Below are 115,343 nucleotides of genomic sequence, written 5' to 3'. Positions count from 1 at the left end.
CATTGTCTTCCACATATTGTTTTTAACAGGGGGACACTGCCATGGGAATTTGGATGTGCGGACGGAAGTCCGGGGCTTGCGCTTTTCCTCTGTACCGAGAATGAGGGGGTGTCAAAAAGGACTTTAAAGATATCAGAAGCCGGAAGTCCGGGCAGTCCGGAAATCTTTGCTTCCGGCAGGCTGAATATACAGGACAGCGATTCTGAATCCGGGGATGAGACCTGCGAGGCTGTGGATATTCCTCTGGCATTATACCAAAAGCTGTGGACAGATTCTGAGGAAAGAAAAATCCTTACCCATGTGAGGCAGGTAAGGCTGGACGACAAGGTCACAGATCCTCTTGTAAAAGACGGAACCTTTTCCTGTCTGGTATCCAACCGGTATCCCAAAGAACCGGAAGATAAGAAAGAGAAATTGGCGCACAGGGCATATGTGGTTTCCCTGCGGGAGTATGAAGGAATAACGATACCACAAAATGCAGAGTTTGTACGGCTGATTTGTCTGTATACGTGGGAATTTACCGTTACAAAAGAGCCGTATGATTTCAGGGCTGCCATAAAAAAGCTTTCACCTGGAATTTTAAGAAGGCCGGCAGAGGAAAAAGGAAAAGAGAAAGAACTTCTGGATATTTTAAAGAGGGGATATTGTCCTGTCAACCATGATCTGAGGGACGGGAGCAAAACGGTGTCCTGGTACCGGGGCCCCTGGATCCCATATGGGGAACAGCAGATGAAACCAAGATACCGGATTTTTTCCGATGAGTTTTACTTTTTTGATCCTGACTGCGGAATGATGGACGTAAGTTATGCCTGTGCGTGGCAGCTGGGGCGAATGGTGTCATTTAATAATCTGTCGGTGTGCAGCAGGCTGGTTTCATGGAGGCTTCATAACTGTTCTCAGGCAGCAAGAAATGCCCAGCAGGAACAGCTTTTAGAAAAGATTCCGGCAGAGGGAAAAGATGTGAAAGAGCAGCTTAAAAATGCTTGTATCTATGCGGCAGAGCAGCTGGCGCCGGAGGAAGGAGATGAGGATCATGGGACAGTGGATCCGGGGAAATAACAACCGTGCAGATTATTTTGAAGGACTAACGTCAGAGACATTTCCGGGGCCGGTGCTTGACCTTCTGAAAGAGGCCAGCCTGTTTTATCATGTGCCGGCAGCGTACTTGTTTCCGGTGCCGGATATGCTGAAACCGGACAGCTTAAATTTCTTTCAGACGGATCATAACTGGGTGCTTGCTATGCTGGACGGGATCTGCAGTGTGGGAAGGAATGCCTCCATTGATTATTCCCATGACACAGAAATGATCACAGAGATTTACCGCCGTGCATTAGAGGAAAATGAACAGGTGCGCATGAAGCTCCAGGAAAAGGAGATTGCTAATACAAACGGGGAGATACCGGAGGTTATCAGCGGATTTTTACTGAATTCCGATCTGGTGGAAAATTTCAGGGGACTTGAATTCCGGGCTTACAGCCGGCGGGAAGGCGGGGAACCTTTGACGGCACTTCGGATTGAAACACTGGGACGCCGGCTTCTTCTGGGGATCTTTAAAGGTGAGATCAGGAGGCTGGAAATTGCGCAGCCGCCGGAAGGCCTCCACTTTGGGTTTCTCACCGAGGACGGTCTTTTGAAAAAAACAGTCAGAGACATAGACGAAGGCAGGCTCAGTGACAGGCAGGCAGAACTTACATGGAAATCGAAAGAGGACAGGGTGATCGATGTGAAGGCCTCTGCGCAGAGCCTTAAAGAGACTGCCGGGCTTGACCGGATGACATCAGCAGAATTTGCGCTGGAAATGATACAGAATGCACAGACCGGTGTTTTCCGTATTGCCAAAACAGAGCAGGAATCAGAAGGGAGGTACTGAGTTGAGGATTTCAGACAACCTTAGAGATGTGCGCCTCCTTCCAATCCATGTGGAGGCCGCTTTGTTCGGCACAGGGAGAGACGTCCCTATGGCCAATATCAATGAAAATTACAGGACTTTGATTTCAGTTCCCACAGGAGATGATCTGCAGAGCAGAACATTTACCGGCATGAGCAGCCAGGAGGAACCGGGAGTTCATCTGCACTTCATTCTTCCGGAGGAATTTACCCACGGAAGCCAGAAAGAAGAGGGCGGAGATATTCTATATCCAGATTTTCCAAACCGATGGTCTGTAACCAGGATCGCTGTGGTGGAAAGAGAAGGAAAGGAACCGGTCCTTCTGCGGAAAAACTGGATATTAGAGAGTGATCTTCTGCTGGATTATCCCGACAGTGATAAGCAGTTTTCTTCCATCGGATGGGATGATGTAAAAAAACCTTACAGGTTTCTGGGAAAAATGAGAGACTACGACGGGGTAATCACTTCTGAGAGAGAACATCTCCCACATTTATCTGCAGTCAGTACAGGAAAACCCCATTTCAGCGGATACTATCCGGAATGTAAAAATGTCCTGGGCTGTTATGACAGCCTTTTGGATCTTGAGATCAGAAAAGGGACAGCTGATTTTGCCAGGCTTACCTATATGGTATCCGGCTGGACAGAGAATGAGAACCCGGAAGATCATACGGTATGTCATGGAATTATAACCGGCATCAAATGGACAGGACCTGACGGCCGGTATGAAACCGGAATGCCGGAGGGGACAAATATGCCTAATGCAGCTGTGGGAAATTCTCTGGAGGAAGCTGCGGCAGCACTCTGCAGTTACTATTTGAAGCAGCCGGAAATGGAAAAGGTGCTGGAACATTTGTTTTTCGGTACCCTTTCTGAGTGGGAGAAGCTTGACGGCGCACTGGAAGCAGAAAAAAAGATCAAGCAGCACCAGTTTTCCCCGGAGCAGTCTGTTGAGAAGCTGAAGATTCAGGGAAAGGATGCAGAATACCTGAAAAAGAGGCAGGAGCTTTTGGAAGAGATCTCCGAATGCAGACAATGCCGGCAGGAATATGAAGAACAGATCAAAGAAAAACGCAGGGAAATCTTTTTGCTCTGGCGGAAGTATGCAATGAGCCGTGAATTCCTGGAGGATGCGAAAAATGGAATTGCGGCCAGGCTGGGTGAGATCAGCTGTCTGGAAGCTGACAGAAAGAAGGAATATGAACGGGAACAGTACAGGACAAATAAGCTTAGCGCTCTTTTAGAGGAAGAAGAGTCACTGCTTGAGACAGCCGGGGAAAGATACTGGAAGCCAAGGGACTTGACGTTTCTTCTGGAAGGGGCAGATCAGAGCAGCATTTATAAACGCCTGGAAAGTTATAAGACTGACGGAAAGATTCCTGAGCGGACCAGAGACCAGATCATCCGTCAGGTGTCTGTCAGGATTCCGGGAGTGACGCAGGGGGAGGAAGTAAAGGTTTCAGGCCGGGAATTTTTGGCCGGAACACAGCACATAAAAGAAGAGGTTTTGGAGGAACTTGTGGAGGAAGGTGTGCTGACTGCAGAGGGGTGTATTTTTTATACGGCCCGTTCCCTGCTCAGGCGTTACGGGAAACCGCAGGATGCAAGGCTTATGTCCCATGCAGTTGTTCAGATAGAAGACTGCCTTTCTGTGCATGAAAACCTAAACGGAGGCAGTCTGCCAAGCTCTATAGGAAATTATGTGTGGGAACCTTCCTGGAACCCTTTGATTTTGGAGTGGAGCATGAAATATTATCCGGACCCGAATATAAGAAAGGACAGGGTAAATCTGAAAAGCTGGAGTCTTAAGGAGACGGATTATGAGTATGAGGGACCGGGAATAGACGAAGAATATTTCGAGGCTTTTACCGGAAGATGTATTTTGTCGCCTTACGGGTCTGATCATCTGTCCGGAATGTTCGGCAGTTATCTGTCAGATGATTCCTACAAAGATATGAGCCAAAAGATTGCGGCAATGAAAGTTTTATCCCAGACCCTGGACGGCTTTCATGACAAGCTGGTTACAAGAAAAGAAAGCATGACAGTGGCTCCGTGGATGAACAAGAAACTGGATCCGGAGATCACGGCCATAGCGTCCCGGGCAGCAGAAGGGCTGGATCTCTATGAAGACACGAACCAGTCTAAAATCAAGGAAAATCAGAAAAAGCCTCTGGAATCATTTTACCCTATCAGGGCCGGAGCGGGACGGATTGACCGCATCCGGGTGATCGACAGCTTCGGCAGAGTAAAAAAGTATGATATGGGGGACGTGATTCTGCCTGAAAATCTTCGCATGGGGAAGGAAAATCCGGCTCCGAGATTTTTGCTGAGGCCAAGGATTCTCGCGCCATTGCGTATCCAGAGCAGGTGGGTTATGGAGGAAATGAAGGAAGGGGAAGAAGTATCACCGGTTTATGGCTGGATCTGGGTAAATCTTTTGGACTCCTGTCTCCATATTTACCACCCGGACGGGTCCATGGCAGGCAGTATTCAAAACGTGGCAAAGATGGACGGAAGCGGCATATATGAAGTATCTCTGAGAAATCCGCCGGGGCAGACAAAGAAGGAGGAAGATATTCTTGCCGGAATGGGCCATAGGCTGAAAGGTTTTGCAGAGGGGCTTTTAAAGGCATGCCGGGAGGAACCGGCAACGCTGTATGAATTTCTGAAATCTTTGGATGAGAGTATGTGGACAAGCCGGTCCGGCGGGAGCACCGCACAGGATGAGGTACTGGCTTATCTGGGCAGGCCGCTGGCGCTGGCAGGAATCAGTGTGAAGCTGGATGTGAAAGGATCGCCGCCAATGCCGATGTTTTACAGTGAAAGTGACAGGAAGGAACCGCTGCTTAACCAGCTTAAGGTTCCTCTGCGCATTGGAGATGAGGTACGCCAGACAGACGGAACAGCAGGTTTTTATCTGCACGGAGACGGAGAAGGGTTTGGCGTATTCCACAGGTGCGGGAGAAAACAAAAAGGAGACCGGACAGTACCATATATGGATGAAAAAACAACGTTGAGTGTGAAGGCAGCTAAGACAGAATCCCCCGTAAATCTTACCGTTTTGTTTCATCCTTCAGGAAAAATCAGTATGACGGCAGGGCTGCTTCCGGTCAGGGAGATGAAGCTTTCAGAAGCATGGACGGAGAGAGCGCTCAAGAATATTTATCTTACGCTTTATTACGGGCCGTTGATTACGCCCAAAAGCCAGCTTCAGGTGTTCCTTCCGAAGGCCATGGAAAAAGAATGGAGTTTTTTATCCTTTGAAAGACCGGGGGAAGGAACAGAAGAAACAGATATCAAACCGCCGTGGATGGATACAGACCAGGAAGAGGAATGGAAGCAGATCAGGGAAGGCTGGCTCTTGTTAAGAGCCGGAGCAGAAGAAAAGGGGTGAAAGTAATGGAAGGGATATTTACGTTTAAGACTGAGGGAGAAAATAAGCTGATTATTTCTGACAGTCAGGGATCTCCGGTCAAAAATCAGTTAAAGATCAAGGTGACCTATGATCTGGATGAGGAACCGGAAATCAGCCGGATTAAATTTTCATTTCCGGCAGGAAAGAAAAGTACTGATTTTGCGGAATATGGGAACCTGAAACAGATTGAATTTAAAGTAGACGGCTGGTCCGTTTTGGAATTATCCAAAGAAGAATTCAGAAACCTTCGATATCAAAAAAAAGAAAACCCAAACATCGGCTGGTATGTCTGCCGATATAAGGAAGGAGAGGCGCTGGTCTATGCATTGGCTCCCGGAGCAGCCTGGGAAATGAAGGATCATCTAATTATGAATCTTTCTATGGAAAATGTAGTTACCACTGCTGCGGAAGGAACCTGTACCATTTCGTGCAGTGTGGAGGATATGGAAGAAGAGAATCAGGAATACGGGCTGGAGATTGTAAAAGAACAGAGCCATTCTGTACGGATCCTGGATTTTTATCCGGAGTCAGGCTCCGCCCTGAAAGGAGAAAAAGTAACCTTAAAGTGGCGTGCAGAAAATGCAGAGAAGATACTGCTTTGTTATGGGGGAAAAGAACAGGAACTGGAATCGTCCCAGAGCAGTATGGAAGTCACGGTCTCCAGGTCTACAGAATATATCCTGAAGGCCTTTAACGGTGATAAAGAGGACAGCAGAGAAACAATGATTCAGGTGGTCCCGCTTTTTCTCAGGCAGTTTTTAGTAGATTATGAGCAGAAGAAACTGCACTGGGACGTCTGCTGCGGAAAAAATATCAAAATAAACGGGGTATTAACCCAGTTTTCCAGCGGTGAAAAGGATCTCTTTGAATATTCAAAAGGAGAGCCGATTGTAATGAATGCAGAGGGAAAAAATACTTCTGTTAAAAGTTATGTGTACTACGGAACGGAAGAGGAATGTACGGATGTAGTCCATTTTCAGAAGACGATTACGTTTTATAAAGGTTTTCAGCTTCTGGACGTATCCTGGCAGCTTTTTGAACTTGAGAGGGAGGATGTTGCCAAAGCTATCCGTATTGTTTATCAGGACAGGGAACGGAATGAACTTTATGATATCAAAGGAGGTGAAAGCCTGGAAACCAGGGGATGCTGGCAGCAGATACTGACAGGTACGGAACCGTCGGGAGCAGGAGAAAATATCCTGATGACCATGTATGTGGAGCTGTTTGGGGACGGCGCGTCTAAGGATTACGAAATAACCATTTAAGGAAAGGGGGGTGCCATGGAAATTCACTCATTTAAGATTAATGGAACAGAGGAAGGAAAGACATATGAAGCGGCAGCGGGGGAACTTCTGAAGCTTCAGTGGAACTGCGCTGACTGTGATTTCTGTGTGATTTATCCATACAACTGGAACATGGATAAAGACGGAGAATTAGAGGTCTGTATTTATGAGACCATGACTTTTATTTTACGGGCAGGAAAGGGCACATGCAATGAGACTGTACAGAAAAAAATTCAGGTAAATGTAAGCGGAGGGGAAGCTGTAAAGGCAGTGGACGTATCCCCTTTGGGACCCACGGCGGCCGAGACTGAGACTAAGTTTGTATTTGATCTTGCCAAAACCGGATTTGGATATCTGGATCACGGGATCGGAAGAGTGGAGGGCGCGTCCTATTCGCAGATCCTAAATCATCAATACAGTACATACAGATATGACGTCCTGTCCGGCAGACAGGAGATTCAATTTGACGAAAAGACAGTAAAGGCCGGAAGAAAAGATGCCTTGGAACTTACGAGGCTTAAGTATGTGCTGATGCAGAATGGGGGCCGGCAGCAGTATGAGCTTTCATGGAGGGTTGAGAACAATGACGGAAAGGACGTGATCATTGAAGCCTCAGATCAGGGAAACACATTTGATAAAAGCGCTTCAGGACATGCATCTTTTTCCAGAACGGGAGAAAAAATCGTGACTCTGTCCATCCGGTGTGATGCAGGAGAAAAGGGGGAAATTGATTTTAAAGAGGTTTATCCGTTTGAAATAAAGTGAGGGGTTTGGCGGAACGCAGACAGACAAGTATGAAAAAGAAAGGGGAATGTTATGCAGGCAGAACTTTTCAGCAGTAAAGAAAAAGAGATCCTTGACAGTATGTTTGGAGGAGAACAGAAACTAAGAGAAGAACTTCCTGCGCTGTATGAGGATATGGCAGCAGCGCAGAAGAAGGATGCAAAGGCAAAAGCATTGAGAAAGGCATCCAGGCAGGAAATCAATTTCGGGGGATGGGAGGATTACGAGAAGTTAAAACTCTGTTATCAGCCGGAGACAAAACTCTTGAAAGTGAAAGGAAGGATTCATAAATCAGGCTGCCCGCAGTATATGATGGCGGAGATGACCATCCGGAACCGGCGGGGGAGATCGTGGACGTTTACCTATGCCATTCAACAGTTCAGCTTTCTGATTATTGATGAAGAGATCAGCATGGAGCAGAGTGATCTGGACGGCATTGATGCAAAAATAAACTATGTCATAAGACTTCCGATCTTTGGCCAGATGATGAAAATGGGAGAAATGCAGCAAAATACGCTGAGCAGTGTTGGGATCGACATTATCGGTAAAGGGAAGGTGGTCCATCCGGTCAGCAGATCTGGAAAGAACAAGATTGATATTGTTTACTGGAGAAGGGACGAGGGAAAACTGGCCGATTACTTTTACAAGGAGCCTGACAGGGTAAATAATAACTTTTGTGTATATCTTCCTATTGCAATGCAGTTTGAGCTGGATCCGGGCATGCAGCCTGCACAGAATCCGGAAGTCAGAGGCAGTGTGTATATTTACAGTTCCAGACATTCCACTGTTCAATTTAACAATTTCAGCAATATTAAAATGATGCCGGCATCCCAGTGGGATGACGCATCTATGAACCGGAATCCTGGATACGACAAACCATATCCGTACCCGCAGGTAAATGAAAAGTCATCCGGGGGATATGTACTGATTTTCCCTCAGTACTGGAATAGTTTTATTGAAAAAGACGGAACATGGGGAGATGATGATTTTTATCTGTCTCTGGATATTGAATTTAAGTGCACGGACGGCAGCTGGTATCCGTTGGAGATGGACAGCCAGCTGGTGCCAAAAAAATATGAGGGAGGAAACACTGTGGAGATCCCATGCATGCACCTGCTGTGGGGCTGTCTGGAAAAAACGGCAGAGGTGCAGACAAAGGACAGGGGATGGATTCAGATATGTGATGTAAAGATCGGAGACTGTGTTGCCTCTGCAGACGGGGCATATGAAAAGGTCATCAATATTTATACAGGAAGGGAAGAAATCCTCAAATTTATCAGCGCAGGAGGAAAGACCATCAAGATGACAATGGATCATCCGGTCATGACAAAAGGCGGGTGGAAACAGGCGAGGCAGGTCACAGAGTCAGACCAGATTTGTATGGAAGAAGATCGGTACTGTAAAGTGGATGAGATTTACGATGAGCCTTACTATGATCAGGTCTGTTCATTGGAACTTGAACATGGAGAAGGATTCCTGGCCAACGGTTTTTTTGTAGGAGATTTCGGTATGCAGAACAGCCTGGCTGAACCGGAACCGGGTCTGCCGCAGGATATTTTAGATGAGCTGGAGAAGTTTAAAAATTTATTATAAATAAGAAAGGAGAAACATTATGCCAGAGACAAAAGAACCAAAAACAGAGGTTGTGCCGGAACAAGAAGGCTCAGTCACCACAGCAGCAGGCACAGAGGTGTCAATTCCTGTGCGGATCAATGCAGGGGTTAAATTTACCCTTTTGAAAAATCATTTTGTTGCAGCACTTGAAAAAGACGGGGATGTGATGATGCTTCTGCTGTCACCGACAGATTCTGCCGGACAGGAGGGAATGACCGTGCAGGAGATGGTAGAAGAAGTTAAGAAGCTGATGGGAGCAAAAGATGATGACCCTGAAATTAAGAGTATGGAAACTCAGCTGAACAGCACAGTCAGCGGAATGAGCGATCCGGATAAAACTAAGGGAGGTTTTGATCCTATGTCTATCCGCATCTATGTACAGCAGGCATTTCTCTATTACCGTTCAGCAAAAAAAGAGGACGGTACAAAGGAAAAAGAACTGGAATATGCCTTCAGCCTGAAAGCAGACACATCAAAACTGCTGGGAAAAATGGACTTGTTTACGCTGGATGAAATTTATTTTTCTGTATGGAAGACAAACCGGAAAAAGGTAACGGACAGTATGAATATGTTTATGATTGAAGACTTTCTTAAAGAGACAGCACAGGCCTGAGAATCGTAACCGATCCTGAAAATTATATTTTGATGAAAAGCACTGGAATTATAATCATGAAAGTAATATAATATACCCATAATATTATCAAATTATAATCAAGAGGAGAACGTTATGTCAGTAAAAGAAAAAGGTTGTTTTTATTGTGATCCGGATCATCAGGGAAGAAAAGATCTTATGATCGAAGTGGGAAAGATGAAGGAAGGCATTTTATATTTGTTCAAAGACCAGGCGCATTTGGGACGCTGTGTGGTGGCAGTCCCGGAACACAAAAGTGAGCTGTTTGATCTGGAGCCGAAGCAGAGACATGATTACATAGACGATGTGGCAGCTGCAGCAAAAGCTGTTAAAAAGCTTTGGGGATGTACAAAGATCAATTACGGCGCCTATGGGGACAAGCTTCCTCACCTCCACTTTCATCTTGTTCCCAAGTATGAAGGCGGTTTCGAGTTTGGAGGCTCTTTTGCCATCGGGAATGAGGAACCGAAATTCCTGACAGAAGAAGAGTACGGAGAGATGATCGCTAAGCTGAAAAAAGAATTAAATATGTAGAAGAAAAACGAAGCCCCGCACAGTGTCTGACGGCATGGACACTGTGCGGGTTTTTGTCTTGGGCGGCCTTGTAGAGAAAAATGATATCCTTTATAATGAAGCAAGGAATTGTACAGAAATGGAGGAGTTCATGGAGCAGTATTATACGACGGGCGAGTTCGCCAGGAAAGCCAGAGTAACAATACGGACTATACGGTATTATGATAAAAAAGGGATTTTAAGGCCAAGTTTCCGCAGTGACGCCGGTTACCGTATGTATACAGACCAGGATTTTTTAAGACTTCAGAAAATCCTTTCGCTGAAATACCTTGGATTTTCTCTGGAAGAGATTAAAAATATGACAATAAATGATGATGCCCTGAATATCACCAACTCTCTCCAAATGCAGGCAGACTTACTCCACAAAAAAACAGAGCATCTGAAATTGATGGAGGAAGCGCTCAGGAAAACTACAAAAGTGATCGAGACGACAAAGCAGGTGGACTGGAACGAGATCCTCAGCCTGATTCACATGACAAGCATGGAGCGGGTGCTGGTAGAACAGTATCAGGATTCTACGAATCTGGACATCCGCATCAGTCTTCATGACCGGTACTCTGTAAATCCCCAGGGATGGTTTCCCTGGCTTTTTTCTCTGATTGATTTTCAAAATGTTGAATCAGTGCTTGAAATAGGATGCGGAAACGGACAGATATGGAAAAACAAACAGACAGAGGAACTTTCCGGAGTAAACATTGTATTATCCGATATCTCAGAGGGAATGCTCTCTGATGCAGAAAAGAATCTGAGAGGAATTCATGGGCCCCGTTTTTCGTTTGAGAAATTTGACTGCCAGGATATCCCGTTTCCCGAGGAAATGTTTGACCGGGTGATGGCCAATCATGTGCTGTTTTATGTGGGCAATCTCAAAAAGGCGCTGCAGGAGATCCGCAGAGTTATGAAGGGCGGCGGGATCTTCTGCTGCAGCGCTTATGGAAAAGATCACATGAAAGAAGTGACTATGCTGGCTCAGGAATTTGATCCGCGCATCACTTTATCGGAAGTAAGCCTTTATGATATGTTCGGGCTGGAAGAAGGGGAGAAAATCCTCAGCGAATACTTCTCCGGGATAGAAAAAAAAGAATATCGGGATGCTCTGGTCATTGACAGGGCAGAGCCCCTGCTGGATTACATCCTGTCCTGTCATGGGAATCAAAATGAAATATTAAATGACCGGCATATGGAATTTAAGAACTTTATCAAAAAGAAAATAGATGCACAGGGTGCTGTGAAAATAACAAAGCAGGCTGGGGTTTTTATATGCAGAAAATAGTAAATGAAAGCAGCAGTGCATACATTTTTCTTGACCATGACGTTACGTCACCCTATATGATATGATTAACTGATAACGGATTAAAAGAAAGGGTATCATAATATGAAAGGGATTATTTTAGCAGGAGGATCGGGAACAAGGCTTTACCCGCTGACCAGGGTTACGTCAAAACAGCTGCTTCCGATCTATGACAAGCCGATGATCTATTACCCGCTGTCTGTGCTGATGAACGCAGGGATCCGGGAGATTCTGATCATTTCCACGCCGGATGACACACCAAGGTTTGAGGCACTTTTGGGAGACGGGCATCAGTTTGGCATTGAGTTATCTTACGCTGTCCAGCCGTCACCGGACGGACTTGCACAGGCCTTTATCATCGGTGAAGAATTCATCGGGGATGACAATGTAGCCATGGTGCTGGGGGATAATATTTTTCATGGCCATGGTCTGACAAAACGGCTGAAAGCCGCTGCAAATAAGCAGACAGGGGCTACGGTGTTCGGCTATTATGTAGATGACCCGGAGCGGTTTGGCATTGTAGAGTTTGACTCTGACGGAAAAGCCATCTCCATTGAAGAGAAACCGGAAAAGCCCAAATCCAATTACTGTGTTACCGGACTGTATTTCTATGACAACCGGGTTGTGGAATATGCCAGAAATCTTGCACCTTCAGCCAGAGGTGAATTGGAGATTACAGATCTTAACAAAATCTATCTTGAAAACGGTGAACTGGAAGTGACTCTGCTCGGGCAGGGCTTTACCTGGCTGGATACAGGGACACACGAGTCTCTGGTGGAGGCCACAAACTTCGTAAAAACAGTGGAAACGCACCAGCACAGAAAGATTGCATGTCCGGAAGAGATCGCATACCTTCAGCACTGGATTACGAAGGACCAGCTGTTAAAGGATATTGAACCATTAAGAAAAAATCAATATGGACAGTACCTGTTGGATGTAATGAACGGAAAATATATTGACAAGTAAGGCGGGAGAAAACTTATGAAGATTTTAGTGACCGGCGGCGCCGGATTTATCGGAGGCAACTTTGTACATCACATGGTGAACAAGTATCCGGATTATGAGATTGTGAACCTTGACCTGCTCACCTACGCAGGCAATTTAGAGACATTAAAACCGGTAGAGGATAAGCCTAATTACAAGTTTGTAAAGGGCGATATTGCAGATGAACCGTTTATTATGGACCTGTTTGAAAAAGAGCAGTTTGACATGGTGGTAAATTTTGCTGCGGAGAGCCATGTGGACCGATCTATCACTGATCCGGGGATTTTTGTTACAACCAATGTTATGGGAACCAGAGTGCTGCTGGATGCTTCCAAAAAGTACGGAGTGAAACGGTATCACCAAGTGTCTACAGACGAAGTGTACGGAGATCTTCCTCTGGACCGCCCGGATCTGTTTTTTACGGAAGAGACACCGCTTCATACCTCCAGCCCGTACAGCAGCTCCAAAGCCAGCGCGGATCTGTTTGTCCTGGCTTATTACCGGACATACGGCCTTCCTGTGACAATCTCCAGATGTTCCAACAACTATGGACCGTATCATTTTCCGGAAAAGTTGATCCCTCTTATCATAAGCCGGGCATTGGCCGATGAGGAGCTTCCTGTATACGGAAAAGGGGAGAATGTACGGGACTGGCTGCATGTGTCTGACCACTGTGAAGCCATAGACCTGATCCTCCACAAAGGAGTTCCGGGAGAAGTATACAATGTGGGCGGCCATAATGAGCGCACAAACTTAGAGGTTGTGCAGACGATCTTAAAAGCATTAAATAAACCGGAGAGCCTGATCAAATTTGTGACGGACCGGCCGGGACACGATATGCGCTATGCCATTGATCCAACCAAGATAGAGACAGAACTTGGCTGGAAGCCTAAGTATACATTTGATACAGGCATCCGGCAGACCATTGAATGGTACCTGGACAATGAGGAATGGTGGCAGAATATTCTGTCCGGGGAATATGCAAACTATTTTGAGGACCAGTATGGAAAAAGGTTAGAACAGGAGTAAAATATGAGAATATTGGTGACAGGGGCAGCCGGACAGCTGGGCCATGATGTCATGGATGAATTAAAAAAGAGGGATCACGAGGCTGTGGGCGTCGATGTACAGGAAATGGACATTACGGATGCAGAAAAAGTGCGGCAGGTGATCACGGATGCAGATGTGGAAGCTGTGATCCACTGTGCTGCATATACTGCAGTAGATGCGGCAGAAGATAATGAAGAATTGTGCAGGAAGATCAATGCAGAAGGCACCGAAAACATTGCCCGGGTATGCCGTGACCTGGAGCTTAAAATGATGTACATCAGCACAGACTATGTGTTTGACGGACAGGGAGAGAGGCCGTGGGAGCCGGACGATGAGAGGAATCCTCTGAATGTATATGGTCAGACAAAGTATGAAGGAGAGCTTGCCATTGAAGAAAACCTGGACAAGTATTTTATCGTGCGTATCGCCTGGGTATTCGGGGTCAACGGAAAGAACTTTATCAAGACTATGCTGAATCTGGGAAAAACACATGACAGGATCACGGTAGTGAATGACCAGACAGGATCACCTACTTATACGTTTGATTTGGCCAGACTCCTTGTGGATATGATAGAGACAGAAAAATACGGAAGGTATCATGCTACAAATGAAGGGCTCTGCACATGGTATGAGTTTGCCTGTGAAATTTTTAAACAGGCAGGCATTGAAATCGAAGTAGCCCCGGTCAGCAGCGATGAATATCCGGCTAAGGCAAAGAGGCCGGAAAACAGCCGGATGAGCAAAGAGAAGCTTGACCAGAATGGTTTTGAAAGGCTTCCGTCCTGGCAGGATGCCCTGGCCAGATATTTAAAAGAAATACAGGATTAGGAGGACCAGATGGGAAAAATTAAAGTGACAGACTGCGGCATTGAGGGACTGTGTATTATTGAGCCTGCCGTATTTCCGGATGAGCGGGGATATTTTATGGAGACATATAATCAGAGGGATTTTGAGGAGGCAGGGCTTTCCATGTCCTTCGTGCAGGACAATCAGTCTATGTCAGTAAAAGGAGTTCTGAGAGGGCTTCATTTTCAGAAGAATTATCCTCAGGGGAAATTGGTGCGTGTAGTCCGGGGCAGAGTTTTTGATGTGGCGGTAGATCTTAGAAAAAAATCCAGGACCTATGGCAAATGGTTTGGGTTAGAGCTGTCTGCGGAAAATAAAAAACAATTTTACATTCCGGAGGGATTTGCACACGGATTCCTCGTACTTTCCGAGGAAGCGGAGTTTTGTTATAAGTGCACAGACTTTTATCACCCCGGAGATGAGGGAGGAATCAAATGGGACGATCCTGAAATTGGGATTGAATGGCCGCTGCAGGATGGTACAGAGCTCATTATTTCAGAAAAGGATCAAAAGTGGGACGGGTTGAGTGACACTTTTTGTTTTGGAGAAGAATAAATATCATACAAGGTTAATAGGAATTATAGACAAAATTGTTGTGAAGCCATGGTTCGGAATGAAAATTCTGAATCGTGGCTTTTTTTCAATGTTTTTCACGTGTTTTACCGAGGTGCAGTGCCAAAATATCAACGAATTTTATTGTGCATAGTGCACAAAAATAAGGCTGGTTTGTTATAAGTTTGACAAAAAAGTGACGCTTTAATTGACATTTTTATATAAGGGTAATACAATCAAATAGTATTTAATAATTTTATATGATATCTGTGAAGGAGAGGTCACAGGTCTTCTTTGCATTTCTATAATTAACTTAAAAATAAAAAAGGGGCATTAAGTCCGTAGGGGGAACGGAGTTATGAAAAAAAGGTTTAGGCAGGTCATTTCTATGATTCTGGCACTGTTAATGGTAGTCCAGAGTCCAAATTTTTCAACACTTATTAAAAACGTAAAAGCAGAGGAGGTACCAGGTCTTCAGGTCAGCTTTTCCTGTCATCAGGAGCCGGGTACGAATGTCACTATGCTGAAAAACGGCGCGTCAGAGGAACTGACGGGCCAGGTTGACGTTGTGGGGACATCTTCCGGTTACGCCAAAGGAACGAAGGTTACGGTTACGCTGCCTTCATTTTTTTATGACAGTGAAGGGAACCTTCAGGTATATGATGAGAATGTAAACCCGGCAGATGTACAGCTGGGTATGCAGGCCAATGTCATAGAGGCTGACAGCTGGCAGACAGAGGAGGGGAAGGCCTTTGACCAGGATACGGTATATAAAGGAAAGATCGTACTGGTAGCCAGCAACGATATGAAGGGCGGAGAGTCCCTGACCTTCCGTCTTAAGGTCAAATTTTTCGGGGACGTGCCGGAAAAGACACAGGGCAAGATCACAGGAAGCTCCTCATATGAAGAGTATTATGATAAAAATGACAATAAGATCGCGGATGAATGGAAGTCTCCGGGGGTAGATGAGAATGCCATTAAAGTTTTTGTAAACACAAATCTTTCATGGGAGACGATATTTGAAGATTCACCGGCTGTTCCGGCATGGAAAGAGTACAATTATGCGGATCACTATGTAACCATAAAAAATACTTCAGATGCGTCAGATAACGATGGTCCCAAGGATGTAACCTTCGACAAGATGAATCTGATGTTTGAAGTGCCGTTCTGTTCTTCCGACGGCGGAGTGGACGGTATCTTTACAAAAGATATTGCAAAATGGATCTATAAGGACGGAACGATTACGGAAAATAAAGAGCCGAATAATCCGAATACTTGGAAAAACACGGAGTTTATCGGAAAGGAGGACGAGGGCGGGGTTCTCGTCTATAACGTGACGGATCTGACAGAGGAAGAGATTAAAGAAGGGAAGCTGGGAGATCCTGTCCCGTATTCTTATACCGGAAACGGCCAGATTGCGGTCATCCATGAGGAAGAGATCCATGCAAAAAATTATTCTGATGCCCATCCGGATAAAAAGCTGCACCATCAGGCAAAATTTCTGGTCAGGCTGCCATTCACAAACAATATCCAGTTTAAAGGCAGCAGTACAACCAATGAACTCCAGACTAAGCTGGTCTCTACGATCATATTCGGAAAGCCGGAAATTTATTGGTCCAAGACAACCAACGCTACAGCTACATTTACAAAGCCTGACCCGGACTACAGTGCAAAGAAGACATCAGAATCCGAGCCGCCGTACAATAAGCAGGTTTATGTAAACAGCCTGTCTGAGTTCTACATAGAAAATATAAACAACAAAGGGAATATTCCGCTGTTTTCTCCCAGAGTGACAGATACGATCCCGAGCCACTATCTTTTGGACGGCCTTTTTTATGAAGCGCCGGCAAAATATGCAGCTGACGGAAAGGATAAATTTCTTGCAAAGGAACATCCATTTCAGTATGAAGTCACCAATTCCAGTACCGGAGAAAAAGAGTGGGTTGATTTTACACAGGCAGTGACAGAAAAAAAGACAGATGATTACGTCCGCTGGGGATTTGAGGGAGTAAAAGGAAATCTCCCGCGCAGCGCTACCGGCAGGGTGCGCATCAATCTGACCGAAAAAATGAATGCAGATACTGTTTTGCCCGGGAAGGTTGTGATCAGCGGATACCCTACCAGCAATGTTGCTATTCAGAATAAAGCAGAGGTCCAGTTTGATTATAAATATTTTAAAGTAGGCGATGGAGACAACGAGGGCGAATGGACGGTCAAAGAACAGGAGCCGTATAAAGTCCAGGCAGATATGGTTTTGACTCCTCCGGATATCGACACTGTGGTGACTGCAGTGCATTCAGAAAAGAAGGACGGGGAGAGCGGAACGACAGTGACAGAAGGAGGAAGCAGCCGTTCTCCGTACAATCAGACGGTTTATGGAAAGTACGACCGTCAGGGTATGGACGGTTATATTCTCAGAGCCGGAACCCAGTCAAAAGGACCAATCGCACCGGGATATATTCAGCTGAATGTTCCGGGAGCCGCAAATGACAGAGGGTATGTGACAGAAACTGTCTTATTAAAAAAAGAACTTTTAGATGCCATGATTAATTCCTCTGTAGGAGCAAGTGAGGATGATAAGGATTATCCGTCAGGCACTCTGATCCTTACAGATATCCATAACCAAACGAAAAAGGTTTCACTGAAAACCCTTGTACAGGGCTATGCTGACAGTGACGGAAATGTTACATTTGACAGATCCTTCTGGAAGGGGGACCTGGATAATCTGAAAAGTATCCGCATTGAATTTGACTTTTTTGCCGGAAACAATAAGATTGAGAACGGAAAGGAACTGGATGCACAGACCTACCTGAAGGTTATGGGAACCCTGAAGGATTATGGTTCACTGACAGCCAGCGGAACGGTTTCAACCAATTATCCGGGCTCATCTGCAAGCACCGTCACCAAAAATGGTTCCGGAACAATTACCATAGAAGGTGTAAATCCGGAGATTACGGGAAATGTCTATAATGAGCCGGACACTGTGGAAGCCTCCAAGCTGTCTTCTATTACTGTGCCGTATAACGAAGACGGGGCAAAGGCAGTATTCCATATAGGGAATAAGTCTCATTCAGAGATAAACCCGGGAGAGTTCCTTATGACAATTCCGGCCAATACTGTGGACGGGAAAACAGTGGGATTTCTGGCGGATGAGATTACAATCAGTGATATAAAGAAATTCGGATCGATTTCCAAGATCGAGTTTTATGATATTACGAATAATACTTATGCGGGATCAGCAAAAGAGCCGGATTTTGTCCTTTCAAAAGAGCAGATTCCTGCACCGTCATCAGGGCTGATTACGATTCCGGAAAGTATGTGGAAGGATTCCATGTCCAACGGGCTTAAGTATGTGCGGGTCGTTTTTGAACCGTTTAACGGAATGGAGAATACAGACAAACTGGATATTACCGTAGGAGGCACCGCAGATTTTTATGGCACCTCATCCTTTAAGGGAGAGTGGTCATGCAAGGATCCGCTGAATATGAACAACCCTGCGAAAACAGCCAGTATGTCCATGACAGTTAATAATCCAAAACCGGAAGTCAATGTCCATCTGAATCCTTATTATGATAAGACAGAAGTTAATACTGAAAATAACAGCAGTATGGTAGACGGAAATATCATGGGACTTGCGATTCCGTATGAGAAGAAAGCAACGTTTGCTTTTTGGTTCGGAAACAGTGCGGCCAATGATGCACCGGCCTTTGATACGGACATCAATTTTACAGAACTGAATGCGGCAAATCAGGTTTCTGCGGAGGCAGGAAAAGGATTTTACGGAGAGTCTGTCCTGGTGAAGAAAAACCTTCTGGAAGCCGCTGATGTAAAAGAGATTACAGTTACAGGCTCCGGAGGGAGCAGAACGTTTGTCTACGACAAAGATACGAAGACGTTTAAGCAGAAGGACCAGCCATCCAAAACATTTGCACTGGGAGACAAAGGCTGGACTTTTCCAAAAGAAAACATTGCAGACCTGGGTATCCTTAAAAACATCAAGGTATCCGGAGGAACCATGAAGGGAGGAAAGGGCCCGGCGGCGTCACAGGCTATTGAAGTGACAGGATTGTCTGACATTGAGATGCGCAAGATTAACCAGGCAGCAGCTGTGATTAAGAGCAGGCTCTATACAACCCAGAATTCTTTTGATCTGAGCAATCAGGATGCAGGAAGACTTCTGATCAGTCCTATGTATTTTGATACTGTGGTAGATGCTTATTTTGTAACGCCGGACAACAAGACCACCCGGTACAATAACGGGGCGGAACCTTCAGAACATGCCCGGTCTACATCAAATTACAGAGATGACTCTACTTTTGAGGTGGGATACAAAGCACTTGGAAGCATTGGAGTGGATTTCCGCCAGTATCTGCAGGATTTTGAGAGCGGGCCTCCTGAGAGACATCACAATCATGAACAGTACAATGACTCAGCCTATTCAAGGTATCAGATTAAAAACTATGCCTATAATACGCCGGCAGACCTTAAGATGACAGTAAATCTGCCTTCCGAGGGATTTGAGACCTATTACCTTAAAGTAGATCCCAGGGTTAAGGACTATATCAAAGAGATCAAGCTTACCCGGGCAGACGGATCAGAGTATACGATTCAGGACCCGAAAGCCGTTTGGGAGGCAAATAAGAATGCCAAGAGCTGGGATGGAAACGACGGTTATTGGCGGATCAACCTGCTGGACGGACAGCCGAATTATAAAGCTGAGAAAGAAGGAAATTACTACAGGAATCCAAAGGAAACTGCAGATGGAAAAACTGCGGTCAAAAAAGCTGAAATTTCTTTCTCCATCAACAAGGAAGAGTTCGAGGAAAAGAGCGGCACAAAAACTGCCAAATCACCGGATTATGGAACATGGTATAACCAGGATAATGTAAATACCCAAAATACATTTGAATTTGTCGGCCGGTATTATAAGATGGGGAACTATACTGCAACTGCAGATACGCAGATGACCATCGGCGGTGCAGAAAGGCCGGACGGAAGTGCAACTGAAGTAAAGACAGAAAATGCGGATACTACCAAAAACAGCAGCTACCGGTCCGACTGGTCATTCAAGAACTATTATTATACATATAACACCAGCGGATACCACAGCGGTACATATGAGTATACGGCAAGACATATGAAATCTTCAGTACCTATTGTGGTTTATGACGACGCAAAGATGTATTCACTGAAAGGTGTTAATCTTCATCCGGAGACAGATAAGAAGGAGTCCTATCCTTACGGGGCTACCGGATGCTACAGTATGTCCTTCTACAGATATAAGGCCGGGGCTTCCGGCGCAAACTGGGGAAGTTATATCCCGTACATCGACAATGCGGTGCTGGAAGATACCCTGCCTCCGATTACCAAAGACAGTAATGGAGAGTACAAAGGGTTTAAAAGTACTTCTGTACAGATGAAGACAAAGCTTTTAGACAGAATAGACGGTGAGATTGTTCTGACGCTTTCTGACGGAACAAAGATCCAGAGAGTTCCGGGCGACTTTAAAAACTCAGATAAAGCAGATTATAAAGAGATCAGAGTGTTCTATGAAGGGGAGGATAATGTCAGTGAGGCTTTAGACGGGCAGGATATTATACTGAAGAACGGCCAGTATCTGACAAAAGTCAGGCTTCAGGTAAAAGATATCGCAGGGGACGGAGACTACACAAAAACAGAGATTGACGGCGTCAAAAAGGAAACAGCATTTGACGATCAAAAGGAGCCGCTGATTAATATTTATGGCCAGATCCTTGCCCTCAAAGGTGACAGCAATAATGCAGGTGTCAATACCGTCAACACCAACACATTTAAAAATTATGATCCTTCCGGTACCGTAATCAATGGAATTACAGAGACAGGTACCCTGCTTGCCAGAAGGATTCCGTTAAAACCAGGATATAAACTGACGGCAGATAGAAGTAAAGGATGGGACTATCAGGCATCCAAGAATACCGCAGATCAGCCGGAAATGAAACCGGAAGCGTCAGCGTTTACCATACATTTGGAAAACGCCGGTACAGACGATGGAGGAAATGATCCTGCAAATTCCGAGTCCAGAGACGCAGATATCAGCGGATTTACATTCGACCAGAATCTGGACACCCGATTCCGGCTTCAGACGGTAAAGATTCCGAAATCTGTCTTTGACTCTGACAAGTGGCATGTGACTCAGTTCAAGATCAATGACGGAACCCATTCCGGTACTGATAAAGGGGTGGACGTAAAAGACAAATTCAGCGAGAAGACGATTAACGGAACTGATTATTACGTATTGGATGTCTCCAAGCTGTTTGTGGGGGATGATGCCTTAAACACTTCCACCTATACTATAAGTGGTACTGAGTTTACAAAATGTTATATCCAGAGTTTTACAATTAAAATTGAGGCGAAAGAAAAAAATGCAGACAACTATAATAACTTCCTGAGACCGAAACAGGCTCTGGACGATATTGCATTTGACGGAATCTTTGCAGACCGGACCAAAGAGGATCTGGACAATGATGTATGGAATGAAAACTCTATACCGACAGTAGGCGGAAGCGGTGCCCATGACTATTTCTATACAACCGGAATTCAGAATAGTATCAGCGGCTTTGAAGCGGAGTCCTCAACTTTTGGTTATCAGCTGAGCACAACGACTGCAGTTCCTACAGCTACGGAGACCGTTTACAACAGAGTTTCCCATGTGGATATGACACAGAAACGCGAGGATGACGAGACAAAGTCACCGGCATATGATGAAAAAAATGGTACAAAACTGAAAGTAGATCAGAACCATATCATCCCGGGAGACCGGATTGAATATCAGGTGAAGGTTTCCAATAAATCTGAGAAAGAGGCAGACGGTTCTGAGAGCAATACTCCGTTTAAGAATCCGTCCGTCCGGGTGACTGCTCCGGTGGGCATGAAGATTGTGGGATGGAAATATACAAAAGATACTTCCTCCGGAATTGGAGATCTGAAGGGAGAGCTTCTTGACGGCAGCAGTTCCGTATCCGGCAGAACACCGGCGGTAAACGGAGCACTGGAAGCGCCGGACTCTAAAAATACATACCGAAGCATTGTGATCCAGACTGACACAGAACACGGGGACCAGTATCTGAAGCTGGGCAAAGACTATACAGTGACTGTGGTACTGGAGACGAAGGATGAATTTTCCGGTGCATTTGAAGGCAAAACTGTTCAGACAAGTGTATATGCAGGCGGAGGACAGAGAAACCATTATTATCCGTACTATTTTGTAAACAGGGATTCAAATTATGGTTCCTCCTACTCATCCTGGTGCAGCGATGCATTCGGAAGTACTGCTCTCACAAGGCGTTGTGCAGAAAACAATTATGCAGTGGATCTGAATTTGAACGGCACACCGGTTCCGGCAGCAGAGCTTACGAGCAGTGTATCCTTTATGGATGCCGGATCTCCGACGATTAATTATTCAAATCCTTCCTCCACAGAAGGGGGAACAGGCTGGGTGAATGATCTGATGGATGTGGATCTGACGGTCTCAAATATCCAGAATGTAACCATGCACGATTTGAAGGAGACCGGAATCAGCATAGATCTTTCTAACCAGACAGTAAAAAGTGAACAAAACTTTTATCTGAAGGAATGGCCGGAAGCGAAATATACAGTAAACGGAGTCCAGCATGATGCTGTGTTTTATTACAAAGCAGATGGAGATGCAGACTGGATTTTGATGGATGATGCCTTTAAGGCAGATGACAGCAATATGAGCAAAGTGAAGCAGATCCGCTGGGTCTATGAAGATATTCCTGCGGCAGAAGGAAGCGGTGTGTATAAAATGCCGAATGTAGTGCTTCACGGTACGGCAAATTATGTAGATGAAAACGGGACTTCCGCAGTAAACAAAAACAACAGTACTATGAGCGGTATCCTGGATATTGATTACGGACATGAGCATTACAAAGTATCAGATGATGACAAGACGGAGGCACATCTGCTGGCGGGAACAAATCACACATTTACCGTATACCGGCTGCTTCCGAATATGCTCGCCGATGTTCAGGCATTTGACAAGGAAAATGATGCCAAGGCTGTTTATACAGAAAATAACAGCAAGAACAAAGCGGCCTACCGTCCGAATGAAGCCTTCTGGTATAAACTGACTGCATGGAACAAATGGACAGAAGACAGCGCAAGAAGGGGAGCTCTGGAACATCCGGTGCTCTACGATAAGATACCGGAATATGTAGATGCCCCTGATCCGGCTGATATCACTGTCTTATGGTATAACAAAGACGGCACTCTGAAGAACAATTCAGAATATCAGAAACCGGCAGTCACTGTATCTGACATGGAAGATCTGGACATCGGAGGAAGCCAGGAGTTCCAGAAGGTAACATCCGCAACAGACAGAAAGCCGACGGATACAGCGGCAAACCCGGCAAAGAAGATTAATTTTAAGATTTATAAGTATGATTTTGGAGGCCAGGAACTGTCCAGAGGCGAGCGCATCGAAATCGTCTATAAGACAAAAGCAAGAAAAGATGATCTGCCTATGGCAACATGGAGCGATACAAAAGAGAATGCTTACCTTCCGCGTTATGGGGAATATGCTGACGGGCCGACACCTAATGCAGGTGCTTCCGGCTCAAAGACCATGGATATGGATAACCTGATCCATGATTTCGGAGTCAGCGGAACACCAGGCAAGGGAATTGATGCAGGAGAGTTCCTGACGGATTCTTATGCATATATACCGGGACAGATTACTGGCGACAACGGAAGATTTTTTGACTATGACATTAATTCATCTTCAAGACAGATGTGTTATACCAATATGTCTGTCACAGATCCTGCCAAAGAGGCTGCTTCCATCTCCTACAGGAACAGCACCGGAGGGGGAGGAACAGAGAGCGCTTATTACAGATATCTGACATCCGGAAGGATCGTTTCCGGAACAGCTTCTCCAAATATGGATAAGTGGAAAACTGTCATGGGAGATAATTACCACAATACCATTTGGGCAGAACACGCACTGCATCTGCAGAAAGCATGGATCACCGGAAGCAGCGATATACTGACAAATAACATCTATTATGATCAGGCGGATATCAATTATTCCGGAGGAAGCGGACATTATCATGATGTTCCAAGCTATGATGCGCAGACTGCGGCATTGGAGGCAGAAGAGAAATATACTACAAAACTGTACGCATTCAACTATGGCGACTGGGATACAGACGGGGCAGAATTTACCTATGTAATGCCAAGGGGTACGAAACCGGTATTAAAAGACGGCAGGCTGGAGGTAGATGCCCGGATGAAGGACGGCACCAAGGTTACAGTGCCGGAGGAAAATATCAAGATCCTTCAGCAGCCCGGAGATACGGATATTGGGGCTCTGGCTCCGAAAGAATGGGCAGATCCTGTCCACAACAGCGGCTATTCAGCAAAGACTTACAATGCTGCAGATGCCAACGGAAAGTCATGGGTGATCCGGATTACGGTGCCTGAAAAGCTCACCAGGTTCTGGAACAGGGGAAGTCTGGATGCATCCAGTCAGCAGCATTACCAGATGTCTGTGGAATTCAAGTCTGAAGTAACAGATGAGAATTTAAATGAGATGTGGTACGACAGGCTGTATGTGCGTCCGGTGGATCTGGATTCTAAGGACAGTGATGTTCCGAACACCATGTATCATCAAATTTATGACAAAAATGACAGCATGGATATGTCTGAGGCAAATAAAAGCGGCACCATTCAGTGCAATGATCCGGAAAGCGGAGTATGGTACTGTAATTACTGCAACACAGATGCCTATTTTAATCTCTTGTCCCCATGGCCTCTGTATCTGAAGGGAAGAAATACATATTCCCAGGCAGTCGAGAGAAAAGATGTGGGCTTTGCCATCGGTGCAAATGACGGAAGCTCTGACAGCACCAAGTATGCAGTAACCGGTGCTCAGGCAAGGCAGAGAAAACCTCTGGTGCGTTTCTGGGCCGAGTACGGCAAAAGAGATTCAAATGATATATTAAGTGCCGACCAGTGGTATACCCAGGCAGAGACGGAAGTCAAGCAGCTGAATATCCGCCTGGAAAATGAATATATATTGGCGGATTATAACCATGGAAACGGAAGCGGCGCAGACAGCAAGAGAAGCTATAACTATACGACCAACGGAGGGGCAAGGGGAACCTTGTTTAAACCTACAGTGACCGTTGTGCTGCCTTATGGGGTCCAGCCCCTGGATGAGCATGGAGAAGTCATTCATGCAAAACAGGACGGCACGGTTGCACAGAATCTTGACTGGGAAATGGAACAAAAAGTCTGGTCTTCCGGAGGAAAGCTGGCAGCTGATACAGATCCGGATCTTCCTTCAGACCTGAAATCCAAATTTGATACGGAGATCAGGTATATGGATGTGGATGATGATGGAACTGAGGCAAAGCGGTATGTAATCAAGTTTGTGCCGAAGCCGGGTACATCCACGGAAGATGTAAGAGTTCTTTCCGGACGTTCAAGAAACATAAAGATTAATGTAGTTGCCGCTGATTATGCAGGCAACTGGCCGGACTCAGCAGATAAAGCAAAAGACTGGGACAGCACAAGAGTTTATCTGGGAAGCCAGCACAATCTTTTCCGCTATCTGACCGATGAACAAATCGGAGGTGAAAACAGCGGATATGCAGTTGGTGTTGACACCAACCAGGGATATTATAACCAGGATCCCAGACTGGATGCTGTGAGCCCTGATTATACGTCTGTCGGATACCGGTCAGGAAAAACCTATTATGACAACAGGAGTATGACAGAAAGACCTATCGGCCGTATGACATCCTATTATGAAGGAGATAAGATCAATCTTCAGGATACAGGCCTGGCAGATTCTCTGTTCTTCTGGCAGACAGACAGCGGAGACGGCAAGTATACAGACCTGAATTATGACGGGAAAAAAGAATATGGGGATGAGGCCGACGGCTCTGTACTTCAGGACCACGGTGTCATGAATACCGCAAAGCTGTATTCCAAGAATCCAAGACTCAGCCTGACAGCTGGGGTATCCGGAAGTAAAGCAGGAAATTCTTATACTGCAGAACCGCAGAATAATACAGGAGATCCAAACAAGCTGGCACCGCTTCAGCTGGCCTACGGAGATAATCTTTGGTATCGTCTGAAAGCGGAAAACAGTCCGGCTTACAGGGGCGCGCTGAAAGATTATGCAACCACAGGGGATGTGACACATTCCGTCTTCACCATAAACCATACACTGCCGAAAGCACTGGTTTATGACAATGACAGCAAGATAGAAAGCTACTATATAGAATATACGGATAAGGACGGCAATAAACAGACCTTAAGCCAGTCTGACATTGAAAGCGGCGACACCGCCAAAAACCATGGATGGAAGGTGCAGCTGGAGGTTAAGAAAGTAAAAGATCAAAACGGAGACTATGACCATCAGGAAGTACTGGCCAATATTACTCCGGGGCAGGAAGCAGATGTGACTTCAGAGAATATACATAAAGGAAAGCTTCCCGCAGGTGCGCTGAGGACAGGAAAAGACTTCTCCTTAGTGCTCAGATCCAGGATTTCTGAACTTCCGGAACCGGAAGATATTCTTAAGGATCCGGATTACTGGCAATATAATTCTGAACCCAGCTACCTGGATCTTCACCATATGGACGGAGACTTTGTAGCCGGAGGCGGCTTTAAAGGGCGTCCGATCGAGACAGTGGGTTATACAAACCAGGTAAAAGACAGTGAAGGAAATGATTACGATTATGACGGGGTTTATAGTGAGAGATACAGTATGGCGAAAGCTGCAGGTATCAGGGTCACCAAGCCGGAAATATCTGTGAGGACAGATACGAAGGACCCGAGAAGAATCTATCAGAAAGACGATATCACCAATGATATCCGTTCTTCAGACGCTCTCTATAAGACAAAGGATGTCTTTACACTGCTGGTAGATGAGGCAACGGTTCACAAAGGAAATCTGGGACAGTTTATCGTCCAGTATAAGATTCCGAACCGGGCGCCGAATACAGTGAAAAACGGGCCGGCAGAACCGACAGATCCAAGGATCGGCGTATCTGTTAAACGGGTTCAGACAGGTAAATGGGAGATCCCTCCGGATACCAAGTGCAATGTGGATATCAGCGAACTCAAAGAACATCTGAGAGTGTATGTGGATGTACTGGACATTGAGAGCGGAAGCTCCAACGTAACAGATGAGACAGACAAAGATATGAAGTGGGTACGCCTGAATCCGGACGGAGCTAAAATTGATGAAAACAAGGTTATCCAGCTGACCGGAGATCTGAAGAAGTATTCTGAAAAGGGTGCCATCGACGAAATGAGATGGATCGTCACCTCTGATGATCCTGTGCATTATCCGGTGCCTCAGGGATTCCGGCTGGATGTGGATGCAGATGACAGTACGGCAGATAAAGAAGATGTGTCTGTGGTAGAGAAGAAAAAAGCTGCTGACAACGGATATAAGACTGACAAGATGCATGCTGATGCGTTTACCGACAGTGTCAACAAAAATGCCCTTCAGATCGCCGTACAGATCGGCTTGGAGGAACAGACAGAGATCAGCAAGTTCCCGAATTTCTTTGCCAGCGGATGGGGCAAGTACAGCGATACTCAGTATGCGGGGCTGACAGCCCAGGATGACCGTGCCGGGGTTGAGATATCATCTCAGAATCCAAGTATGGATATGAAGCAGAGCCTTCAGTATCTGAAAAAGCATGTGGCCGCAGATAAAACCATTTCCTATGAATGGGATAAAAATATAGCCATCAACCTGAAAAACAGCTCCAAGCTGAAGCAGACCGTGCAGCTGATCAACGCAAGTGATTTGATGATGAAGCTGCCGTCGGACGATCCGGAAAAATCAAAAGAAGACAATATGTCCAGGCCTGAGATTGCAGTGGGACTTCCGTTTATCGCCAACATTGACGAGATGAAGTTTGACTATGTACCGTATGAGCAGGTGGAGAGTGACAAAGATTGTCCGCTGAATCCGGACTATTCTGCAAAAAATGCAGAGACAAAAAACAGGTTCTACTGGACTTGGAGGATTGTCAATGCAGAGGATGAGACACAGCCTCCGCACACGCAGGATTTGAAATTAAAGGCGGGAACGCCGGAATTCTACCGGAAGGCAGTCGATACAAGCAGAGACCGAAATCTGGTAACCTGGAGATTTGACAATGATCTGGCTCCGGGAGACAAAATTGTAATTGACTACATTTATGAAATACGGGAGCCGGATATCGGCGTGCCTCAGGAAGACATGAGCACAAAGGTCTATGGAACAAAAGACGGTTCTTTCAGATTTTTCATCACAGAAGAAGATGATGACGAACAGGCATCTCTGAGAGTCGATGTCTCCGATGTGAACAATGACAGCAACAAGACAGACAAAAACCTGGCGATTTCAAGCAACAATATTGCATTTGAGGCGTTCAGTACTCTGACCAGAGGAAAGAAGGTCGTCACAGAAGTGGACGATTCTTATATGCTGAATACAAAGCCGCTGCCGGTACAGGAGGGAGGAAATTATACTTTCTCAGATATTCTGACCAACTCGGATACAACGTCCAATTATTCTGTTCCTATTTTCTTTGATGTGCTGCCGTATGACGGTGACAAAGCCATCACAGGAAGCAAGAATGCAGACGGGACTTATACATCCCTCACAAGGGAATCCCAGTGGAACGGCTGGATCGATTTAACCAGCTTCAGGATTGAAAAGTCCGATACCGGGGGAACCACTCAGATGGATAAAAATAAGTATGACGTCTATGTGGGTCCGGTCAAAAAGAACGGAGACGGAAGCTATTCTCTGTATGATATGAAAAATATGCCGGATGTCAATGATCGGAGCACCAAGGAATACTACCAGGCCATTGCCGATGACGAGAGCAAACTGGATCAGCACTTTGTGAAAGCGCAGGATCTGATCAATGCAGCACCTGACAACATGGAAGAGATCCGCAAGGGTGTTAAGATGTTTATGGTACGCTTTAAGGATCCGACTGCCGACTTCGGCCCTTCTACCAGCTATGTACTGAAGTATGATATGGAGGCGCCGCTGAACCTGCCGTTTATGAAAGGAGATGCGGATGCATCCAAAAACGGAAATGATTCTGACCCTTATGTGGGATGGAATACCTTTGCATTCTGGGCAAAAAGGGATGCACCTGTTGATTCTGCCAGATCCGGCGTAGTTCTTCAGGCACCGACCGGAAGAGGATATGTAGGAGACTATGTATGGAATGATCTGAACGGAAACGGCAAACAGGATGAGGCGCAGTACAAAGAGGCAGAAAACGGAAGAATGCTGCCGAGCAAGTGGACCACAGACCTGGACGGAGACGGAAAGGCAGATGATCCTGGAATTAACGGAGTAAAAGTTGAGCTGCTCACAGAAAAAGGCAGCCCCTGCAATGTAGACGGAGAAGCTGTCATCAATAAAGACGGCCAGGATTTTGTCATGGATGAATCCACAGGAGACATCAAACAGGATATCTACGGAGGTCCCGTGACAACCAAGAAACAGCCGTACTCAACTGTGACAAGAAGTGATTATTGGGGCAATCAGGGATATTACATTATTGCAAATCTGAAGCCGGGCAATTACAGGCTCAGATTTACGATGCCAAATAAATATGACGACTACCAGCTCTCTACTCCAATAACAAAGACAAACACAAAAGTTTCTGTCGGACATAAAGGAGACAGCGGTCTTACAGCAGAGACGTATACCACAGACAGTTTTCAGGTAAAAGCTATCGATCTGTCATCTGAGGCAGCCATCAAGGAATATGATAAGCATGCCGTGGATGCGGATATCGGTGTAACCAAACCGGTGCGCTATAAAGGTATCGTGTGGAAAGATCTGATCGACGATGACGGAGTGAATCATGAAGATACAGACTTTAACGGTAAGATTGATCCGGGAGAAAAACTGCTGGAAGGAGTGAAAGTGACAGCCCACGAAAAAGGAAGCAAGGATGCTGCCGTGGGTATGGATGGAACAGAACTGGTGGCACAGACCGATGCAGACGGAGTTTATCAGTTTGATATGCTGTGGCCGAACAGAGAATATTATTTCACTATTGATGATCTGACAGTGGACGGACAGCTTATGAAGACTTCACCAGTGCGTCTGACCCAGAATCCTTTGAAGTATAAGGATGACAATGACGGAACGATGGCCGCTGCAGGAAACAAAAATATAGCCAGGACAGAGAACTTCAAGGCAGAGATACCAAGGGATTCTGCAACCGGGCATCCGGTATATGACGGTGACGGCAAGAGGTATGCAGTTACCGAAGGAATCAACTTCGGACTGGTACTTGCAAAGGCAGGATATATCGGAGACTATGTATGGGACGATGCAAACAGAAACGGTATTCAGGATGAGAATGAAAAACCGCTGGAAGGCATCAAGATTAAGCTTGAAGCCAGCTATTATGATCCGTCACTGAAAGAATGGAAGAGGATTGAGAAATACGATAAAGAAACCGAATCTACGGAGGAAGGTGCCTATTATTTCTCTAACCTGCCAGTTTCTGCGGCAGTTCCGGCAGACAGCGGACCGGATGTAGATTGTCTTATGGGTTACCGGCTGGTTGTTCCTGAAATGAAAGATCAGTACATTTATACAAAACCGGCCCAGGGAAAAGATAAAACCAAGGACAGCAACCTGTATCCTGACGGATATGTGAAGGAGTCCAAAATTCCTTATATTATCCTGGCGGAGGAGATCCAGAAAGCAGACATTACAGATGCCAATAAGAACGCTGTGATCTCTTACAATAACAAATATTATGACACGCTGAATGCTGTCTTTGACCGGGATTACGATATAGGTCTTCTGCCTTATGACAAAGGGGAAATCGAAGGACTGATCTGGAATGACACAGAGGACAAAGACGGACTGCAGGCGGATCACCACAAACCTGTTGCGGGACGCACGGTATGGCTGGAACGAAAAGTTGAGCCGAAGGAAGACGAACCGGAGCCGGCACCGGATGAAAACACTCCGGAAAACGGAGAAATACAGGATCCGGACACAGCAAAGAGCAGAAAGAAAGGAAGGGATGTAAGTATTCCGGCAGGCACCGGCAGCTATCAGGAGCCGGTTATGCAGGAGGATGATACTTATGAAACCATCGCATCTGCTAAGACGGACAGCAAAGGTGTCTTCAGGTTTAAGGATCTGGATATTTACAATAAAGATTTAAAAGTTCCGGAAAAATACCGGCTCAGGACAAAGAAGACAGTTGATGAGGATTTGACGCTTCTGAAAGCGGGCAGCGGAAAGAATCAGGAGATTGACAGTGACTTTGGCTTGTTTGATGAAGAAGACCGCCTTCATGCAATCTCCCACAGCTTCCTGCTGGTAAATCCTTTGGAAGAAGAAGACGCCTATGGCAATGGTTATAACTATATTACTGCACGGGATGAAAAAACTGTTGACTGTGGGATCATCAAATACCAAAACCGTGTGACCCTTGGGGATACCGTGTGGAACGATGAAAACCAGAATGGCCTTCAGGACAAAGGAGAGAGAGGCATCAAGAATGTCAAAGTAAACCTCTACCGGTACGATGCAGAGGGAGATGCATGGCAGACAGTCAAAGACCTGAGGGGAACGAGCAGTATCAAGACAGACAAAAACGGACATTATCAGTTTATCGTTCCGGTAACAGATCTGAATCCGGGCTCAAAGGATTACCTGAAGCCTTACCGCTATAAAGTCGAAGCAGAGACGCCGAATGAGGCATTTCTGACCAAGCGCAATGCAGGAAAGGATTCTGAGACAGACAGCGACGGATGGTATGTTGATGTCGACGGACAGCCGTCTGAAGAAGAGACGATCACAGGGCTTGTGGGAGCGAAAGAATTTGAGTTTGTGAGCACAAGGATGCTGAAACTGAATGCAGAGGAAGCTGAAAAGCTGGGACTTTCCGAAGATGCAGACAGGATGATGGAAGCCGCTGACCTGAATACGGTCAAGGATGACCAAAGCATCGACTTTGGGTTCTACTACAAAAAGGAAGAAGAACCATACTACAACAAAACAAAGGATCGGAAACCGAAAGCCAAAAAGACACCACAGCGCCCGATCAGGGTGCGCAGGGTGCTTAAAACAGGAGACAGCAGAAACCTTTACATTTTCATTATCCTCATTGCAGCATCTGCCGCGGCAGCGTTCGCAGTGTACAGGAAGAAAAGGAAGGACGAAGAGGTATAACAGAAAACATCCATCATAAGCAGTTTACAAGTTTGTGATGGATGTTTTTCGCAGTTATGGAGACAACGGGAGGGAGAACATTGGAGAAGGCAAAAGAATTCTTTAAACACAAAAAAAACCGGGCAGCCGCGGCAGCAGCTGCAGCGGTTATTCTGGGCATAGGTCTGTATTGGGGGCTTGGCAGAGGAGGAAATACCGCTGAGCTTCTCTATAAAGCCGAAAAAAAGCTTCCGGACCAGAAGGGCAGAGAAATGGTCATCGGCATACAAAACTATCAGGGGGGCCTGCATCCGGCCGCTGCTGAATATTCAGGGGAGAAGGCCGTGTCGGATCTCTTATTTTCACCGCTGATCAGGATTAGTACCGATGGAACTACAGAAAATGTGCTTGCAGACAGCGTTGATGTCTCTTCTGACCATAAAGAGTATACAGTAAAATTAAAAAGCGGTCTGAAGTACAGCGACGGCTCAAAGCTTACGGCAGCTAAGGTTAAAAAGGCTCTTTTGCTTTTGGGCGACGGAAGATCTTCTTTTGCCTACAAAGACTGCTTCGCAAGGCTGAAGGGTTATGAAACAGGCAAACTGGAGCAGGCAGAGGATCTGAAAGGGATTCAGGTTAAGGATGAAACAACTTTGGTTTTTAAGTTCACAGAGGCAGATCCATCCAATATGTATCTGTTAACCGGAGGCATCGGTGAGATAAGCGACCGAAGCAAAAATAAATATTTATATACAGGGGCGTACCGCCTGAAAGGACAGCCTGCAAACCTGCCGTTTGAGCTGGAGGCAAATCCGGAATTTTATAACGGCGAAGCCAAACAGAAAAAGATTACAATTAAAAATATTAACAGCAATAATATAGAAGAGATGCTTACAAAAGGAGAAGCTGACGCGGCACAGTTTCAGGCCAATAAAAGCCTGATTTCCAGTCTGCAGAAATCAGGGGTTATCAGCCTTTATTATGGGGCCAGCGATATTCAGACAGTGCTTGATTTTTGCCAGAGAAGGAAGTCTGCCGTTAATAAAAAAGAAGTGCGTCAGGCAGTCTGTTATGCGTTCCAGAAGGAGAAGTTCGCAGAGGATTCTGCAGGAGACAGCGGACAGCAGTCGTTTTCTAACTTTAAGCAGGGAAGCTTTCTTCAAGGAACAGCAAAAGAGGCATATCCCTATTCTAAAGATGATGCCCAAAAGGCTCTTGAGAGTGCAGGGTATAAAAAAAATAAAAAAGGGATTTGGGAAAAGGATGGAAAAGAGCTTTCTTTGACATTAAAAGCTGACGGCATTCTATACGCAGATCTGTTTGTTAAACAATTTTCTAAAGATATGAAAGCTGCCGGTATCAAAGTTAAAACTACCGATTCTGAAGAGTATGATTTGTATTACCATAACACGGCAGTACCGGAACTTACTTCAGTGAGAGGTTTCTTGGATGAAAGAAACTTTCAGGACGAAAAGATTACAGCATTTGAGAGCAGGCTGAAAAAAGCCGGAGATCTGAAAGAAGCAGGTAAGATATGCAGAGAGCTGGATGAAAGGATCACAGAACAGGCCCTTTGTATGCCGGTATATGCAGAGAGAAAGTTTACTGCGGTAGGAAATGGAGAGCACAATATAAAAGTAAAAAATATGGAAGCACTCCGTGCAGGATGCGCACAAATGCGCAAGGAATCTATTTGCCTGTGGCAAATTGCATTTGGCGCGCAAAGTGTACAAGCCCCTCAAAGAGTGAAGGGTTGGGGGAGATGAGGTGGCGTGTCCACTTTGTTCTTTTATAAGAAAAGCCCATGATTCAATTCAAATCTTAATTCAGCAGATGTTATAAAAAATTTCTTTATATAAGAAGTAAATCATTCTTTTTTTAAATCAGTGGTTCGGATACAATTAAAATAGAATGTTACTGTTTTGGGAGAGAGAATTGGGGGTATTTAGGATGAATCAGCGAAGCACTGAGATTGTGCAATTATTAAGTAAGGAAAAAGATGAGATTACAGTCTCTGGATTTGCAGAATATTTTCAGGTGTCTCAAAAAACCATCCGCAATGATCTGAAGGAAATTAATACGATCCTAAATCAAAATCATCGGGAAGAAGTCGTGATCAACAACGGCGGCAGAATCAACCCGCCTGAGGATTTTAAGGAATCTCTGTCATTACTGCTCGAGGGGGATTTCTATAGCTATAAATTATCCAAGGAAGAACGTAAACAGGTGGCATCCGCTATGATTGTAAATTCTGTTGATTACATTACCCTTGCAACCGTTGCAGATCATCTGTTTGTGAGCAGGGCAACGGTAATAAACGATCTAAAAGATATCAAGGCATTTATAAGGGAAGGAAAACTGAATGTGGTTTCCCATGCCAATAAGGGACTTCGTATAGAAGGTTCAGAGAGCGGGAAGAGAAACTTTCTTTTAAACCTTCTCCGCCCTTCTCTCTCTGTCTATGAGAGTCATAAAAATGTAGTTGCTGAGAATGTCAGTGTGCAGGCAGGTGACGCCAGTGTGATACAAAAGATCTTGGGCGAGCAGGAGCAGCGTTATAAAAAATATCTGGATGACAGCTCTTTTCAGGAAATTGTTTTATGCTTAAGAATTATGGTGAGCCGTAATCAGCTGGGTGAATTTCTGGAGCCGCAGCCGGATACAAACAGTGAAAATTATATGTTTGCCTTAGATACGTTAAAATATATTTCCCAATATTGCGATGTTGTTACAACGGAAGATGATATAAAGTATTTCAGCAGATTTCTGGATGGTGTGCGATATATGAACAGTAACAGTTTCAGAAAAAATACAGTCATTATCCAAATGATCACAAGACAATATATTGCAGGTATTTCATCGGAATTGGGTATTGATCTGAACTCTGATTACGATTTTTTTGAGAATTTATCCAATCACCTGGAATCCATATTTTCTGCACCGCCCATCGATTACAAGGAAGCAGATGTGATCAATGAGGTACTGGAAGACAATCAGGATGTGCTGGAGGCAGTAATCAACCGGATGTTTGTTATATATCAATATACAGAGCGTAAATTAAATGAAATAGAAATAAAATATATTGCAATCCATGTGTGCGCAGCCATTGAACGAAAGAGAAATAAGGAGGTCGCTTTTAGAGTAATTGTGGCATGCCATGCCGGTATCGGAACATCAAGATTATTACTGGAAAAGCTGAAAAGACATTTTAAATTCCGGGTTGTGGATGTAGTCTCTGCCCATGAAGCCATGAGTATTGAACCCAATTCAGCTGATTTTGTGATTTCTACAGTTCCGCTGGAAGGCTGTTCGTTAGAGTATGTCGTAGTATCGGCAGCCTTCAATGATGCAGACTACATACGTGTGGGAAACAGAATTGATGCGCTGAGAAACGGCAGAAATCTTCCGGTCAGAATGGAGGAAGATGGGTTAAGTGCCAAGGGACTGATCGACGAAGTCCGTCCGCTTGTATACAGAATGATTGAGCCGGAAGACAGAGCAGAGGAGTTTATGAAGGAACTCCGCGGAGTGGTCCGGGGCTATTTTAAACAGTCTGCAGAGAGTGAGGCGGAGATCTTGTCTCCATATCTGCATCATTTACTGCCTGCAGCCAATATTGAGGTGGATGCAGAGTGTGAGGACTGGAAAGATGCAGTGCGCAAGTCTGGTGAGAAACTTGTAGAACGGGGCTATATTGAACCAAGATATATAGATGCCATGATCCACAGCATCGAGGAATATGGTTCCTATGTTGTGTTGTCTAAGGGATTTGCCATGCCGCATGCGAAGGTAGAAGAAGGCAGTATCCGCCTTGGCATGTATTTCATCCGCCTGAAACATCCAGTGCCTTTCGGAGTGGAAGGGCTGGACCCCATAGAGTTTGTATGCTGTCTGAGCGCCATTGATCATAAAAGCTATTTAAAGGCATTTTTCAGTCTTGTTAATATGCTGAGGGATGACGAATACAGACGGCTTCTGCATGAGGCAAAGAGCCCTGAGGAGATTGCAAGGATGATTGAAATATACGAACACAGCAGTGTTTAAATTACAAAAAACATTGGTCGGATTTATTTCTGAAAGAGGAAATAAATTCGACCAATTTATTTTATTTCCAGGCCCGGAAATGAATTTGACCAAAAGAAATTTTTTCCCGGAAGGGGAAATACCTTTCACTGTTTTTGATTTTATATGCATGCTACTATGTATTTGTAAATGAGAGATGGGAAGCCGGCCGGCGGTCTCGGCAACACAAAAACAAAAGTAAAAAGTGGAGGTACATATGGAAATACTATTAAAGTTTTTTCAGGGATTTGTAAATTTGGGGGCAAGTGTTCTGCTTCCGGTCGTAATCGCTATATTAGCTGTTTTCTTTGGCATGAAAGCAGGACGGGCTATTAAAGCCGGCTTATTGGTGGGAATTGGTTTTCAGGGGCTTTGTTTAGCGGTAAATTTACTGATTACTTCAGTGACACCGGCAATGGAATATTATGAAAAATTAGGATCAGGATATGACACATTGGAAGTTGGTTTTGCGGCGTTGGGCGCGGCATCATGGACCACGCCATTTGCAGTTCTTGTAATTCCGTCAATTATCCTTGTAAATATCATACTAGTCCGCTTAAAGATTACAAAGGTATTGAATGTTGACATCTGGAATTTCATGCATTTTCTTGTGCCGGGAGCACTCGCATATGCTTTGTTTGGAAATGCTGTCATTGGATTTTTAGTAGCTTTTGCCTGCGGTATTATTGTTCTGTTTTTTGCTCAGTGGACTGCAAAACCATGGCAGGAATTTTTTGGTCTGGAAGGGACAACATGTACATGTCTGTCTTTCGTAGCATGGGCTTATCCGATCGGCTACGGATTAAATAAGATCATAGACAAAATTCCGGGACTTAATAAAATTGATGTAAATATGGATAAGGTGGGACAAAAACTTGGAGTGTTTGGCGATCCTGCAATTATTGGTGTTGCAGTAGGAGCTTTTCTTGCAATTATTACAAAGCAAAGTCCCGGAGAAACTCTCACAATGGCAATGGGTGTTGCGGCAGCTATGGTATTGATCCCGAGAATGGTATCCATCATGATGGAAGGATTATCTCCGCTGGGACAGTCTGCAAATGAATATATGCATAAAAAGATCGGAGAAGATGCAGATATTTATATTGGTATGGATATTGCGCTTGGTTTAGGTGACCCGACTTGTATTACGTGTACTGCGATTATGATACCGATTACCATACTGCTCGTATTTCTTGTACCGGATATGAGATTCTTTCCTCTTGGATTATTAGCTGAGATCTGTTATTTGGCACCTATGGTCGTTTTGAGCAGCAAGGGAAATCTATTCCGCTCACTGATTGCAATGACAATTTTGATGTACATAACTCTGTTTTTGGCTAATATGTTTATTCCGGAAGCCACAAGTATGATGTCTGTTACCAATGTAGATTTTGGAAAAAGTGTCACAGCATCTCATTTTGGATGGAATCCCGGCAATGTAGTTGTATCAATCATTCATAGAATTATGGCGATGTTCGGATGAGGGGGCTATAAATGAAAACTAGATATTTGGTAATTCACGGGACAGCAGCCAATAGTGAAGAAGCAATTAAATTATGTGGAGATGCCTTATATAAAGCAGGTATTGTTGGGAAAGATTTTGGAGTTCTTTGTGCCCGGCGTGAAAAAGATTTCCCAACCGGGCTTCCTACAGAAATACCAACAGCTATTCCTCATGTAAAGGATGAAGGGATTACACAGAACGCAATCTGTCTGCTCAAACTTAACTGTCCGGTCACCTTCAGGCGGCTGGACGATGATACAGAGGAAGTGAAAACAGATATGATTTTTAATCTGGCGATCAAAGATGCCAATGAACACCTGGCAGTGCTGCAGAAAATGATGGCATTTTTAAATAATCCGGAAGTCTTATTAAAATGTAAGCATCTTTCCAATGAAGAGACAGAAGCTTATCTTCAGGAAAAATTAGGTTCATAATCAACCAAAGTAAAGGAGAAGAATTATGGCAAAAGAAGTGAAAGTATTAGTGGCATGCGGCAGCGGGGTGGCAACGTCAACCATCGCTCAGGAAGAAATTAAAGAGATTGCAAAAAATGCGGGGGTGAAGATCAGACTGATGAAAGGGACAATTGCAGAAGTTCCTGTCAAACAAAAAGATGTAGATGTAGTATTTACCACTGCAAATTATCGAAATCCGCTTGAAAAGCCCCATCTCAGCGTGTTTGGGCTTGTCTCCGGGCTGAATAAGGAAGCAGCAAAAAAGAAAGTTGAAGAATTGCTTAAATCGATTTCAGAAGAGTTATAAAGGTCCCAATATGTGAAAGAATCAGGAGGCTATAGATGAAAGCAGGAGTTTTACACGCAAGAGATGATATAAGATATGAGGAAGTACGGACCCCGGAGCCAAAAGCCGGGGAAGTGCTTGTAAAAGTAAAATATTCCGGGATCTGCGGTTCAGATGTACCCCGGGTAAATGAAGACGGAGCCCATTTCTATCCGATCATTCTCGGACATGAGTTCTCAGGAATTGTGGAAGCTGTAGGGCCTGGAGTGACAAAGGTAAAGAAAGGCCAGAGAGTTGCCGGAGCTCCATTAGTTCCGTGCATGAAATGTGAAGACTGTATGAAAGGTGATTATGCACTCTGTAAAGACTACAGTTTTATCGGGACAAGACAGCAGGGAAGCTTTGCAGAATATATCTGTCTTCCGGAGCAAAACGTGGTTCCTTTTGCGGATACAGTATCCTTTGAACAAGGAGCGCTGTTTGAACCTGCAGCAGTTGCACTTCATGGATTAGAGTGTCTTCCATATAAGGGAGGAAAGACTGTTGCTGTGCTGGGCGGAGGAACGATCGGACTTCTTGTCATGCAGTGGGCGAATATTTTCGGAGCGGCAAAGACCGTTGTATTTGATATTGACGATGAAAAAATTGAACTGGCAAAACAGTTGGGAGCGGCCGATGGCGTAAATACCTTAAAAGAAGGTTTTATGGAAAAGGCCATGGAATTGACGGATCAAAAAGGCTACGATTATATTTTTGAAACAGCAGGAAGTACTGTGACGATAAAGACAGCATATGAACTGGCGGCAAATAAGGCAGGAATCTGCTATATCGGAAAACCTACAAGAGAATTAACCTTTACTGTGAAAGAATGGGAGAACATAAACCGAAAAGAATTCACTGTGACAGGGTCGTGGCTGTCTTACTCTGCTCCGTTTCCGGGACATGAGTGGGAGTGTGCGGCACACTATTTTGCAACAGGGCAATTAAAGGGGGAAGAATCCCTGATTTATAAAAAGCTTCCGCTTTCCAGGATCCAAGAAGGATTTGAGATGTACAAGACCCGGGGAGCAGTAAAAGGAAAGATTTTAATTGACAGTGAAGTATGATCATAAGGTGTCTGAAGAGATAAAAGAAAGAGGTTTGACCGTGAGAAAAATGAAACTATCTCCATCCATCTTTGCAGCAGACTTAGGAGAATTAAAAAAACAGATCAAAGAATTAGAAGCCAGCCAGACAGAACTGCTCCATGTGGACGTGATGGACGGACATTTTGTGGAGCGGATGGCATTTGGAGCAGATCACATTAAAGCACTGAAATCAATGACCGACATTCCGCTGGATGTTCACCTGATGATCGAACATCCGGAAATACATATTGACAGTATTGCTGACGCAGGGGCAGATATCATTACGATCCATCAGGAGTCGACCGCAAGGGTGTTAAGCTGTCTGCAGAAAATCCGTAACCGGGGCGTCAAGGCAGGAATCGTGCTGAGTCCCGGAACGCCGGAGGAGACGGTCAAATACTTGTTGGATGATATAGATATGATCCTTGTGATGAGTGTAAATCCGGGGGAAGGCGGACAGCATTTCCTGAGTTCAGCTGTGGAAAAAATTAAGAATGTCCGGGCAATGATCGGAGACCGGGATATTGATATTGAAGTAGACGGAAGTATTGATCAAAAGACTATAAAACCGTGTTATGAAGCAGGAGCAAATGTGTTTGTATCCGGAGGATATTTATTCAAAAATATTAAAGAGAATACAGAGGCTTTAAGAAAGGCAGTGAGAGGATGAAAGCTTTAACATTTTATGACGTACAGGATTTAAGATATGAAGAGGTTCCTGATCCTGTAATTGAAAAAGAAGATGATGTTATTGTAAAAGTAAAGGCAGTCGGAATTTGTGGTTCGGATATTGCAAGATACCGCAATCTGGGACCTTATGTGAAAGGGAATGTCTGGGGGCACGAATTTTCAGGAGAGGTTGTAGAAACCGGTCCTGCCGTTACAGAATTAAAAGCCGGCGACCATGTGGCAGGGTGTCCGAACCTGGTTTGTCATGAGTGTGAGTATTGTAAAAGCGGACATCCGTCAAGATGTGAATCTTTAAATACCATCGGAGCTTATGTACCGGGTGCATTTGCAGAATACATTAAAATGCCGGCTGTCAATCTTGTCAAGATGGCGGAAGATATGACTTTTGAGCAGGGGGCATTGGTGGAACCGGCAACGGTTGCGATTCACGGATTATACCGGACAAACATTAAAATGGGATATGAAGTTGCCGTTGTGGGATGCGGGAATATTGGACTTATGGCAATCCAATGGGCAAAAGCATTCGGGGCAAAGAAAGTGTTTGCCATTGACATTGACGATGCACAATTACAGGCTGCCAAGGATTTTGGTGCTGATGTGCTGATTAATTCTGCAGATATCGATTTCCATGATGAGATCAGAAAATATGGAAATGGTGTGGACCTGGCCATTGAGTCAGCAGGAAATCCTTTTACGGCTGCAAGAGTGCTCGGACTGCCAAAAAAGGGCGGAGAGGTTGTATATATGGGAATTCCATATGCGGATGTTCCGGTTCCAAGATTCTATTTTGAAAGAATTATGAGAAATGAATTAACGATCATCGGCTCCTGGTGTACTATTTCTGCTCCATATCCAGGAGAGGAATGGAGCAATGCGGTAGAATATATCGGAAACAAAAAGGTGGATGTCCTTGGAATGGTGACGCATAAAGAAAATTTAAGCAAAGGCCCGGAGATGTTTGAAAAAATCATTGCCGATCCAAAGAACTTTGGAAAAGTTCTGTTATATCCGGAAGAAATCATGTAAGGAAGGTATTGTTTTGGGAATGAAAGTAATTATAAAAGAATTGGAACAGTCAGCTGACAGAATCCCTGAACATCAGATTACAGATCTGATCCGGAAGATCAAGGCCCATAAAAGGATTTTTGTTTATGGTACCGGAAGATCCGGTTTGATGTTGAAGGCCCTTGCTATGAGACTGATGCAGATTGGCCTGGATGCATATGTAGTGGGAGAAACCACAACACCGTCAGTGGAAAAGGGGGATCTGCTGATCGTGGCCTCCGCTTCAGGGGAAACAGGCAGTGTTTGTATGACGGCAGAGTCAGCGAAAAAACAGGGTGTAGACTTAATTGTTATTTCTTCATTACCGGAGTCAACATTGGGAAAGATCCAGGAAGCGGATCTTATAATTGAATCAGCAACAAAATTTGAAACATCTGAAATAAGTGTACAGCCTCTTGGAAGTCTGTTTGAACAAATGCTGCTTTTAGTATTTGATACAGTGATTTTGGAAATGAGCCGGGAAGACACAGGAAGTAATGAGGATATGGCAAAGAGACACGCAAGCCTGGAGTAGCTTGAGGGAAAACAATGTGGCCAGAGCGGCCGCAAGCAGTGCAGGAGTTTCCCCAAGCCGAAATCTATTTCAGAAAAACAAGGAGAATAAAAATGCAGAATAACATCGGGTTACAAACAGCATATTGGAATGGAACCATTCCTGAATTGGATATTTATAAAGTGATTGACTTAACGAAAAAATCCAATATGGATACCATTGAGCTGAAAGCAGGAGATTTTGTACCTTTGGCAGCACAGGAACGAAAGAAACTCAGTAAATATATAAAAGATGCAGGGCTTTCAGTGACGGTCAACGGGACCGGACTCAGACCGGAAAGAGATGTTTCCAGTTCTGATAAAGAATCCCATGAAGCAGGCATCAAACATTTATGCCATATGCTGGATCTCTGTGCGGAGATGGGCGCAAAACTTTTTTCCGGTATCCCGTATGGTTTGTGGAATACGCGTCCGGAAGGAGAGAATATTACAGAAATCAAAAAGGTCCGTACAGCAAACGCAGTCAAAGGATTAACTGAAGTTGCAAAACATGCCGAAGAAGCCGGCGTAACAATGTGTCTGGAAATTGTAAACCGTTTTGAACAGTATACAGCCAATACTGCAGGAGAAGGGATTGCAGTCTGCGAAGCTATTGGCAATGACTACTGTAAGCTTCTTTTAGATACATTTCATATGAACATTGAAGAGGATTATATTCCGGATGCCATCCGTACGGCTCATGAAAAGGGATATCTGGGCTATCTCCATATCGGAGAAAGCAACCGTAAGATTCCTGTCGGAGGCAGAAAGACCAATATTGACTGGGAAGCCATTGCAGAAACAATCAGGGATATCGGTTTTAAGGGCCCTTTGGTTATGGAACCATTTGTTCTTGATACGTCTGCGAGTGCGAAGAGTGTATCCCTTTGGAGGACAATCAAAGCACCTGATGATATCGATGGACTTGTGGCAGATGCCGCCGCAGGAGTGAAATATTTAAGAAGTCTGTAAAGATGGGAGGTATAAGGCATGATTACAACTGTAACGTTAAATGCTTCCATCGATAAAGCCTATTTTATGACCCGAAAAATTGAAAATGGTACAGTAATGCGGGTTGCAGAGACACATAACAGTGCCGGCGGAAAGGGGCTGAACGTGGCAAGGGTGGCCCGGCTTTGCGGTTCTGATACAAAAGCCGCCGGTCTTGTGGGAGGATATAACGGCCAATATTTAGAAGCACTTTTGGATGCAGATGGAATTTCCTATGAATTTGAACATATTGACGGGGAAACAAGAAGCTGTATCAATATTCTAGATCCGGAATACGGCTCGACCGAATATCTGGAACCCGGCTGTCAGGTTACTTCGGAGGAAGAAGCTGCATTTTTAGACAGATTTCCTGAACTCATCAGGGACAGTGATGTTGTAACTATCTCAGGAAGTGCTCCCAGGGGAATGGGCAGGGATATCTATCAAAAAATGATCCGGATTGTTAAAAGTCTGGGAAAGAGGGTAATCTTAGATACCAGCGGAGAATATTTAAAGAGAGGCCTTGAGAGCCTGCCAACGATGGTAAAACCTAATAAAGATGAGATAGAAATGCTTTTTGATATCAAAGTCTCCAGCCAGGAAGATGTCATTGAATATGCAAAAAAAATCCATGAAAAAGGAATTCCGTATGTGGTTATTTCTCTTGGAAGAGACGGAGCATTGCTTGTATGTGAAAAAGGCCTTTATCTGGGGAGGCCGCCCAAAATAGAAGCGGTCAATACAGTAGGATGCGGAGACTCTATGGTCGGAGCATTAGCAGTAGGACTGGAACGTCATATGGAGCCGGAAGAGGCTCTGAAATTTGCAGTGGCAGTGGCATCTGCCAACGCGCTCTCACCGCATACTGGGACTTTTGATACGGCTAAGCGAGATGAGTTGATAGAGAATGTTAAGATCATAAAATTAGAAGATCCGGAAAGGAAATAGAATTATGTTAATGACATCAAGAGAAATATTATGGGAAGCTCAGACCGGCGGATACGCAGTAGGTGCATTTAATGTAGAAAACATGGAGATGGTACAGGCAGTTGCAGACGCTGCAGAAGAATTACGCTCACCGGTCATTATGCAGACAACTCCGTCTACTGTAAAATATGCGGGACTTGACTATTATCTTGCAAATGTTAAGACGGCCGCAAAGAGAGCATCGGTTCCTGTGGTTATGCATTTAGATCACGGCAATAGCTTTGAACTGGCAATGCAGGCGCTCAGAGCAGGTTATACTTCTGTCATGATTGATGGTTCCCATGACACATTTGAAGATAATATTGCGCTCAGCAGGGCCGTCGCAGATGCCTGCCATCCGTCCGAAGTCTCAGTAGAGGCTGAACTTGGGAAGGTTGGAGGAAAAGAAGATGATTTAGACGGCGGAGACGATAATCCTTATACAGACCCGCAGGAAGCAAAGGAATTCACAGAGAGAACAGGGATTGATTCCCTCGCAGTTGGAATTGGCACAGCCCACGGTGTTTATAAGGGAGAACCAAAGCTTCAGTTTGATATTTTAAGCCGGATCAGAGAGGTTGTAGAGATTCCGCTTGTGCTTCACGGAACGAGCGGCGTGCCGGATGAGGCGGTAAAAGAATGTATCAAACGCGGTATCTGTAAAGTCAATTATGCTACCGATCTCCGCATTGCATATACAAAAGGTGTAAAGGAAGCTTTTGCTGCAAATCCTGATGCTGTAGATCCTAAAAAATATAGTGCGGCAGGGCGTGAACAAGTAAAGAAGTATGTTATGAGCAAAATAAAGGTTTGCGGAAGTGTAGGAAAAGCATAGAGGTATTATATATAGGGAGGAAGCTCTTTGGGGCTTTCTCTTTTAATTTATGTGTCCGGCGGCGTTGTCTTGAAACCCGGTCTTCATTAAATTCCATACTTTTAGTTTATGAAGACTGAACTTTATTATGGCTCAGGGCATAAACTAAAGTGAAGAAGTGAATACAAAAGTTGACTTTTTTATTAGAAAAATGTACGATTAATTTCAGATGTCTTGTATTGACAAGGCAATGAATGGAGTTTATACTATTTCATATATTACATACTAGAAAAGTATGAAATAAAGAAGGGACAAGAAATGGATTGGTTATTTATAGAACGAAACATACCTCTCTATATAGAGGCAACAAAGCTGACATTAGGTATCGGGGCCCTGGGCGTCGTGCTGTCAGTGGTGATTGGATTCTTATGTTCCATGGTCCGCTATTATAAAGTTCCTGTACTGAATAGAATCGTAGGAATTTATATTGAGCTTTCCAGAAATACGCCTCTGTTGATCCAGCTGTTTTTTCTCTATTATGGCCTGCCCAAGATCGGGATTAAACTTAATGCATTTATCATCGCAGTGATAGGGCTGACCTTTTTGGGGGCCAGTTATATGTCAGAAGCATTCCGGGGAGGACTGGAAGCGGTCAATAAGATTCAGGAAGAGTCAGGTCTGAGTCTTGGGCTTACCAAACCTCAGCTGATGCGTTATATTATACTGCCTCAGGCTTTGGCCATTGCTATGCCTTCGGTGGGGGCCAACGTGATCTTTCTTCTGAAAGAGACATCCGTGTTCAGTGCCATTGCACTGGCAGACCTGATGTTTGTGGCGAAAGATTTGATCGGAATGTATTATAAGACAAATGAGGCACTGTTTATGCTGGTTATCGCATATTTGATTATTTTGCTTCCGATATCAGTGATTTTCAGTTTGTTAGAAAGGAAGGCTCGGTATGCTGGCTTCGGGAATTAATATTTTATTTGAAGGAAAAAATATGGTCCGTCTCATGTCAGGGCTGGCCGTTACAGTGAAGATCGCTCTGATTGCGGTGGTTCTCTCCTTAATTTTCGGAGTGATATTCGGTATTATCATGACTTCCAGGAATTTCGCAGTAAAGGCGGTATGCCGGCTTTATCTGGAGGCGATCAGGATTATACCTATTCTAGTATGGCTGTTCCTGTTCTATTTTGGGCTGACGAGGGCTTTGGGCATCCATCTGGAGGGTGAGTTTATCTCCATTGTGGTATTTACGATGTGGGGAACTGCGGAGATGGGAGATATCGTACGGGGAGCCGTGACTTCCATGCCGAAGCATCAGACAGAAAGCGGTATGTCCCTGGGGCTTACCAAGCTTCAGATATACCGCTATATCTTAGTTCCGCAGACCGTCAGGAGAGTGCTTCCGGGAGCGATCAATCTGGCTACCAGAATGGTGAAAACAACATCTTTAGTTGTGATCATCGGGGTGGTGGAAGTGCTGAAAGTCGGACAGCAGATCATTGAGGGAGGAATTCTAAAGACTCCGACCGCACCGCTCTGGGTCTATGGATTTATTTTTTTCTTATACTTCATCCTCTGTTATCCGATCTCCATCGTAGCAAAGAGGCTGGAAGCAAAATGGCAAAGTTAGGAGTTGGCAAATGGGAAATCAGTTATTGGAAATCAGTCATTTGAAAAAATCATTTGGTGAGACAGAGGTATTAAAAGATATCTCTTTTGATATAAATAAAGGAGAGGTTGTTGTCATCTTAGGGCCTTCCGGATGCGGAAAGAGCACCCTTCTTCGATGTATCAACGGCCTGGAGGAATTTCAGGCCGGAGAGATCATTCTGGACGGGCAGAACCTTTCGGACGGAAAAACGCCGTGGCACCTGATTCGTCAAAAAATCGGCATGGTATTCCAAAGCTATGACCTTTTCCCTCATATGACGATCCTGGACAATATTCTTCTGGGCCCGACCAAGGCACAGAAAAGGGATCCCAGGGAAGTAAGGGAGATGGCAGTGGCCCTGCTCAAAAGGGTCGGCCTGGAGGAGAAGAAAGATGCCTATCCAAGACAGCTGTCCGGGGGACAGAAGCAGAGAGTTGCGATTGTAAGATCCCTCTGCATGAATCCTGAGATTATGCTGTTTGACGAGGTGACCGCTGCTCTGGATCCGGAAATGGTAAGAGAGGTTCTGGATGTTATGCTGGAGCTTGCAAAACAGGGCATGACCATGGCAATCGTGACACATGAAATGCAGTTTGCAAAAGCGGTAGCTGACCGTGTGATCTTTATTGATGAAGGGCGTATTGTGGAACAGAATACTCCGAAAGAGTTTTTTGAACATCCGCAGACAGAACGGGCGCAGAAGTTTTTAAACATGTTTAATTTTGAGGAGATGAAAAAAGATGAAAAAATTTAGCAGGATTTTAGTGGTACTGGCAGTTCTCACCATGGCAATAGGGCTTATGACAGGCTGCGGCAGCAAAAAGTCAGACGAAAGCGACAATCAGTCTTCCGTAGAACAGATCAAGAAAAATGGGAAGATCAAGATTGGCGTATTCAGCGATAAACCTCCGTTTGGTTATGTGGATAAAAATGGAAAGAATCAGGGATATGACGTTGTGCTGGCACACCGTCTGGCAAAAGATTTATTAGGCGATGAAAATAAGGTAGAATTTGTGCTTGTGGAGGCTGCAAGCCGTGTAGAATTCCTTCAGAGCAATAAGGTGGATTTGATCCTTGCCAACTTTACCGTTACTGATGAGAGAAAGGAAGTTGTAGACTATGCCCTTCCTTATATGAAGGTATCTCTTGGCGTAGTATCCCCTAACGGAAAAGTCATTACTGATGTAAAGCAGTTAAAAGGCAAGAAGCTGATCGTCAACAAAGGAACTACTGCAGAGACCTATTTTACACAGAATTATCCTGATATTGAGCTTTTAAAATATGATCAGAATACAGAAGCCTTCAATGCATTAAAAGACGGCAGGGGAGCAGCATTGGCACATGACAATACACTTGTATATGCGTGGGCAAGGGAAAATAAAGGGTTCACAACGGGGATCAAATCTCTGGGAGAACATGATTTTATTGCGCCGGCTGTTAAAAAAGGAAATGATGACCTGAAAAATTGGGTGAACGATGAGATCACTAAACTTACAAAGGAAGGATTTTTTGAGAAGGATTATAAGAAGACACTTCTGCCGGTATACGGAAAAACCGTAGAGTCTGATACGGTCATTATGAATGAAAAAGAGTTAAAGGAATATAAATAACAAATGTTTAGCCCGGGAAGTATAAAAATTTCCCGGGTTTTATTAATGAAGAAGATGTACTGGGAATAAGAAAAAACAAAATGTAAAATATCGACATTTCTATTGGGGAAGAGTATAATAAAATAAAAAAGGGGAGGACGCCATGTTAAAATTAGAAATCAAATTAGACGAATCAAAGATTGAGTCAGAACATAAATATAACGTGGACGATATTTACCGGGTGCTTGAAAAGAGTTTTTTTAGACATGATATTCTTATGATCCGGAAAGAAGATGGTACATTAGTTTTTTGCGGAAAAGGAAATGCAAAAGATTATGGAGCATTCGGATGTATCATAACTCAGCTGAAAGAGAAAGAGTGGTTTATGGACAATGTAATAAAATGGATATGGTATAACAGTGATGACGGAGTGGACGAAACAGATTTTTCAGTAGAAGATGTGCTGTATTTTTATACGAAAAGGACCAGTGCAGCGTAATGGAGTATAAAGAAAAGAAGCATTATAAGGCAATTTATTTTGATCTGCAGATAAAAGCACTGAAAGAGAATTTTTCTGCCAGGAATCCGCAAAATGCTTATCAGAGGATTCAGTATTTTCTGCAAAGTCATAAATTTATCCATATGCAGTATTCAGGTTATCACTCTGCATTTAAAACAACAGATTTATATATATTTGAGATGATCCATAAAATGAAAAAGGATCTTCCCTGGCTCAGCCGCTGTGTGGGTCAGTTTGAGGTTACTGATGTGGGGAAAAATTACGATTTGGTTCAGATATTTGCGGAAGAAACAAGAGAACTAAATGAGATAGAATAAATTTTATAAAACCAGTTGACGTTTTCGGCACCATATGATATATTACTACAGTATCACTGCCGAAGACAGCAGGTGCCATATGGCATAACGTAGATCTACCTGCCGAGGATGATGATTAGTTATCAGCTAATTATGCCCTTTGTCTTTGCGGACAAAGGGCTTTTCTTATTCTATAGAAAATTCCTGTGAAATTTCCCATAGAACAAAAACACTCCGTGAGGATGCACACAAATGCAAAAGGAAACTATTTGACTTTGTCAAACCGCATTTGGCGCAAAAGCTGCCAAGCTCCTCAAAGAGTAAGGGATTCAGGAGTCTTAGTGGACTTGTCCACTTTGTTCTATTACATTCCACGCGGCGGTACACTAAAATAAATCAAGGAGGTGCACCATTCATCATGGCAAAAGTAGAATTAAAACAACCTATCGTTAACGAAATCAAAGAATTGCTTACAGATGCTCAGTCAGCAGTTTTAGTTTCTTACCGTGGTATCTCTGTAGAAGAAGATACAGCAATGCGTAAGGAATTAAGAGAAGCAGGTGTAGAGTACAAGGTATACAAGAACACAATGATTCGTTTTGCGGTAAAAGATACGGAATTCGAACCGTTAACTGCTGATCTTACAGGGCCGACTGCGATCGCTGTTTCTAAAACAGACGCAACTGCACCGGCAAGGATCTTAGCAAAATATGCAAAGAACATTGAAGTATTCAACCTGAAGTCTGCGGTTGTAGAAGGAACTTTCTATGACAAAGACGGCGTACAGGTTATCGCAAGCATTCCGTCAAGAGACGAATTGCTCGCAAAATTCCTTGGAAGCATCCAGTCTCCAATTACAAACTTTGCTCGTGTTATTAAACAGATCGCAGAGAAAGACGGAGATGCTCCGGCAGAAGAAGCAGCAGAAGCTGCTGAATAATCAGCAGTTTACATTAAATTAATTATCAGGAGGAAATAAAAATGACAACTCAGGAAATTATTGAAGTTATTAAAGGTTTATCAGTATTAGAATTAAATGATTTAGTAAAAGCATGTGAAGAAGAATTCGGTGTATCTGCAGCAGCAGGTGTTGTTGTAGCAGCAGGCGGAGCAGCAGACGGTGCAGCAGCTGAAGAAAAAGACGAATTTGATGTAGAGCTTACAGAAATCGGCGGAGCTAAGGTTAAAGTTATCAAAGTTGTCCGTGAAGTAACAGGATTAGGATTAAAAGAAGCTAAAGAATTAGTTGACGGAGCTCCTAAAGTAATCAAAGAAGCTGCATCTAAAGCAGAAGCAGAAGATATCAAAGCTAAGTTAGAAGGCGAAGGAGCAAAAGTAACTTTAAAATAGTTCTTTGTTCAATATCTAATGTAAGAAAACTTCATGAAAGAATCGGCTGGCTCTGCCAGTCCGATTCTTTTTGCGTCTATTGAAAATTGTTCTTGACATAGTATAGACACTGTGGTATTATTAGGCGATGCTTTAGTATGGGATTGTATGCCCATAGCCAAGCCTTTTTTTCGTTATTTAAATTGTGAGAGATTCGCACAATGAGTAGTATATAAACCATGTAGAAATCAAGAGGTGAACACGTCCATGGAAAAAAACAGAATTCAACCAATGAAATCGGGTACGAGCATAAGGATGAGTTATGCGAGACAAGATGACGTCTTGGAAGTACCGAACCTTATTGAAATCCAGAAGGACTCTTACAACTGGTTCTTGGGGGAAGGACTCAAAGAGGTATTTGAGGACATTTCTCCGATTGGGGATTACAGCGACCAGCTTAGCCTGGAATTTATCGATTTTAAGCTGTGCAGAGACGATATCAAATATTCCATTGAAGAGTGTAAGGAGAGGGATGCCACATATGCCGCTCCGATGAAGGTGAAAGTAAGACTTCATAATAAGGAAACGGATGAAATCAAACAGCATGATATTTTTATGGGCGACTTACCTTTGATGACTGACACAGGAACTTTCGTGATCAACGGAGCGGAGCGTGTCATTGTCAGCCAGCTGGTTCGTTCTCCTGGTATCTACTATGGAATTGCGCATGACAAGATCGGTAAAGAGCTGTATTCTGCTACAGTAATTCCAAACCGCGGAGCGTGGCTTGAGTACGAGACAGACTCCAACGATGTCTTCAATGTACGTGTGGACCGTACAAGGAAGGTGCCGATTACCGTATTGATCCGTGCCCTCGGTATCGGTACTAATGCAGAAATCAAGGAATTATTCGGGGAAGAGCCGAAGATCCTTGCAAGTATGGAAAAGGACCCATCTGATAATTATGAAGATGGTTTATTAGAGTTATACAAAAAAATCCGTCCGGGAGAGCCTCTGTCTGTGGACAGTGCTGAGAGCCTGATCAACAGCATGTTCTTTGACCCGAGACGTTATGACCTGGCAAAAGTAGGACGCTATAAGTTTAATAAGAAGCTGGCATTCAGAAACCGCATCACAGGCCATATGCTGGCGGAAGACGTGATTGACACTTCTACAGGGGAGATCCTTGCCCAGGCCGGGACAGAAGTAACACTGGAACTGGCTGACCAGATCCAGAACGCTGCCGTTCAGAGTGTGCTGATTCAGACCGAATTAGGCAATACCAAAGTACTGTCTAATATGACCGTAAACATGGCTGAATATGTAGATTTTGATCCGGAAGAACTTGGTATCCACGAGAATGTTTTCTACCCTGTACTGGAAAAAATCCTGGCAGAAGGTTTGAGCGGGGATGAGTTAAAGAATGCTGTCAAAAAGAACATTCACGACCTCATTCCAAAACACATTACAAAGGAAGATATTTTAGCTTCCATTAACTATAACATGCATCTGGAGTACGGTATTGGAAACCATGATGACATTGACCATTTAGGAAACCGAAGAATCAGAGCAGTCGGAGAACTTCTGCAGAACCAGTACCGGATTGGGCTTTCCCGTCTGGAAAGAGTTGTGCGCGAAAGAATGACAACACAGGATATCGAAACCATTACACCGCAGTCTCTGATCAATATTAAACCGGTAACTGCAGCGGTTAAGGAATTCTTTGGAAGTTCTCAGCTGTCTCAGTTCATGGATCACAACAATCCGCTGTCTGAGCTGACCCATAAGCGCCGTCTGTCTGCATTGGGACCGGGAGGTTTATCCAGAGACCGTGCCGGATTTGAGGTCCGGGATGTGCATTACTCCCATTACGGAAGAATGTGTCCGATCGAGACCCCGGAAGGTCCGAACATCGGTCTGATTAACTCCCTGGCTACTTATGCAAGGATCAACGAGTATGGATTTATTGAAGCTCCATACCGTATATTGGATAAAACAGATCCGGAAAACCCGGTTGCTACAGATGAGGTTGTTTACCTTACTGCTGATGAAGAAGATAACTTCGTCGTGGCACAGGCCAATGAGCCGTTAGATGAGGAAGGACATTTCGTCCATGCCCATGTAACCGGACGTTTCCGTGAAGATACTTCAGAATTTGATAAAGCAAACCTGGACCTGATGGATGTATCGCCTAAGATGGTATTCTCTGTAGCTACATCTATGATCCCGTTCCTGGAAAATGACGATGCAAACCGTGCCCTGATGGGATCCAACATGCAGCGTCAGGCTGTACCGCTTCTTTCTACAGAGGCACCGGTCGTGGGAACAGGTATGGAATCCAAGGCAGCCTTTGATTCAGGTGTCTGCATCGTTGCGAAGAACGACGGAGTGGTAGAGAAATCCACCAGCACAAGGATTGTAGTGCGCAGAGACTCTGACGGCGGCAAGGACATCTACAATGTCATTAAGTTTGCAAGGAGCAACCAGGGGAACTGTATGAACCAGCGCCCGATTGTTTTTGAAGGGGATCATGTCAAAAAGGATGATATCCTGGCAGACGGTGCTTCTACCAAAAGCGGAGAAATGGCACTTGGTAAAAATCCTCTGATCGGATTTATGACCTGGGAAGGTTATAACTACGAGGATGCGGTTCTGTTAAGCGAGCGTCTGGTACAGGAAGATGTGTACACCTCTGTCCATATCGAAGAGTACGAGGCTGAGGCCCGTGATACCAAACTTGGACAAGAAGAGATTACAAGAGATCTGGCAGGCTTAAGCGAAGATGTATTAAAAGACCTGGATGAAAACGGTATTATCCGCATCGGAGCGGAAGTACGCGCAGGTGATATTCTGGTCGGAAAAGTAACTCCTAAGGGAGAGACAGAACTGACAGCAGAGGAGCGTCTGCTCCGCGCCATCTTTGGTGAGAAAGCAAGAGAAGTAAGAGATACTTCACTGAGAGTTCCGCACGGGGCTTACGGTGTCGTTATGGATACAAAGATTTTTACAAGGGAAAACGGAGACGAACTGCCTCCTGGAGTAAATAAAACGGTCCGTGTCTATATTGCACAGAAGAGAAAGATTTCTGTGGGAGATAAGATGGCCGGCCGTCACGGTAACAAGGGTGTAATTTCCCGTATTCTTCCGGTAGAAGATATGCCGTACCTTCCGAACGGACGTCCGCTGGACATCGTGCTGAACCCATTGGGTGTGCCTTCACGTATGAATATCGGGCAGGTATTGGAAATCCATCTGTCCCTTGCAGCCAAAGTATTAGGATTTAATGTTGCGACTCCGGTATTTAACGGAGCCGATGAAAATGATATTGCAACTACACTGGAAATGGCCAATGATTTTGCCAATACCAGCTGGGAAGAATTTGAAGCTAAATGGTCAGAGCGTGTTGACGCAAGCGTGGTGGATTATCTGAGAGAAAACAAGGACCACAGAAAAGACTGGGAAGGCGTGCCGATCGACAGCACCGGAAAAGTGAAGCTCAGAGACGGACGTACCGGAGAAGAGTTTGACAGCCCGGTTACAATCGGATTCATGCATTACCTGAAACTCCACCACCTGGTTGATGACAAGATCCATGCCCGTTCTACAGGACCATATTCTCTGGTTACACAGCAGCCGCTGGGAGGTAAGGCACAGTTCGGAGGACAGCGTTTCGGAGAGATGGAAGTTTGGGCCCTGGAGGCATATGGGGCATCCTATACTCTGCAGGAAATCCTGACAGTGAAGTCCGATGACGTGATCGGACGTGTGAAGACGTATGAGGCGATCATCAAAGGTGACAACATTCCTGAGCCGGGAATTCCGGAATCCTTTAAGGTATTGCTGAAAGAATTCCAGTCTCTGGCATTAGACGTCAAGGTACTCGATGAAAATGCGCAGGAAGTAGAGATCAAGGAAAATGTGGACCTGGCTGAAAGCAATCAGGACCTGAAACCGATGATTGAAGGCGACAGCGTATTTAATAATTATGAAGAAAGCGAAGATTCCCTGGGTGCTTTAGGATTTAAAGAAGGGAACTTTGAAGATGGCGAAGACACGACTATTTCATAGAAGTGCAGTTAGAAGGAAGGAGCAGCCTTAATGATAGGATCAAGCAACGAATATGCAAATCATAAAATTGCCTTTGATGCAATTAAGATCGGGTTGGCTTCCCCGGAAAAGATCCGTGAGTGGTCCAGGGGAGAAGTAAAAAAACCTGAAACCATCAACTATCGTACCTTGAAGCCTGAAAAGGACGGACTTTTCTGTGAGAAGATCTTCGGGCCGAGCAAGGACTGGGAATGTCATTGCGGTAAATATAAAAAAATCAGATATAAAGGTGTTGTCTGTGACCGATGCGGTGTTGAGGTAACAAAGGCCAATGTGCGCCGTGAACGCATGGGACACATCGAACTTGCGGCTCCGGTCTCCCATATTTGGTATTTCAAAGGAATTCCAAGCCGTATGGGACTGATCTTGGATATCTCACCGAGGAGCCTTGAGAAAGTATTATATTTTGCCTGCTATATCGTATTGGATGCAGGGGAGACAGACCTGGCATACAAACAGGTTCTGACAGAAAAAGAATACAGGGACGCTTATGACAAATACGGCAGTTCATTCCGTGTGGGAATGGGCGCTGAATCTATCAAGGAACTGCTGGAAGCCATCGATCTTCCGGCAGAAGCGAAATCCCTGAAAGATGAATTTAAGACAGCCACAGGACAGAAAAGGGCCAGAATCGTAAAACGCCTGGAAGTGGTAGAAGCATTCTTAAATTCTGAGAATAACCCGGAATGGATGATTCTGGACGTAGTGCCGGTCATTCCTCCGGATATCCGTCCGATGGTACAGCTGGACGGAGGACGTTTTGCAACCTCCGACTTAAATGACTTATACAGAAGAATTATCAACCGGAACAACCGTTTGAAACGTCTTCTGGAACTTGGAGCTCCGGATATCATCGTAAGAAATGAAAAACGAATGCTTCAGGAAGCCGTGGATGCGCTGATTGACAACGGACGGCGCGGACGTCCGGTAACAGGACCGGGTAACCGTGCACTGAAATCCCTTTCCGATATGCTGAAAGGTAAACAGGGACGTTTCCGCCAGAACCTGCTCGGAAAACGTGTTGACTACTCAGGACGTTCCGTTATCGTCGTAGGACCGGAACTGAAGATTTACCAGTGCGGTCTTCCGAAAGAGATGGCGATTGAGCTGTTTAAACCATTTGTAATGAAAGAACTGGTGGAAAGAAAACTTTCCCATAATATTAAATCTGCCAAGAAGATGGTGGAAAAGCTTCAGCCGGAAGTGTGGGATGTGCTGGAAGATGTCATTAAAGAACATCCGGTTATGCTGAACCGTGCACCGACACTGCACAGACTTGGTATCCAGGCGTTCGAGCCGATCCTTGTAGAAGGTAAGGCGATCAAGCTGCATCCTTTGGTATGTACTGCTTACAATGCCGACTTTGACGGTGACCAGATGGCTGTTCATCTTCCGCTTTCTGTGGAAGCACAGGCAGAGTGCCGCTTCCTTTTGCTGTCACCGAACAACCTGCTGAAACCTTCTGACGGAGGCCCGGTAGCCGTTCCTTCACAGGATATGGTCCTTGGTATTTATTATCTGACTCTGGAAAAAGAGGGAGACAAGGGAGAAGGAAAATACTTCAAGTCAGAAAATGAGGCATTCCTTGCCTATGAGAATAAAGTAATCACACTGCATGCAAGGATTCATGTAAGGCGTACAAAGATTGACAAGGACGGAAATGAGATTTCCAAGGTTGTAGAATGTACTCTCGGAAGAATTTTATTCAACGAGATCATTATGCAGGACTTAGGTTTTGTAGACCGCTCTGATCCGGAAAATGCCCTGAATTTAGAGATTGATTTCCATGTAGGAAAGAAACAGTTAAAACAGATCCTTGACAAATGTATCAATATTCATGGTGCTACAAAGACTGCAGAAGTGCTGGATGACATCAAGGCCCTTGGATACAAGTATTCCACAAGAGGTGCCCTGACAGTATCCATCTCTGACATGACCGTGCCGGAAGAAAAGAAAGAAATTCTTGCAGGAGCACAGGATCAGTCCGAATTTATTAATAACCAGTTTAAGCGCGGACTTATGACAGAGGAAGAACGTTACAAAGCGGTTGTCAAGACATGGTTTGACGCCGATGATGTTCTTACCGACAAGCTGATTACAGGATTAGATAAATACAACAACATCTTCATGATGGCCGATTCCGGAGCCCGTGGTTCCAACCAGCAGATCAAACAGCTGGCAGGAATGCGTGGACTGATGGCCGATACGTCAGGACGTACCATCGAACTGCCGATCAAGTCAAACTTCCGTGAAGGACTGGATGTATTGGAGTACTTTATCTCTGCCCACGGTGCGAGAAAAGGACTTTCCGATACGGCCCTCAGAACCGCCGATTCAGGATACCTGACAAGACGTCTTGTAGACGTTTCCCAGGATCTTATTATCAGGGAAGCAGACTGCGGACTGGATCCGGACGGACAGATTCCGGGTATGTATGTAGAAGCATTCATGGACGGACAGGAAGTGATCGAAAGTCTCCAGGACCGAATCACAGGACGCTATGCGGCAGAAGAGATCAGACATCCTGAGACAGGAGAGGTCCTTGTAAAATCAAATCACATGATTACTCCTAGAAGAGCAAAAACAGTGATCGATTCCGGACTTACAAAAGTCAAGATCAGGACAATGCTGACATGTCAGTCACAGGTAGGATGCTGTGCGAAATGCTATGGTTCCAACATGGCGACCGGCCAGGCTGTACAGGTAGGAGAAGCAGTCGGTATTATCGCTGCCCAGTCCATCGGTGAGCCTGGTACACAGCTGACCATGCGTACGTTCCATGCCGGAGGAGTTGCCGGTGATGATATCACACAGGGTCTTCCACGTATCGAAGAGCTTTTCGAGGCAAGAAAGCCGAAAGGTCTTGCCATTATCTCTGAGTTTGCAGGAAAAGTGCAGATTAAGGATACAAAGAAGAAACGTGAAGTTGTCATTACCAACAAAGAGACCGGAGATATGAAGGCTTATCTGATCCCGTACGGTTCCAGACTGAAAGTCCTGGAAGGTCAGGAAGTGGAAGCCGGAGATGAGCTGACAGAAGGTTCCGTCAACCCGCATGATATCTTAAAGATCAAGGGTATCCGTGCTGTTCAGGATTATATGATCCGCGAGGTGCAGAGAGTATACCGTCTGCAGGGTGTAGACATCAACGATAAGCACGTGGAAGTTATCGTGCGCCAGATGCTGAAGAAAGTCCGCATTGAAGAAGGCGGTGACAGCGAGTATCTGCCTGGTGCCATGATCGACGTGCTGGAATTTGAAAAGACAAACAGGGAGCTGGAAGAAAGAAATTTAGAGACTGCAAAGGCTGAACAGATTATCCTTGGTATCACCAAGGCCTCTCTTGCCACAGACTCCTTCTTATCAGCAGCATCCTTCCAGGAGACAACAAAAGTCCTTACCGATGCGGCAATCAAAGGAAAAGTTGACCCGCTTGTAGGATTGAAGGAAAATGTTATCCTTGGTAAGCTGATCCCTGCAGGAACCGGAATGAAACGGTACCGCAATGTCAAGATTAACACAGAAGAAGAAGAACTGACACTCGAAGACGAAATCGATTTCGAGTAGAGTTATAACAGATCCCGCCCCTGGATTTATTCAGTGGGCGGGGTTTGTGCTATAAAATGTTCGGAAATCCCCTTGACAAACGATTTTTGCACATTTATAATTAAAAAATGCGCGTAGATATCTATGTGCAACAACAGATCATAAGTAACTACAGCAGAAAACATGCATGGAGGTGAAAATTAATGCCAACTTTTAACCAATTAGTTAGAAAAGGGAGAAAGACATCTACTAAGAAGTCTACAGCACCAGCTCTTCAGAAAAGTTTTAACTCTTTAAAGAAGAAATCTGTAAACACAAGCTCTCCTCAGAAGAGAGGTGTTTGTACAGCTGTTAAAACTGCGACTCCTAAAAAGCCTAACTCTGCTCTTCGTAAGATTGCCAGAGTACGTCTTTCTAACGGTATCGAAGTAACAAGCTATATCCCGGGTGAGGGACATAACTTACAGGAACATAGTGTTGTTCTGATTCGTGGTGGTCGTGTAAAGGACTTACCAGGTACTCGTTACCATATCGTTCGTGGAACACTTGATACAGCAGGTGTTGCAAACAGAATGCAGGCTCGTTCCAAATACGGAGCTAAGAGACCGAAGAAATAATCAAATGAAACTAAATTGGTACAAAGCAGCGTAAGATTACGCTACCTTGTATAGTTGTGCCGGAAATGAATGTTTTCCCTGTAGTACAGGAGATAGATATAAATTCTGGCACGATCAGGCATTGAGCGCTTGAAGGCCGGCGGAAAGCCGGTAGCTGCGCAAGGATGAATGAGTACCGATGAATTAAGGCCGGCGGCGAGCCCAAAAGGTATAGAATTTCTGCCGTTGGCAATTATTAAGGAGGGAAGAAACGTGCCACGTAAAGGACATATTGCGAAAAGAGATGTTTTGGCGGATCCTATTTACAATAACAAAGTTGTGACCAAACTGATCAACAACATCATGTTAGACGGTAAAAAAGGAGTTGCCCAGAAGATCGTATACGGTGCATTTAACCGTATTGAAGAAAAAGCTGGAAAGCCTGCCCTTGAAGTATTTGAAGAGGCAATGAACAACATTATGCCTGTGCTGGAAGTAAAGGCCAGACGTATCGGTGGAGCTACCTACCAGGTGCCGATCGATGTACGTCCGGACAGAAGACAGGCCCTTGCACTCCGTTGGTTGACTTTATACTCTCGTAAAAGAGGAGAAAAGACCATGGAAGAAAGGCTTGCAAACGAAATCTTTGATGCATCCAACAATACCGGAGCATCTGTAAAGAAAAAAGAAGACATGCACAAAATGGCAGAAGCAAACAAAGCATTCGCACACTACAGATTCTAATCTGGTGTGCGGGGCCTACCGCTTTATCCGAAAAACAATAGGAGGAAAAGATCTTGGCTGGAAGAGAATATCCATTAGAGAGAACCAGAAATATTGGAATCATGGCTCATATCGATGCTGGAAAAACCACTTTGACAGAGCGTATCCTCTATTATACTGGTGTTAATTATAAGATCGGTGATACTCATGAGGGAACTGCTACCATGGACTGGATGGAGCAGGAACAGGAAAGAGGTATCACGATCACTTCTGCAGCGACAACATGTCACTGGACTCTCCAGGAAAACTGCAAACCGAAAGACGGAGCATTAGAACACCGTATCAACATCATTGATACACCGGGACACGTTGACTTCACAGTGGAAGTAGAACGTTCACTGCGTGTACTTGACGGTGCGATCGGAGTATTTGATGCAAAAGGCGGAGTAGAACCGCAGTCTGAGAACGTATGGCGTCAGGCAGACACCTACGATGTACCGAGAATGGCATTCATCAATAAGATGGATATCTTAGGTGCAGATTTCTACGGATCTGTAGAACAGATCAAAGACCGTCTCGGTGCCAATGCAGTTGTAATTCAGCTGCCAATCGGCAAAGAAGATGATTTCCAGGGAATCATTGACCTGTTTGAAATGAAAGCTTACATCTACAACGATGATAAGGGAGAAGACATTTCAATCACAGATATCCCTGCAGATATGAAAGACGACGCAGAGCTTTACCATACTCAGTTAGTAGAGCAGATCTGTGAGTTAGATGATGATCTGATGATGGAATACCTGGAAGGGGAAGAACCATCTGTAGAAGCATTAAAAGCAGCACTTAGAAAAGGAACATGCGAATGTACAGCAGTTCCGATCTGCTGTGGTACTGCTTACCGCAACAAAGGTGTTCAGAAGCTGCTGGACGCAGTTCTTGAATTCATGCCGGCACCGACAGATATCGCTGCCATCAAGGGTGTGGATGAAGACGGAAATGAAATCGAGAGACATTCATCTGATGATGAACCTTTCGCAGCACTTGCATTTAAGATCATGACAGACCCATTCGTTGGAAAGCTTGCTTTCTTCCGTGTTTACTCCGGAACAATGAATTCAGGTTCTTACGTATTAAATGCTACAAAGCAGAAAAAAGAGCGTGTTGGACGTATCCTTCAGATGCATGCCAACAAGCGGGAAGAATTAGACAAGGTTTACGCTGGTGACATTGCCGCTGCTGTAGGATTCAAGATTACAGCAACAGGTGATACGATCTGTGACGAGAAGAGCCCGGTAATCCTGGAATCCATGGAATTCCCAGAGCCGGTTATCGACGTAGCGATCGAGCCTAAGACAAAAGCAGGTCAGGGCAAGATGTCAGAAGCACTTGCAAAGCTTGCAGAAGAAGACCCGACCTTCAAAGCTCATACTGATGAAGAAACAGGACAGACTATTATTTCCGGAATGGGTGAACTTCACCTGGAAATCATCGTAGACCGTCTGCTCCGTGAGTTCAAAGTAGAAGCAAATGTAGGTGCTCCTCAGGTTGCTTACAAAGAGTCCTTCACCAAAGAGGTGGATGTTGACAGCAAGTATGCAAAACAGTCTGGTGGACGCGGTCAGTACGGACACTGTAAAGTACACTTTGAGCCAATGGATGCCAATGGTGAAGAACTGTTCAAGTTTGAATCCACTGTTGTCGGCGGTAACATTCCGAAGGAATATATCCCGGCAGTCGGAGCTGGTATCGAAGAAGCTGCTCAGTGCGGTATCCTTGGAGGATTCCCGGTACTTGGTGTAAAAGCTACTGTATACGACGGATCTTACCATGATGTCGATTCCTCAGAGATGGCGTTTAAGATCGCCGGTTCCATGGCATTCAAAGAAGCAATGCAGAAAGCCGGAGCTATCATCTTAGAGCCGATCATGAGAGTCGAAGTAACAACTCCTGAGGATTACATGGGAGATGTTATCGGTGATATTAACTCACGCCGCGGACGTATCGAGGGTATGGACGATGTTGGAGGCGGAAAGATCATCAGAGCTTTCGTTCCTCTTGCAGAAATGTTCGGATACTCAACAGACCTGCGTTCCAGAACACAGGGCCGTGGAAACTACTCTATGTTCTTCAACAGCTACGAGCCGGTACCGAAGAGCGTACAGGAAAAAATCATCGCGGACAAAACAAAATAAGCAGGTTTTTTTGATAAAAAATATGCTTGAATTCTTCAAAGAAATGAAATATAATCAAGGGTAGGACGGCCTTTGGTAAGGTGATTCGTCGACCCGGTAGTAAATAATAATTTATCTATTTGCCCAAAGGGCTAATAAGGAGGACATTTAAAATGGCTAAAGAAAAGTTTGAGAGAACCAAACCTCATTGTAACATTGGTACCATTGGTCACGTCGATCATGGTAAAACTACTTTAACAGCTGCTATCACAAAGACATTAAGTGCCAGAGTAGAAGGAAACGCAGCCGTTGATTTCGAAAATATCGATAAAGCTCCGGAAGAAAGAGAACGTGGAATCACAATCTCCACAGCTCACGTAGAATATGAAACAGACAACCGCCACTACGCACACGTTGACTGCCCAGGCCATGCCGATTATGTAAAGAACATGATCACTGGTGCTGCTCAGATGGACGGAGCTATCCTTGTTGTAGCTGCAACTGACGGTGTTATGGCTCAGACAAAAGAGCATATCCTGCTTTCTCGTCAGGTAGGTGTACCTTATATCGTAGTATTCATGAACAAATGTGACATGGTAGACGATGAAGAGTTATTAGAATTAGTAGAAATGGAAATCCGTGAGTTATTAAGCGAGTATGAATTCCCAGGTGATGACACTCCAGTTATCCAGGGATCTGCTTTAAAAGCTCTTGAAGATCCTAACAGCGAGTGGGGAGACAAGATCATGGAACTTATGGCTGCAGTTGACAGCTGGATTCCAGACCCACAGCGTGACACAGACAAACCTTTCCTTATGCCAGTAGAGGATGTATTCTCTATCACAGGACGTGGTACTGTTGCAACTGGTAGAGTTGAAAGCGGTGTTCTTCACGTATCTGAAGAAGTTGAAATCGTTGGTATCAAAGAAGAGACAAGAAAAGTTGTCGTAACTGGTATCGAAATGTTCCGTAAACTTCTTGACGAAGCTCAGGCTGGTGACAACATCGGTGCTCTTCTCCGTGGTGTTCAGAGAGAAGAAATCGAAAGAGGACAGGTTCTTTGTAAACCAGGTTCTATCACATGCCATACTAAGTTTACAGCTCAGGTATACGTTTTAACAAAAGATGAAGGTGGACGTCATACTCCTTTCTTCAACAAATACCGTCCTCAGTTCTACTTCAGAACAACTGACGTAACAGGTGTTGTTGAATTACCGGAAGGTGTTGAAATGTGCATGCCTGGTGACAACGTAGAAATGACAATCGAACTGATTCACCCAATCGCTATGGCTCAGGGATTATCTTTCGCTATCCGTGAAGGTGGACGTACAGTTGGTTCAGGAAGAGTTGCTACAATTATTGAATAATTATAAATAATACAGCATAATTAAGGCTTCTAGGTTTTTCCTAGGAGCCTTTTTACGTTGAATTATACAGCACTTCCGCATATAATAGAGAGTAAATAACCAACAAAAATATATCAGGAAGGAGTTTTGATATGGCTAATATTTTACCAGTGTCTGATTTAAGGAATTATAATGAAGTATTAAAAAATTGTCAGGCCGGAGAACCAGTATTTCTTACGAAAAATGGAAGGGGCCGCTTTGTCGTAATGGATATTGAGGATTACGAGCGTGACCGCGCAGAGAAAAAATTGTTAATGAAGCTGCAGGAGGCAGAAGAAGCAGTAAGAAACGGAGAAGGTTGGATGAGTCTTGCAGAGTTAAAATCTCATATGGAGGAATAACCTATGTTAGAGTTACGGATTAACCCTCTGGTAGCAGCTGACATAAAATGTATTCGTAATTATATTGCAGAGGACAGCGAAAAATATGCAGCAAAGACATTGAAAGAGTTATATGGAAAGTTTGAGAATATTCAGAGATTCCCAGGAATAGGTTCAGATCTTTCAAAACGGGTCAGCTTTCGATCGGATTATAAATATGCGGTTTGCGATAACTATGTAATTATCTATAAGATAGGGGTTGAGCATGTAGAGATATACCGGGTGGTTAATCGATTTCAAGATATTACAAGGATTTTTGATTGAAACCTATACAAAGCTATCAAGCAGGCAAAAAGACTTATATAAGGAGACGAAAGTAAAGACTAATTTTCCCCATTTCCCAGTGTACTCACCATCATATACCGGTCGGCCCGGTTAATTGTAATACAATATTCTATAATCTTTTCTTCATCATAAGTGGTGGATTTTATGCAAAATCCAATATCATTTTCCTCAGCCTTCAGATAATGGCTTTCATCATTTGTCAGAGTAGTAATCGTAATCGTCTCATCAATCCGTTTCAAATTCAAATGATAAATATTGATCAGAGTATCATACAAAGACTGAACAGCAAAATTATATTGTTCCAGGCCCGGACAGTACTTTTCGGGAATGAAGGAGGTTTCCACAAGAAATGGTTCGTCCTCCAGATAACGCACCCGACCAAGGCAGTAAACCTTTTCCCCCAGAGAAATTCCAAGATGGCTGCTGACAGATAAGGAGGCTTCTTTTCTGTCAAAAAATATAACCTTGCTGGAGGTCTTAAACCCGTCTGCGCTCCATCCGTCGGTAAAAGAGCAAAACTTTTCCGTATCATCATCTATTTTTGGCGGGGCAATAAAATTACCCTTTCCATGCCGGGTAACGATATGATGCTCATAGCGGAGTCTTTTTAAAGCAGAACGGACCGTCAGCCGGTTCACCTGAAACATTTCTGCCAGCTTACGCTCAGAAGGCAGAGAATCATAAGGTTTCAGCCCGTTTTCAATAATATAGGCTTCAATCTTTTCTTTTACTTCTTCATTCAAAAGGTTGATATATTTACTCATGCAGTCTCCTTAAGTTAAAGTAGATGTAAAGGTAATTGTCCGTTCACTGTAATAAGAACGGGTATACTCAATAGTTTTTCCCGAAGCATCTCTGACTGTGTTATGGAGCATAAACACGGCAGAGCCTTCCTCCACATTCAATAAAGCGGCCTGTGGGTTCAGAACTCTCACAATTTCCAGCCGCTGTGTATCCTGTGATAGTCTAATATGATTTGTCTCCAGCAGATCATAGAAGGAGCACTGTTCAAAATCATAACTGAAAAGATCCGGAATGATGTCATATGGGGTATATGTATATTCCAGGGCAAAAGGCTTTCCATTTGCAAGTCTTAAGCGAAAGAGAAGGAAAATATCATCATCTGCATCAATATGAAAGATTCTGGAATACTTAGGGCCGGCTTTTTCCTTTTTCGTCAGCAAAACTTTGTTGGACGGCAGAAGGCCCGAATCCTGGATGAATTTTCCCATGGATTGAATACTGTCAATAGGAGAGTGAACAGTGGCTTGGCTGACATAGGTGCCTTTTCCGTGCATCCGCGTTAATAATCCTTTATCAATTAATACATCAATTGCCTTTCTGACCGTCATGCGGCTGATCCCAAAAGTGTCAATTAATTCCCGTTCTGAAGGAATTTTGCTTCCCAAAGGATATTCATTTTTATTAATTTTTCTCTCGATTAAATCTGCAAGCTGTAAATAAACGGGATATTTTTTCGGCATTTTGCACCTCCTGCCTGTAGAGACTGGTATTCTTATATTCCATACGCCAAGAAAACAGAAAAATCAGTGGTATGTGCATCCATATTTTAAAAGCACAAAAAATACAATGATTCTGGTAACTGGTTTGCTCATCTGGTATATACAGAGAATATACCAGTTGCAAAAAAAAGTCAAGTGGTATGGGTTTGAATGAAAAAAGCAAATTTCTAAAAATGAGAAAAAAAGCAGCAAAATTATGCATAATGCACAAAAATAAAGGAAATAGAACCTAGATAAATGGAAGTATTGACAGATACAAAACATAATGGTATGCTAAAAGCACCAAGACGTATACGTGGTATATAACAAAAGTGACGGAGTTGAAAGGAGATTATAAAAATGGCTTACAAAAATTATGACAGAGAAACATACTTAAATAACTTTAAAGAGATCATGAAATTAAAATCCCAGGTTGAAAAATATATCGATGACGCATTTGAAAAAGGTGTGGACAATCTTGTGATGGCAGGTGTCGGAGGAAGTATATCAATCATGATGCCGATGGAATACTTTGCAAAAAAAAGAACAGCAATGCCTGTGTACATGGAGAATGCGGCAGAATTGGTTCTTGGAATTAATAAGGCAGTCACAGAAAAATCACTGGTTGTTCTTTACAGCGAATCCGGTACAACGAAAGAAGCCATTGCAGCTGCTGAATACTGCAGAGAAAAAGGCATTCCGACGATCGGAGTCAGCGGAAATGCGGAGGCACCGCTTCAGGATCTGCTCACATATCCGATTGTCTGCGGAGCAGGTGATGAACTTTCCTGTGACGGAGACCACATGAAATTGTTTTTGATTGTCAGTGCTGTATTACATAAGAATGGCGATATGGATGATTACGATGAGTTTATGGAAAATCTTGCGAAGCTGCCGGAAGCATTGGCTGATATAAAGGAAGAAGTGGATGAAGATGCAAAGGCATATGCATACCAGATCAAAGATGAACCATATCATATGCTTGTAGGATCCGGAAACTTATGGGGATCAACTTACTGTTTTGCAATGTGCTATTTGGAGGAAATGCAGTGGATCCGCACAAAATCTATCGAGTCACCGGAATTTTTCCACGGAACACTGGAACTCCTCGAAGAAGATACCAGCATTATGATCTTTAAGGGCGAAGACGAGACCAGAATGCTGACAGAACGTGTAGAAAATTTTGCAAAGAAGATTTCCAAAAAAGTAAAGGTAATCGATACCAAAGAATATGAAGCAAAAGAAGTTGCAGAAAAATACAGAGGAGACTTTTCACCTGCATTTTTAGAGGCTTATCTCGGCAGACTGACAGCACATCTGGAAGATGCCACCGGACATTCCCTTGACATCAGAAGATATTACAGAGTCATGGATTACTAAAAAACTTAGATTAAACTTTTCTATGACAGAAAGGAGAACAGGCAGTGAGCAAACGGATGGAAGACTATATAAAGGAGACATCATCTGTAATGGTCCGAAATATTGGACAGAGAAAAGAATTGACAGAACCTCTGATCAGCTGGCTTGAAACAGAAGGAATCAGACAGGGGAAAACACTTGTAATCGTGGCATCCGGATCTTCCTATAATGCGGTATACAGCGCACTTGAATTTATGGAAAGCAATATGAAGAATCCGGTTCGTTTGATAACACCTTTTGCCTTTACCTACTATGAAGAACTGAAGCAAAATAATATTTATCTGTTTGTTTCACAGAGCGGAAGCAGCACCAATGTGGTAGAAGCAGTCAAGATGTATCAGAAGACAGGGCGTCATGCAATGGCAGTTCTTGGGAAGCCGAAATCGGCGATTGCAGAGCTTTCCGATTTCTTTGTGGAATACGGTGCCGGAGAAGAACGTGTCGGATATGTCACCAAAGGAATGAGCACACTGACTTGTTACTTCATGCTGTTATCTCTCGAGTTATCTTCGGAAGGCCGGGACGGAGAAATGTATCAGCAGTCAGTCAGAAAGCTGAAAAGTGCATGTGAAAAACACCATCATATTTATTTGCAGGCAAAGGAGTTTTGCCTGAAAAATAAAGAAGCATTATTATCTATGAAGCATGCATTTTTTATCAGCAGCGGAGCAAATATGGGAACCGTGAAAGAAGGTTCCCTTAAGCTCTCAGAGATGGTACATATACCAACTGCATTTTTTGAAGCCGAAGAATTTATTCACGGGCCGGATCTTCAGCTGACGCCGGATTATACATTATTTTTTGTCAGTGCAGGGGACGGGGCAGGAAAACGGACAGAAGAAATCTGCTGTGCAGCCGGAGAGGTTACTCCAAATTCATTTTTACTGAAGGCAGATTTTGAGAAAGCAAACAGAGAAGACGAGATGATTTCACCATTATATTTGACTGCATTTTTTCAGTATTTAGCTTGCTGGACGGCAGAAAACAGGGGCATTACAACTGAACATCCGCTGTACATGAAGTTTGAAGAAAAGATACACTGCAAGACGAGTGATTATGAAGAAGATGTACCATTTTAAGGGAAGGAGCTGATACGGTGCGGCATATCATTTTGACGGGACATTCCCGTATTTCTGAGGGAATTGCATCTGCTGTTGAATTTGTTTTAGGAAATAAAATACCTTATTTTAACGCTTATATGGAAGGGGAAGAACTGTATTCCAAAAAACTTGGGAAGAAGCTTTCCGAATATCCGCCGGAGGATGACGTCGTCATACTCACAGATATTATGGGAGGGAGCGTCAACAATGATATGATGAAGTTCCTTAAGCGTCCCAATATTCATTTGGTCTGCGGAATGAATCTCCCTCTGGCAGTGCAGCTGATCTTATCCGAGGAAGAAGACACGGAACTGCTGATCAGACAGGGAATTCAGGCGGCAAAAGACGGAATCCAATACTGCAACGATATTAAGGTTTCAGCCGATATGAGTGATCTGGGAGATTTTTAAGATAGGAAAGGAGAAGATACAAATGATTAAAAAGGTGAGAGTTGATTATCGTTTACTGCACGGGCAGGTAGCATTTTCTTGGACTTCCAAGCTGAGTGCCGACTGTATCCTGCTTGTGACAGATACGCTTCAGGATGATCCTGTGCGTGTGACTTCTGTAAAGCTTGCAAAGCCGCCTGGAGTCAAAGTCGTAGTAAAAACCATTGAGGAAAGCATTAAAGCGGTTAAAAGCGGCATTACAGATAAATATCATTTATTTGTTGTATGTGAAAACATTGAAGGGGCCTATCGGTTAGTGAAAGAACTTGGAATTAAAGAACTGAATCTTGGAGGCACAACCCCGGGAGATGATAAAAAATGTCTGGCTCCGGTTGTCTATGTAAACCAGGAAGAAGAAGAGATGTTAAGAGAACTGATAGAAGATGGCGTGCATGTTTACCAGCAGGGAGTGCCGGAGAAGGCAGAGCAGAAGATTCATCTTTGAAAATATGAAAAGGAGGAACAGCTATGAGCACAGGAGTACAGGCAGTTCTTCTGGGAATCTTGGGGTTTTGTACAAACTTCGAATGGTTTCTGGGGACTTGTATGATCCAAAGACCCATTGTGATAGGGCCTTTCGTAGGACTTATCATGGGAGATTTACAGGCGGGAATTATCATGGGGGCAACAATGGAACTGGCGTTTGCAGGAGCAGCGTCAATCGGTGCGTATGACCCGCCCGACATGGTCAGCGGAACGATCCTCGGTGTGGCACTTGCCATAAAAGCAGGAGCGGGACCAGAAATGGCACTGACCCTTGGCCTTCCGGTAGCAAGTATCGTACTGGCAATCAGCAATGTGACCGGTTATCCAATTCTGAACTTTTTTGCCCATTTGATGGACAGAAATATTGCAGCCGGGAATGACAGGGCGTTCCAAAGAAACTTTGTACTGAGCGGATTTGTAGCGTGGGGTGTGACAACACCGATCGTGCCGATTGCATTTTATCTTGGATCAGACAAAATTTCTACACTGATGAAATTAGTTCCGGAGTTTGTGCAGACAGGTATGGAAATTGCCGGAGGACTGCTCCCTGCTATGGGATTTGCCCTGCTTGCGCAGATGATTATGAAAAAGAATATCGCTCCGTTTTTCTTTATCGGATATTTCATTGTCGCATACTCTGGTGTGTCCACAACAGGAGTTGCTCTCTTTGCGATCCTGATTCTGGCAGCCTTGTTTGGGGCAGTAAGTACAGGATTGATCCCATCAGGTCCAATGCCGGCAGCTGCGGAAGAAACAGAAGGAGGCGATTTCGATGAGTTTTAACATACATGCCGATTATAATGGAAAGATTACAAAAAGCGATCTGAGAAAAGTATGGCTCCGCTCTATCCCGATGGAGCATTCATGGAACTATGAACGTATGATGCATTCCGGCTACTGCTTTGCCATACTGCCGATTTTAAAGAAACTATATCCAAACAAAGAAGACTATATCAAGGCTCTGCAGCGGCACATGGAATTGTATAATGTTACAATGTATATTTCTACACTGCCTCTGGGAATTACAGCGGCCATGGAGGAAAGGAATGCCGAAGACCCTGACTTTGATACGGCATCCATCTCTGCTGTCAAAACTGCTTTTATGGGTCCGCTGTCCGGAATCGGAGATGCCATGTATCACGGAACTCTCCGGATTATCGCAATGGGCATTGGTGTTTCTCTGGCGATGAAAGGAAACATACTGGGTCCGATACTGTTCTGGCTGATCTTCAACATACCGAACTTTGGACTGCGCTATCCGCTGACATTTCTCGGATATAAAATGGGTGTAGAGGCCATGGATAAATTAGAGAAATCCGGAATTATGGAGAAGGCTATGCAGGCTGCCAGCATCCTAGGACTTACGGTTGCCGGTGCCATGACCGCAGAAAATGTGTATCTGTCAATACCGATTAAATTCGGAATAGGAAAAGATGCCACGACCGTACAGTCAATTTTAGACGGAATTATGCCCGGAATCCTTCCGCTGGCTTTGTTTGGTGTGATCTATTACATATTCAAAAAGGATAAATGCAATCCGATCGTTATGATGCTGTTATTAATGGTCCTTGGAGTTGTAGGAGCATTCTTTGGATTCCTGGGGTAAGCCATGTACCAGGCAGTAATATTTGATATGGACGGAGTCATTATAGACAGTGAGATTGTCTATTATAACTGGCTCAAAGAACTGCTGGCTGAAAAAGGCGCCATGATTCCGGAAAGGGAACTGAAAAAGATTGTGGGACTGTCAAATTCCCAGAGCCTCCGGATGATGATGGAATGGTTCGGCAGAGAAAAAGGCAGAAAGCTTTGGGAAACTTATTGCGAAGAGGAAGAAGGATACGACCTTTCATATAAGGAGATTGTCAATCCTGGGGTGAAAGAATTACTGAAACTTTTGAGGGAACATCATGTGAAGCTGGCATTGGCTTCCTCCAGCGCTATGGAAGAGATTCTGGAGATTCTTGACGAAACAGGGCTAAAGGATTACTTTCCGGTAATCTTAAGCGGAGAGATGTTTCAGGAGAGCAAACCAAACCCGGAGATTTACATAGAAACAATGAAGCAGCTGGATGTAACGCCGGGAAAATGTATCGTTATTGAGGATTCTGATTATGGAATATATGCGGCAAAAAGTGCAGGAGCTTATGTGATTGCACATGAAGAGAACAGATTTGGTTTCAAACAGCAGCTGGCAGATCATATTGCCCATGATATGTATCACGTAAAGGATATAATCAGAACAAAGTTTAATCTGAAAAGTCGGTGATAGAATTGTAAGTAATTGTTACGAAAATAAATATAGCGGCAAAGAATTAGATATCAACTGGAAAACTTTCTATAAAGGGGTTCTGTCCCTCGTTATTCCAATGGCCATGCAGAATCTGATTAATACAGGGGTCAGTGCATGCGATGTGTTCATGCTCGGCAGAGTAGGGGAAACTGTATTGTCAGCCTCTTCGCTTGCCCGGCAGGTACAATACATTATGTCCTTATTTTTGTTCGGCCTGACCTCCGGTGCCACGGTCCTTACAGCCCAGTATTGGGGCAAAGGTGATAAAAAGGCAATCGAGAGGATACTGGCTATGGGAATGCGCATGGCAGTCACGGTGACGCTGATATTTACATTGGCGTCCCTCCTGATACCCGGATCATTGATTAGGATTTTTACCAATGAACCGGAAGTGATCAAAGAGGGAATCAAGTATCTTCGGATCGTGGCATTTTCTTATATAGCCGCAGGGATTACAGACGTGTACCTGTATATTATGCGGAGTGTGGAACGTATCAGAGTTGCAACGGCAGTATACCTGAGTTCTTTGATCTGCAATGTAATATTAAATGCGGTTTTTATTTTTGGAATGTTCGGATGCCCTGCAATGGGAATCCAGGGAGCGGCATTGGCAACGCTTCTGGCAAGATTTTTAGAACTGGTTCTTGTGATTGGTTACGCAAAAACTTATAACAGGGAAATCCTTTTTCGGATGAAATATTTTTTACATATGGACCGCGGACTTTTAAAAGATTTTTTGATGTGTGCAGTTCCGGTTATATTAAATGAAGTTTTGTGGGGAATTGCCAATTCAGCAAGTACAGCGGTTCTTGGACATATGGGTAGTGCGGCAGTAGCGGCAAATTCAGTGGCCCAGGTTACGAAAGAAATGTCCATGGTGGTCAGTTTTGGAATTTCTAATGCAGCAGCCGTTTATCTGGGGAAGACCATCGGAGAGAAAAAGTATAAGCATGCCAGTGTCTATGCTGACCGGTTTGTAAAACTGAGCATTCTTTTCGGAATTGCCAGTGCTTTCACAATTCTAATGTCCTCTCAAATTCTTGTGAGGGTATTGGCAATGACGCCTTTAACCAAGGACTATCTGCAGTTTATGATGTTTGTGATGGCTTATTATGCAGTCGCCCAGACCTTCGATGAAACTGTGATTGTGGGCATCTTCCGCTCCGGCGGTGATACGAAATTTGGTCTGATCATAGACCTGGCTTCCATGTGGGGCTGTTCTGTGCTGCTTGGAGCGGCCGCTGCATTTGTTTTTCACTGCAGCGTACCGGTCGTTTATGCACTGTTAATGAGTGATGAACTGGTAAAAATACCAATCATATGGAGGCGGTATAAAGGCTGCAGCTGGATCAGAAATATAACAAGAGAAATAGAATAATAAAAAGTTTTGATCTGCACTGGAGATTCCGGTGCAGATCTTTTCATGTTCTCAGACTTACAGTTCCTAAGTGTCTGTCAAACCTGCATCTCTATGGTATAATGAAATAAACAGCGGGATAAGAATAGGAGGATGGAAAAATGGCACTGCTTAAAGTAGAAATGTTTTCAGCTGCGCTGCTGCGCACAGTAACTCTGAATGTGATTCTTCCGGTGGATAAGAGAAATTTTGCAGGGGAGGAACTGCGTGGGGACAAGCCATTTAAAACACTGTATCTTCTACATGGGATTTACGGAAATTATATGGACTGGGTTTCCTATACGAGGATCAGAGAATGGGCGGAGGACTATAATCTTGCGGTGGTGATGCCGTCAGGAGAAAACAGTTTTTATCTGGATCAGAGGAACGGATATGCGGCATACAGCAAATTTATCGGGGAGGAACTTGTAAACCTTACCAGAAAAATGTTTCCTCTCTCCAGGGAAAGGCAGGATACCTATATCGGCGGACTTTCCATGGGCGGTTACGGCTCTATCATCAACGGTTTTCTATACGGCAGCACATTCAGCCGCATCATAGCCCTGTCCAGTGCACTTGTGGCGGATAAAGCGCTGGATTCAGCTGAAGATGCAGAGAAACCGATTGAGAGAAGAAGCTTCTACCAGTCTGTTTTTGGGGATTTGGAAAAGTTTCAGGGAAGTAAAGCGGATTACAGAGCGCTGCTGCTGGACAAGAAAGGGCAGGGGGAAGAGATGCCTGATTTATATATGGCCTGCGGTACCAATGATCCCCTGCTGGCAGCAAATCGTGAATTCAAGGGCTTTCTCCATGCCCATGAGATAAAACATACATATGAAGAATGGGAGGGAAGCCACAACTGGATGTTTTGGGATCAGGCGATTGAGAAGTTTATGAAATGGCTGCCGCTGGAAGAAAAAGAAGCAGCCATGAGCAGCGGAAATGTCGGCGCCGCAGAACCTCAAAGCTGAATAAAGTATAGATTTGACAGATAGAAAGTGTCAATGTTCTTTGGGGGATATGTCAATGTCAAGAGTTACGAATAAGGATAAAATAAAACAGTATTTTTTAGAATGCGATCCAGACTGTAAAATGGGTACCGGAATGGTTGCGGAAGCAGTGGGGATAAAGAGGAACGCTGCAAGTGCAATTTTAAATGAGCTTGTCAGGGAAAAATTTTTGACAAAGAAGAAGACAAAACCTGTGATCTTTGCTTTAAGAGGTGAAGAGGATACGGAAGAAGAACCTGAGGAAGATGTATTTAAAGAAATGTCGGAACTGTCCTATGACATGGAACAGGTTCTCAATAAGTGTAAATTATCTGCGGCATATCCTGGAAGGGGCCTTCCGATTATGCTGCTGGGACCGAGCGGAGTGGGAAAAAGCATGCTGGCAGAAAAGATTTATTTTTATGCCAGACAGCAAAAAATTATTGCTGAAAATGCACCTTTTGCTGTGCTTAACTGTGCGGATTATGCAAACAATAAAGAATTGCTGTCATCTGTTTTATTCGGCTATAAAAAAGGAGCTTTTACAGGTGCAAATAAAGACTCGGCCGGACTGCTGGAGAAAGCCGATCAAGGATACCTGCTGCTGGATGAAGTACACAGACTTCCTCCGGAAGGCCAGGAAAAGCTGTTCCGGTATATAGATACCGGGAGGATTACTCCGCTTGGAGACGGGGCTGATGAAAAGGAGATAAATGTAAAGCTGATATTTGCTACAACGGAAAATATTGATAATGTATTGCTGGAGACGTTTATCCGAAGAATTCCACTTACTGTGACAATTCCTTCTTACAGTGAGAGGAGCAGCAATGAGCGGATGAAGATCATACAGAACCTGTTCAAGCAGGAAGCCAAAACCCTGAACTGTAATTTTAAAATAAGCAGCAATGTGGTAAATAACCTGCTGACTTTTAAAGGGAAGGGAAATATAGGGACACTGAAAAATATAATCAGAATCAGCTGTGTCAATGCCGTCAACAGGCAGAAGAAATCACAGGATTGTACCGAGATCACGATGCAGGATTTAAACGTACAATATTCCGCAAACAGCCATCTTTTAAAAAATGCAAGTACGTCCCAATGGATTTTTGTTGACAGAGATTCAGAAGAGTTTATCATGCAGTCACTGGATTCTATTGGAGAAATTCTTCAGATCGATTTTATGATCCAGGTTGTTGGAAAGTATATAAAAGACAAGATAACCTATAGTGAATTCAGTCAGCTGAATAAAAAGCTGATGGAAGATATTATGGATTCCATCATTTATAATATTGAGTCATCTTCGGTGGAGGTTGTATATAAAGAGTATGTAGAAAATATTTTGAAATTTATGCAGAATAACTATGGCCTTGAATATACAGGAACGTCAGTGATTGTCTTGACAAAGCTGCTGATCCTTTTGAGCAGAAACAGCACTTTTGTCACAGACGATAAAAAGGAACGTCTGGCAGAAAGGAAATCAAAACTGGGGAAAAGGCTGTTCCGACAGTCAAAAATGGCAGAGCTGTTTTATAAAATGGTAAATGAAACAATGGACTACAATGCAAACGAAGAACTCTTAAAACTGATCCTCATACTGTTTTTTCACTGTCAGATGAACGAAGAAAAATATTTATATAATGCGGTTATTATTACACATGGCTATTCAACTGCCTCCAGCATTGCAAGCCTTGTCAATCAGGTGTATTCAAGTTATATTTTTGATGCGTTTGATATGCCTTATGATACATCAAAAAAGCAGATCGTGAAACGGGTGCGCTCCTATCTGAAAAAGGCAGACACAGCATCCGGGGTTTTGATCCTGGCGGATATGGGATCTGTCTTAAATATTACCAATGATATCAGCGATCTTGTAGAAGGCAATCTTGGAATTATAAATAATGTAACAACGCAGATGGCTTTGGATATAGGAAATGAGCTTCTCCTGAAACGGGATATAGAGGCAATATTAAAGACAACGGTACGATACAATTCAACAACATATAATTTCATCAGAAAAAAAGAAAAAGCAAATGCAGTCCTTGTATGCTGTATGAAAGGGCTTGAGGTGGCAGATAAAATTTGTGAGCTGCTGAAATCTTGTTTTGATGACAATAAAATTTTGATCGTGGAATATGATTATGAAAGACTTTTGAAAAAGGGAATAAATGATGAAGTATTTGATCTGTATAATGTCTCCTTGATTATTTCCACTAACGAATTGGAAATTGAGGACACAGAGATACTTCTGTTAAGCGAGCTGGTGGATCAAAAAGGATATGAAACTCTGAGTCATATTCTGAAAAATATATATTCCGAAAAGAAGATTAACAGTATTGTCGAGAACATTATTAAGAGTTTCAGCCTTCGAAATATTATGAGCCAGCTGACCATTCTGAATCCGGAGATTATCATTGACGATGTGGGATATGTACTCCATCAGATGGAATTAGAGTTAAAGCTGAAGTTTGCTCCGGATTTAAAACAGATGCTGTATATGCATATCGGAATCATGGTAGAACGCCTCATGCAGCAGCAGAATAAAACACCGGTTAATACGTTTGCCGGGTTTGCCGATTCCCATAAAAATTTCTGTGAATTATTAAAAAAATGTTTATCCAGTATTGAAAAAAGATATCATGTATCGGTAAATATGAGAGAGATTCGTCTGATTTATAATATTATGGAAAGCAAGATGAAAGAGTTCCCTTTATAAAAGAATTAAAAATTTAATTAAATATAAGGCAAAGGCTGAGTTTGGTGTGTAATCAAACTCAGCCTTTGTATTTATATTATGGACAGATATAGTTTATTTGTTGGATGTGTCAAAGAATTTTGTTGGATGACTGTGATGTGTCAAAGAAATATGGTGTGATGTGTCAAAGAGCGAGATGCAATTACCGGTATAAGCGGGGTTGGCACGAATTTTGCTTTTATATTCAGCAGAAAGAAAAATTTATGATGCACCGGAGGGAGGTGAAAGAATGGTTGGATTGATCGTTGCCACACATGGGGACTTGAGCAGAGCATTGATGAGGAGTGTTTCCTTAATTGCAGGAGAATACAGAAATATTATGACATTGTGCCTTGAAAGAAATGATAATGCAGATGATTTTTACGAAGAAATAATAACTGGAATTAAAAAAGTGGACGAAGGTGACGGGGTCATGATTTTTACGGATATCCTGGGAGGAACTCCGTCGAATATGTCCACTTTAGCTGCACGCAGGCATGGCTTGTTCTGTCTTACCGGCGTAAATTTATCAATGATGATTGAATTTTTAATGTCGGCAGAAGACGGGCTGACACCCGGTGAACTTGCTGACCGCTGCTTTGAAGCGGCATCAAGCGGAATAAAGATCACAAACAAAATATAGAGGAGGATAAGGATGGCAGATATAAAAGCAGCCAGAATAGATTTCCGCCTGATCCATGGCCAGGTTATTACCAAGTGGATCAAGTATTATCCGGTGGATATGATCGTGATTGTGGATGATGCCTTGAAAAATGACGATTTCATGGTGGAAATTTATAAAATGGCGGTTCCCAAGGGGGTAAAATTTAAAGTTGTTTCACAGGAAGAGGCCGCGGAAGTATTAAATACGATAGATGCATCCGTATTCCTGCTTTTTAAAAATGTAGAAACCTGCATAAGGGCTGTGCAGGATGGTGTGTGTTTTGATTTTCTCGTTGTCGGCGGAGTTCCGGGAGAGGGAGGAAGGAAATTCATTTCAGACGGTATCTACCTAAGTCCAGGGGAGTTTAAGATGCTGGAAGAAATCAATCAGACTGTACCGGAAATTATTTTTAAGAGTATTCCGGAGGAGACTGCAGTGCCGATGGAGAAAGCCAAAGAAAAAATCAGATAGGAGGGAAAATTATGCAGTTATTTTTATTAGCGGCAGTTATGGGGCTGTGCAACTGGCTCCACAAAATGGAGATTGGCTATAATACAGGTTATACGATTTTTGAATCTCCGATTACCAGCGGAGTACTGGCAGGAATTATATTGGGAAAGCCCATAGAAGGATTGATTATAGGCGGTACCATTCAGCTCATCTATGTTGGGGTTATTGCACCGGGAGGAAATTTTCCTGCGGACAGTGCTATTGCAGGAGCCTGCGTGGCGCCTATTGCCTTAATGACAGGAATGAAACCGTCAGTGGCAGTGACCTTGGCGGTCCCTGTGGGATTATTAGGAGTGTTTTTGATTAATCTGAGAAAGACCATTGCCATCAAATTTGCTCATTCAGCAGACCGGTATGCAGAAGAAGCTGATACAAAGGGAATTTACAAATGTGCAGTTCTTTATCCGGCGCTTCTGAATCTTTTAGTGGCTTTTTTACCGGTGTTTATTGTTGTTTTGCTGGGAACATCAGTGGTAGATATTATCTTAAAGTATATTCCCGAAGTAGTGATGCATGGACTGGAGGTTGCGGGAGGAATGCTCCCGGCTTTGGGATTTGCGCTCATTATGCATATGATTGGAAAGCCAAGGTATATTGTTTTTATGATCCTGGGATTTTTTGCACTGCAGATGACAGGCTGGAGCAATCTGGTTCTGGGTATTTTCGGAGGCTGTCTGGCATTTATTATTGTCCTCTTAAAGAGAGAAGCTGGAATGGAGGCTGATGAAGAATGAAAAAAGAAAAAACAGAGGAAATCAGGAAAAGTGTTTTATCAAAGAAGGATCTGAATAAGTGTTACCGCAGGCTGAGCCTCTGGGGTGAGACAAGCCTGAACTTTGAAAGAATGCAGGCAGTCGGGTGGTGCAATGCCATAGCGCCTGCGCTTAAAAAAATCTATACAAAAAAAGAAGATCTTGCGGCGGCTCTCCAAAGACACCTTCAGTTTTTCAACACAGAGCTGATGTTTGGGAATCTTATCTTTGGACCATCTATTGCGCTTGAAGAAGAAAAAGCAGAGAATCCGGACAAGGTCCCGGCTGACCTGATTACAAGTTTTAAAACCGGAACCATGGGGCCTGTAGCGGCCATCGGTGACACCATTCACTGGGGAACAGCGTGGACTTTAGGTACGGCGTTTGCAGGAGCTCTGGCTGCAAAGGGCGCAGTGAGTGCAGTGGCCGTTCTGCTGGGACTTGTGGTGGGCTGTGAGATCGTAGCATACATGCTGTTTTGTTTAGGATACAGGACAGGAAGAATATCCTTTGCCCAGATTATGAAATCCGGACTTCTCAATGAGATGCTGGACGGGGCAAATATTCTTGGCATGTTCATGATGGGCGTTCTGTCAGCGAGCCTTGTGACAGCCACACCGGTACTAAAAATAGGAAAGTTTGTATTAAAAGATATGCTGGACGGCATTATACCGGGCTTCCTGCCTTTACTGATTGTATTTGGAGTTTACATTCTGATCCGCAAAAAACAAGTCAGCACTGCCAAAATTGTTCTTTTGCTTATTGGCATAGGGATTTTGGGTTCGGCTGCGGGAGTGTTCTAAAGACAGCGTTAGCTGGGAAATAAAAGGAGGTAGGCAGAAATGGCACTTGTACATTGTAATTTTCATTCTGATGTTTTGGAAAAGGATACGGGCCTTTATGTGGCCCTTCCGGAATATCAGAAGCTTAAGAGGAAGGAAAGGCTGAGGACATTGTATCTGCTGCATGGCCTGAGTGATGACTACACGAAATGGGTCAGAAGAACACCGATTGAACGGTATGCAAGAGACAGCGGCTTTGTCATCGTGATGCCTGACGGTGAAAAAGGATACTACACAAACAATCTTCATGGAGACCGCTGGTGGGATTTTATTTCAGGAGAACTTCCGGAATTTATAAAGACCATGTTTCCTTTTATTTCAGACCGCCGGGAAGATACTTACGCGGCAGGTTTATCCATGGGCGGGTACGGGAGTATAAAGCTCGCCCTGAGTCTTCCGGAACATTTTTGCGCGGCAGCCAGTTTTTCCGGAGCTTTGAATATCCAAAGAGAACTGCAGGATTACCCGGAGTTTTCAGGCGTCTATGAAAGGGTTTTTGGTTCATTGGAGATGGTGAAGGGGACAGAAAATGATCTGTTTGAAGCAGCTGAAAAAGTGAAAAAGTCAAAGAAGCCGCTGCCTGATCTGTATATCAGCTGCGGCCTGCAGGATGATATTTACCCGCAGAGCCAGGAATTTATAAATTGGCTGACGTGCCTTGATATTCCTTTTACCTATGAAGAATGGGACGGAGGACATGACTGGATTTTTTGGGACGAAAGCATAAGGCGGGCATTAAAATGGTTTCTGTCATGCGGGTGAGTGCAGAATGGATATGAGAGTCAGAAAGAAAAAAGGAATTTGCCTTGTTGTTCTGGCAGGATTGTGCTGGGGGCTGTCAGGAGTTACAGGAAAGTATCTGTTCACAAAAAAAGAATTAACGGCAGTCTGGCTGGTTGCGCTGAGATTAACTGCAGGAGGGGGTGTCATCCTGGCTTTCTGCTGGAGCCGGCAGAGGCAAAAAATACTTGATATCTGGAAACAGAAAAACACGGTAACAGATCTTTTGATAGTGGGCATATTTGGACTGGCCGCATGCCAGCTGACTTATTTTCTGGCCATACAGTATTCTAACCCAGGGATAGCAACAGTACTGCATTATCTGGCCCCGGCAATGATTTTGCTGTTCTGCATGGCAGCGGAAAAGAGAAAACCGGCCGTACTTGAAATATGTGTACTGCTTATGATGACCGCAGGAGTTTTTATTTTGGCCACTCAGGGTTCGCCGGAGCATCTTGCGGTCACAAAAAGAGCGCTGCTCTTTGGAATTGCATCAGCTGTCTTTCTGTCAGTATATAACCTCCAGCCTAAAAAATTGCTGGACAGATTCAGTCCGTTTGTAATCGTTGGATGGGGCATGCTTATTGGAGGCCTTGTATTATCAGCTTTTACTAATGTGTGCAGCGTTCCGGGAAGATGGGATTCAGAAACGGCAGTTCTTGTAGTGGGAATTGTAATTTACGGAACAATTATTCCATTCTGCTGTTATCTGCAGGGAGTGGCTTTCATAGGTCCTGTGAAAGCGAGCATGTACTCCTGCATAGAACCTCTGACTGCGGCATTGCTTTCTGTTATACTTCTGGGGCAGAGCTTCGGCGGAGCAGATTGTTTAGGAATGGCCTGTATTATAGCGGGGATTACGGCACTTGCGGTTTTTGAAAAGAGATAAAACAGGTGAGAATGTCTGCTGAAAGGGCACAAAGAGGGTAAATAAGAATTGACTTCCTGCGTAAACCATGTTAAGATTTATCCATAAATAGGATAGTGATTGAGATGTAAGCTAAACCTATGTACAGAGATATTTTTTGAAAGCTGAGGCTTTCGGATTTATTTGTGTACATAGGTTTTTGTTATTTATTTTATCAGGAAAAACTTTGTCATGCTGATATGCATTATGCCCTTTGAGAGGACATTCTGCAGTGATATTGGCAAACCGGATAGGGAGGAAGGCAAATGAAGATATTTAAAGCTCTGAACAACAATGTAGCAGTGGTTTTAGATGAAGATGGCCAGGAAAAGATTGTTATGGGGAGAGGGATCTGCTTTAAAAAAGGAGCGGGTGATGATGTAAGCCCCGACGCTATAGACAAAACCTTCTTTCTTTCCGGGCCGGAAGCCCATAATAAGTTTCAGGTACTGATACAGGATGTTCCAATGGAGCACATTGCTATCGGGGAAGAGATCATATCAGAGGCGAAAACAAGGTTGGGGAAAAAACTGAACGATATGGTTTATATTTCACTTATTGATCACGTACATACTTCCATTGTCCGGTTTTTGGACGGAGTTACAGTAAAAAATGTTCTGCTGTGGGACATCAGAAGATTCTACCGGGATGAATATCAGGTGGGACTCTGGGCTCTGGATTTGATTGAAGAAAAATGCAAGGTCCGTCTCCCGGAGGATGAAGCCGGCTTCATTGCCCTTCACCTCGCCAATGCCCAGATGGATGATGATACCATGCACAACATGTATGAAATCACGCGGATCATGCAGGAAGTGGTTAATATTGTAAAGTATTTTTTCAGGATAGAATTTGATGAGGATGACGTTTACTACTACCGCTTTGTAACACATCTGAAATTTTTTGCAAAGCGTCTGACAGAACACACAGCTTATGTGGAAGAAAACAGTGACGGCCTGTGGGATGTGATTAAGGAAAAGTATCCGGACGCTTTCCGGTGTACTGAAAAGATTACACAGTTTATCTCAGGAAAATATGAATATGACCTGTCAAAAGAGGAACAGCTCTACCTGACAATTCATATTGAACGAGTTATCAATAAAACAAAAAAGCACTAAATATTAATTATCATGTACGCCAGGATGGTGACATTTGGTTGGCCAAACCTTCATAATATAAATTCATTAAATGGAGGTAAGAAAATGGGTAAGTACGAAACACTGGCAAAAGAAATTGTCAAAAATGTAGGTGGAAAGGAAAACGTCAGCAGTCTTGTTCACTGCATCACAAGACTAAGGTTTAAGCTGAAGGATGAAAACAAGGCAGACGATGACGCGCTCAAAAACATGGAAGGCGTGGTCACAGTGATGAAAAGCGGCGGTCAGTATCAGGTGGTCATCGGAAATCATGTACCGGATGTTTATGCGGAGGTGATGCCCTTGCTTGGACTGGAAGAAGGCCAAACAGATCAGGAGGAGAAACCCTCCGGAAGTCTGTTTAACAGGGCCATTGACACGATTTCAGGCATTTTCCAGCCGATTCTTGGCATCATGGCTGCATGCGGTATGGTAAAAGGGCTGAATGCCTTATTTGTTGCAGCAGGGCTGTATTCAGATACCTGCGGAGGCTACCTTATTTTAAATGCCATCGGTGACGGACTGTTTAACTTCCTGCCGCTGTTCCTTGGATACACAGCAGCAAAAAAATTTAACTTAAAGCCAATGCTTGGTTTGGTAATCGGAGCCATCATGTGTTATCCGGCCATTCAGAACAGTGCCTTATCCGGAGGAGGAAAAGCCCTGTATACGCTGTTCGGCGGAACAATGTTTGAATCTAAAGTATACACAGATTTCTTCGGCATTCCTCTTATAGGCATGGATTATACAGGAACGGTGATCCCTGTTATCTTTGTAGTTTACTTTGCATCAAAATGTGAGAAGTTTTTTAAAAAATTTATCCCTGATTTAATCAAGTTCTTTTTTGTTCCTATGCTCACACTGCTTGTGGCAATACCGGCAGGCCTGCTGGTGATCGGGCCTTTGGCAACTTTCGGCTCTGCTGTTATAGCTGAAGCAGTCATGACAGTCAGAAACTTCAGCCCAATGCTTGCAGGAGCGATTGTGGGGCTTACCTGGCAGATTCTTGTAATCTTCGGGCTGCACTGGGGATTCATTCCAGTGTATATCAACAATATTATGACAAATGGATTTGACAACGTCATGATGCCGTTTTTTGCCTGTACCTTTGCTACATCGGCGGTGGTTTTGGCAGTCTTTTTTAAAACGAAAAATAAACAGATAAAAGAAATGGCAGTCCCGAATTTTATTTCCGGTATTTTTGGAGTCACGGAGCCGGCTATTTATGGAATCTTACTTCCTTTGAAAAAACCGTTTATCATCAGCTGTATCGTAGGCGGGATCGGAGGAGGTTTTTATGGAGCCTTTAATTTCAGGAAATTCATGATGGGCGGTATGGGAATCTTTGAATTCCCTGCAATGATTGAACCGGACGGCAGTATGGGAAATCTGATCGTGGCGGTTATGGGAGTTGTCATCAGTATGGTTTTGGGGTTTGCTGCAACTATGATCTTCTATAAAGAAAAGGAAGCAGTAACTGTACAGACAGCAGAACATCAGCATGCCGGCAGCATGGAAGAACAAGGAGAAGGACAGAAAAGGATGGTCAAGCAGCTGGAGATTGCAAGCCCGATGAAAGGCCAAGTATTAAAGCTGGAATCTGTCAGGGATGCGGCTTTCGCTTCAGGGGTGCTTGGAAAAGGAGCAGCCGTACTTCCGGAAGAAGGAAAGGTTTTTGCCCCTGCCTCCGGTGTCGTGTCAGCCCTTTTCCCGACCCTTCATGCCTTGGGCATCGAAACCGATGACGGTATCCAGATACTGATCCACATAGGGCTGGACACTGTGCAGTTAAACGGTGAAGGCTTTCAGGCCATGATAAAGCAGGGGGACCGGGTGGAAAAGGGACAACTGCTGATAACCTTTGACAAGGAATTTGTTGAGAGCAAAGGCTACTGTCTTGAAACGCCTGTACTGGTTTCAAACTCTGACGACTTTCTGGATGTAGTTGAAACTGGCTCGGAGCAGATCAAAGCAGGCGGTCCGTTATTGAATGTGCTGAAATAGGAGGGCAGATATATGGGATTTCCGAAGAACTTTTTATGGGGAGGCGCCACGGCGGCAAATCAGCTGGAAGGCGGTATTTTTGAGGGCGGAAGAGGCTTGGCAAATGTAGATGTTTGTCCGGCGGGAAAGGACAGAAGCGCTGTCATCGCCGGGCATAAGAAAATGCTTGAAATGGATGAATCGCACAGTTATCCTGCAGCGGAGGCAGTTGATTTTTATCATCATTTCAGAGAAGATATACAGCTGTTCGCAGAAATGGGCTTTAAGGTATATCGGCTGAGTATTGCATGGACCAGGATTTTTCCAAACGGAAACGAAAAAGAGCCAAATGAGGAGGGTCTCAGATTTTATGAAGATATTTTTAAGGAATGCAGAAAGTATCAGATCGAGCCGCTGGTAACCATCTCTCATTTTGATTGTCCGATATATTTGATCCAAAAGTATGGAGGATGGAAAAGCCGTGAGATGATCCGTTTTTATCTGCATCTATGCCAGGTTCTGTTTACCCGGTACCGGGATTATGTGACTCGCTGGCTCACTTTTAATGAGATTAATATGATTCTGCATGCTCCATTTATGGGGGCGGGGATTTATTTTGAAGAAGGAGAGGCCAAAGAACAGGTGAAATATCAGGCTGCCCATCATGAGCTGGTGGCCAGTGCATTAGCTGTCAAGATGGCCCATGAAATAAATCCAAAAAACAAAGTGGGCTGTATGTTTGCAGCCGGAAGTGCCTATCCGTACACCTGCAGGCCCGAGGATGTATGGGAAGCGCTTTTGACAGACCAGGAAAATTATTTCTTTGTGGATGTGCAGGCCCGAGGGTATTACCCTTCCTATGCGGTAAAACGGCTTCAGAAAAATGGAGTGTTCCCTGCAGTGGAGCCGGGGGATGCAGACATCCTGAGAGCAAACACGGTTGATTTTATTTCTTTTTCCTATTACAACAGCAGATGTATTGCGGCTCCAGGAGGGGAACAGGAAGAGGCAGAGGGCAATCTGTTCCGGTCAGCCCGGAATCCTTATCTAAAATACAGTGAATGGGGATGGCCGATTGATCCCACAGGCCTGCGTATTACATTAAATCAGGTTTACGACCGGTATCAGAAACCTTTATTTATTGTGGAAAATGGGCTTGGAGCCCTGGATGAGCCTGATGAAAACGGATATGTACAGGATGATTACCGAATCGGGTATTTGAGAGAGCATATCCGGGCCATGAAAGAAGCTGTAGAGGAAGACGGTGTGGAGCTGATGGGTTATACTTCCTGGGCGCCTGTCGATCTGATCAGCGCCAGTACGGGTGAGATGAAAAAACGGTATGGATTTATCTATGTGGATAAACAGGAAGACGGAAGCGGGACCCTGAAAAGAACCAGAAAGAAGTCTTTTTACTGGTATCAGCGGGTAATTGAAACAAATGGAGAAGAATTGTGATCAAAAGCTGAGCAAATGTGTCATAACCTGAAAATTGAAAGATATAATGGAAGTAACAATTTAAGTCCAGGGAAACATTTTTATGAGAAAAAAGTTTATGCTGGTTATTACATTAGGTCTGGCAATATTGTTTATTTTTACTTCTCTGTATTGTTACCGGGAAAGAGTTGATCGTATCTATGAGCTGACCTTTCTGAGCAATTTTTTTGCAGGACTTTTTCTTCTGGGGACTGCAGCAGCCTTAATTTTTGAAAGAAAAGTCCCGAATATTTTATACCTGGATGTTACGATGCTCTTAGCACTGGTGCTTTTTGTATGTACAGCGTTTCATGATGTCTTTGACTTCAAAGGGATGTTTCTGTTTTTACATATGCTGAATCCTTCCTTCATGGCAATTTATTATTTTATATTCTGTGATATGAATGAATCTGCGGAAAGCAGCAGTGTTCTGAGTATTTTCTTTATGCCTGGGGCATATCTGGTTTTTGCAGCAGTCTTCGGAAAGGTTACCGGCAATTATATTTACTTTTTTTTGAACGCAGAGAGCCATGGATACATGTACTGTATGATGTTTGTTTTCTTACTTACAGTTATCTTTCTTATGCTGGGATACGCATTATTTTATGTAAACAGAATTCTGTTCCGGATAAGAAAAAATAAACCGCATCATGTATAAAACATCCAGATTATGGCAAGAATTTCATCAATAGATGAAAGCAGGTGATTGAAGTGGATAAAACAGAGATACGCTTTCACAGTCTGAAGGAGATCATTAAATTTGTGTGTCAGATGGAGAAAAGCAGGTACCCGGTCAGATTGGTGAACGAGTACACCTGCATTGATGCCAAGTCACTCATGGGAGTGATTGCAGTCTGTGATAAAAGGAATCTTCACATTGAGATAAATAAGTAAAAAACAAATATTAGAATACAGACAAAATCCCGGACAGATGATCCGGGATTTTTAGTCTTAAAACTTCTTCTTTGTTAAGAGTTGGATTTTTACTAGAGCCAATACGCAGCTGTACAGAATTAAGACAGCACTGACAGCAGCCACTGCAGGCAATAAAAAATATCTGTGATTGGAAAAGACAGAAGGGAGCAGGCTTATCGGAGGTACGATCCAAAGAATAAACTTTAAGACCGGGAAGCCTGTGATTAAAGCAGTCTTTATGAACGACACTATGTCAATAAATAATATAAGCAGCAGTGCTGATTTCCTGTCCCGGATAATTCTTGGATGAGACAGCTCTCCAAGAGTGCATCCAAGAAATACAGATAAGAACAGCAAATAGAATCCGGTTATGATGTCCGAAACTAAAAGGGGACGGCTAAACAGCTGTCCATCGTTCAGCAGATTGATCAGTACAGGCACTGCAGTACAGATAACAGAAGTGGCTGCACTTATGCTCAGCAGAAAAAGTGTATGGATAATATAATAGTTTTTATGGCTTTTTATCCTTAAGATTATGATCTGTTCAGAAACTGGATCTTCAAGACCGGTGAGAGAAATACCGATCCATGAGGCAATCAGGAATACAAACTGACAGGAACTTATAAAACTGTCCGTTACTTCCACTGGTTTTGATGAGTAGAGAGTAAAAAGCATAATAATAAGAGCAGCAAAGGGCATAACAAATTTATTCGTTTTTAAGTACTGCCGCCAATGATATTTTATCAGTTCACTGATGATCTGCATTTTCCATCCCCCTCAATAACCATCCTTCCTGTATCATACAGGCAATCAGCTGATTGCTTTCAAACTCCTGAACTTCCATTTTATACTGTTCACCGCAGCTGGTTATCCGTTCTGCACAATTCTCAGGCAGACGGCTGCCGCTGCCCTTTTCAAACCATAGAATATAATGTCTGCTTCCGGAACTTATTTTGTCATCTGTCCGGAGCAATTTCTTATCTAATATTCTATAGACCGTATCAGAGATGCTGTCTGTCAAATACTGTTCATGGCAGGACATGATAATGGCGGTTCCCTGTCTGCGCAGCCTGTTCATCTTTTCTATAAATACATTTTGAGAATCGGTATCCTGGCCTGACAGCGGCTCGTCCAGAAGAAGCACATCCGGTCTTTTTAGGAGGGCCTGGATTACGGATACCTTCTGCAGGCTTCCTTTTGATAAATGTTTCATTGAAAGGTCGATCATCTCAGAGAGGAAGAAATCTTTACACAATGTCTTAACCTTTATGTCTGCTTCCGAATTAGTCAAACCGTCCAATTTCCCCATATGAATCAGATATTGTCTTGCAGTAAGGTTCATTTTAGGAAATCTTTCAGGTACATAGTGAAAGAGCAGATCACGGTGATATATAACCTTGCCCTGTGTAGGCTGAATCAGTCCTGCGAGGATCTTTAATAGTGTACTTTTTCCGCAGCCGTTGCGGCCTGTAAAAGCGATGGACTGACTTGAAGATACATGCAGATTCAGATTCTGAAGTGTAGTTTCTTCGTGGTATGAATGTGTGATATTTTTAAGTTCTATTATATTCTGCAAAATACACTCCTTTTAAATCTCATGAATTTGTCCTATACAAGCGCAGTGATTCTTATATATTGTAACAGACAATAAAACAGATGTCATATAATAAGGCGGCAGTTTCTTTTCTTGTGGTGTTTTTTGGTCAGGATGATATAATAGAAATACAATAAGGAGTAACATAATTACATATTTAGGAGGGAGAGAATTATGAAACAAATTCTAAAAAAATTTCTATGTGTACTTTTGACTGCAGCAGTTATACTGTCAGGAAATGTTTATCATATGCCTGCAGTAAGGGCAGCAGCTGATTTAACTTGGAAAGTGTCTATCGATCTTATAAACCACAATCAGCTAAATTTGTCTGTTTCCAATGTAGATGCAGAACAGACTGTTACGGTACATATTACAGCCGGATCAGACATCTATACAAAAGAGATTAAGCTTACGAGAGTATCCCAGGACTTTGAAATGACATTGGACAAAGGTTTTAAATCAGGTACAGAAGTCAGTGTTTATCTTGAAACTGCAGATGGAAAAAAGACTATGACAGATTCAGATACGTTAAAGCCCCATGACTTATATCTGTCAGACCCAGAGGCAAGACCGAAGCGGTTTACTGCAAAAGCATATAGTAAGGGAATAGTTAATAAAGTTTCTGTGGACATTGGAATAGGGAAAGTGTATGTGGGAAAAGTTAACGAGGACGGAATGATGCAGGTAGACTATCCGGCTCAGAATGTAGGAGACAAAATACAAGTTACTTGGGGAGACGGATACTGTCAGAAGACGGAAGAGTTTGAAATAGAAAATACCAAGCTGCATATTGCTAGTGTGGAAGCTACCAGAAGTGAGATTTCTGGGTATACACTTGGTAGTGATGTTCGTTTGCATGCAAGAATTGACCGAAAAGATTATTATTCAGTATATGGAAGGGATCATAAAAGCAGTCAGCCTTTTATTAAATATCCGGTTCAGCCGGTTGGTCAACGTGTTGAATTGTGGCTGGAGTCAGAGGATGGAAGCATAAAGCAATTAGAAACAATTACCATAGAAGCGTGTGACTTATCATGGGGAGATACGAGAACATGGCATAGTTATCCAAAAAAGATAACAATTGAGGCTCCTGAGAATAGTGTTTATGTGGTTGCTAAAATTGGGAAAAATGAGTATCGCAGTTCTGTTGAAAACCAAAGCTGCACCTTAAATTATCCTTCTCAAAAAGAAGGAACTATCATATCCTTAACAGCATATGATGCTCATGGATGCTGCACAGAAGAAATACAAAAAGCAGTCCAAAACGACAATGCAAGAAAGAAAACAGAAGAATACTTTCATCATGCGGGGCCTAGCCGGGCATCCGGAGAACCGCCATTTTATGACAGATTATGTGCCGAAATCAACGGAAAAATCTATTATGGTGATTTTCCAAACCATAGTTATGACAGTGTATATGTGTCATATCCGCCCCAGCCGGTTGGAACCAAAATTAAATTTTGGTATGAGACATCCAACGGAAGCTACACTAATACCATTACTAGAACTGTTGTTAAAAAAGAGAATAAAGTGACAATCAAAAATTTATCTGTAAATCATATATCCGGAAGCCTGTATATTGATCAGGACTATTATGCAGATCTTGCCAGTGTACGTGCCACAGTTAACGGAAAAACCTATAATGGAACAGTTAAGTATAATGAAGATATGGAACGTGTCTATAATATATCTTTTCCTCAGCAAAAAGTGGGATCAAAGGTTACGGTCACTTTGGAGGATAAAGATGGTTACAAAGTATATGCTTCTTCTGCCATTAAAAATAAACCGATTAAATTTAAGTTAAATAGCGGCACGGAGTATGCTGACGGTATGATGTGGGGTGAAACACTTCCTAAAACAAAGATAACTGTAAAAATAGGAAATCGTACATTTAATGATACTGCAGACAATGATGGAGATTTCTCCATTGATATACCTATCTTTAGAACAGGTACAAAAGTTTATATAAAAGCAGTGGCGCCAAATGGCTACTACAAAATAATCAATACTACTATTAAGAAGTCTTACTGTAAGGTCAAGGTTAAAAATACGCAGTTTACAAAAACAAAATATGCCAATATCCAATGTACAGGAGCAGAGAAAACAGACAAGCTGAAGATTAAAGTCAGCGGCAAGACCATAACCAGAAAAATTAAGGGTAAAAAATTTAATGAAACGATTAAAGTAAAACTTCCCAAGAAAAAAGCTGGAAAAAGTATTAAAGTTATTATTTATGATAAATACGGGGATCAAAGAGCAAGTACAACAAAGGGGATCTATATCGGCCGGAGCATAAAAGTCGGGATGTCTGCTAAAAAGGCTGTACTGACTACTTGGGGAAGACCTGTTTATAAAAGAAAAGCAAAGAAAGGCTATAAGGAATGGGGATTTATCAGGGGCAATTATGGGCTGGTAGTATTTATTAAAAAGGGAAAAGTCGCAAAAACCTATAAAGTGAGGCTTGATTAAACAGGGAAGGAGGATATGAATTATGAAAAAAGATACACAAAAAAAGTTCAGCTATTGGGACCTTGATTATAAGGGTAAATTTAAACGGACATTATGGATGCTGCCTCTTGTAATAATTTTTTGTATCCTTTCACCGTTCCTTGCACAGTATTCTATTTTACCAATATGGTTCCCAGCATTGTTGATTGTTATATTTATAGCGCAGGCAGTGTATACGTATGCAATGTGGAAAAAGGAGGAAAAAGAATCAGATCCGCCTTCACAAAAAAGTGAATGATTTCAGAAGTGATAATAAAAAAATTATCATTCATACTGCTTATAATTTAAGAACTCTAAAATACAAAAACCTTCCACTGGCTGGAAGGTTTTTTTCGTGATTTTATTTATAAATTGTTTATATCTTATATGATTTTTGTGGGTTTTTACCATAAAATTTGATAGGTTTGTTAAATATCAAACAAAAAACTCTCTTTATTGTAACAATAAACAATTATTTACTGGTAGTATTTGATGATTTTACTATTCTGATTTTAGCGAAAAATTATAATCTCCCTCTTTACTTTCCACAGCGTGTATCCGATACAATGAACTTAACAAATAACAGAATCGCAATAAGAAAGGAGCAGCTATGAGTGTAATTATGGCTAACGCCATCGGTACCGGGATTTTCTGCTGTATCTGGCAGGGAGTCGGCTCTGCCCTGGGGCTTGCCACATGGATCGGATTCGTCGGATGCACTTCGTATTTTTCCGCCGGGTGCGGAAAGACAGGATTTATTAAGTCAATGTGCAGCAACTACACGGGGCTTTTGTGGGGGATGCTGATTATTCTGTCCGGAGGCATTAACAACACGATCATTTTTGGAGCAGTCGTAACAGGATTCTTTTCCTGGCTGATTGTATTCCAGTCTCACATTGATCTCTTATCTCTGGTACCCAATACGTTTATGGGAGGTTTTTCTGCATTCGCAAGCGGCGGGGATTGGAAAATGCTCTTAATATGCCTTCTGTTAGGCAATCTTCTTGGAGTGTCCTGCGACTATTCAGGCAGATTCCTTTTCAAGAAATTCGGAAAAGAATAGGGCCGGCTGAAAGTCTCAGTCTCTGATTGAAAACCATGAAATTGATAATAAAAAAGGAGTGTGAAACAACCATGAGTAAAATAACAAAAAAAGAGTATGGCGAAGAAATGGAAAAGGGTTTTAACTTAAGAACTGCAATGGAAGAAGCATCCAGATGCCTTCTCTGCCATGATTCACCGTGCAGCAAAGGATGCCCGGCAGGTACAGATCCTGGGAAGTTTATCCGTTCCCTTCGTTTCCGTAATATAAAAGGAGCTGCTGAGACAGTTCGTGAAAACAATCCGCTGGCAGGCTGCTGTGCACAGGTCTGTCCATACGGCAAAATGTGTGAGCAGGAATGCAGCCGTACAGGCATTGATAAGCCGATTGAGATTGGAAAAATCCAGCGTTTCCTTGTGGAAGAAGAGAAAAAACAGGGAATGGAATTCTTAAAAGCCGCAGAGCCAAAGAAAGAAAAGATTGCCTGTGTGGGAGCAGGCCCGGCATCTCTTGCCTGCGCAAGACAGCTGGCACTGAAAGGATATTCTGTAACAGTCTATGAGGCTCAGGATAAAGCAGGCGGGGTTCTTACATATGGAATTATACCGACCAGGCTTCCACAGGAAGTAGTTGATTTTGATATTCAGACCATCGAAAAACTGGGAGTTGAATTTAAATTTAATGAAGCTGTTGATCCGGCAAAACTTGAAGAACTTAAAAAAGACTACGATGCAGTATTCGTAGGAGCAGGTCTCTGGAAATCAAAGGTGGTGGACATTCCAGGCAAAGATCTTGAGGGAGTGGTAACCGCTATTGATTTCTTAAGAGAGGCGAAGACAAACACAGACCAGCTGGCTCTTGGCGAAAACGTAATCGTCATCGGAGGCGGGGATGTGGCTATGGACTGCGTCACAACTGCAAAACAGCTGGGAGCAAAAGCAACGATCGTTTACAGAAGAACGATTGAGGAAGCTCCGGCAGATATAGATGAGGTAAGCTTCGTACAGAGTATGGGAATCCCGATCATTCAGGAATTTGCACCGAAAGAGATTATCGGAGAAAATGGGCATGTTGCCGCAATGAAGTTTGCAGGACGTGACGGAGAATCTGACCTGACTATGAAAACGGATCAGGTAGTGCTGGCAATCGGCCAGGCCATTGGAGACGATGTGGCAGATATCACAGCAGGTGAAAACGTCTTTACAGGCGGAGATATGGTAAATGGCGGAAAAACCGTTGTAGAAGCTGTTGCGGAAGGTAAAGAAGCTGCAGAAAAAATCGCAGACTATTTTAACAAATAGAAAGGAGGCATTGTATATGTCCATTAAGAAAGATTTATCAATTGATTTTTTAGGAGTCAAATGTGAAAACCCGTTTTTCCTCTCATCTTCTCCGGTAGGAAGCAACTATGAAATGTGTGCAAAAGCGCTGGAAGCAGGATGGGCGGGAGTTTATTATAAAACAATCGGTATATTTATCCCGAATGAATGCTCCCCTCGTTTTGATATCACTTCTAAAGAAGGGACACCATGGACCGGATTTAAGAACATGGAAATGATCTCAGACAAACCTTTGGAAGACAACCTTGAATATATGAGAAGACTGAAACAGGACTATCCGACCAAGGTGATTGTTGCCAGCATCATGGGAAGCAATGAAGAAGAGTGGGAGATCCTTGCTAAGAAGGTAACAGAAGCCGGAGTTGACATGATTGAGTGTAATTTCTCCTGCCCGCAGATGACATCTTCTGCTATGGGATCTGACGTGGGACAGAATCCAGATCTTGTGCGCAGATACTGTGAGGTTGTTTCAGGCGCTACACATCTGCCGGTAATTGCAAAGATGACTCCGAATATCGGAAACATGGAGATTCCGGCGATCGCTGCAATGGAAGGCGGAGCCAAGGGAATTGCCGCAATCAATACAGTAAAGGCAATTACAAATATTGATGTGGAAAATATGACGGCAATGCCTGTTGTAAACGGTAAATCTTCCATTTCCGGTTATTCAGGGGCAGCTGTAAAACCGATTGCACTCCGTTTCATCACACAGATGAAACAGCATCCGGAACTGAAAGATGTTCCGATTACAGGAATCGGAGGAATCGAAACATGGAAGGATGCACTGGATTTCATTCTTGTAGGTTCTTCAAACCTTCAGGTTACAACAGCTGTCATGCAGTATGGATACCGCATCGTAGAAGATATGATCAGCGGACTGTCTCACTTCATGGAGGATCATGGAATTGATAAGCTTTCTGATCTGGTAGGAACAGCTCTGCCGAACATTGTGCCTGCAGATGATATTGACCGTACCTTTATCCTTTATCCGGACTTTAATAAAGACAAATGTGTCGGATGCGGAAGATGTTATGTCTCCTGCTTTGACGGCGGACACCAGGCCATCACATGGGATGAAGAAGAGAGAAAGCCGGTTCTCAATGAAGACAAATGTGTTGGATGTCATTTGTGCCTGAATGTCTGTCCGGTTATGGACTGCATTACCCCTGGCAAGGTTGAGATGAAACAGGGAGTAGAAGAGCATGAAGTAAAAATGAAAACCAAGTATGAGTAAAGCATAAGTCAGATTGGGGGACAATCATATGAAAAAATTCGACTTAGTGATCAAGAACGGTACTGTTGTAACAGCTTCTGAAATGTTTTCTGCGGATATTGGCGTGAAGGACGGAAAGATTGCAGCCATTGCAGAAAATATAGAAGCAGATGCAGATGAAGTGTTTGATGCAGCAGGCAAGCTGGTACTTCCGGGAGCACTGGATGTACATACACACCTGGCAATGCCGTTCGGCGGTACCATTTCTTCTGACAGCTATCTCTCAGGAACCAGAGCGGCTGCCTGCGGCGGAGTCACAACGGTCTTTGATTATCCGGTACAGCATACCGGAGAAACAATCCGCGGAGTTATCGCGGAGAAAAAAGCTGTTTTAGAGAAAGAGGCATGTGTGGATTTTGCTTCCCACTGCTGCATCACAGACCTTTCAGACGGAGCGATCATTGAGGAGATGGAAGAGGCCGTAAAAGAGGGAATCACAAGCTTTAAATGCTTCCTTGTTTATAAAAAGGAAGGCTGGATGGTAAGCGACGGAACTCTTGCAAAACTGATGCTTAGAGCAAGAGAATTAGGAGCAATGATCAATGTCCATGCAGAGAATCCGGACCTGATTGACATGTATACAGAGCAGTTTTTAAAAGAGGGAAAGACGGGCGCCTGGTATCATTACATGAGCCGTCCGGAGTTTGTAGAGGCTGAGGCAGACAAAAGAGCCGTACACTGGTCAAAACATCTGGATGCACCGCTTTACCTTGTACATATGGCAGATAAGGAAGGCCTTGAAGCCTGCATCCAGGCAAAACAAGAGGGAGCACCTGTGTTTGTGGAGACTTGTCCGCAGTACCTGGAGTTTACCTGTGATGTTTATAAGAGAGAAGACGGACGCAACTTTGTGTGCTCCCCTCCGATCAAAGGCCAGGAGAGCCAGGATGCTTTGTGGAAAGCCATTAGAAACGGGTCTATAGATACAGTGGCTACTGATCATTGTCCGTTCCAGAGCTACGAAAAAGACTGGGGTAAGGATGACTTCACTAAGATTCCTAACGGATGCTCCGGAATTGAAAACTTATATCCATATATGCTGGATGCAGCCAACTCTGGAAAAATATCATTCCCGAGAGCAGTAGAGCTGTGCTCCACAAATCCTGCAAAGATCTTCGGATGTGACCAGAAAGGTTCTATTGCAGTCGGTAAGGACGCAGATATTGTCATTTACGACAAAGACAAAGATTTTACTATCAGCGTTGATACAATGCATTCAGACTGTGACCACACAATCTGGGAAGGAAAGAAGCTCCACGGATATCCTGTCCGCACATTCCTGCGCGGAAATGTAGTATATGCAGACGGAGAGTTCAAAGGAACTCCTGGTATGGGTCAATTTGTGAAGCGAAGCCCAAGAAAATTGAGATAAAAAAGAGAGGGTGCCATGGGTAAGGCGGTTACTAGAAAAGAGGCAGAACAGATGCTTGAAAATGCATTGGAGATCGGGGCGCGTATGCTGATCTCCGGTGCAGAGATCAGCCGTGTAGAAGATTCGATTTTCCGGATCTGCACAGCTTATGGATCTGAACGGACTGAAGTTTTTTCAATCACGTATACAATTGTTGCCACTATTTCCTCCAAGAATTTCGGTATTATAACTCAGTCCAGAAGAATCCATGGCTCAGCTTTTAACCTTCAGGAGCTGAAGTATCTGAATAATCTGTCAAGGAAGGTGTGTGCGAACCTTCCGGACATGGATGAGGTCAGGAAAGATCTGAAACAGATCCACGAACTGCCCAAGTATACAAACCGGCAGAGCATGCTGATCTATGCACTGATCTCATCTGCCTTTACCCTGTTTTTCGGAGGCTCAGTGCTGGATGCAGCAGTCTCCGCGGTCATTGGAGTCATGATTAAGATCGTGGAGATACCTTTGAAAAACATGAATATGAACCGCTTTCTTGTCTCCTGCCTGTGTTCGCTGGCAGCAGGAGCCCTGGCGGTTTTGGCAGCACGTACAGGCATGCCGTGTTCCTCTGATAAAATCAGTATCGGCAATGTGATGATCCTGATACCGGGCCTGATGTTTACAAATTGTATTCGGGAGATGATATCAGATAATTTTTTATCCGGCCTTACCCGTTTTGGGGAGGCAGTACTTTTAAGTCTTTCCATTGCCCTGGGTTTTGCAGCGGCCAGCTGCCTGTAATCAAAATGTCTGCATTATGGATTGAGAGGAGATTAAAATGAGCGGATTAAATCAAATCATTGCAGCATTTTTCGGCGCCCTGGGCTTTGCTTTTTTATTCAATCTGCACGGAAAAGAAGTTTTCTATAGTTCATTGGGAGGATGTCTTGCATGGTGCGTATATCTTACGGCAGGGCTGATGATCCCTCAGTACGGGAAACAATATTTTGCAGCAGCATTATTTTTGGGGATTTATGCGGAATGTCTGGCAGTCAGGACAAAGGTTCCCGCAACATTATATCTTGCGGTAGGTATGATTCCCCTGATTCCGGGGGCAGCCTTATTTATGATGATGCAGAATGCATTTAAGGCTGACTGGGAGCAATTTGCACAGTACCGGCTGGAAGCGTTTATCACAGGAGCTTCCATAGCTTCCGGGACAATCGTGGCAGCCGTATGCTGGAATATTTTTAAAAACTATCGGTTAAACAACAAATAAGGAGGTTCATTTATGTATACATGTGATTTAGACCGGATGGCGGACAAAATTACTACAATGAGTAAATTTGGGGATGCAGGACACGGAGGCATCACAAGATACTCTCTTTCACCGGAAGCTTTACAGGCAAGGGGAGAGTTCGTAAAAAGAATGGAAGCTATCGGGGCTGAAATTAAAACAGATGATATGGCTAATATCTATGCAACTTTAAAAGGTTCTGAGCCTGATCTTCCGAACATTGTCATGGCTTCCCACTGTGACTCTGTAAAGAACGGCGGAAACTATGACGGAATCCTGGGAGTTATGGGAGCCATGGAAGTTCTGGAAACTATTGCAGACCAGAAGATTCCTCATAAACACAATGTCACAGCCATGATCTGGACCAATGAAGAAGGTTCCTTATATCCGCCGGCTATGATGTCTTCCGGAGTTATCTGCAATGACTATCTTCCGGATGATATTAAGAAAAACTTTATTCATGAAAACATGCTGGCATCCAAATCTGTTCTGGATCCTGAAAAAACATTCGGAGAGGCACTGGAAGCTTCCGGATATAAAGGTGCCAGAGAGAATCGGTTAAATAATAAGGATTATATGGCGATGTTTGAACTGCATATTGAACAGGGGCCGATCCTGGAAGCAGCCAAGAAAGATATCGGTGTTGTGACCTGCGTACTTGGAATGATTAATTACAAGATTAAGGTTTACGGACAGTCAGACCATGCCGGAACTACTCCGATGAAATACCGCCAGGATGCTTTATACGGGGCAGCCAAGGTTCTTCAGTATCTTCACGATGAATTGGATAAACTGGATCCTGAATTAGTTTATACAACCGGAGAAATCTACTGTCATCCGAATGTACATACTGTGATTCCGGACTATGTAGAATTCTCTATCGATGCAAGACATGAAAAACCGGAAGTAATTGAACAGGTTGTCAATGTCATTAAATCAATGCCAAAAGAAGTAGTAAAATGTAAAGTTGATTATGAAGTGGCATGGACAAGAGACACAGTTTACTATGACAAAGAACTGGTTCAATATGTACAGGAAGCAGTTGATGAACTTGGTTACTCAAACCAGAAAATCAACTCAGGTGCAGGACATGACGCTCAGTTTGCAGCATACATGATGCCGACTACAATGGTATTTGTACCTTCCAAGGACGGACATTCTCACTGCGAACCAGAGTATACATCACCGGAACAGTGCACACAGGGGGCATCTGTACTCCTGAATGCAGTTCTCAAATGTGACGCTGACAAGTAAGCAGTATGACATTTTGACCAGTTCTCCGGCTTGCTGTCTCAGGAATGTAAGGCCTCCGAACTGGTCAAAATGGACATAATGTCTGCTGGAGAAGGGTAGCCATAAAACAGAAGGTGCCTTTTAGCGATAAGTTTTTCTCCATTGTCGGAAGGAGGCCTTTCCAGAGCCGACTGGAGATAATGGAGAAAAACTCATAGCTTTCCTTTACGTTAATATAAGCAGAGAGGACGCTGTATATTTCAGCGTTCTTTTTGCCGTCCTGCTTTTAAAATGGACGTATTTTACACCGTTTGTTATAATAACAGTGACACTAAAAATGCACTGAGGGAGGTGTTTTTTATTTTTATAGACAAGCCTTATTACAGCATTGGAGAACTTTCAGCAATCTGTGATATTCCGCAGAAAACGCTGAGATATTATGATGAGATTGGTCTGTTTACTCCGGATCAAAGGAATCAGGAGACTCACTACCGTCTTTATTCTAAAGGCCAGATTATCACGATAGTCATTATTAAGAATTTGAAACAAATGGGGTTTTCTTTAAAGGAGATTAAAGAGATTGTCTCCGAAAATGAAGCCAAAGCACTGGAAAAAAATATGCTGAAAAAGCTTCAGTCTATGAAACAGGAGATTGAAGAGAGTATTAACCGCTATACGGAGTATTGTTATTTTCTCAAAAAAATACAGAACGGGATTGATATCCTGGAGGAACTCTCAGACGGGCATTCTGATGAGATGAAGGTATCTGTTGAATTTATTCCGGAGGTAAATCTCCTATATGACCGGCGGGTCATGAAGGATTATGATTATTCTGAGATTTCTCTTGAACGATGGCTGGGGATTATGGAAAAAGCCAAGACAATGAACTGTAAAATAGCAGGACCGGTATATGTCACATTTTATGACAGCAATATTCTGAATAAGTTTCTGTCCCAGGATTCTGAGATCGAGTTTGCTGTCCAAGTGGAAGAATCAAAACCTGCCGGTCATATCCGTCCTTTTGGAGGAATGCTTGCGGCTACAGTGATTCATATTGGCAACTATGAAGACATTTCAAGTACTTATATTCAGCTGATCAAATGGATTAAAAAGCACAATTATAAGACTGTAGGACCGGCTACAGAAGAGTTTATTCTTTCACCGCTGGATGTAAATGATGAGAACAGAAGAGTGACAAAGATTATTATCCCGGTAGAAAAAGAGTGAGAATTCAGGCATTGACTGCGCCTGTTTTAAAGAAAAAGAGGCATTCCGCAAAGGCTTTTAAAGCTTGACAGGAGTGCCTCTTTGTTCTGTTTTATTCCTGGTTCCTTGTGACAGGAATGATGATTTTGGTGACATGCTCATTTTCATTTCGCAGGTCTACAGGAGAGATAATGAATTCCTCTGATACCGGGCCTGCCACCTTGTAGTGGTTTTGGTTGATCCACTGGATGATCTTGATGTGGGTTTTAATAACATCACTATAAGGTCCCACATGAAACGCAGTAGCAGCCAGGAAGCCGCCGAACTTCCGGACATGCTGGGATGAGCTTTCCTCCACCTGGATGCCGAATTCTATATCACAGTCTTTGGAGAGAAACTGGTCCAGCAGCTCTGTGTAATATGTGACGGTGATCGGACCGCAGACTTTCAGACCGTGTCTTGAGACTTCATCGTTGATCTCTACCCAGCGCTCCAGGGAGACTTCGTCATTGTGATAAGCATGCATAATCCTGCGGGAGTGGTACAGGTTGACTTGAGGCACTTCCTTGACAGAGATTGCTTCCAGTTCACCGGCCTGGATTTTTTTCAGCTCATCATCGTAGAGGTGAAGAATCTGGGCTCCTTCCTTTAATCTCTGCAGGAACTGTTCTCCTTCAAAATACTTTTGATTCAGATTTTCTATTTCTTTTTTTATACATCCGAGCTTCTCTTCGATCTTCTGTTCCAGGTTTTGCACCTGGTTTGCAGAAACGATTTCCTTGATTTCCTTAATTGAAAAACCGAGCATACGCAGCTTGCGGATAATGGAGATCGTCACCATCTGGTCTTTGCTGTAATAGCGGTATTTGCTCTCCGCCTTACGGATCTCCGGAACCACCAGCTTGATCTCGTCATAGTAACGAAGAGTTTTGATTGACGTGTTACAGGTTGCTGCAACTTCCCCGATAGAATAGTAATGACTTCTGTCCAAAACTTTGTCCCCCTACATTCACTTCATTGCTATTATTATACCTTATCGTGCGTAAGCACGCCAGCCCGAAGGGGATAAAATACGGGGTGCCCATAGAAGCATAATGTGTTAAAATCTGAGATTGTAAAATTTTGTACAAAAACAAACTAAAAGATGGTATAATTTGTATATTGAGTAAATTGTAAAATACTGTATTATTTATTATAAAAAATAATTTACTTTTTGGGTAAAAAATATTGCGACAGGAGATACGCTCAGTTATAATGAAAATATATTATGATAACAAAAATATACAAAAATTATGTAACGATTATAGACATGCACAGATAAAGTTGGGTAAGAATGTTGCTGATAAATTACATAAGACATTACAATTTATTGATGCGTCTGTGTTCCTTATGGATATTAAAAACATGAAGACCTTTCGTTTGCATCCTTTAAGAGGAGACAGAAAAGGTACATATGCGATAGATTTAGGAAAAAGAACCGGATTCAGGCTGATTTTGATTCCGGTTGGTCCGGATGGAAACGAATGGACAACAGAAAATGATATTGTAATTTATAACTCTACAGTTACGGTTATCTTATTGGAGGTGAGCAAGCATTATGAATAGAACGGAATATAGACAAAGCATTGCTTTTCACCCGGGAGAGTATATTAGAGATCTTATTGAAGAGATGGAATTAACCCAAAGCGAATTTGCCAAACGTTTGAATGTAAGCGATAAAGTATTGAGTGAACTTATTAACTGCAAAACGCCAATGAATAAAGATATTGCAGAAAAGCTTGCAGCAATGATGGGCACATCAGTAACTGTCTGGCTGAATCTGCAGCTTGCATATGACGCAGCAATTTTGGAAAATAAGATTGATATTGAAATAAGAGCAGATGAAGCAATTCTTGATGTACTTGATTATAATTATTTTGTTAAACTTGGGGCAGTCTGCAGATCACGAAAAAAAGATAAAAAAATTCGGGAGTTAAGAAAGTATTTAGCAGTATCTTCACTCAGCATACTTAATAATAAAGACTTTCTTGTTAACTTTAGGGCTGCGGCATCAAAAGATAGTAATAAAAATGTTATATGTGCAAACGCATGGGTTCAGACAGCTATTAATATGGCGAGAAATCTAGAGACAGGAACATATAATCCAAAGAAATTAAGGTTATTTTTACCTGAACTGCGCAAAATGACATTACTTCAGGCTGGTGAATTTATTCCAAAAATGCGGGATATATTAGAAGAATGCGGAATTGCTTTAGTTTTCTTGCCGAATCTAAAGGGTTCTGGTATTCACGGTGCCGTGAAATGGTTAAACCATGATAAAGTACTGCTGGCCATCAACACATGCAATGCTCATACAGATATATTCTGGTTTTCTTTTTTTCACGAATTGTGCCATGTTTTTCAGCATAAAACATCTAAAACATTTATCGCTGTACAAGATAACAGCGAAATCGAAATTGCAGATATGAAACTTGAGAAAGAAGCAGATTTGTTTGCTGTGGATTCATTAATCCCCAAGGATAAATATAATGAATTTATAAGTCAGTCTATATTTAACAGGGAAAGTATTGTTATTTTTGCTGATAAAATTGGAATTCATCCAGGAATTGTAGTAGGAAGACTGCAGCACGACCGATTAGTTGATTTTAACTCGTTTAATGATTTACGAATAAAGTATGAGATTTAAAAGGTGTATATTAAAAAAACCGGACTGTGTAATACATCCCTTATCCGCTTGACAAGGGATGTATTACAGTGAACCGGGCTTTTTCTTTTAACAGGTGAGTTTAACGAAACAGGCTGCCGCTGATAACAAGCTTCTGTATCTCATTGGTTCCTTCATAGATCTGTGTGATCTTGGCATCCCTCATCATACGCTCTACATGGTATTCTTTCATATAACCATTTCCTCCGAGCATCTGTACCGCTTCCTGGGAAACCTGCATAGCTGCATCGGTACATACCATTTTGGCTTTTGCAGCAGAAATGGAGTAGCTGCGCCCTTCCTGTTTATCCATAGCAGCTTTATAAAGCATATACTGTGCCTGCTCGATCTGTACAGAGAGTTCAGCCATTTTGAAAGCAAGATACTGATTTTTAAACAGCGGTTTCCCGAACTGCTGACGGTCTTTTAAATATTGGAGTGCGATCTCATAAGCACCCTTTGCGATCCCAAGCCCCTGAGCAGCCACTCCGATCCTTCCGCCGTCCAGATCCTTCATGGCAACAGCAAAACCTTTGCCTTCCTCGCCGACCATATTTTCTTTTGGCACCCGGACATTTTCAAAGATGATCTCTGATACCTGTGCACTTCTGATACCGCATTTATTTTCAATGGTTCCGACTGAAACTCCGGGCATGGCTTTTTCTACAACGAAAGCAGAAAGGCCTTTTGTTTTCTTTTCAGGGTCTGTTAAGGCGAAAACAAGGAAGTAATCAGCCAGAGGTCCGTTTGTTATAAAACACTTAAGACCGTTCAGCACGTAGGCTTCTCCATCCCAGAGAGCCGTTGTTTTACATCCTGCTGCATCAGAACCGGCTTCTGGTTCTGTAAGACAGAAAGCACCCATTTTCTTTCCGGCCAGAACATCCGGAAGATATTTCTTTTTGATCTCTTCGCTGGCAGAGTTAATCAGGCCTCCGGAGAACAGAGAGGTACATACGGAGTAGGCGATTCCTACGGAAGAATTAACTTTAGATATTTCTTCTACTGCCAATACATAGGACAGATAGTCTGCACCCTGTCCGCCGTACTCTTTAGGGAATGGAAGGCCGATAAGCCCCATCTGTCCCATTTTAGCGTATGCTTTCTCAGGGAATCTTCCTTCTTCATCATCTTTTAATACGTTCGGCAGCAGTTCTGTCTGAGCCAGCTGCCTTGTAATATTCTGAATAGATAATTGCTGGTCGGTTAATTGAAAATTCATATAGAACCCTCCTTTTGTGTGAGCTGGGCGGTCATCGCAGGAATTACATCGTTTAAATCTCCTACGATTCCATAGTCACAGATTCCGAAGATTGGTGCTTCCGGATCTTTATTGATGGCAACAATGTATTTTGATTCGTTCATACCTGCCAGATGCTGGATTGCACCTGAAATACCGCAGGCAATATAAATATCGGGTCTGACTGTGGTTCCGGTCTGCCCGACCTGATGGGATGCATCAATCCAGCCGGCCTCTACACAGGCTCTGGATGATCCTACCTCTGCTCCAAGAGCATCTGCCAGCTGTTTAATCAATTCAAAGCCCTCTGCGGATTTCAGTCCCCTTCCTCCGGATACAATAATGCGTGCATCCGTTAAGTTGACCTGTTTTTTGTTTTCTTTAATGATTTCAACAAGCTTAGCTCTGATATCACTTTCTGAAAGTTCAGGGATAAAAGTTTCCATCGTTCCTTTGGCTGTCTCCTGATGAACCGCTTTTTCCATGACACCAGGCCTTACTGTGGACATCTGAGGCCGGTTTTTCGGGCAGACTATGGTGGCCATCAGGTTTCCGCCGAAGGCAGGCCTTGTCTGAAGAATTTTGCCGTCTTCCTCATCAATTTCAAGCTTGGTGCAGTCCGCTGTAAGCCCTGTTCCGAGACGGGCAGCAATTCTGGGGCCGATATCCCGTCCAACGGAAGTTGCCCCTACCAGCACGATCTCAGGTTTTTTCTCGTTAATCAGCTGTACAAAAGCGGAAGTATAGCCATCGGTTGAGAAGCTGTTAAGAAGCGGATGCGACATATAGTAAACCACATCTGCGCCGTAGTGAAGAAGCTTTTCGGCTTCCGCTTCAATTTTATATCCGGGAATAACAACCGCAAGTTTTTTCTTTAACTTGTCGGCCAATTTGCGGCCTTCACCCATCAGTTCAATGGTAACCGGCTGTATTTTTCCCTCTCTTTGTTCTCCAAGAACCCAGACATCCTCATATGCACTCAGGTCAATCCCTTGGTTTACTTTTGCTCGTTCCATTTTCTGTCCTCCTTAAATCAAATTTGCCTGCCGAAGCTTCTCAATGAGGGTTTCTGCCTTTTCTGAATCCGTGGTCCCCTCAATGATCTCACTTTGCTTGGATTTTACAGGGACAAAGGAACGGTATACATTGGTCGGAGAACCCTTAAGACCGATTTGGGTCTGGTCTACATTAAGGTCGGACAAGCCCAGGACCTTAATTTCCACATCCCCGTCATAAGCCCTGAAAATCCCCTGTACAGTTGGAAATCTGGGCTCGTTCAGTTCTTTGATGGCAGTCAGGAGCACCGGTATGTTTGTCCTGATCTTATAGTCACCCGTTTCTGTAAACCGTGTGACATTCAGGGCATCGCCGTCTTTTTCTATATGCTTGGCATAAGTCACCTGCGGAATGCCAAGAAACTCAGCGATCTCAGGTCCCACCTGTGCAGTGTCACCATCGATTGCCTGTCTTCCGCACAGGATCAGATCATAATCACCGATCTTCTCAATGGCAGCTGCGAGGATCGTGGCGGTAGCCCATGTGTCAGAACCGCCGAATGCCCGGTCACTTACGAGATATGCATGGTCTGCGCCAAGAGCGATGGCTTCTTTTAATGCATCTGCAGCCTGAGGAGGCCCCATGCTTACCACGGAGACTTCAGCTCCGGTCTCTTCTTTCAGGACAAGGGCGGCCTCCAACGCATTTTTATCATCCGGATTTATAATGCTTGGGACCCCTTCCCGGATCAGTGTCCCGGTCTCCTGGTTGATCCGGACTTCATTTGTGTCCGGAACCTGCTTTACGCATACAATGATCTTCATGCTTTCCCTCCCATTACTTTCCGTTAGAATTTAAAACAGCCCTTGAGATCACGACTTTATGGATCTCAGAAGTACCTTCATAGATTTCAGTGATTTTTGCATCCCTGTACATACGCTCCAGCGGATAATCTTTCATATACCCATATCCGCCGTGGATCTGCAGAGCAAGATTTGTAACAAACCGTGCATTTTCAGAGGCATTTAATTTTGCGATAGCAGCCTCTTTTGTGTGTGGCTGTCCGGTGCTTTTTAAATAAGCAGCATAGTAGATCATCCATTTGGCGCACTCTGTCTTTGTGGCCATATCTGCGATATACCACTGCAGCCCCTGAAGTGCTTTGATTGGTTTTCCGAACTGGACTCTTTCGTTCATATATTTAACGCTTTCATCCAGGGCACCTTCGGCAATACCCAATGCCTGTGCAGCGACGCCGATTCTGGCACCGTCCAGAGCATTCATGGCCATTTTAAATCCTGCGCCTTCTTTGCCCACAAGGTTTTTTTTTGGAACCCGGCACTGGTCAAAGATCAGTTCGGCAGTTTCAGAGCCGTGGATTCCCATTTTATTTTCAATCTTTCCTATAGAAAAGCCTGGGGTTCCTTTTTCTACTAAAATGCAGGATAAGCCTTTCACTCCCTTAGACGGATCAGTCAGGGCAAAGATAAGAAGATATTTGGCCTGGCCGCCTCCGGAAATAAAACATTTAGTGCCATTCAGGACATATTCCCCGGTCTTTTCATCCAGGACAGCGGTTGTTCTGACCGCCGCTGCATCAGAGCCTGCATTTGGTTCTGTCAGTGCAAATGCCGCCAGGTCACCGCCGGATGCCACCTTAGGCAGATATTTTTTCTTCTGTTCCTCACTGCCGAACTTTAAAAGCACAGAAGCAAAGATGGTGTGGATGGATAAGATACCAGCAGTAGCCGCGCATTTTTTTGCAAGTTCGGTTACCGTGATTACCTTATCAATATCATTGCCTCCGCTTCCGCCGTATTCCTCAGGAGTTCCGATCCCTGTGAGACCGAGTTTTGCCATCTGGCCGAATGTATCTCTCGGAAAGATTCCGGTCTGATCCACTTCCTCAGCTCTGGGGCCCACAACCTTTTCAGCAAATTCACGGACTGTTTTTTTCAGCATTTCCTGTCCGTCTGTCAGTTTAAAATCCATTTTTACCTCCTGCTTTCCTAATTACATTACGCCTTCGGCTTTTAATGACTCCAGTTCCTCGTCAGTCAGCCCGAATACTTCTTTATTGTGCTGTCCGAGCAGAGGGGCAGGAGTGTCTACACTGCCCGGAGTCTCCGTTAATTTGATCGGGCATCCCTGGAAATACATCTCACCGATTGCCGGATGATCCATATGCACCATCATTTCTCTTGCCTGGAAATGCGGATGGTCGATAGCTTCCTGCATATCCAGTACCGGGCCGCAGGGGATTCCGGCTTTATCAAACAGATCTTCAATCTCTTTTTTCCCTTTTGAGGCAACCCACTCGCTGATGAGCTGCTGAAGACCGTCTGTGTAATTCTTGCATCTAAGGTCATTTGTCTGATACCGCGGATCCTCAAGCAGGTCTTCTCTGCCGATAGTTTCACAAAATGTCTTAAACAGACGGTCATTGCCGACACCGATCGCGATATATCCGTCTTTTGCCTTGTAGATATCAAAAGGAGCAATGGAAGGGTCGATATTTCCCTGCCGCTGCGGGATCACACCATCCATCGTTGTAGTCACAATGGCATTTTCCAGGAGACTGAAAATAGTATCTGCCATGGCCACATCCACCTGTTGTCCCCGGCCGGTGCGTTCTCTGTTGAACAGTGCCATTAAAACTCCCACACACAGATAGATGCCGGTCACATTATCAGCGATAGAAGGTCCGACTTTTGTAGGAGGGGAATCCGGGAATCCGGTCATGTTTACCATACCTCCCATGGACTGGGCAACGATATCGTAGCACGGACGGTTGGACAACGGTCCGTACTGTCCAAAACCTGAGCCGGAAGCATAGACGATGCTCGGATTGATCTCTTTTAATGTTTCATAATCTACTTTTAACTTCTTGGACACACCGGCGCGGAAGTTTTCTACGACTACATCGGCATCCTTTACTAAGTCATAAAAGATTTTCCTTGCCTTTTCATTTTTTAGGTTCAGGGTAACGCCTTTTTTATTCCTGTTTAAGAATGCATAAAACCCACTCTCCCCGCTTTTTTCATCAATCGGTCCCCAGCTTCTGCACTGGTCTCCCTGGATTGGCTCGAACTTAATGACATCAGCACCGTTGTCTGCCAGCAAAGTAGTACAGAACGGCCCGTTATATGCGTGTGTCAGATCCAGGACCTTAACGCCTTCTAATGCTTTCATGTGATCCTCCTTTTATCTAAGCTTTAACTTTGTGTTCCGGAACTTCATATACGAAAAACGCTTCTGTTGAGATCTCCGGATCGCTCAGCATATCAATGGAACTTTCAAATTCCGGATTTTCAGGAATCTGGGCAACTTTGAAAGAACGGCACTGGATGTAGACTTTATTGCCCTCAGTTTTTGTAACCCTTGCGATAAACTCCATATAATCTCCGGCGAAGACGGGATTATATAATCGGATTTTTTCAACAAGGCAGCATCTTCCTGTATTGCCGCAAACCTTTGCCATAAGGCGGTCTGCAGTATCTCCCATATATGTAATGGAGCGCGCGCCGTTTACCACGCCTCCGCCGTAAAATTCATCTCTGCTTGACATTCTGTATCTCATTGTTACTGTCTGTTCGCTCATATCAAAACCTCCTTGAGTTGTTCATTTTTTATATGTAAAATTAATCGATTGCTTTCCATGGATCTTTGACGGTTCCGTCCGGCTGTGCGCCTCTCTGAAGTTCCTTTTTTACGACGAGGATAACATTGCCTTCTGTGATCAGCTTTGGCTCATCGAAATAGTACATATCTCCGTCTTTCGCTCCCTCTATTCCAAGTCTTTTTGCAGGAGTAGCTACTTTAAAAGTCTGAATAAGGCAGGTCCTTGATGTATTTCCCACCTTGACCATGGTTGCTTTAAAGTCCAGCTGGTCTCCCACATAGGCATCTTCCATAAACTTTACGTCGTTATAGCCAAGGCAGAGAGATTCATCTCCGTCATTCAAAATCATCAGTTCTGTTTCTACATCTCCGATGAAATCAAACTGTCTGCCAACCGGGATTACACCCTCCGGATTATTGGCATCTGCCGTTGTCATTTTGTAGCTTAAAAATGCTTCTGTTCTCATAATTTTCTACCTCCTGTGGCAATATGATTTTTGATCTTGATTTCACTATAATCCATCCGGCGAATGCACAGTCAATGGCTGTTTTTGAGATGTTTGAAGGCTTTTAAGAGCAAAAGGGAGCCAACTGTCCGGCAGGGGGAGGGTTGGAACGGATAACAGCAGAGGTCTTATTTTGGAATATCAGCAGAAAAGGCTCCTAAAATAAATGCTTATTTTACGGTTTTGTTATAGTAAAAGCGTAAATTCAGGGAAGAGTTCTGCAGCAAAAAATCTGAGAAGCAAAAGCTTAAAAAAGGCCATAAACAGCGAAGTAATGGTATAATAAAATTAAATCAAAAGAATAGTTGCAGACATTTTTATGGGGAGGGATGGGGATGAAAAATTTTCTGAGCAGGATTTGTATTCTGCTTATAATTGGGCTGTATTCAACAACGGTGGATGAGCCGGTAAACTTCAATCAGAAGGTACAGCCTGACCAGAATATGAAAACAGAGAAATATCAAACAGATATTACTTTGATGAAGAATGGGAGCTACTCTGTAAAGGAAGCTATAGATGTAAATTTTGTAAATCCGAGACACGGCATCTACCGCAACATTCCGGTAAGGGGTAAACAGTATTATATTGATGAAAAGAATCGGGAACATGAATTTTTGTATTATGCAGATGTGAAAATGGAAGATGCCAATACAACGGCACAATATCGGCATGAGAACGGAAATATTGTTATGCAGTTTGGGGACAGGGAAGAAGAAGTGAATGCGGGAACCTATCGGTTCAGCTACTTGCTCACTCCTTATCATCAAGAAAAAGATTATCATAATATTTATTATAATGTACTGCCCGGCCAATGGAGAAATCCTCTTCCCAAAGGAAGCAGTTTTACGATTCACTTTCCTAAAAAGGTAAATCTGTCGAAGCTGAAGTTTTATTGCGGGGAACAGGGACAAACCAGAGATGCCCGGGATGCAGCTCATATAACAATAGATGAGACCGGGCGAAAGGTTACGGGAGTGCTGAAGAAAGACCTGCCCTTGGGCTGGGGCATCACCTGTTTTGGCAGCCTTGGAGAAGGGTATTTTACGTCTGTCACCCATCCGTCTTTGGGAAAAGAAGGCTTGTTGACAGCAGCTTTTTGTATAACTGTCCTTATTCTGTTATTTTTAAACTTCGGCAGAGACGAAGAAATTATAAGCTCAATCCAATATCAGCCGCCGGAAGACATCGACAGTGCAGCAATCGGATATATCATTGACGGCAAAGCAAATGACCAGGATGTGATTTCTTTACTGTTATATTGGGCGGATCAGGGATATGTCTTTATTAAAGAGGAAGAAGAAGGAGTGACGGTTTATAAGCTGAAAGATCTCCCGCCCTACGCTCCGGAATATCAGACATATTTTTTTGGAAAATTGTTTACCGAGGATGAGCCGTTTATCTCTACTCAGAATATACCTGACAGAATGACCGGTGCAGTGGAAGAGACAGGCAAAAAGCTTAAAAAAAATTATGAGGATTTGATCTATACCGGAGAGTCCAGGGCAGCAAGGTGGATTGGAGTGCTGCTGGCGATTACCCCTCTGGCGGTGTTCATGATCAGCAGTACGCAGTATGGAATCTTAAGTGAGACGGAACAGCATGTGGAAATGAGTATTTTTGCAGTGTTATCTGTTGGATTTTTTCTTATCATCTATGTAGTGGACTATTGGTATTCTTTGTCGGACAGAATGAGGCAGTGGATTAAAATTACGGGATGCATACTCTGCGGCGGAGGACTGGTATCATACATAGTTTATTATATGAGCCTGGCATACAGACAAAAGATTTTTGATTTTACTGGTACTATGTTCATTATCTGCGGGATTACAGCAGCAGGCTTTATATTGACAGCTTTTATGAAAAAAAGAACAAAACAGTGTACAGAATGGATGGGCTATCTGGCAGGATTCAGGGATTTTATAGAAACTGCTGAGCTGGACCGGATGAAAGTGCTGGGAGAAGAGCACCCAAATCTGTTTTATCATATTTTCCCCTATGCCTATGTGTTTGGGCTTTCAGAAATATATGCAGAAAAGCTGGAGGCACTGAACGTGGAGATGCCTGTGTGGTTTGAAAGTTATGGCAGGCATCTTACATTCCAATATCAATCATTTCAAAAGTTTAGCACACAGATGAATAATTCGATCGGCTCTTACAGCTCTTCTGGTTCGTCAGGTTCCGGAAGCGGCGGTTCATCGGGCGGAGGCTTCGGCGGGGGAGGCGGAGGCAGCTGGTGAGAAATTGAAGTCTTAACACATAAACTGAGCTATGGTTATTGACATTTGCTGTCCGTATTCATATAATAATCTTACTTAATTCAGAAAGAGGTATTGGAGAGATTATGGACGAAGCTGACGATAGTGACTCGGCAAACGATTTATTCAAGATAATATACAGGCGCAGTCTGCTGTTTTATACAATGGCGGACTGCGCCTTTTCGTATCTTCGTATACATATGCGCAGATGATTTAAAAGATTTGCAAGTATTTAGATTGAAGATAAAAAAGAAAAGGAGAGTGCTGAATTGAATAAGATAGCTGCACAGTTATTGGTACAGATAATTTTAATATTGTTAAATGCTTTTTTTGCTATGGCAGAGATTGCCGTTATATCCCTCAATGGAGCTAAGGTAAAGAAACTGTCTGAAGAAGGGGATAAAAAAGCAGCAAAGCTGCTGAAACTTGTGGAGGAACCGTCAGGATTTCTCTCAACCATACAGATTGGGATCACATTGGCCGGATTTTTGGGAAGTGCTTTTGCCGCCGACAATTTTTCCGGATATTTTGTTAAGTGGGTTTACGAGGATCTGGGATTTACATCTATTTCTGTTTCCGCATTGGATACTATAGCTGTTATTTTAATTACCTTGATCTTATCCTACTTTACACTGATTTTCGGGGAACTTGTGCCGAAACGGATTGCCATGCAGAAGTCCCTTGCGGCAGCAAAAATCTCCTGCGGAACTGTCTCAGCTGTAGCATTTGTCATGAAACCTGTAGTATGGTTTCTGTCTGCTTCTACAAATGTGGTGCTGAAAGTACTTCACATGAAAACAGAAGCGGAGGAAGAATCAGTGACCGAGGAAGAAATACGCCTTATGATGGAACTGGGAGAAGAAAAAGGGACGATCGACAGTGAAGAAAAGGAGTGGATCGAGAATGTATTTGAATTCGGGGATACCACGGCCGGGGACCATATGACTCACAGTTCCGAGGTGACAGCAATTTCTTTCACCCAGAGCAAGGAAGAAATTCTTCAGGTTATCCAGAAAACCGGACTGTCCAGATTTCCGGTTTATGAAAAGAATCTCAATGACATCAGAGGAATATTATATGCCAGGGATTTTCTCATCAGCCTGAATGAAAACAAGGAAAAGGGTTTGGAGGATATGATGAAACCAGCATATTTTGTGCCGGAAACCATTCCTTCTTCTGTACTTTTTCAGGATATGCAGAAGAAAAAAATCCATCTGGCCGTTGTTGTGGATGAGTACGGGGAGGTAAGCGGCATTATCACAATGGAGGATCTTCTGGAGGAAATTGTTGGGAACATCTACGATGAATTTGATCCGTCAGAACCCCCTGAAATCAGCAAGACTGCTGAGAATTTGTGGAAGTGCTCAGGGGCTGTAAAATTGGACACTATCAGACAGGAGTTAAATGTGGAGATTCCGGACCGTCCGGATTGTGATACCCTGGGAGGGCTGGTTTTCAGCAGACTTCATTCTATTCCAAAAGACGGAGCAAGGTTTGAACTGGAGGTTTGCGGAATCAAGATTCATGTAAAGGAAATAAAGGGAAGAAAAATTGTAGAGGCAGAACTTCAGAAGGTGTTATAATTATCTCAGAAAGGGGAGGGGATGTTTATGAAGAGTTTTAGCCTGAAGAATTTTATTCCGATACTGGCCATACTGGCTATTTTTCTCATAAAAGCCGGCTATTTCGACCGCCTTGCAGAGGAACTTGATCCGGAAGTAAAAAAAGATTTATATATGAAGACAGAGGCCTATGATGTAGATATTTCAATAGACGAAAAAGGCTATTATCTGGTAACAGAACAGATTAAAGTAAAGTTCTTGGAAGACAGGCATGGTATCTACAGATATATCCCTGATAAAGGATTTGTGGCATACAAAAAGGGTGACAATATAAAAAAATTTCCTTTCCTTGCAAATGTAGAGCTTGAGCTGCCAAACAGTGAAATAACTGAATCTCATCAGAATGGTGCAAAAGTATTCCGCTTCGGTCACAGTGATGAAGCGGTGCGAAAAGGTGATTATGAGTTTACCTACCGGCTGACTCCTGAACGGCAGGGGCAGCCTTTTCCGTATATCTATTATAATATCTATCCTTCGAGATGGAAAAATGCGATACCAAAGGGAAGCCGTTTCTCTATTCATTTCCCTGGAGACACAGACTTAGAAAAAATTGAGTTTTACTATGGAGCTTATGGATCTGCAAAAAGTGCTCATAATCTGCTCGAATTGAAAAGGAATACAAAAGAGAATACGATTACCGGAACACTGAAGAAGGAACTTCCGGCAGGCAGTGGGATTACTTGTTTTTCCGGACAGGTGCAGAAGGGATTTGCAGGGATAAAAGGGAAACCAGGGATATCATTATTTCTTTGGGTTCCTCCTGTGATTCTTTTGGCAGTGCTTGCTGTATTGTATCTGTACTTCGGAAGAGATGAAAAAATTATTCCTTCCATAGAGTTTGAACCTCCGGAAGATATGGACAGCGCTGCTGTCGGGTATGTCATTGATGGGATTGCAGAAGACAGGGATATTCTTTCTCTGATTCTGTATTGGGCCGACAAAGGCAATCTGTGGATAGAGGAAGAAGAACAATATTTAATGACCCTGCATAAGCTGAAGGAACTGCCAGAAGAAGCACCAAGTTATCAGCGCACTGTATTTGGACGGATATTTCAAAACCGGGACTCAGTATATTTAAACGGATTGAAAAATGATTTTTGGATCACAATGGAGAATGCTAAAACACAGCTTATACAGAGCTTTGACGGAGAAAGCAAAGCTGGAATTTATACTAAGCCTTCATGGAGACTGCAGAAATTATCTTTTCTATGTACAGTACTGTCGGTTATCTGGATTACAGTTATCACAGGACATTATTCATACATGACCGCTGTAGGGGTAGTAGTCCAGGTGCTGTTATGCACCGGCATGGGACTGGGAATGTATTTTTGCTGCAGGGGAGTTGACGGCTGGTATTCCCTTTCAGGGAGAAAGAGGACTTTCTTTACTGCAGGCGGTTCAGTTCTCTTTTACATGTCACAAATATTTTACTTTGTATTTTATGTCTGTAAAGCATCCCGAAACGAAATATTTGATTATACCATAGAGATAGGCATTGTCCTGGCTGCCGCAGCAATTATGATGCCCCTGACATGCTTTATGAAAAGGCGGACTCCAAAATGTATCCGGTGGATGGGGTGTTTGACAGGTCTGCGTTCTTTTATTGAAACTGCAGAACTTGAACGTATGAAAGTGCTGGCAGAAGAACAGCCAGAGATTTTTTATCATATCATGTCCTATGCTTATGTATTTGGGCTTTATGACAAGCTTGCAGAGAAATTGGAGATGCTGGAAATTCCGGCTCCGGGCTGGTACCATGCCGGATATGAGATAAGCAGCTGGAATGCAGGAGTAATGCTGAGCTGTGTGGCAGGAAACATTACGTTTGCAGCAGTCTCGCTGAGTGATTCATCTTCTGCCGGCACTTCCGGAGGAACATCGGGCAGCGGGGGCAAGGGCGGTTTTTCCGGCGGAGGCTTCGGAGGAGGCGGAGGCGGCAGCTGGTAAGAAATATCAGGTCAAGAGCAGTGTTTTTCCAAAAGAACTTGTGAAACCCCAAAGCAGCGTGGTAATATAAAGGGAAATATAGGAGGATGAAAAAGTGGGAAACAAAAAAGTTCTTAGAATGGTACAGATTGCACTGTTCATAGCTATTATTTTTATTATGACCTTTACGCCGCTGGGATACCTTCGGCTTGGATTACTTGAAGTTTCACTTCTTACGATCCCGGTAGGGGTGGGAGCAATGATATTTTCACCGGCAGCAGGAGCAGTTCTGGGACTGGCATTCGGGCTGATCAGTTTTGCAAGATTTTTTGGAATGAATCCGTTTGGTGCGGTTCTTGTAGGGATCAATCCGTTTTATGCATTTTTAGTAGCTGTTCCGACAAGAGCACTTATGGGATTTCTTACTGGAGTGATATTCAAGGCTTTGAAACGGGGTGGACAGGCTAAGACTTCTTATTATTACATAGGGGGATTCTGTGCACCGTTTCTGAACACCGTATTTTTTATGGGAGTTATGGTGCTGTGTTACTGGAATACAGAATATTTTCAGAATCTTAACTCAACGATGGGCAATCTGAACCCGCTGATGTTTATCTGTGCATTTGTCGGAGTCAATGCAGTGATCGAGATACTGGCAGGCTCCATTGTAGGAGGAACGGTTGCCAAGGTGCTGCATAAAGCATTAAAAACCACTTAAGGTAAATAAAAACAGGTTCCGCTGGTTGGACGGAACCTGTTTTTTTATTTAATGAAAAGAGAGGATTAAAATATATGAAAAACTATATTTAAAGTATATCAGAATCCGGAACAGATACAATGTATAGAAAATAAACAATTATAAACGAAATATAAACAAATCTTAGAAAACTCTTAGGAAACTTATGTTTCTTTGTTTTCATCAGCTGTTAGTTTGTAATATTGTTCGCTTGTCATAACGTCTGCAAATTTTTTGTCTAAGGAAGCCATGTATACATTTCCGACTGTGGCTGCAGGAAGAGTGACTCCATTCCATTTTAAATCTTTAGACGTACAGGCATTGGAAATCAAGGTAACATGGTATCCACGGTCTTTTGCAGCCCTTACTGTTGTATCCACACACATATGGGTCATCATTCCGCATAGGACCAAGTCTGTTATGCCTTTTTTCTTTAGTTCACTTTGCAGATTTGTCTTATAGAAACTATTGGGGTGGTGTTTGACAATGATTTTTTCTGTTTCAAGCGGAGTTATTGCTTTATGGATATGCGAACCAGACGTTCCCGGTATAAAAAAGTCTGTATTCCCATCAGATAAATGCTGAATATAAAAAACTGGCAGGTTTTCCTTCCTGAATGAGCAGAGCAGAGTTTTGACTGTGTCTAAGGCCGATTCCGGATGGGATAATTCACACTTTCCGCCTGCAAAGTAATCGTTTTGAACATCGATGATCAATAATGCTTTTTTCATTTTCTCCTGTCCTTTCTATGGTAACTTTAATGAACACAGAAAATGATAGAAGAAAAATAACATAAAGTAAATTACTTACTTTTTTGTTAGTACAGGGGCTAATACCGGATTCCCTTACGATCCAGAAATTCTTTCATACCGTTTTTTAACATATGGTCGATTCCGATTTCCTGCATGATCATAACAGCGGATAACATTTTTTCTCCCTGATCTGTCAAATAGTATTCTACCTTCAGAGGATAACCGTCAAAAGTTTTCTTATCAATTAATCCAAACTGCCTCAATTCATTTAATTGTTCCAAAAGCATTTTTTGTGTAATACCTTCAATGCCGTGATAAAGTTCAGAAAAAGAACATGTTCCATTTCTGAGCTGGAATATAAGAATGGTCTTCCACTTGCCCTTTATCATATCATGGACCAGTTCTAACGGGCAGGTATGAGTTTTTCTCCACTATCTCCAGTCGGCTCTGGAAAGGCCTCCTTCCGACAGTGAAGAAAAACTTATCTCTAAAAGGAACCTTCCGTTTTATGGCTGCCCTTCTCCAGCAGACATTATGTCCATTTTGACCAGTTCGGAGGCCTTGCATTCGAAGGGATGTTAGTTTTTCTTCTTGAAGCAAAGATTCGGAGGCGGT

The 115,343-nt window shown here is 43.5% G+C and carries 94 protein-coding genes and 1 other annotated feature (1 of these 95 running past the window's edge); of the genes, 79 read left to right on the top strand and 15 right to left on the bottom strand.

From position 1 onward, the window contains the following. The 42 genes from KH180_RS12385 to KH180_RS12180 form a co-directional block, all read left to right on the top strand. Nucleotides 1-1,059 carry the 3' portion of a hypothetical protein gene (locus KH180_RS12385; RefSeq protein WP_290760799.1) on the top strand. The gene continues 219 nt to the left of window position 1, outside the view, so 1,059 of the gene's 1,278 nt are visible here — the last part of the coding sequence; its start codon lies off the left edge, out of view; its stop codon occupies nt 1,057-1,059. Beyond that, the gene (locus KH180_RS12380) at nt 1,034-1,870 is read left to right on the top strand and encodes a hypothetical protein (RefSeq protein ID WP_290760797.1); all 837 of its coding nucleotides are present in this window, start codon (nt 1,034-1,036) and stop codon (nt 1,868-1,870) included. Before KH180_RS12385 ends, KH180_RS12380 begins: the two co-directional genes overlap by 26 nt. A gap of 1 nt (nt 1,871) precedes the next feature. Further along, a complete protein-coding gene (locus KH180_RS12375) occupies nt 1,872-5,279 on the top strand; it encodes a hypothetical protein (protein WP_290760795.1) in 3,408 nt (1,135 codons plus the stop codon). Then, nucleotides 5,219-6,565 carry a hypothetical protein gene (locus tag KH180_RS12370; protein ID WP_290760793.1) on the top strand — a complete coding sequence of 449 codons (1,347 nt, stop codon included), beginning with the start codon at nt 5,219-5,221 and terminating at the stop codon, nt 6,563-6,565. Before KH180_RS12375 ends, KH180_RS12370 begins: the two co-directional genes overlap by 61 nt. Before the next feature lie 15 nt (nt 6,566-6,580). After that, nucleotides 6,581-7,348 (top strand): hypothetical protein, encoded by a 768-nt coding sequence (locus tag KH180_RS12365; RefSeq protein ID WP_290760791.1) that lies wholly within the window; start codon nt 6,581-6,583, stop codon nt 7,346-7,348. A 51-nt stretch (nt 7,349-7,399) separates the two neighbouring features. Beyond that, entirely contained in the window at nt 7,400-8,959 is a 1,560-nt protein-coding gene (locus KH180_RS12360) for a Hint domain-containing protein (RefSeq protein ID WP_290760789.1), read from the top strand. A 19-nt stretch (nt 8,960-8,978) separates the two neighbouring features. Beyond that, nucleotides 8,979-9,593, top strand: a complete 615-nt coding sequence (locus KH180_RS12355) for a hypothetical protein (protein WP_290760787.1) — start codon at nt 8,979-8,981, stop codon at nt 9,591-9,593. Between the two features lie 114 nt (nt 9,594-9,707). Continuing rightward, on the top strand, nt 9,708-10,145 hold the full coding sequence (locus KH180_RS12350; protein WP_290760785.1) for an HIT family protein: 438 nt from the start codon (nt 9,708-9,710) through the stop codon (nt 10,143-10,145). A gap of 130 nt (nt 10,146-10,275) precedes the next feature. After that, nucleotides 10,276-11,457, top strand: coding sequence for a MerR family transcriptional regulator (locus KH180_RS12345; RefSeq protein WP_290760783.1), 1,182 nt, complete (start codon nt 10,276-10,278; stop codon nt 11,455-11,457). A 102-nt stretch (nt 11,458-11,559) separates the two neighbouring features. Continuing rightward, complete coding sequence (rfbA, locus tag KH180_RS12340; protein WP_290760781.1) at nt 11,560-12,441, top strand: glucose-1-phosphate thymidylyltransferase RfbA; 882 nt, start codon at nt 11,560-11,562, stop codon at nt 12,439-12,441. Nucleotides 12,442-12,456: 15 nt separating this feature from the next. Beyond that, nucleotides 12,457-13,488 (top strand): dTDP-glucose 4,6-dehydratase, encoded by a 1,032-nt coding sequence (gene rfbB / locus KH180_RS12335; RefSeq protein WP_290760779.1) that lies wholly within the window; start codon nt 12,457-12,459, stop codon nt 13,486-13,488. A gap of 3 nt (nt 13,489-13,491) precedes the next feature. Next, on the top strand, nt 13,492-14,337 hold the full coding sequence (rfbD, locus tag KH180_RS12330; protein ID WP_290760777.1) for a dTDP-4-dehydrorhamnose reductase: 846 nt from the start codon (nt 13,492-13,494) through the stop codon (nt 14,335-14,337). A 9-nt stretch (nt 14,338-14,346) separates the two neighbouring features. After that, nucleotides 14,347-14,910, top strand: a complete 564-nt coding sequence (gene rfbC, locus KH180_RS12325) for a dTDP-4-dehydrorhamnose 3,5-epimerase (RefSeq protein WP_290760776.1) — start codon at nt 14,347-14,349, stop codon at nt 14,908-14,910. A gap of 355 nt (nt 14,911-15,265) precedes the next feature. Next, nucleotides 15,266-32,146 carry an SdrD B-like domain-containing protein gene (locus KH180_RS12320; protein WP_290760775.1) on the top strand — a complete coding sequence of 5,627 codons (16,881 nt, stop codon included), beginning with the start codon at nt 15,266-15,268 and terminating at the stop codon, nt 32,144-32,146. Between the two features lie 80 nt (nt 32,147-32,226). Further along, nucleotides 32,227-33,891 (top strand): ABC transporter substrate-binding protein, encoded by a 1,665-nt coding sequence (locus KH180_RS12315; RefSeq protein WP_290760773.1) that lies wholly within the window; start codon nt 32,227-32,229, stop codon nt 33,889-33,891. A 184-nt stretch (nt 33,892-34,075) separates the two neighbouring features. Further along, complete coding sequence (locus KH180_RS12310; RefSeq protein ID WP_290760771.1) at nt 34,076-36,169, top strand: BglG family transcription antiterminator; 2,094 nt, start codon at nt 34,076-34,078, stop codon at nt 36,167-36,169. Between the two features lie 235 nt (nt 36,170-36,404). After that, entirely contained in the window at nt 36,405-37,670 is a 1,266-nt protein-coding gene (locus KH180_RS12305; RefSeq protein ID WP_290760769.1) for a PTS transporter subunit IIC, read from the top strand. 11 nt (nt 37,671-37,681) lie between these two features. Further along, nucleotides 37,682-38,125 (top strand): PTS sugar transporter subunit IIA, encoded by a 444-nt coding sequence (locus tag KH180_RS12300; protein ID WP_290760768.1) that lies wholly within the window; start codon nt 37,682-37,684, stop codon nt 38,123-38,125. Nucleotides 38,126-38,150: 25 nt separating this feature from the next. Continuing rightward, nucleotides 38,151-38,453 (top strand): PTS sugar transporter subunit IIB, encoded by a 303-nt coding sequence (locus KH180_RS12295; protein ID WP_290760767.1) that lies wholly within the window; start codon nt 38,151-38,153, stop codon nt 38,451-38,453. Between the two features lie 35 nt (nt 38,454-38,488). Then, a complete protein-coding gene (locus KH180_RS12290) occupies nt 38,489-39,538 on the top strand; it encodes a galactitol-1-phosphate 5-dehydrogenase (RefSeq protein ID WP_290760766.1) in 1,050 nt (349 codons plus the stop codon). Nucleotides 39,539-39,587: 49 nt separating this feature from the next. After that, entirely contained in the window at nt 39,588-40,229 is a 642-nt protein-coding gene (gene rpe / locus KH180_RS12285; protein ID WP_290760814.1) for a ribulose-phosphate 3-epimerase, read from the top strand. Continuing rightward, on the top strand, nt 40,226-41,275 hold the full coding sequence (locus tag KH180_RS12280; RefSeq protein WP_290760765.1) for a galactitol-1-phosphate 5-dehydrogenase: 1,050 nt from the start codon (nt 40,226-40,228) through the stop codon (nt 41,273-41,275). Before rpe ends, KH180_RS12280 begins: the two co-directional genes overlap by 4 nt. A 19-nt stretch (nt 41,276-41,294) precedes the next feature. Beyond that, on the top strand, nt 41,295-41,828 hold the full coding sequence (gene hxlB / locus KH180_RS12275) for a 6-phospho-3-hexuloisomerase (RefSeq protein ID WP_290760813.1): 534 nt from the start codon (nt 41,295-41,297) through the stop codon (nt 41,826-41,828). Between the two features lie 92 nt (nt 41,829-41,920). After that, nucleotides 41,921-42,817, top strand: coding sequence for a sugar phosphate isomerase/epimerase family protein (locus KH180_RS12270; protein ID WP_290760763.1), 897 nt, complete (start codon nt 41,921-41,923; stop codon nt 42,815-42,817). An 18-nt stretch (nt 42,818-42,835) separates the two neighbouring features. After that, entirely contained in the window at nt 42,836-43,783 is a 948-nt protein-coding gene (gene pfkB / locus KH180_RS12265; RefSeq protein WP_290760761.1) for a 1-phosphofructokinase, read from the top strand. Between the two features lie 4 nt (nt 43,784-43,787). Then, the gene (gene fba, locus KH180_RS12260; RefSeq protein WP_330624547.1) at nt 43,788-44,636 is read left to right on the top strand and encodes a class II fructose-1,6-bisphosphate aldolase; all 849 of its coding nucleotides are present in this window, start codon (nt 43,788-43,790) and stop codon (nt 44,634-44,636) included. Between the two features lie 297 nt (nt 44,637-44,933). Beyond that, nucleotides 44,934-45,593 carry an amino acid ABC transporter permease gene (locus KH180_RS12255; RefSeq protein ID WP_290760759.1) on the top strand — a complete coding sequence of 220 codons (660 nt, stop codon included), beginning with the start codon at nt 44,934-44,936 and terminating at the stop codon, nt 45,591-45,593. Beyond that, nucleotides 45,574-46,251, top strand: coding sequence for an amino acid ABC transporter permease (locus KH180_RS12250; protein WP_290760757.1), 678 nt, complete (start codon nt 45,574-45,576; stop codon nt 46,249-46,251). The genes KH180_RS12255 and KH180_RS12250 overlap by 20 nt, the downstream gene beginning before the upstream one ends. A gap of 10 nt (nt 46,252-46,261) precedes the next feature. Next, nucleotides 46,262-47,026, top strand: coding sequence for an amino acid ABC transporter ATP-binding protein (locus tag KH180_RS12245; protein ID WP_290760755.1), 765 nt, complete (start codon nt 46,262-46,264; stop codon nt 47,024-47,026). After that, nucleotides 47,013-47,882 carry a cysteine ABC transporter substrate-binding protein gene (locus KH180_RS12240; RefSeq protein WP_290760753.1) on the top strand — a complete coding sequence of 290 codons (870 nt, stop codon included), beginning with the start codon at nt 47,013-47,015 and terminating at the stop codon, nt 47,880-47,882. Before KH180_RS12245 ends, KH180_RS12240 begins: the two co-directional genes overlap by 14 nt. A 142-nt stretch (nt 47,883-48,024) precedes the next feature. Further along, nucleotides 48,025-48,360 carry a hypothetical protein gene (locus tag KH180_RS12235; RefSeq protein ID WP_290760751.1) on the top strand — a complete coding sequence of 112 codons (336 nt, stop codon included), beginning with the start codon at nt 48,025-48,027 and terminating at the stop codon, nt 48,358-48,360. Next, nucleotides 48,360-48,698, top strand: a complete 339-nt coding sequence (locus KH180_RS12230) for a hypothetical protein (RefSeq protein WP_290760749.1) — start codon at nt 48,360-48,362, stop codon at nt 48,696-48,698. The genes KH180_RS12235 and KH180_RS12230 overlap by 1 nt, the downstream gene beginning before the upstream one ends. Before the next feature lie 41 nt (nt 48,699-48,739). After that, nucleotides 48,740-48,873 (top strand) — a sequence feature (ribosomal protein L10 leader region). Nucleotides 48,874-49,095: 222 nt separating this feature from the next. Continuing rightward, a complete protein-coding gene (gene rplJ, locus KH180_RS12225) occupies nt 49,096-49,617 on the top strand; it encodes a 50S ribosomal protein L10 (RefSeq protein WP_290760747.1) in 522 nt (173 codons plus the stop codon). 41 nt (nt 49,618-49,658) lie between these two features. Further along, entirely contained in the window at nt 49,659-50,027 is a 369-nt protein-coding gene (gene rplL, locus KH180_RS12220; protein ID WP_006568218.1) for a 50S ribosomal protein L7/L12, read from the top strand. Between the two features lie 246 nt (nt 50,028-50,273). Next, nucleotides 50,274-54,074, top strand: coding sequence for a DNA-directed RNA polymerase subunit beta (gene rpoB / locus KH180_RS12215; protein WP_290760743.1), 3,801 nt, complete (start codon nt 50,274-50,276; stop codon nt 54,072-54,074). Between the two features lie 30 nt (nt 54,075-54,104). Further along, on the top strand, nt 54,105-57,680 hold the full coding sequence (gene rpoC / locus KH180_RS12210) for a DNA-directed RNA polymerase subunit beta' (RefSeq protein WP_290760741.1): 3,576 nt from the start codon (nt 54,105-54,107) through the stop codon (nt 57,678-57,680). Between the two features lie 182 nt (nt 57,681-57,862). After that, a complete protein-coding gene (rpsL, locus tag KH180_RS12205; RefSeq protein ID WP_137330060.1) occupies nt 57,863-58,276 on the top strand; it encodes a 30S ribosomal protein S12 in 414 nt (137 codons plus the stop codon). 252 nt (nt 58,277-58,528) lie between these two features. Then, complete coding sequence (gene rpsG, locus KH180_RS12200; protein ID WP_024729154.1) at nt 58,529-58,999, top strand: 30S ribosomal protein S7; 471 nt, start codon at nt 58,529-58,531, stop codon at nt 58,997-58,999. A gap of 53 nt (nt 59,000-59,052) precedes the next feature. Continuing rightward, the gene (gene fusA / locus KH180_RS12195; RefSeq protein WP_290760737.1) at nt 59,053-61,170 is read left to right on the top strand and encodes an elongation factor G; all 2,118 of its coding nucleotides are present in this window, start codon (nt 59,053-59,055) and stop codon (nt 61,168-61,170) included. 152 nt (nt 61,171-61,322) lie between these two features. After that, a complete protein-coding gene (tuf, locus tag KH180_RS12190; protein ID WP_290760735.1) occupies nt 61,323-62,516 on the top strand; it encodes an elongation factor Tu in 1,194 nt (397 codons plus the stop codon). Between the two features lie 131 nt (nt 62,517-62,647). Further along, nucleotides 62,648-62,896 carry a type II toxin-antitoxin system prevent-host-death family antitoxin gene (locus KH180_RS12185; protein ID WP_290760734.1) on the top strand — a complete coding sequence of 83 codons (249 nt, stop codon included), beginning with the start codon at nt 62,648-62,650 and terminating at the stop codon, nt 62,894-62,896. A 3-nt stretch (nt 62,897-62,899) separates the two neighbouring features. Further along, on the top strand, nt 62,900-63,199 hold the full coding sequence (locus KH180_RS12180; protein ID WP_290760732.1) for a type II toxin-antitoxin system RelE/ParE family toxin: 300 nt from the start codon (nt 62,900-62,902) through the stop codon (nt 63,197-63,199). Nucleotides 63,200-63,258: 59 nt separating this feature from the next. On the opposite strand, the gene KH180_RS12175 is transcribed toward KH180_RS12180, so the two are convergent. Continuing rightward, nucleotides 63,259-63,984, bottom strand: a complete 726-nt coding sequence (locus KH180_RS12175) for a GntR family transcriptional regulator (protein WP_290760730.1) — start codon at nt 63,982-63,984, stop codon at nt 63,259-63,261. A gap of 9 nt (nt 63,985-63,993) precedes the next feature. Further along, nucleotides 63,994-64,704, bottom strand: a complete 711-nt coding sequence (locus tag KH180_RS12170; RefSeq protein WP_290760729.1) for a GntR family transcriptional regulator — start codon at nt 64,702-64,704, stop codon at nt 63,994-63,996. Nucleotides 64,705-65,082: 378 nt separating this feature from the next. Between KH180_RS12170 and KH180_RS12165 the strand changes: the two genes are divergently transcribed. The 21 genes from KH180_RS12165 to KH180_RS12065 all read left to right on the top strand — a co-directional run bounded on the left by KH180_RS12165 (nt 65,083) and on the right by KH180_RS12065 (nt 85,526). Then, on the top strand, nt 65,083-66,102 hold the full coding sequence (locus tag KH180_RS12165; RefSeq protein ID WP_290760727.1) for an SIS domain-containing protein: 1,020 nt from the start codon (nt 65,083-65,085) through the stop codon (nt 66,100-66,102). 44 nt (nt 66,103-66,146) lie between these two features. Then, nucleotides 66,147-67,220: an SIS domain-containing protein gene (locus tag KH180_RS12160; RefSeq protein ID WP_290760725.1), complete on the top strand. Its 1,074-nt coding sequence runs from the start codon at nt 66,147-66,149 to the stop codon at nt 67,218-67,220. 17 nt (nt 67,221-67,237) lie between these two features. Next, nucleotides 67,238-67,651 (top strand): PTS sugar transporter subunit IIA, encoded by a 414-nt coding sequence (locus KH180_RS12155; RefSeq protein ID WP_290760722.1) that lies wholly within the window; start codon nt 67,238-67,240, stop codon nt 67,649-67,651. 22 nt (nt 67,652-67,673) lie between these two features. Next, a complete protein-coding gene (locus KH180_RS12150) occupies nt 67,674-68,135 on the top strand; it encodes a PTS sugar transporter subunit IIB (RefSeq protein WP_290760718.1) in 462 nt (153 codons plus the stop codon). 23 nt (nt 68,136-68,158) lie between these two features. Further along, nucleotides 68,159-68,959 (top strand): PTS sugar transporter subunit IIC, encoded by an 801-nt coding sequence (locus KH180_RS12145; protein WP_290760716.1) that lies wholly within the window; start codon nt 68,159-68,161, stop codon nt 68,957-68,959. Beyond that, nucleotides 68,949-69,782: a PTS system mannose/fructose/sorbose family transporter subunit IID gene (locus KH180_RS12140; protein ID WP_290760714.1), complete on the top strand. Its 834-nt coding sequence runs from the start codon at nt 68,949-68,951 to the stop codon at nt 69,780-69,782. The genes KH180_RS12145 and KH180_RS12140 overlap by 11 nt, the downstream gene beginning before the upstream one ends. Nucleotides 69,783-69,785: 3 nt before the next feature. Continuing rightward, nucleotides 69,786-70,445, top strand: coding sequence for an HAD family hydrolase (locus KH180_RS12135; RefSeq protein ID WP_290760713.1), 660 nt, complete (start codon nt 69,786-69,788; stop codon nt 70,443-70,445). A 4-nt stretch (nt 70,446-70,449) separates the two neighbouring features. Further along, the gene (locus KH180_RS12130) at nt 70,450-71,847 is read left to right on the top strand and encodes an MATE family efflux transporter (protein WP_290760810.1); all 1,398 of its coding nucleotides are present in this window, start codon (nt 70,450-70,452) and stop codon (nt 71,845-71,847) included. Nucleotides 71,848-71,987: 140 nt separating this feature from the next. Further along, on the top strand, nt 71,988-72,836 hold the full coding sequence (locus KH180_RS12125; protein WP_290760712.1) for an alpha/beta hydrolase: 849 nt from the start codon (nt 71,988-71,990) through the stop codon (nt 72,834-72,836). 55 nt (nt 72,837-72,891) lie between these two features. Continuing rightward, a complete protein-coding gene (locus KH180_RS12120; RefSeq protein WP_290760709.1) occupies nt 72,892-75,567 on the top strand; it encodes a sigma 54-interacting transcriptional regulator in 2,676 nt (891 codons plus the stop codon). Between the two features lie 268 nt (nt 75,568-75,835). Then, nucleotides 75,836-76,228, top strand: coding sequence for a PTS sugar transporter subunit IIA (locus KH180_RS12115; RefSeq protein ID WP_290760707.1), 393 nt, complete (start codon nt 75,836-75,838; stop codon nt 76,226-76,228). A 12-nt stretch (nt 76,229-76,240) separates the two neighbouring features. After that, entirely contained in the window at nt 76,241-76,720 is a 480-nt protein-coding gene (locus KH180_RS12110) for a PTS sugar transporter subunit IIB (protein ID WP_290760705.1), read from the top strand. A gap of 11 nt (nt 76,721-76,731) precedes the next feature. Further along, nucleotides 76,732-77,493, top strand: coding sequence for a PTS mannose/fructose/sorbose/N-acetylgalactosamine transporter subunit IIC (locus KH180_RS12105; protein WP_290760700.1), 762 nt, complete (start codon nt 76,732-76,734; stop codon nt 77,491-77,493). Next, complete coding sequence (locus KH180_RS12100; protein WP_290760697.1) at nt 77,490-78,314, top strand: PTS system mannose/fructose/sorbose family transporter subunit IID; 825 nt, start codon at nt 77,490-77,492, stop codon at nt 78,312-78,314. Before KH180_RS12105 ends, KH180_RS12100 begins: the two co-directional genes overlap by 4 nt. Nucleotides 78,315-78,353: 39 nt before the next feature. After that, on the top strand, nt 78,354-79,115 hold the full coding sequence (locus tag KH180_RS12095; RefSeq protein ID WP_290760696.1) for an alpha/beta hydrolase: 762 nt from the start codon (nt 78,354-78,356) through the stop codon (nt 79,113-79,115). Nucleotides 79,116-79,122: 7 nt separating this feature from the next. Next, the gene (locus KH180_RS12090; protein ID WP_290760693.1) at nt 79,123-80,022 is read left to right on the top strand and encodes a DMT family transporter; all 900 of its coding nucleotides are present in this window, start codon (nt 79,123-79,125) and stop codon (nt 80,020-80,022) included. A 284-nt stretch (nt 80,023-80,306) separates the two neighbouring features. Further along, on the top strand, nt 80,307-81,155 hold the full coding sequence (gene licT, locus KH180_RS12085) for a BglG family transcription antiterminator LicT (RefSeq protein WP_290760690.1): 849 nt from the start codon (nt 80,307-80,309) through the stop codon (nt 81,153-81,155). An 84-nt stretch (nt 81,156-81,239) separates the two neighbouring features. Next, nucleotides 81,240-83,177 carry a beta-glucoside-specific PTS transporter subunit IIABC gene (locus KH180_RS12080; RefSeq protein ID WP_290760688.1) on the top strand — a complete coding sequence of 646 codons (1,938 nt, stop codon included), beginning with the start codon at nt 81,240-81,242 and terminating at the stop codon, nt 83,175-83,177. 12 nt (nt 83,178-83,189) lie between these two features. Next, the gene (locus KH180_RS12075; protein WP_290760685.1) at nt 83,190-84,614 is read left to right on the top strand and encodes a 6-phospho-beta-glucosidase; all 1,425 of its coding nucleotides are present in this window, start codon (nt 83,190-83,192) and stop codon (nt 84,612-84,614) included. Between the two features lie 82 nt (nt 84,615-84,696). After that, nucleotides 84,697-85,290: a hypothetical protein gene (locus tag KH180_RS12070; RefSeq protein ID WP_290760682.1), complete on the top strand. Its 594-nt coding sequence runs from the start codon at nt 84,697-84,699 to the stop codon at nt 85,288-85,290. A gap of 53 nt (nt 85,291-85,343) precedes the next feature. Continuing rightward, nucleotides 85,344-85,526 (top strand): hypothetical protein, encoded by a 183-nt coding sequence (locus tag KH180_RS12065; protein WP_290760679.1) that lies wholly within the window; start codon nt 85,344-85,346, stop codon nt 85,524-85,526. A gap of 57 nt (nt 85,527-85,583) precedes the next feature. Here the strand turns inward: KH180_RS12065 and KH180_RS12060 are convergent, their stop codons facing one another. Beyond that, nucleotides 85,584-86,312 (bottom strand): hypothetical protein, encoded by a 729-nt coding sequence (locus KH180_RS12060; RefSeq protein ID WP_290760676.1) that lies wholly within the window; start codon nt 86,310-86,312, stop codon nt 85,584-85,586. Beyond that, nucleotides 86,296-87,123 (bottom strand): ATP-binding cassette domain-containing protein, encoded by an 828-nt coding sequence (locus KH180_RS12055; protein ID WP_290760674.1) that lies wholly within the window; start codon nt 87,121-87,123, stop codon nt 86,296-86,298. The genes KH180_RS12060 and KH180_RS12055 overlap by 17 nt, the downstream gene beginning before the upstream one ends. A gap of 192 nt (nt 87,124-87,315) precedes the next feature. Between KH180_RS12055 and KH180_RS12050 the strand changes: the two genes are divergently transcribed. The 10 genes from KH180_RS12050 (at nt 87,316) to KH180_RS12005 (ending at nt 98,391) form a co-directional block, all read left to right on the top strand. After that, nucleotides 87,316-89,610 carry a hypothetical protein gene (locus tag KH180_RS12050; RefSeq protein ID WP_290760672.1) on the top strand — a complete coding sequence of 765 codons (2,295 nt, stop codon included), beginning with the start codon at nt 87,316-87,318 and terminating at the stop codon, nt 89,608-89,610. A gap of 22 nt (nt 89,611-89,632) precedes the next feature. Then, complete coding sequence (locus KH180_RS12045) at nt 89,633-89,887, top strand: hypothetical protein (RefSeq protein WP_290760670.1); 255 nt, start codon at nt 89,633-89,635, stop codon at nt 89,885-89,887. Nucleotides 89,888-90,238: 351 nt separating this feature from the next. Further along, nucleotides 90,239-90,691, top strand: coding sequence for a DUF1097 domain-containing protein (locus tag KH180_RS12040; RefSeq protein WP_290760667.1), 453 nt, complete (start codon nt 90,239-90,241; stop codon nt 90,689-90,691). Between the two features lie 71 nt (nt 90,692-90,762). Further along, nucleotides 90,763-91,971, top strand: coding sequence for an FAD-dependent oxidoreductase (locus tag KH180_RS12035; RefSeq protein ID WP_290760664.1), 1,209 nt, complete (start codon nt 90,763-90,765; stop codon nt 91,969-91,971). A gap of 16 nt (nt 91,972-91,987) precedes the next feature. Further along, nucleotides 91,988-93,244 carry an NAD-dependent dihydropyrimidine dehydrogenase subunit PreA gene (gene preA / locus KH180_RS12030; RefSeq protein ID WP_290760661.1) on the top strand — a complete coding sequence of 419 codons (1,257 nt, stop codon included), beginning with the start codon at nt 91,988-91,990 and terminating at the stop codon, nt 93,242-93,244. Nucleotides 93,245-93,272: 28 nt separating this feature from the next. After that, on the top strand, nt 93,273-94,655 hold the full coding sequence (gene hydA / locus KH180_RS12025) for a dihydropyrimidinase (protein ID WP_290760658.1): 1,383 nt from the start codon (nt 93,273-93,275) through the stop codon (nt 94,653-94,655). 15 nt (nt 94,656-94,670) lie between these two features. Then, nucleotides 94,671-95,435, top strand: coding sequence for a threonine/serine ThrE exporter family protein (locus KH180_RS12020; RefSeq protein WP_290760655.1), 765 nt, complete (start codon nt 94,671-94,673; stop codon nt 95,433-95,435). A 37-nt stretch (nt 95,436-95,472) separates the two neighbouring features. Next, on the top strand, nt 95,473-95,913 hold the full coding sequence (locus KH180_RS12015) for a threonine/serine exporter family protein (protein ID WP_290760652.1): 441 nt from the start codon (nt 95,473-95,475) through the stop codon (nt 95,911-95,913). 12 nt (nt 95,914-95,925) lie between these two features. Further along, nucleotides 95,926-97,185, top strand: a complete 1,260-nt coding sequence (locus KH180_RS12010) for a Zn-dependent hydrolase (protein ID WP_290760649.1) — start codon at nt 95,926-95,928, stop codon at nt 97,183-97,185. Between the two features lie 330 nt (nt 97,186-97,515). After that, nucleotides 97,516-98,391 carry a MerR family transcriptional regulator gene (locus KH180_RS12005; protein ID WP_290760646.1) on the top strand — a complete coding sequence of 292 codons (876 nt, stop codon included), beginning with the start codon at nt 97,516-97,518 and terminating at the stop codon, nt 98,389-98,391. 91 nt (nt 98,392-98,482) lie between these two features. On the opposite strand, the gene KH180_RS12000 is transcribed toward KH180_RS12005, so the two are convergent. Continuing rightward, entirely contained in the window at nt 98,483-99,361 is an 879-nt protein-coding gene (locus KH180_RS12000; protein WP_290760644.1) for a MerR family transcriptional regulator, read from the bottom strand. Between the two features lie 263 nt (nt 99,362-99,624). Here KH180_RS12000 and KH180_RS11995 point away from each other — a divergent pair, with 263 nt between their 5' ends. Next, nucleotides 99,625-99,975: a type II toxin-antitoxin system RelE/ParE family toxin gene (locus tag KH180_RS11995; protein ID WP_290760641.1), complete on the top strand. Its 351-nt coding sequence runs from the start codon at nt 99,625-99,627 to the stop codon at nt 99,973-99,975. Continuing rightward, nucleotides 99,968-101,056, top strand: coding sequence for a HigA family addiction module antitoxin (locus KH180_RS11990; RefSeq protein ID WP_290760638.1), 1,089 nt, complete (start codon nt 99,968-99,970; stop codon nt 101,054-101,056). The genes KH180_RS11995 and KH180_RS11990 overlap by 8 nt, the downstream gene beginning before the upstream one ends. A 100-nt stretch (nt 101,057-101,156) precedes the next feature. Here KH180_RS11990 and KH180_RS11985 read toward each other — a convergent pair whose 3' ends face one another. The 7 genes from KH180_RS11985 to KH180_RS11955 are packed head-to-tail and all read right to left on the bottom strand — an operon-like array spanning nt 101,157 to nt 107,398. Beyond that, nucleotides 101,157-102,296, bottom strand: coding sequence for an acyl-CoA dehydrogenase family protein (locus tag KH180_RS11985; RefSeq protein WP_290760635.1), 1,140 nt, complete (start codon nt 102,294-102,296; stop codon nt 101,157-101,159). After that, nucleotides 102,293-103,330 (bottom strand): electron transfer flavoprotein subunit alpha/FixB family protein, encoded by a 1,038-nt coding sequence (locus tag KH180_RS11980; RefSeq protein WP_290760632.1) that lies wholly within the window; start codon nt 103,328-103,330, stop codon nt 102,293-102,295. The genes KH180_RS11985 and KH180_RS11980 overlap by 4 nt, the downstream gene beginning before the upstream one ends. Nucleotides 103,331-103,342: 12 nt before the next feature. Next, entirely contained in the window at nt 103,343-104,134 is a 792-nt protein-coding gene (locus tag KH180_RS11975) for an electron transfer flavoprotein subunit beta/FixA family protein (protein ID WP_290760629.1), read from the bottom strand. Between the two features lie 13 nt (nt 104,135-104,147). After that, nucleotides 104,148-105,302, bottom strand: coding sequence for an acryloyl-CoA reductase (gene acrC / locus KH180_RS11970; protein ID WP_290760626.1), 1,155 nt, complete (start codon nt 105,300-105,302; stop codon nt 104,148-104,150). A 21-nt stretch (nt 105,303-105,323) separates the two neighbouring features. After that, on the bottom strand, nt 105,324-106,502 hold the full coding sequence (locus tag KH180_RS11965; RefSeq protein WP_290760623.1) for a CaiB/BaiF CoA transferase family protein: 1,179 nt from the start codon (nt 106,500-106,502) through the stop codon (nt 105,324-105,326). A gap of 16 nt (nt 106,503-106,518) precedes the next feature. Next, complete coding sequence (locus tag KH180_RS11960) at nt 106,519-106,911, bottom strand: hotdog fold domain-containing protein (protein WP_290760620.1); 393 nt, start codon at nt 106,909-106,911, stop codon at nt 106,519-106,521. 40 nt (nt 106,912-106,951) lie between these two features. Further along, nucleotides 106,952-107,398 carry a beta-alanyl-CoA:ammonia lyase gene (locus KH180_RS11955; protein ID WP_290760617.1) on the bottom strand — a complete coding sequence of 149 codons (447 nt, stop codon included), beginning with the start codon at nt 107,396-107,398 and terminating at the stop codon, nt 106,952-106,954. Nucleotides 107,399-107,772: 374 nt separating this feature from the next. On the opposite strand from KH180_RS11955, the gene KH180_RS11950 reads away from it, so the two are divergent. The 4 genes from KH180_RS11950 (at nt 107,773) to KH180_RS11935 (ending at nt 113,958) form a co-directional block, all read left to right on the top strand. After that, nucleotides 107,773-109,674: a DUF2207 domain-containing protein gene (locus KH180_RS11950; protein WP_290760614.1), complete on the top strand. Its 1,902-nt coding sequence runs from the start codon at nt 107,773-107,775 to the stop codon at nt 109,672-109,674. Nucleotides 109,675-109,961: 287 nt separating this feature from the next. Further along, a complete protein-coding gene (locus tag KH180_RS11945) occupies nt 109,962-111,275 on the top strand; it encodes a hemolysin family protein (RefSeq protein WP_290760612.1) in 1,314 nt (437 codons plus the stop codon). Between the two features lie 27 nt (nt 111,276-111,302). Beyond that, on the top strand, nt 111,303-113,261 hold the full coding sequence (locus KH180_RS11940; RefSeq protein ID WP_290760610.1) for a DUF2207 family protein: 1,959 nt from the start codon (nt 111,303-111,305) through the stop codon (nt 113,259-113,261). Between the two features lie 94 nt (nt 113,262-113,355). Then, nucleotides 113,356-113,958, top strand: a complete 603-nt coding sequence (locus tag KH180_RS11935) for an ECF transporter S component (protein WP_290760607.1) — start codon at nt 113,356-113,358, stop codon at nt 113,956-113,958. A 182-nt stretch (nt 113,959-114,140) separates the two neighbouring features. Here the strand turns inward: KH180_RS11935 and KH180_RS11930 are convergent, their stop codons facing one another. The 3 genes from KH180_RS11930 to KH180_RS11920 form a co-directional block, all read right to left on the bottom strand. Next, entirely contained in the window at nt 114,141-114,707 is a 567-nt protein-coding gene (locus KH180_RS11930) for a cysteine hydrolase family protein (RefSeq protein ID WP_290760604.1), read from the bottom strand. A 98-nt stretch (nt 114,708-114,805) separates the two neighbouring features. Further along, a complete protein-coding gene (locus KH180_RS11925; RefSeq protein ID WP_290760601.1) occupies nt 114,806-115,117 on the bottom strand; it encodes a winged helix-turn-helix transcriptional regulator in 312 nt (103 codons plus the stop codon). Nucleotide 115,118: 1 nt separating this feature from the next. Continuing rightward, nucleotides 115,119-115,343 (bottom strand): hypothetical protein (locus KH180_RS11920; protein WP_290760598.1); only part of this gene is annotated, 225 nt, incomplete at its 5' end.

Source organism: Anaerostipes sp., assembly GCF_018381315.1.
GTDB lineage: Bacteria > Bacillota > Clostridia > Lachnospirales > Lachnospiraceae > Anaerostipes.
The sequence above is the reverse complement of the archived record's forward strand: the minus strand, read 5'-3'. Positions and strand labels throughout refer to the sequence as shown.

Coding starts and splice junctions, on each gene's coding strand:
- rpoC (WP_290760741.1), top strand. CDS start 54,105: ATGATAGGATCAAGCAACGAATATGCAAATCATAAAATTGCCTTTGAT.
- tuf (WP_290760735.1), top strand. CDS start 61,323: ATGGCTAAAGAAAAGTTTGAGAGAACCAAACCTCATTGTAACATTGGT.
- rfbA (WP_290760781.1), top strand. CDS start 11,560: ATGAAAGGGATTATTTTAGCAGGAGGATCGGGAACAAGGCTTTACCCG.
- KH180_RS11960 (WP_290760620.1), bottom strand. CDS start 106,911: ATGAGCGAACAGACAGTAACAATGAGATACAGAATGTCAAGCAGAGAT.
- KH180_RS11925 (WP_290760601.1), bottom strand. CDS start 115,117: ATGATAAAGGGCAAGTGGAAGACCATTCTTATATTCCAGCTCAGAAAT.
- KH180_RS12365 (WP_290760791.1), top strand. CDS start 6,581: ATGGAAATTCACTCATTTAAGATTAATGGAACAGAGGAAGGAAAGACA.
- hxlB (WP_290760813.1), top strand. CDS start 41,295: ATGAAAGTAATTATAAAAGAATTGGAACAGTCAGCTGACAGAATCCCT.
- KH180_RS12280 (WP_290760765.1), top strand. CDS start 40,226: ATGAAAGCTTTAACATTTTATGACGTACAGGATTTAAGATATGAAGAG.
- rplL (WP_006568218.1), top strand. CDS start 49,659: ATGACAACTCAGGAAATTATTGAAGTTATTAAAGGTTTATCAGTATTA.
- KH180_RS12170 (WP_290760729.1), bottom strand. CDS start 64,704: ATGCCGAAAAAATATCCCGTTTATTTACAGCTTGCAGATTTAATCGAG.
- KH180_RS12150 (WP_290760718.1), top strand. CDS start 67,674: ATGATTAAAAAGGTGAGAGTTGATTATCGTTTACTGCACGGGCAGGTA.
- KH180_RS12355 (WP_290760787.1), top strand. CDS start 8,979: ATGCCAGAGACAAAAGAACCAAAAACAGAGGTTGTGCCGGAACAAGAA.
- rfbB (WP_290760779.1), top strand. CDS start 12,457: ATGAAGATTTTAGTGACCGGCGGCGCCGGATTTATCGGAGGCAACTTT.
- rpsL (WP_137330060.1), top strand. CDS start 57,863: ATGCCAACTTTTAACCAATTAGTTAGAAAAGGGAGAAAGACATCTACT.
- rpe (WP_290760814.1), top strand. CDS start 39,588: ATGAAACTATCTCCATCCATCTTTGCAGCAGACTTAGGAGAATTAAAA.
- KH180_RS12380 (WP_290760797.1), top strand. CDS start 1,034: ATGGGACAGTGGATCCGGGGAAATAACAACCGTGCAGATTATTTTGAA.
- KH180_RS12230 (WP_290760749.1), top strand. CDS start 48,360: ATGGAGTATAAAGAAAAGAAGCATTATAAGGCAATTTATTTTGATCTG.
- KH180_RS12290 (WP_290760766.1), top strand. CDS start 38,489: ATGAAAGCAGGAGTTTTACACGCAAGAGATGATATAAGATATGAGGAA.
- pfkB (WP_290760761.1), top strand. CDS start 42,836: ATGATTACAACTGTAACGTTAAATGCTTCCATCGATAAAGCCTATTTT.
- KH180_RS11975 (WP_290760629.1), bottom strand. CDS start 104,134: ATGAAGATCATTGTATGCGTAAAGCAGGTTCCGGACACAAATGAAGTC.
- KH180_RS12180 (WP_290760732.1), top strand. CDS start 62,900: ATGTTAGAGTTACGGATTAACCCTCTGGTAGCAGCTGACATAAAATGT.
- rfbD (WP_290760777.1), top strand. CDS start 13,492: ATGAGAATATTGGTGACAGGGGCAGCCGGACAGCTGGGCCATGATGTC.
- KH180_RS11965 (WP_290760623.1), bottom strand. CDS start 106,502: ATGAAAGCATTAGAAGGCGTTAAGGTCCTGGATCTGACACACGCATAT.
- KH180_RS12100 (WP_290760697.1), top strand. CDS start 77,490: ATGAAAAAAGAAAAAACAGAGGAAATCAGGAAAAGTGTTTTATCAAAG.
- KH180_RS12075 (WP_290760685.1), top strand. CDS start 83,190: ATGGGATTTCCGAAGAACTTTTTATGGGGAGGCGCCACGGCGGCAAAT.
- KH180_RS12270 (WP_290760763.1), top strand. CDS start 41,921: ATGCAGAATAACATCGGGTTACAAACAGCATATTGGAATGGAACCATT.
- KH180_RS12115 (WP_290760707.1), top strand. CDS start 75,836: ATGGTTGGATTGATCGTTGCCACACATGGGGACTTGAGCAGAGCATTG.
- preA (WP_290760661.1), top strand. CDS start 91,988: ATGTCCATTAAGAAAGATTTATCAATTGATTTTTTAGGAGTCAAATGT.
- KH180_RS12020 (WP_290760655.1), top strand. CDS start 94,671: ATGGGTAAGGCGGTTACTAGAAAAGAGGCAGAACAGATGCTTGAAAAT.
- KH180_RS12095 (WP_290760696.1), top strand. CDS start 78,354: ATGGCACTTGTACATTGTAATTTTCATTCTGATGTTTTGGAAAAGGAT.
- KH180_RS12310 (WP_290760771.1), top strand. CDS start 34,076: ATGAATCAGCGAAGCACTGAGATTGTGCAATTATTAAGTAAGGAAAAA.
- KH180_RS12235 (WP_290760751.1), top strand. CDS start 48,025: ATGTTAAAATTAGAAATCAAATTAGACGAATCAAAGATTGAGTCAGAA.
- KH180_RS12165 (WP_290760727.1), top strand. CDS start 65,083: ATGGCTTACAAAAATTATGACAGAGAAACATACTTAAATAACTTTAAA.
- KH180_RS12345 (WP_290760783.1), top strand. CDS start 10,276: ATGGAGCAGTATTATACGACGGGCGAGTTCGCCAGGAAAGCCAGAGTA.
- licT (WP_290760690.1), top strand. CDS start 80,307: ATGAAGATATTTAAAGCTCTGAACAACAATGTAGCAGTGGTTTTAGAT.
- KH180_RS12105 (WP_290760700.1), top strand. CDS start 76,732: ATGCAGTTATTTTTATTAGCGGCAGTTATGGGGCTGTGCAACTGGCTC.
- KH180_RS11985 (WP_290760635.1), bottom strand. CDS start 102,296: ATGAATTTTCAATTAACCGACCAGCAATTATCTATTCAGAATATTACA.
- KH180_RS11930 (WP_290760604.1), bottom strand. CDS start 114,707: ATGAAAAAAGCATTATTGATCATCGATGTTCAAAACGATTACTTTGCA.
- KH180_RS12080 (WP_290760688.1), top strand. CDS start 81,240: ATGGGTAAGTACGAAACACTGGCAAAAGAAATTGTCAAAAATGTAGGT.
- KH180_RS12120 (WP_290760709.1), top strand. CDS start 72,892: ATGTCAAGAGTTACGAATAAGGATAAAATAAAACAGTATTTTTTAGAA.
- KH180_RS12145 (WP_290760716.1), top strand. CDS start 68,159: ATGAGCACAGGAGTACAGGCAGTTCTTCTGGGAATCTTGGGGTTTTGT.
- KH180_RS12300 (WP_290760768.1), top strand. CDS start 37,682: ATGAAAACTAGATATTTGGTAATTCACGGGACAGCAGCCAATAGTGAA.
- KH180_RS12050 (WP_290760672.1), top strand. CDS start 87,316: ATGAAACAAATTCTAAAAAAATTTCTATGTGTACTTTTGACTGCAGCA.
- KH180_RS12240 (WP_290760753.1), top strand. CDS start 47,013: ATGAAAAAATTTAGCAGGATTTTAGTGGTACTGGCAGTTCTCACCATG.
- KH180_RS12060 (WP_290760676.1), bottom strand. CDS start 86,312: ATGCAGATCATCAGTGAACTGATAAAATATCATTGGCGGCAGTACTTA.
- KH180_RS12140 (WP_290760714.1), top strand. CDS start 68,949: ATGAGTTTTAACATACATGCCGATTATAATGGAAAGATTACAAAAAGC.
- KH180_RS11940 (WP_290760610.1), top strand. CDS start 111,303: ATGAAGAGTTTTAGCCTGAAGAATTTTATTCCGATACTGGCCATACTG.
- KH180_RS12135 (WP_290760713.1), top strand. CDS start 69,786: ATGTACCAGGCAGTAATATTTGATATGGACGGAGTCATTATAGACAGT.
- KH180_RS12110 (WP_290760705.1), top strand. CDS start 76,241: ATGGCAGATATAAAAGCAGCCAGAATAGATTTCCGCCTGATCCATGGC.
- KH180_RS12070 (WP_290760682.1), top strand. CDS start 84,697: ATGAGAAAAAAGTTTATGCTGGTTATTACATTAGGTCTGGCAATATTG.
- acrC (WP_290760626.1), bottom strand. CDS start 105,302: ATGGATTTTAAACTGACAGACGGACAGGAAATGCTGAAAAAAACAGTC.
- KH180_RS12175 (WP_290760730.1), bottom strand. CDS start 63,984: ATGAGTAAATATATCAACCTTTTGAATGAAGAAGTAAAAGAAAAGATT.
- rpoB (WP_290760743.1), top strand. CDS start 50,274: ATGGAAAAAAACAGAATTCAACCAATGAAATCGGGTACGAGCATAAGG.
- KH180_RS12255 (WP_290760759.1), top strand. CDS start 44,934: ATGGATTGGTTATTTATAGAACGAAACATACCTCTCTATATAGAGGCA.
- rfbC (WP_290760776.1), top strand. CDS start 14,347: ATGGGAAAAATTAAAGTGACAGACTGCGGCATTGAGGGACTGTGTATT.
- hydA (WP_290760658.1), top strand. CDS start 93,273: ATGAAAAAATTCGACTTAGTGATCAAGAACGGTACTGTTGTAACAGCT.
- KH180_RS12320 (WP_290760775.1), top strand. CDS start 15,266: ATGAAAAAAAGGTTTAGGCAGGTCATTTCTATGATTCTGGCACTGTTA.
- KH180_RS11995 (WP_290760641.1), top strand. CDS start 99,625: ATGAAAATATATTATGATAACAAAAATATACAAAAATTATGTAACGAT.
- KH180_RS12305 (WP_290760769.1), top strand. CDS start 36,405: ATGGAAATACTATTAAAGTTTTTTCAGGGATTTGTAAATTTGGGGGCA.
- KH180_RS12010 (WP_290760649.1), top strand. CDS start 95,926: ATGTATACATGTGATTTAGACCGGATGGCGGACAAAATTACTACAATG.
- KH180_RS12090 (WP_290760693.1), top strand. CDS start 79,123: ATGGATATGAGAGTCAGAAAGAAAAAAGGAATTTGCCTTGTTGTTCTG.
- rplJ (WP_290760747.1), top strand. CDS start 49,096: ATGGCAAAAGTAGAATTAAAACAACCTATCGTTAACGAAATCAAAGAA.
- KH180_RS12185 (WP_290760734.1), top strand. CDS start 62,648: ATGGCTAATATTTTACCAGTGTCTGATTTAAGGAATTATAATGAAGTA.
- KH180_RS12360 (WP_290760789.1), top strand. CDS start 7,400: ATGCAGGCAGAACTTTTCAGCAGTAAAGAAAAAGAGATCCTTGACAGT.
- KH180_RS12250 (WP_290760757.1), top strand. CDS start 45,574: ATGCTGGCTTCGGGAATTAATATTTTATTTGAAGGAAAAAATATGGTC.
- fba (WP_330624547.1), top strand. CDS start 43,788: ATGTTAATGACATCAAGAGAAATATTATGGGAAGCTCAGACCGGCGGA.
- KH180_RS12125 (WP_290760712.1), top strand. CDS start 71,988: ATGGCACTGCTTAAAGTAGAAATGTTTTCAGCTGCGCTGCTGCGCACA.
- KH180_RS12245 (WP_290760755.1), top strand. CDS start 46,262: ATGGGAAATCAGTTATTGGAAATCAGTCATTTGAAAAAATCATTTGGT.
- KH180_RS11955 (WP_290760617.1), bottom strand. CDS start 107,398: ATGAGAACAGAAGCATTTTTAAGCTACAAAATGACAACGGCAGATGCC.
- KH180_RS11990 (WP_290760638.1), top strand. CDS start 99,968: ATGAATAGAACGGAATATAGACAAAGCATTGCTTTTCACCCGGGAGAG.
- KH180_RS12015 (WP_290760652.1), top strand. CDS start 95,473: ATGAGCGGATTAAATCAAATCATTGCAGCATTTTTCGGCGCCCTGGGC.
- KH180_RS12035 (WP_290760664.1), top strand. CDS start 90,763: ATGAGTAAAATAACAAAAAAAGAGTATGGCGAAGAAATGGAAAAGGGT.
- KH180_RS11980 (WP_290760632.1), bottom strand. CDS start 103,330: ATGGAACGAGCAAAAGTAAACCAAGGGATTGACCTGAGTGCATATGAG.
- KH180_RS12350 (WP_290760785.1), top strand. CDS start 9,708: ATGTCAGTAAAAGAAAAAGGTTGTTTTTATTGTGATCCGGATCATCAG.
- KH180_RS12045 (WP_290760670.1), top strand. CDS start 89,633: ATGAAAAAAGATACACAAAAAAAGTTCAGCTATTGGGACCTTGATTAT.
- KH180_RS12295 (WP_290760767.1), top strand. CDS start 38,151: ATGGCAAAAGAAGTGAAAGTATTAGTGGCATGCGGCAGCGGGGTGGCA.
- KH180_RS11950 (WP_290760614.1), top strand. CDS start 107,773: ATGAAAAATTTTCTGAGCAGGATTTGTATTCTGCTTATAATTGGGCTG.
- KH180_RS12040 (WP_290760667.1), top strand. CDS start 90,239: ATGAGTGTAATTATGGCTAACGCCATCGGTACCGGGATTTTCTGCTGT.
- KH180_RS12370 (WP_290760793.1), top strand. CDS start 5,219: ATGGAAGCAGATCAGGGAAGGCTGGCTCTTGTTAAGAGCCGGAGCAGA.